83 protein-coding genes, 3 rRNA genes, 1 other RNA gene and 9 pseudogenes (2 of these 96 running past the window's edge) are annotated in these 115343 nt (G+C 70.8%); 61 read left to right on the forward strand and 35 right to left on the reverse strand.

Going from position 1 to position 115343, the window contains the following annotated elements:
- A protein-coding gene (locus tag OG867_RS19975) for an acyl-CoA dehydrogenase family protein (RefSeq protein WP_328904348.1) crosses the window boundary here: on the forward strand, positions 1–121 show its 3' end. 1037 nt of this gene lie to the left of the window's left edge; the window shows 121 of its 1158 coding nt (coding positions 1038–1158); the start codon falls outside the window, past its left edge; the stop codon is at positions 119–121.
- Positions 122–247: 126 nt separating this feature from the next.
- Positions 248–1834, forward strand: coding sequence for a serine/threonine-protein kinase (locus tag OG867_RS19980; RefSeq protein WP_406287171.1), 1587 nt, complete (start codon positions 248–250; stop codon positions 1832–1834).
- On the opposite strand, the gene OG867_RS19985 is transcribed toward OG867_RS19980, so the two are convergent.
- The 3 genes and pseudogenes from OG867_RS19985 to OG867_RS19995 form a co-directional block, all read right to left on the reverse strand.
- Complete coding sequence (locus OG867_RS19985; protein ID WP_406287173.1) at positions 1831–2784, reverse strand: IS481 family transposase; 954 nt, start codon at positions 2782–2784, stop codon at positions 1831–1833. The genes OG867_RS19980 and OG867_RS19985 overlap by 4 nt on opposite strands.
- 144 nt (positions 2785–2928) lie before the next feature.
- A complete protein-coding gene (locus tag OG867_RS19990; protein ID WP_406287175.1) occupies positions 2929–3306 on the reverse strand; it encodes a nuclear transport factor 2 family protein in 378 nt (125 codons plus the stop codon).
- 42 nt (positions 3307–3348) lie between these two features.
- Positions 3349–3438: pseudogene (locus OG867_RS19995) on the reverse strand (helix-turn-helix domain-containing protein); the annotation flags it as partial.
- 107 nt (positions 3439–3545) lie between these two features.
- Here OG867_RS19995 and OG867_RS20000 point away from each other — a divergent pair.
- From OG867_RS20000 to OG867_RS20015, 4 genes are all read left to right on the forward strand, one after another.
- Complete coding sequence (locus tag OG867_RS20000) at positions 3546–4025, forward strand: hypothetical protein (RefSeq protein WP_406287177.1); 480 nt, start codon at positions 3546–3548, stop codon at positions 4023–4025.
- A gap of 77 nt (positions 4026–4102) precedes the next feature.
- The gene (locus OG867_RS20005; protein ID WP_406287180.1) at positions 4103–5377 is read left to right on the forward strand and encodes a hypothetical protein; all 1275 of its coding nucleotides are present in this window, start codon (positions 4103–4105) and stop codon (positions 5375–5377) included.
- Positions 5374–5970, forward strand: coding sequence for a hypothetical protein (locus OG867_RS20010; protein ID WP_406287182.1), 597 nt, complete (start codon positions 5374–5376; stop codon positions 5968–5970). Before OG867_RS20005 ends, OG867_RS20010 begins: the two co-directional genes overlap by 4 nt.
- Positions 5967–6701, forward strand: coding sequence for an ABC transporter ATP-binding protein (locus tag OG867_RS20015; RefSeq protein WP_406287185.1), 735 nt, complete (start codon positions 5967–5969; stop codon positions 6699–6701). Before OG867_RS20010 ends, OG867_RS20015 begins: the two co-directional genes overlap by 4 nt.
- A gap of 109 nt (positions 6702–6810) precedes the next feature.
- On the opposite strand, the pseudogene OG867_RS20020 reads toward OG867_RS20015, so the two are convergent.
- From OG867_RS20020 to OG867_RS20030, 3 genes and pseudogenes are all read right to left on the reverse strand, one after another.
- A pseudogene (locus OG867_RS20020) lies at positions 6811–7338 on the reverse strand (DNA alkylation repair protein); the annotation flags it as partial.
- The gene (locus OG867_RS20025; protein ID WP_406287187.1) at positions 7335–7775 is read right to left on the reverse strand and encodes a hypothetical protein; all 441 of its coding nucleotides are present in this window, start codon (positions 7773–7775) and stop codon (positions 7335–7337) included. The pseudogene OG867_RS20020 and the gene OG867_RS20025, both read right to left, overlap by 4 nt.
- Positions 7776–7801: 26 nt before the next feature.
- Positions 7802–8692, reverse strand: coding sequence for a helix-turn-helix domain-containing protein (locus tag OG867_RS20030; RefSeq protein WP_406287189.1), 891 nt, complete (start codon positions 8690–8692; stop codon positions 7802–7804).
- Positions 8693–9066: 374 nt separating this feature from the next.
- Here OG867_RS20030 and OG867_RS20035 point away from each other — a divergent pair, with 374 nt between their 5' ends.
- From OG867_RS20035 to OG867_RS20055, 5 genes are read left to right on the forward strand one after another with little or no spacing between them, the layout of a single operon-like run.
- Positions 9067–9960: a helix-turn-helix domain-containing protein gene (locus tag OG867_RS20035; protein ID WP_406287191.1), complete on the forward strand. Its 894-nt coding sequence runs from the start codon at positions 9067–9069 to the stop codon at positions 9958–9960.
- Positions 9957–10169: a DUF397 domain-containing protein gene (locus OG867_RS20040; RefSeq protein ID WP_406287193.1), complete on the forward strand. Its 213-nt coding sequence runs from the start codon at positions 9957–9959 to the stop codon at positions 10167–10169. Before OG867_RS20035 ends, OG867_RS20040 begins: the two co-directional genes overlap by 4 nt.
- Positions 10166–10624 (forward strand): hypothetical protein, encoded by a 459-nt coding sequence (locus tag OG867_RS20045; RefSeq protein ID WP_406287195.1) that lies wholly within the window; start codon positions 10166–10168, stop codon positions 10622–10624. The genes OG867_RS20040 and OG867_RS20045 overlap by 4 nt, the downstream gene beginning before the upstream one ends.
- Complete coding sequence (locus tag OG867_RS20050) at positions 10617–11105, forward strand: hypothetical protein (RefSeq protein WP_406287197.1); 489 nt, start codon at positions 10617–10619, stop codon at positions 11103–11105. Before OG867_RS20045 ends, OG867_RS20050 begins: the two co-directional genes overlap by 8 nt.
- Complete coding sequence (locus tag OG867_RS20055) at positions 11102–11908, forward strand: class I SAM-dependent methyltransferase (protein ID WP_406287199.1); 807 nt, start codon at positions 11102–11104, stop codon at positions 11906–11908. The genes OG867_RS20050 and OG867_RS20055 overlap by 4 nt, the downstream gene beginning before the upstream one ends.
- A gap of 31 nt (positions 11909–11939) precedes the next feature.
- Here OG867_RS20055 and OG867_RS20060 read toward each other — a convergent pair whose 3' ends face one another.
- The gene (locus tag OG867_RS20060; RefSeq protein ID WP_406287201.1) at positions 11940–13232 is read right to left on the reverse strand and encodes an LCP family protein; all 1293 of its coding nucleotides are present in this window, start codon (positions 13230–13232) and stop codon (positions 11940–11942) included.
- A 119-nt stretch (positions 13233–13351) separates the two neighbouring features.
- Between OG867_RS20060 and OG867_RS20065 the strand changes: the two genes are divergently transcribed.
- Complete coding sequence (locus tag OG867_RS20065; protein WP_406287203.1) at positions 13352–13900, forward strand: acyl-CoA thioesterase; 549 nt, start codon at positions 13352–13354, stop codon at positions 13898–13900.
- Between the two features lie 68 nt (positions 13901–13968).
- Here OG867_RS20065 and OG867_RS20070 read toward each other — a convergent pair whose 3' ends face one another.
- Positions 13969–15336 (reverse strand): LCP family protein, encoded by a 1368-nt coding sequence (locus OG867_RS20070; RefSeq protein WP_406291067.1) that lies wholly within the window; start codon positions 15334–15336, stop codon positions 13969–13971.
- Positions 15337–15613: 277 nt separating this feature from the next.
- Between OG867_RS20070 and OG867_RS20075 the strand changes: the two genes are divergently transcribed.
- Positions 15614–16645, forward strand: a complete 1032-nt coding sequence (locus tag OG867_RS20075) for a glycosyltransferase family 2 protein (RefSeq protein WP_406287205.1) — start codon at positions 15614–15616, stop codon at positions 16643–16645.
- An 82-nt stretch (positions 16646–16727) separates the two neighbouring features.
- On the opposite strand, the gene OG867_RS20080 is transcribed toward OG867_RS20075, so the two are convergent.
- The 4 genes from OG867_RS20080 to OG867_RS20095 all read right to left on the reverse strand — a co-directional run bounded on the left by OG867_RS20080 (position 16728) and on the right by OG867_RS20095 (position 22732).
- A complete protein-coding gene (locus tag OG867_RS20080) occupies positions 16728–18197 on the reverse strand; it encodes an LCP family protein (protein WP_406291069.1) in 1470 nt (489 codons plus the stop codon).
- A 256-nt stretch (positions 18198–18453) separates the two neighbouring features.
- Positions 18454–20196: an LCP family protein gene (locus tag OG867_RS20085; RefSeq protein WP_406287208.1), complete on the reverse strand. Its 1743-nt coding sequence runs from the start codon at positions 20194–20196 to the stop codon at positions 18454–18456.
- A 223-nt stretch (positions 20197–20419) separates the two neighbouring features.
- Positions 20420–21778: an LCP family protein gene (locus OG867_RS20090; protein WP_406287211.1), complete on the reverse strand. Its 1359-nt coding sequence runs from the start codon at positions 21776–21778 to the stop codon at positions 20420–20422.
- A 204-nt stretch (positions 21779–21982) separates the two neighbouring features.
- Positions 21983–22732 (reverse strand): TIGR03089 family protein, encoded by a 750-nt coding sequence (locus tag OG867_RS20095; RefSeq protein ID WP_406287213.1) that lies wholly within the window; start codon positions 22730–22732, stop codon positions 21983–21985.
- A gap of 273 nt (positions 22733–23005) precedes the next feature.
- Between OG867_RS20095 and OG867_RS20100 the strand changes: the two genes are divergently transcribed.
- Positions 23006–24097: an NDP-sugar synthase gene (locus OG867_RS20100; RefSeq protein ID WP_328900457.1), complete on the forward strand. Its 1092-nt coding sequence runs from the start codon at positions 23006–23008 to the stop codon at positions 24095–24097.
- A gap of 91 nt (positions 24098–24188) precedes the next feature.
- Positions 24189–25172, forward strand: coding sequence for a DNA-3-methyladenine glycosylase family protein (locus OG867_RS20105; protein ID WP_406287215.1), 984 nt, complete (start codon positions 24189–24191; stop codon positions 25170–25172).
- Between the two features lie 121 nt (positions 25173–25293).
- On the opposite strand, the gene OG867_RS20110 is transcribed toward OG867_RS20105, so the two are convergent.
- Genes OG867_RS20110 through OG867_RS20120 form a run of 3 tightly spaced genes read right to left on the reverse strand, consistent with a single transcriptional unit; the run spans position 25294 to position 28137 of the window.
- Positions 25294–26604: a coenzyme F420-0:L-glutamate ligase gene (locus tag OG867_RS20110; protein WP_406287217.1), complete on the reverse strand. Its 1311-nt coding sequence runs from the start codon at positions 26602–26604 to the stop codon at positions 25294–25296.
- Entirely contained in the window at positions 26601–27557 is a 957-nt protein-coding gene (cofD, locus tag OG867_RS20115) for a 2-phospho-L-lactate transferase (RefSeq protein ID WP_161206820.1), read from the reverse strand. Before cofD ends, OG867_RS20110 begins: the two co-directional genes overlap by 4 nt.
- Positions 27558–27603: 46 nt before the next feature.
- Positions 27604–28137 carry a cysteine dioxygenase gene (locus OG867_RS20120; protein ID WP_406287220.1) on the reverse strand — a complete coding sequence of 178 codons (534 nt, stop codon included), beginning with the start codon at positions 28135–28137 and terminating at the stop codon, positions 27604–27606.
- Between the two features lie 705 nt (positions 28138–28842).
- Between OG867_RS20120 and OG867_RS20125 the strand changes: the two genes are divergently transcribed.
- From OG867_RS20125 to OG867_RS20135, 3 genes are all read left to right on the forward strand, one after another.
- Entirely contained in the window at positions 28843–29106 is a 264-nt protein-coding gene (locus OG867_RS20125; protein WP_018103995.1) for a WhiB family transcriptional regulator, read from the forward strand.
- 337 nt (positions 29107–29443) lie between these two features.
- Positions 29444–33247 (forward strand): glycosyltransferase, encoded by a 3804-nt coding sequence (locus OG867_RS20130; protein WP_406287223.1) that lies wholly within the window; start codon positions 29444–29446, stop codon positions 33245–33247.
- Positions 33244–34794 carry a DUF5719 family protein gene (locus OG867_RS20135; RefSeq protein ID WP_406287225.1) on the forward strand — a complete coding sequence of 517 codons (1551 nt, stop codon included), beginning with the start codon at positions 33244–33246 and terminating at the stop codon, positions 34792–34794. The genes OG867_RS20130 and OG867_RS20135 overlap by 4 nt, the downstream gene beginning before the upstream one ends.
- A 21-nt stretch (positions 34795–34815) precedes the next feature.
- On the opposite strand, the gene OG867_RS20140 is transcribed toward OG867_RS20135, so the two are convergent.
- Positions 34816–35244, reverse strand: a complete 429-nt coding sequence (locus OG867_RS20140) for a metallopeptidase family protein (RefSeq protein WP_328904344.1) — start codon at positions 35242–35244, stop codon at positions 34816–34818.
- Between the two features lie 321 nt (positions 35245–35565).
- Between OG867_RS20140 and OG867_RS20145 the strand changes: the two genes are divergently transcribed.
- The 8 genes from OG867_RS20145 (at position 35566) to OG867_RS20180 (ending at position 43888) form a co-directional block, all read left to right on the forward strand.
- The gene (locus OG867_RS20145; protein ID WP_328900451.1) at positions 35566–35943 is read left to right on the forward strand and encodes a DUF3499 domain-containing protein; all 378 of its coding nucleotides are present in this window, start codon (positions 35566–35568) and stop codon (positions 35941–35943) included.
- A gap of 60 nt (positions 35944–36003) precedes the next feature.
- A complete protein-coding gene (locus OG867_RS20150; protein ID WP_406287228.1) occupies positions 36004–37383 on the forward strand; it encodes a phosphomannomutase/phosphoglucomutase in 1380 nt (459 codons plus the stop codon).
- Between the two features lie 215 nt (positions 37384–37598).
- Positions 37599–37781, forward strand: coding sequence for a Trm112 family protein (locus OG867_RS20155; RefSeq protein ID WP_018103989.1), 183 nt, complete (start codon positions 37599–37601; stop codon positions 37779–37781).
- A gap of 63 nt (positions 37782–37844) precedes the next feature.
- Complete coding sequence (locus OG867_RS20160; protein WP_406287230.1) at positions 37845–38981, forward strand: SIS domain-containing protein; 1137 nt, start codon at positions 37845–37847, stop codon at positions 38979–38981.
- 67 nt (positions 38982–39048) lie between these two features.
- Positions 39049–40227 (forward strand): mannose-6-phosphate isomerase, class I, encoded by a 1179-nt coding sequence (gene manA, locus OG867_RS20165; RefSeq protein ID WP_406287232.1) that lies wholly within the window; start codon positions 39049–39051, stop codon positions 40225–40227.
- An 87-nt stretch (positions 40228–40314) separates the two neighbouring features.
- Entirely contained in the window at positions 40315–41373 is a 1059-nt protein-coding gene (locus OG867_RS20170) for a cation diffusion facilitator family transporter (protein ID WP_406287235.1), read from the forward strand.
- A 268-nt stretch (positions 41374–41641) separates the two neighbouring features.
- The gene (gene ahcY, locus OG867_RS20175; protein WP_406287237.1) at positions 41642–43099 is read left to right on the forward strand and encodes an adenosylhomocysteinase; all 1458 of its coding nucleotides are present in this window, start codon (positions 41642–41644) and stop codon (positions 43097–43099) included.
- 177 nt (positions 43100–43276) lie between these two features.
- Positions 43277–43888, forward strand: a complete 612-nt coding sequence (locus tag OG867_RS20180) for a hypothetical protein (protein ID WP_018103984.1) — start codon at positions 43277–43279, stop codon at positions 43886–43888.
- Positions 43889–43891: 3 nt separating this feature from the next.
- Here OG867_RS20180 and OG867_RS20185 read toward each other — a convergent pair.
- Positions 43892–44694: pseudogene (locus tag OG867_RS20185) on the reverse strand (RDD family protein).
- A 116-nt stretch (positions 44695–44810) separates the two neighbouring features.
- On the opposite strand from OG867_RS20185, the pseudogene OG867_RS20190 reads away from it, so the two are divergent.
- The 4 genes and pseudogenes from OG867_RS20190 to rrf form a co-directional block, all read left to right on the forward strand.
- Positions 44811–45116, forward strand: a pseudogene (locus OG867_RS20190) (stage II sporulation protein M); the annotation flags it as partial.
- A gap of 754 nt (positions 45117–45870) precedes the next feature.
- Positions 45871–47396: ribosomal RNA gene (locus OG867_RS20195) — 16S ribosomal RNA — on the forward strand.
- 300 nt (positions 47397–47696) lie between these two features.
- Positions 47697–50821, forward strand: a 23S ribosomal RNA gene (locus OG867_RS20200).
- A 79-nt stretch (positions 50822–50900) separates the two neighbouring features.
- A 5S ribosomal RNA gene (rrf, locus tag OG867_RS20205) occupies positions 50901–51017 on the forward strand.
- The 16S, 23S and 5S rRNA genes sit together here, the layout of an rRNA operon.
- 79 nt (positions 51018–51096) lie before the next feature.
- Here rrf and OG867_RS20210 read toward each other — a convergent pair.
- The 5 genes and pseudogenes from OG867_RS20210 to OG867_RS20230 form a co-directional block, all read right to left on the reverse strand.
- Positions 51097–51788 (reverse strand): annotated as a pseudogene (locus OG867_RS20210) (DUF58 domain-containing protein); the annotation flags it as partial.
- A 113-nt stretch (positions 51789–51901) separates the two neighbouring features.
- Positions 51902–52124: pseudogene (locus OG867_RS20215) on the reverse strand (AAA family ATPase); the annotation flags it as partial.
- A gap of 394 nt (positions 52125–52518) precedes the next feature.
- Positions 52519–53199: pseudogene (locus OG867_RS20220) on the reverse strand (DUF4350 domain-containing protein); the annotation flags it as partial.
- Positions 53196–53717, reverse strand: a pseudogene (locus tag OG867_RS20225) (DUF4129 domain-containing protein). The pseudogenes OG867_RS20225 and OG867_RS20220, both read right to left, overlap by 4 nt.
- A gap of 64 nt (positions 53718–53781) precedes the next feature.
- Complete coding sequence (locus OG867_RS20230) at positions 53782–55224, reverse strand: glycerophosphoryl diester phosphodiesterase membrane domain-containing protein (protein ID WP_406287241.1); 1443 nt, start codon at positions 55222–55224, stop codon at positions 53782–53784.
- A 140-nt stretch (positions 55225–55364) separates the two neighbouring features.
- Between OG867_RS20230 and mtnA the strand changes: the two genes are divergently transcribed.
- The 7 genes from mtnA (at position 55365) to OG867_RS20265 (ending at position 63880) form a co-directional block, all read left to right on the forward strand.
- A complete protein-coding gene (gene mtnA, locus OG867_RS20235; protein WP_406287243.1) occupies positions 55365–56510 on the forward strand; it encodes an S-methyl-5-thioribose-1-phosphate isomerase in 1146 nt (381 codons plus the stop codon).
- 4 nt (positions 56511–56514) lie between these two features.
- Positions 56515–57204, forward strand: a complete 690-nt coding sequence (gene mtrA, locus OG867_RS20240; protein ID WP_005316841.1) for a two-component system response regulator MtrA — start codon at positions 56515–56517, stop codon at positions 57202–57204.
- Between the two features lies 1 nt (position 57205).
- A complete protein-coding gene (mtrB, locus tag OG867_RS20245) occupies positions 57206–59260 on the forward strand; it encodes an MtrAB system histidine kinase MtrB (RefSeq protein WP_406287248.1) in 2055 nt (684 codons plus the stop codon).
- A gap of 85 nt (positions 59261–59345) precedes the next feature.
- On the forward strand, positions 59346–61115 hold the full coding sequence (locus tag OG867_RS20250; RefSeq protein WP_406291071.1) for an LpqB family beta-propeller domain-containing protein: 1770 nt from the start codon (positions 59346–59348) through the stop codon (positions 61113–61115).
- A 66-nt stretch (positions 61116–61181) separates the two neighbouring features.
- Positions 61182–61928, forward strand: coding sequence for a ComF family protein (locus tag OG867_RS20255; RefSeq protein ID WP_406287250.1), 747 nt, complete (start codon positions 61182–61184; stop codon positions 61926–61928).
- A gap of 322 nt (positions 61929–62250) precedes the next feature.
- Complete coding sequence (gene hpf, locus OG867_RS20260) at positions 62251–62940, forward strand: ribosome hibernation-promoting factor, HPF/YfiA family (RefSeq protein ID WP_328900440.1); 690 nt, start codon at positions 62251–62253, stop codon at positions 62938–62940.
- A 184-nt stretch (positions 62941–63124) separates the two neighbouring features.
- The gene (locus tag OG867_RS20265; protein ID WP_018100823.1) at positions 63125–63880 is read left to right on the forward strand and encodes a response regulator transcription factor; all 756 of its coding nucleotides are present in this window, start codon (positions 63125–63127) and stop codon (positions 63878–63880) included.
- Positions 63881–63911: 31 nt separating this feature from the next.
- On the opposite strand, the gene OG867_RS20270 is transcribed toward OG867_RS20265, so the two are convergent.
- Complete coding sequence (locus OG867_RS20270; RefSeq protein ID WP_406287253.1) at positions 63912–65087, reverse strand: winged helix-turn-helix domain-containing protein; 1176 nt, start codon at positions 65085–65087, stop codon at positions 63912–63914.
- Positions 65088–65097: 10 nt separating this feature from the next.
- Positions 65098–65688: a GNAT family N-acetyltransferase gene (locus tag OG867_RS20275; protein WP_406291073.1), complete on the reverse strand. Its 591-nt coding sequence runs from the start codon at positions 65686–65688 to the stop codon at positions 65098–65100.
- A gap of 250 nt (positions 65689–65938) precedes the next feature.
- On the opposite strand from OG867_RS20275, the gene secA reads away from it, so the two are divergent.
- Positions 65939–68749, forward strand: a complete 2811-nt coding sequence (gene secA / locus OG867_RS20280) for a preprotein translocase subunit SecA (RefSeq protein ID WP_328900438.1) — start codon at positions 65939–65941, stop codon at positions 68747–68749.
- Positions 68750–69041: 292 nt separating this feature from the next.
- Here secA and OG867_RS20285 read toward each other — a convergent pair whose 3' ends face one another.
- Positions 69042–69461 (reverse strand): Rv3235 family protein, encoded by a 420-nt coding sequence (locus tag OG867_RS20285; protein WP_406287256.1) that lies wholly within the window; start codon positions 69459–69461, stop codon positions 69042–69044.
- Between the two features lie 283 nt (positions 69462–69744).
- Here OG867_RS20285 and OG867_RS20290 point away from each other — a divergent pair, with 283 nt between their 5' ends.
- From OG867_RS20290 to OG867_RS20300, 3 genes are all read left to right on the forward strand, one after another.
- On the forward strand, positions 69745–70251 hold the full coding sequence (locus OG867_RS20290; RefSeq protein WP_328900436.1) for a DUF6912 family protein: 507 nt from the start codon (positions 69745–69747) through the stop codon (positions 70249–70251).
- A 39-nt stretch (positions 70252–70290) separates the two neighbouring features.
- Entirely contained in the window at positions 70291–70968 is a 678-nt protein-coding gene (locus tag OG867_RS20295) for an HAD family hydrolase (RefSeq protein ID WP_406287258.1), read from the forward strand.
- 421 nt (positions 70969–71389) lie between these two features.
- Complete coding sequence (locus OG867_RS20300) at positions 71390–76393, forward strand: NAD-glutamate dehydrogenase (protein WP_406287260.1); 5004 nt, start codon at positions 71390–71392, stop codon at positions 76391–76393.
- Positions 76394–76558: 165 nt separating this feature from the next.
- On the opposite strand, the gene OG867_RS20305 is transcribed toward OG867_RS20300, so the two are convergent.
- Positions 76559–77329: an ABC transporter ATP-binding protein gene (locus tag OG867_RS20305; protein WP_406287262.1), complete on the reverse strand. Its 771-nt coding sequence runs from the start codon at positions 77327–77329 to the stop codon at positions 76559–76561.
- A complete protein-coding gene (locus OG867_RS20310) occupies positions 77322–78260 on the reverse strand; it encodes an ABC transporter permease (RefSeq protein WP_406287264.1) in 939 nt (312 codons plus the stop codon). The genes OG867_RS20305 and OG867_RS20310 overlap by 8 nt, the downstream gene beginning before the upstream one ends.
- A 158-nt stretch (positions 78261–78418) precedes the next feature.
- Here OG867_RS20310 and OG867_RS20315 point away from each other — a divergent pair, with 158 nt between their 5' ends.
- The 5 genes from OG867_RS20315 to OG867_RS20335 all read left to right on the forward strand — a co-directional run bounded on the left by OG867_RS20315 (position 78419) and on the right by OG867_RS20335 (position 86145).
- Complete coding sequence (locus OG867_RS20315) at positions 78419–79042, forward strand: TetR/AcrR family transcriptional regulator (RefSeq protein ID WP_328900433.1); 624 nt, start codon at positions 78419–78421, stop codon at positions 79040–79042.
- A gap of 206 nt (positions 79043–79248) precedes the next feature.
- Positions 79249–82782 (forward strand): CDP-glycerol glycerophosphotransferase family protein, encoded by a 3534-nt coding sequence (locus tag OG867_RS20320; RefSeq protein WP_406287267.1) that lies wholly within the window; start codon positions 79249–79251, stop codon positions 82780–82782.
- A gap of 145 nt (positions 82783–82927) precedes the next feature.
- Complete coding sequence (locus tag OG867_RS20325) at positions 82928–84145, forward strand: glycosyltransferase family 39 protein (protein WP_406291075.1); 1218 nt, start codon at positions 82928–82930, stop codon at positions 84143–84145.
- 40 nt (positions 84146–84185) lie between these two features.
- The gene (locus OG867_RS20330; RefSeq protein WP_328900430.1) at positions 84186–85700 is read left to right on the forward strand and encodes a bifunctional glycosyltransferase/class I SAM-dependent methyltransferase; all 1515 of its coding nucleotides are present in this window, start codon (positions 84186–84188) and stop codon (positions 85698–85700) included.
- Positions 85701–85770: 70 nt separating this feature from the next.
- Complete coding sequence (locus OG867_RS20335) at positions 85771–86145, forward strand: EamA family transporter (protein ID WP_202542688.1); 375 nt, start codon at positions 85771–85773, stop codon at positions 86143–86145.
- Between the two features lie 65 nt (positions 86146–86210).
- On the opposite strand, the gene OG867_RS20340 is transcribed toward OG867_RS20335, so the two are convergent.
- The 5 genes from OG867_RS20340 to OG867_RS20360 all read right to left on the reverse strand — a co-directional run bounded on the left by OG867_RS20340 (position 86211) and on the right by OG867_RS20360 (position 96015).
- Positions 86211–88367 (reverse strand): CDP-glycerol glycerophosphotransferase family protein, encoded by a 2157-nt coding sequence (locus OG867_RS20340; RefSeq protein ID WP_406287269.1) that lies wholly within the window; start codon positions 88365–88367, stop codon positions 86211–86213.
- A gap of 310 nt (positions 88368–88677) precedes the next feature.
- Positions 88678–89553 (reverse strand): carbohydrate ABC transporter permease, encoded by an 876-nt coding sequence (locus OG867_RS20345; RefSeq protein ID WP_406287271.1) that lies wholly within the window; start codon positions 89551–89553, stop codon positions 88678–88680.
- Complete coding sequence (locus OG867_RS20350) at positions 89550–90836, reverse strand: sugar ABC transporter permease (RefSeq protein WP_328904339.1); 1287 nt, start codon at positions 90834–90836, stop codon at positions 89550–89552. Before OG867_RS20350 ends, OG867_RS20345 begins: the two co-directional genes overlap by 4 nt.
- 133 nt (positions 90837–90969) lie before the next feature.
- Entirely contained in the window at positions 90970–92340 is a 1371-nt protein-coding gene (locus OG867_RS20355) for an ABC transporter substrate-binding protein (protein ID WP_406287273.1), read from the reverse strand.
- A 387-nt stretch (positions 92341–92727) separates the two neighbouring features.
- Positions 92728–96015, reverse strand: a complete 3288-nt coding sequence (locus OG867_RS20360) for an FHA domain-containing protein (protein ID WP_406287276.1) — start codon at positions 96013–96015, stop codon at positions 92728–92730.
- A 388-nt stretch (positions 96016–96403) separates the two neighbouring features.
- Here OG867_RS20360 and OG867_RS20365 point away from each other — a divergent pair, with 388 nt between their 5' ends.
- The 3 genes from OG867_RS20365 to prfB all read left to right on the forward strand — a co-directional run bounded on the left by OG867_RS20365 (position 96404) and on the right by prfB (position 100655).
- Positions 96404–98071, forward strand: coding sequence for a serine/threonine-protein kinase (locus OG867_RS20365; protein WP_406287278.1), 1668 nt, complete (start codon positions 96404–96406; stop codon positions 98069–98071).
- A 177-nt stretch (positions 98072–98248) separates the two neighbouring features.
- Positions 98249–99490: a protein kinase domain-containing protein gene (locus OG867_RS20370; RefSeq protein ID WP_406287280.1), complete on the forward strand. Its 1242-nt coding sequence runs from the start codon at positions 98249–98251 to the stop codon at positions 99488–99490.
- 58 nt (positions 99491–99548) lie between these two features.
- A complete protein-coding gene (gene prfB, locus OG867_RS20375) occupies positions 99549–100655 on the forward strand; it encodes a peptide chain release factor 2 (RefSeq protein ID WP_328900423.1) in 1107 nt (368 codons plus the stop codon).
- A 62-nt stretch (positions 100656–100717) separates the two neighbouring features.
- Here the strand turns inward: prfB and OG867_RS20380 are convergent, their stop codons facing one another.
- Positions 100718–100915 carry a hypothetical protein gene (locus OG867_RS20380; protein WP_328900422.1) on the reverse strand — a complete coding sequence of 66 codons (198 nt, stop codon included), beginning with the start codon at positions 100913–100915 and terminating at the stop codon, positions 100718–100720.
- Positions 100916–101182: 267 nt separating this feature from the next.
- Between OG867_RS20380 and ftsE the strand changes: the two genes are divergently transcribed.
- From ftsE to OG867_RS20435, 11 genes are all read left to right on the forward strand, one after another.
- Complete coding sequence (gene ftsE, locus OG867_RS20385) at positions 101183–101872, forward strand: cell division ATP-binding protein FtsE (RefSeq protein WP_328900421.1); 690 nt, start codon at positions 101183–101185, stop codon at positions 101870–101872.
- A 23-nt stretch (positions 101873–101895) separates the two neighbouring features.
- Complete coding sequence (ftsX, locus tag OG867_RS20390; RefSeq protein WP_328900420.1) at positions 101896–102813, forward strand: permease-like cell division protein FtsX; 918 nt, start codon at positions 101896–101898, stop codon at positions 102811–102813.
- Between the two features lie 68 nt (positions 102814–102881).
- Positions 102882–104069, forward strand: a complete 1188-nt coding sequence (locus OG867_RS20395) for a S41 family peptidase (protein WP_406287284.1) — start codon at positions 102882–102884, stop codon at positions 104067–104069.
- Between the two features lie 18 nt (positions 104070–104087).
- Positions 104088–104576, forward strand: a complete 489-nt coding sequence (smpB, locus tag OG867_RS20400) for an SsrA-binding protein SmpB (protein WP_093708601.1) — start codon at positions 104088–104090, stop codon at positions 104574–104576.
- 123 nt (positions 104577–104699) lie between these two features.
- Positions 104700–105087: a transfer-messenger RNA gene (gene ssrA, locus OG867_RS20405) on the forward strand.
- Between the two features lie 209 nt (positions 105088–105296).
- The gene (locus OG867_RS20410) at positions 105297–105692 is read left to right on the forward strand and encodes a hypothetical protein (protein ID WP_406287288.1); all 396 of its coding nucleotides are present in this window, start codon (positions 105297–105299) and stop codon (positions 105690–105692) included.
- Positions 105693–105764: 72 nt separating this feature from the next.
- Positions 105765–107891, forward strand: a complete 2127-nt coding sequence (locus tag OG867_RS20415) for a glycosyltransferase (protein WP_406291078.1) — start codon at positions 105765–105767, stop codon at positions 107889–107891.
- Positions 107888–109141, forward strand: coding sequence for an acyltransferase (locus OG867_RS20420; RefSeq protein WP_328900416.1), 1254 nt, complete (start codon positions 107888–107890; stop codon positions 109139–109141). Before OG867_RS20415 ends, OG867_RS20420 begins: the two co-directional genes overlap by 4 nt.
- A gap of 129 nt (positions 109142–109270) precedes the next feature.
- Positions 109271–110602 carry a nitrate/nitrite transporter gene (locus OG867_RS20425; protein WP_406287290.1) on the forward strand — a complete coding sequence of 444 codons (1332 nt, stop codon included), beginning with the start codon at positions 109271–109273 and terminating at the stop codon, positions 110600–110602.
- A 129-nt stretch (positions 110603–110731) separates the two neighbouring features.
- Positions 110732–111901: a uroporphyrinogen-III synthase gene (locus tag OG867_RS20430; protein WP_328900414.1), complete on the forward strand. Its 1170-nt coding sequence runs from the start codon at positions 110732–110734 to the stop codon at positions 111899–111901.
- 38 nt (positions 111902–111939) lie between these two features.
- Positions 111940–112509: a GNAT family N-acetyltransferase gene (locus OG867_RS20435; RefSeq protein ID WP_406287294.1), complete on the forward strand. Its 570-nt coding sequence runs from the start codon at positions 111940–111942 to the stop codon at positions 112507–112509.
- On the opposite strand, the pseudogene OG867_RS20440 reads toward OG867_RS20435, so the two are convergent.
- Positions 112506–112862, reverse strand: a pseudogene (locus OG867_RS20440) (GNAT family N-acetyltransferase); the annotation flags it as partial. The gene OG867_RS20435 and the pseudogene OG867_RS20440 overlap by 4 nt on opposite strands.
- A 135-nt stretch (positions 112863–112997) precedes the next feature.
- Positions 112998–113258 carry a GNAT family N-acetyltransferase gene (locus OG867_RS20445; protein ID WP_406287296.1) on the reverse strand — a complete coding sequence of 87 codons (261 nt, stop codon included), beginning with the start codon at positions 113256–113258 and terminating at the stop codon, positions 112998–113000.
- Between the two features lie 105 nt (positions 113259–113363).
- On the opposite strand from OG867_RS20445, the gene OG867_RS20450 reads away from it, so the two are divergent.
- Positions 113364–115343, forward strand: partial view of a HelD family protein gene (locus OG867_RS20450; RefSeq protein WP_406287298.1) — the 5' portion only. 402 nt of this gene lie beyond the right edge of the window; only the first 1980 of its 2382 coding nucleotides appear in the window; the start codon lies at positions 113364–113366; its stop codon lies beyond the right edge, outside the window.

The raw sequence follows: 115343 nt of genomic DNA on the forward strand, positions 1-115343 counted from the left end.
CGGCTACGGCTACACGCGGGACTACCCGGTGGAGCGGATGATGCGCGACGCCAAGATCACCCAGATCTACGAGGGCACGAACCAGGTCCAGCGCATCGTGATGGCGCGGAACCTGCCGTAACAAGGCCCCGGTGCGGCCCCCGGCAGCGATGCCGGGGGCTGTCGCACGGGTACGTTGATCAACTCCGCGGGAAGCCGTTGCTAGGCTGCGGGCGTTGGCCAGTGCATCACGTGGGGGAGCGGGTCGATGGACGCGACGGATGTCTTCGAGCCGCTTCAGGCGACCGACCCGACCGAGGTGGCCGGCTACCGGCTCGCCGCCCGGCTCGGCGCGGGCGGCATGGGCCGGGTCTACCTCTCGCACACCGAGGGCGGCCGGGCCGTGGCGATCAAGGTCGTACGCCCTGAGCTGGCGGACGACCCGGACTTCAGGGGGCGGTTCGGCCGGGAGGTCCGGGCGGCCCGGCGGGTGCGCGGGGCGTACACGGCCGAGCTGATCGACGCCGACGCGGAGGCCGCGACGCCCTGGCTGGCCACGCTGTACGTGCCCGGCCCCTCCCTCACCCAGGCCGTGGCGCGGCAGGGCCCGCTGCCGGTGCCCGCCCTGCTGTGGCTGATGGCGGGCATGGCCGAGGCGCTCCAGGCCATCCACGCCGAGGGCATCGTGCACCGGGACCTCAAGCCGTCCAACGTGCTGCTGGCCTCCGACGGGCCGCGCGTGATCGACTTCGGCATCGCGCTGGCCACCGACGCGACCTCGTACACCACGACCGGGCACCCGATCGGCACCCCCGCGTACATGGCCCCCGAGCAGGCGTCCGGGGAGGGGGCCACGGCGGCGAGCGATGTCTTCGCCCTGGCCCAGACGGCGGCGTTCGCGGCGCTGGGCAAGCCGCTCTACGGCGACGGCCCGGGCGTCTACGTGCTGTACCGGATCATCCACTCCGCGCCCGACCTGACCCTGCTGCCCGAGCCCCTGCGGCCGCTGTTCGCCCGCTGCCTCGCCGCCGACCCGGCCGAGCGGCCCGCCCCGGCGGAGATCGTGGAGTGGTGCCGGCAGCGGCTGGGCGAGGCGGACGGGGCGCCCGCGGTGTGGGGCGAGATCGGCGGCCCGGAGACCGAGGTCCCGGCCCCGGTGCCCGAGCCCACCCCGGTGCGGACGGACCCCTGGGCCGGACCTCCGCCCGTACCGGTTGCGCGCGGGTCACGCAGGCGGCTCGTCGCGCTGGTGTCGGTCGTCGGCGTGGTGAGCGCGCTGCTGGTCCTCGGGCTGGCCTGGCGGGCGATGGGGCCGATGGGCGGGGGAGAGCACCGGAACAACGCGGGTGCGTCGGCGTCGGTCACTCCGTCGTCCGAGGTGCGGAAGGGCACGCCGGAGTCGGAGGGGTCCGCCTCGGCGGACAGGGTCGCCGACGCGCTGACCGAGCCGAGCGCGTCTCCTTCGCCACGGGAGCCGCAGGCGGAGCCGTACGCCCTGGTGACGGTGGACGCGAAGCACTCGGTGAACCTCGCGGATCCGGGCGAAGAGCTGGACGGCGACACGGGCGACATCCGCTTCAGCTGCAAGTCGGTCGGGTGCGAACTGAAGAGCGACACGAGTGTCTTCATGCCGATGGATGACAAGCCGGGCACCACGCTCGACGAGTGCCGCCTGTTCCTCCCGCACAGCAAGATCCACAACCTTCCGCTGGCGAACTCGGCGAACGGAAGTGAGATCTGCATGATGAACTCCTCGGGGGACATCGCGCTGTTCGTGATCGCGACGAAGTCGACCGCGATCCCCGAACTGGCTTTCCTCCTGGGAGACATGACGGTCTGGCGCAACGCGGCCTAGGTGTATTGCCCTGTGAGGTTGGGGACGCGGCTGGCGGGTGGTTGGCCTTTCAGCGCGGTGTGTCCGCGGTGGTGATTGTAGGTGTGCAGCCAGCTGGGGAAGGCGTCGCGTCGTTCCTGCTCTGAGTGGTAGGGGCGGGCGTAGGCCCATTTGTCGAGCAGGGTGCGGTTGAGGCGTTCGACCTTGCCGTTGGTCTGGGGCCGGTAGGGCCGGGTTCGCTTGTGGGTGATCCCGGCCGCTGCCAGGAGGTCGCGCCAGGCGTGTGACTTGTAGCAGGAGCCGTTGTCGGTCAGGACTCGTTCGACGGTGATCCCGTGGGCCGCGTAGAACGTCTGGGCGCGGGTCCAGAACGCGGTGGCGGTCTCCTTCTTCTCGTCCGTGTGGATCTCGCTGTAGGCGAGGCGGGAGTGGTCGTCGACGGCGGTGTGGATGTAGCTGTAGCCGGCGTTCGAGCGGGTCTTGCGGCCTGCTTGCCGGCCGAGGGCCTTGTGGCCGCCGCCGTCGGGGATGTTGCCGAGCTTCTTGATGTCGACGTGGACGAGTTCGCCGGGCCGGTCACGTTCGTAGCGGCGTATGACACGGCCGGTGGCCCGGTCCAGGTGGGTGAGGCGGGCCAGGCGGTAGCGGGTCAGGACGCGGTGGACGGTGGAGGGCACCAGCCCGAGCAGGTGCGCGATGCGGGCCGGTCCCCACCGGCGCAGGACCCGGACCTTGATGATCCGGCGTTCTGTGCGGGTCGGGGTCCGCCGGGGGCTGGTGTGCGGACGGGAGGAGCGGTCGCTCATGCCGGCTTCACCGGAGCGGCGGTAGCGGTCGGCCCATCGCTGGGCCGTGGTCGGTGAGACCTGAAAGCGTTCGGCGGCCCGCCGCAGGGGCCAGTTGTCCTCGACGACGCAGCGGGCCAGGCGCAGGCGTCCGGTCTCGGTCAGGGGTGCATTACGGTGAGGCACGAGGGCCTTTCGGTCGGTGTAGACGTCGCAATCCACACCGAACCCGGAAGGCCCTCACCCGTTCAAGATCCCTCAGCCGAGATATGGCTCACCCGTCCACAACCTCCTCGGACAGAACACCTAGCCAGTCGTGCACCTCCGGCACTACATCGGTTCCACGAAGCCGGTCCGCCACTCCGGCCGCGGGTCCGCGCCCATGCTCGTCCAGTACTCCGTGCCACGGACGACCTGCCCGTCGCGGACGGTCCAGAAGGACGCGGCGCGGAAGACGCCGAGGCTGTCGTGCGGCACCTCGACCTCGGAGACGACTTCCTCGCCCTGGGCCACCACCTTGAGTACGTGGATCGACCAGCCCTCCGGATACTCGCGGTTCACCGCCACGAAGCTGTCCCGGCCGACGATGCGTTCGAGGCTGATCGGCCACTCGATGACGGCGTCCTCCGCGACCAACTCCGCGACACCTGTCCAGTCCCGCTCCTGGATCCGGCCCCACAACGTCTCGATCACCTTTGACGGTTCCATAGGGCGGAGCCTCGCACAGAGGTCTGACACTGGCGGCCGGATTTACGGCTGCGCGCTGCGGCAGTCGCGGCAGGCGCCCGGTTCCGGGGCACGGAAGGCTCGGTTGCAGTCGTCGCAGTTCTGGAGGGGGATGGGGCGGCTGGAACCCTGCCGAGGCTCGCCCGCGGCCTGAAACCGACTGCCCGGTCTGAAAATCATCCTTGTGGTGGAACTATGCACCACCTACGCTGCGACCGTTCTTGATCGATTTCACCCCCGGGGGGGATTCAGTGAAAATCAAGCGTCATTTCACCAGGCTCGGAGCCGTTCTGGCCGGCGTCAGTGCCCTGACACTTCTCGGTGCCACCAGCGCATCGGCCAACTGGAACAGTTGGATAGGCAGCTGGACCGACGGCGAGACTTCCGACCGCTGGGACGAGCAGGGAACCTACAGTCAGCTGCAATTTCGCTCTTGCTACGCCCAGTATGCCGGCTCCAGCCATCAGACCGTGGACATCCTCATGTGGGTGGACAAGTCGTGGGCATCGGATAAGAAGCTCGACCGGAAGATATTCAGCGAATGCTTCAAGGGGGCCACGCACTGGAGTAATGGCGAGTGGACTGACGTCCCTTCGGGCTCTGTAAAGCTTTACTTCGAGGCAGACAAGGTCGGAAGCGGCGACGCATGCTGCCTGCTGGATGTGGCTGAGGTTCGGCAGGACACTTCCATGGCGGACTGAATTTCCCTCTCGCTTCTCGGTGGCGCACGGGGCTCGCATCCCGTGCGCCATTTGGCTTCTATCGACCTGGAAAAATGATGCGGATCAAGACCCTCCTGCGTACCTCCAGCGCGCTTCCGGCTTTTCCTCTGGGTGTCGGACTCGTCATTCTTTACTACACGAGTGATACGTCGCGGCTGATCGCCTTTTTTCCGATTCCGTACGCCCCGCTGCTTGTGGAGCGGCCGCTGGAGCCGATGTATGCGGTCACCTACGCGTTGGTCTCCGCAGCCGCGGCTTGGCAGGGGGCGCGACTGAAGGAGTCAGGGGTGTGGGACGCACCCCCCTACCGGCGCGCCTGGCAGATCATCGCGAGCGCCCTGGCCCCGATCGTCGGGCTTGGCTGGCTGATGTTCATCGTCCCCGTCGGCATGGCGTTTATTCAGTCGCCGACGCTGCCCACCCTCGTGGCGTTGCCACCCCTGCTGCTGGGCATGGCTCTGGCCGTCGCGCACGCCTTGATCGGCTTCACCATCGGGCAGAGAGTGAGACCTCTGATCGCCGTCCCAGTCTTGATGTCTGTGGTCTTTGTCATCGTGTCGTTTTCGCAGTCGGTCGAGCCTCTGTACCTGTCCCATATGATGGGCAACTATGCTGGCATGCTCGGGTTCGGGGAAACCGCGACGCTCGCCTCGATAGCCGCCAATTTTCTCCCCACTGCGGGCCTCGGCCTCGCGGTGGCGCTGATGTGGCTGAACGCCAGGGTGGTGTTCAAGGTGGGGTTGGCCTGCGTGGTGGTGGCTGCATCCGTTTTCACCTCGTACAGCATTGCGAAGGACTGGAAGGCATTTCCTTCGGTGAATGTCGCCACGGAGAAGGTCTGCCGAGGTAATGAGCCGAGAGTGTGTATGCCCGAGCAGATATCTGGTGATATCGGTGCGGTTCGGGCGGAGATGAAGAAGACCTACACGATGCTGGAAACCTACGGGATCATCGAGCATCCGCCGGCCACGGTCAACGATCAGCTGATGTACGGACGCTTCACGCAGAAGCCGACAGAGTCCACCCGCTACCTTCCTCTGGCTGTCGCACACCGGGACCGCCATCTGGTCGCCGATGTGGTTGAGGACTCGGTGCGGTTTCCCTGTGACATACCGACCGCCGGGGCGGAGCGCACTGTCAGCTTCTGGCTGTCGTTGAAACTCGGCGGAAATCCCGATTACGCGAAGGTGGCGGAGCAGGACCCCTATTACACGCGCGAGCAGCACGAGAAGATCATGAAAGAGGTGCACAGGGTCTCTGCGCTCCCCGCCGGCAAGCAGAAGACCTGGTACCGCACCACCACGAAGAAGGCATGTGAGGGACGCCCGTGATCTGGTGGCTCAAAGCCCGGCGGGTCCATCCCTACCTCGTCTGGGGGATGGTCGCCTTCACCGCGGCCGCGCTCGTGATCCAGGACTCGACCGTGATCGTTCCCAGCTTCGGGGTCGCGGAGGCTCTTGCGACGGAAGGGTTCACGCCGATCAGTTTCTTTGTCCCTCTGATCATGGTGGGTGCGCTGGCACAGACGCTGGACAACAGGCTGCCTTCCGCCGAGGAGTCGGGTGTCCGCCGGGTGCGGTGGATGGACTCCGGGTTGATCATCGCCACGATGGCGGTGGTTGTCGTCCTGGCTGTGGTCGGGAATCGGGTGACCGGTTCCGAGGACGTTCTCACGTCCGGCCGCAGCACCTGTTTCCTGGCCGGCCTCATGCTGTGCGCGCGTGCGCTCGTGAGTCGTTCCGGGATCATCCTGCCCCTGGCATGGACCTTCGCCGTCATCTTCTTCGGGCGCCGGACGAGCCTCGACTACTACGAGTGGGCAGTGACGGCCCAGCCGCCAGGGAACACCCTCGCCCAGACGTGTGCGGCGGCGGCGCTCGCACTCGGTCTGGTTCTCACCCACTACTCCAGGGACACGCTGTGAGCATCGTCTTCACCAACTGCACCTATCGCTACGGACGTAGGTACCGGCCCGTGCTGGACGACTTCTCCTACCGTGTGCCGGACGGCGTCACGATCTTTCTGGGACCCAACGGTGCCGGGAAGTCCACCGCACTGAAACTCGCCGCATCGGTGATCAGGCCGCAGACGGGGCGTATCGGTGTGGACGGGGTCAGTTCTCGTAGCCGTGAGTACCGCAAGCATGTCGCGTGGATGCCTCAGCACATCACCCCGATGACCGGAATGACCGCCCGTGAGCAGGTCGCCTACAGCGGATGGCTGAAGGGCATGAACCGCTCTGATGCGTGGGAACAGTCGCATACGGCTCTTGCCACCGTCGACCTGCTGGACAAGGCCGATGCCAAGGCCAACAGCCTCTCCGGTGGTCAACTTCGACGCGTCGGTGTGGCCTCCGCGCTGGTCCACGAATGCCGGGTACTCCTGCTGGACGAGCCCACAGCAGGCATGGACCCCACACAGCGGCGCGCCTTCCGCGATGTGCTTTCCGCCGTTGCGGAGGGGGAAGGGGTGAAGGTCCTCATGTCCACGCACGACGTCGCCGACCTTGCCGACGACGCCGACTATGTGACGGTGCTCAGCGGAGGGACGATCCGCTTCAACGGGGCGACGCATGAGTTCCTGGCCCAGGCCCCACCGGACGTGCAGGAATCGCGACGTGCGGAAGGCGCCTACACCGCACTGACAGCGCTGTGAAGGTGGAGCGGGCCCACTGGCGGCTCTCCGTAGCGGTCTCCGGCCCACTGGTCGCGTGGGAGGTGCCGATGCCGCGCCGAGGCGACTGACACTCACTCGCCGCCACGCCGCCACGCCGCCGCACCATCTCCCCGATCCACACCGGAGCGTACGGCGACGTGCAGCCCCGGGGCGTCGGGTAGTCCTTGAGCACACCCAGCCGCTCGCCGATATTCAGCGCGCGGGCGCGGTGCTCCAGGTGCTCGATGCCGATCTGGGCGAGGCAGGTGTTCATCGCCCACTGGAGGCGGTCCGGGGCGCCCTGCATCTGCGCCTCGATGACGTCGAGCAGCGCGCCCAGGTCGAGCCAGTCGTGCACCTTCGGCACCCGCGCCTCGCGCAACATGCGGTCCAGGTCGTCCCGCGTGTACGCCTTCGGCCGGGAGACCAGCAACGCGACGAGCCGCGCAGCGGTGTCGTCGGTCTCCCACAGCTCGACGGCCAGCTCCTGCCGCTTCCCCAGCCGCTTGGCGACGGCGCGCAGCCTGCTGAGGTTCACCCCGTGATCGTCCCCGTGCCGCGCGTTGACGGCGCGGGCCTTGGGGTTGTCCAGCGCGGCGAGCTCGGCCAAGACGTCGGTGACGGTCGCATCGGTCACGAGACGCGGAAGACTTCCTCGGCGGAGGAGGCCGTCGCGGCGCGCTGGAGCCATTCGTGCAGGAGCTGCGGGTCGGCGCAGGTGGCGATCTTCTCGCGGTCCGCGTCGGTGAGGGCGATGCCACGTACACCGAGAACGAGCAGCAGACCTTCCGCGCGGCCTTCCGCCCGGCCCTCGTCCCGGATCTCCTCCGACATGAAGGACTTGTAGAAAGAGGTGTCCACGGCCACCAGGTTCCTCCACTGTTGTGCGGCCGGACGACTGCCCAGGCCCTGAGCGGTGAGTTCGACGATGGGGTCGGTGATGTTCTCGGGCGCGTCCCGCAGTGCTGCGGACGGCGGCGGGATATCGATACCGAGCACCTCGGACACCCGGGAGAAGAGTCCCGGGTACTCCTGGAAGATGCGGTGCATCGCCTCGTGGGGTGAGCTGACCATGCGGGTCCGTTCGGTAGGTCGGCGGTTCAGGGCCTACGGCAGTCGCGGCACTGGCCCGGTTCCGGCGCGCGGAAGGCTCGGTTGCAGTCGTCGCAGTTCTGGAGGGGGATGACGGTGGGCGCCGCCGCCGGGGCCGGGAGTGGGGGTGGCAGGAGGGCCGTGATCCGGTGGCGGAGGAGGCGCGCCGGGTGGGCGAGGGGCGTCGGGAGGTCCGTGGTGAGGGCCCGGCGGATGGCGTCGGGGTGCGCGTCGCGTTCGAGCCAGGCCGCGACACCCGGGGTGAGGGCGGCGACGTCCGTCTCGGAGAGCGTCAGCACGGGCGCGTGGCGGCGGAGGTCCGCGAGGAGCAGGGCGGCGGTCCGGTGGAGGGCGGGGGTGCGGGGCTGGGGGAGCGGCGTGGGCGCGGGTGCCGCGTCGGACTTCGGCTCGGTGCGCGGCTTACGAGGCAGGGGCGTCGGGGCGGCTGCGCGCGGGCGGTCGTACGTCGCGGTGGACGGCGGTGTCGTGGCGCGCGGGGCCCCGTGAGGCGCCGGTGGCGGCGCGATCGTCGCGTACGGCCGGTTGTGCGACTCCGTACGCGTGCGTACGCGGCCGTCCCGCAGGCGTACGCGGATGCGGCGCAGGTAGCCCGCTTCCTCCAACTCCCGCAGCGCGGCCGCGATCCGCATCTCGCTCTCCGGGAAGCGCGCGGCGAGCACCTTGACGCCGATCTTCGCGCCCTCCGGCAGCGACTGGATGTGCACGGCGAGCCCGATCGCGAGGAGGGACAGTTCGCCGTGCTGCGCGAGGTGGTTGCCGATGACCGTGAAGCCGGACGTGTGACGGGAGTTGACGTGGATGACACCGGAGGTCGGTGTGACGTCGCCGGGAGAACCGGGCGGGGCGCACGGGGGCGCGATAGCCTGCTGGGCAGTCATCGGGAAGCGTCTTCTTCCTTGGTGGCCAGGCCCCGCCCGGGATTCGCTGTCCCGGTCGGGGCCGACTCGTGTCTGGGGTTGGTGCCGCGAGCATATGCCCGACAACCGACCCCAAATCCAGCTCAGTTGCCATTTGTCACCCGCGCGAGTGATCAGCGTTCGTACGGGGTTCGGGTGGGGTGGGGCTGGTTCTTTCCCAAGGTTCTTTCAAAGCGTTTGACGTCGTGGTCCACCGGGTCGCGGGTTTCTACGACCCGGTCCACCGGGTCGTAGAAACCCGCGACCCGGTGGACCACAACTGCTTACGGTGAATGTCCGGCGCTTGTCCGGCGTTGTCCCGGCTGTCCGGCGTGACGGGTGGGGACGGTCATCGGTTGAGGAGCAAAGGCACGCGCGTCGGAAGTGGGGTACGGACGAGCGCCAACAACGAGACGGACGAGCACGGTTGGGATGTCGATCCCGAGGACGAGTCGGGCGCGGCGGTGGTCGCCGCCGTGGGCCGCCAGCTCAAGGTGTGGCGCGAGGCGGCCGGGATGCGGGCGGCGGAGTTCGGAGTGCTGATCGGGTACGGGGAGGACCTGATCTACAAGGTGGAGGGCGGCAGGCGCATCCCTCGGCCCGAGTACCTGGACAGGTCGGACGACGTTCTGGGCGCGCACGGCAAGATCGCCGTGATGAAGCAGGACTTGGCGGTGGTGCGGTACCCGAAGAAGGTTCGGGATCTGGCAAGTGCGGAAGCGAAGGCAGTCGAGCTCTCGGCCTATGTGGCGCACGGCTTGCATGGGCTGTTGCAGACCCCGGGCCATGCGCGGGCACTGTTCGAGGCCCGGCAGCCGCCGTACTCACAGGACGAGGTGGAGCGGATGGTCGCCGCGCGCATGGCCCGGCAGTCGATCTTCGAGCGCTTGCCCGCGCCCTCCCTCAACTTCGTTCAGGAGGAGTCAGCACTCATGCGGCCCATCGGAGGCAGAATGGAGTGGCGGCGGCAACTCGAACGATTGCTGGAGGTGGGAGACATGCGCAATGTGACGCTCCAGGTCATGCCGACGCATCGCGAGGCTCATCCGGGGATGGACGGCGACATCAACCTGATGAAGTTCGCGGACGGCACGGCGATCGGGCGTTCACATGGGGCGTTCAACGGACGCCGGGTCACCGACCCGAGGCACCTCCGTATCCTCGACCTGCGGCATGGCATCATCCGGGCCGAGGCTCTCACTCCTGGGGAGACTCGGGCCCTCATTGAGCGAGTATGGGGAGCGACATGAACTGCGGGACCTCTGCGCAGGGTGACTTCGAGTTGTTCTGGATCAAGAGCAGTTACAGCAGCAACGGCAACGAGGGCGACTGCATCGAGGTCGCCGCCGCCCCCGGCGCCGTCCTTGTCCGGGACTCCAAGGACGTCCGGCGCCCCCACCTCGCGCCCACACCACAAGCTTGGGCCGCCTTCGTCACCTACGCGGCCCGCACCGCATGACGCACCCCCACCTGCCCACCACCGAGGCCGCCGTCACGGCCGTACGGGAAGTGGCCCGGGCGTACAACCTGGAGATGACGGTCACCGACGACATCGGGGCCGATCAGACCTCCCGGCGGGACTCCGCGGGGGCCTTCGCCGTGGTCGACGCGGACGGGTCGCTGCCGCACGAGGCGTTCATCGAGCTGGGCGGGGTCCCGGCCGTCACCGTGCAGGTCTTCCCGGAGGACGACGCGCGGATCACCGTCGACGGGGTGGTCTTCGAGGACGTGCCCAGGGACTCCGTGCCCGCGTTCCTGCGGTCCGTTTACGGCGGCATGGCGTACGTGAAGGGGCGGTTCTTCCCGCCGGGGCAGTGGCTCGTCGTGCCGCTGCCCGGCGACGAGACGTACAAGGAACTGGTGCCGCGCGCCATGCTCAGCCCCTGGCTGTCCCGCAACTTCCGCAGTGCCTGAGGACATAGACCTCCTCGTCCGGCTCTTCGACGCGCTCGGGGCCGAGGACGCCGAGGGGTGGGCCGAGTCCGAGGCCGAGGAGGGGCTGCCGCAGCTCGCCCGGTTCCGGTTCCTGCGCATGGTGTGGCAGGACATCGACGCCTGGAGCACCACCGCGTCCGACTGGGTCGCCGCCTACCGCAGAGATGGGGCGGCGGGTGGCGCGGTCGAGCGGGCCGTGCGGCTCGGGCTGACCGCCGAAGACCTCGGCGAGATCGCCCGCGAGGTCGCCCGGGAGACCGCCTTCGCGATGCTCCAAGGGCTGGACGATCCGGACCGGGGTGACGAGCCGGACGAGGTGGCGGGGCAGCTGCCCGGATGGTTCCTCGGCGAGAACTCCGCGCGTGGCGGACCCACGGGGCGCATACTCAACGCCCTGCACGAGGACCTGAACGAAGCGGAACCGCAGACCCCCACCCGTACCGGAGGAGACACCGCATGACCGCGTTCGACGTGATGGAGCGGCGGATATGGGGCGGGCAGGCCGACGCCTACGCCCGCACCGCCGCCCGGCTCTGCGCCCACACCGTGCCCGCTCTGCTGGACGCCGCCGGTGTCGCGCCCGGGACCCGCCTGCTCGACGTGGGGTGCGGCAGCGGCAACGTGACGGCCGCCGCCCTCGGGCGCGGCGCCGCCGTCCGGGCCGTGGACGCCGAGCCCGGCATGGTCGAGGCGACCCGGCGGGCGGCGCCCGGGGCCGAGGTGCGCTCCGGGGTGCTGCCCCAGCTGCCGTACGCCGACGGGGAGTTCGACGCGGTCGTGGGCAACTTCGTGCTCAACCACGTCGGACGCCCGCTGGAGGCGCTGGTCGAGATGCGCCGGGTCACCCGCCCCGGAGGCACGATCGCGGTCACCATCTGGCAGCTGCCGGGCGCTCCGGGCCAGGCGCTCGTGGGCCGCGCCGCCCAGGCCGCCGGGCTGACCCGGCCCGACTGGCTGGCCATGGTGGACGAGGAACGCAACTTCCCGCGCACTCCGGAGGGGCTGTCCGCGCTGCTCAAGGCCGCCGGACTCGCGGACGTACAGGCCGACACGCACACCTGGGACCACCGGGCCGATCCCGAGGACTGGTGGGCGGGCCCCGCCGCCGGGATCGGCGCGATCGGCGGGATGGTCACCAGTGCCGGGCCGGAGGGGGCGGCGGCGGCCAAGCGCGAGTACGACGCGCTGTACCCCGAATTCCTCGCGGATGACGGGCTGCTGGCCCTGCCGCACGTGGCGGTGCTGGCTCAGGGCAGGGTGTAAGGGCCCCGGGCGGGGCCCCGCGCCCCGCCCCTCAGTTCTCCGTGACCGTGACCTTCTCGTCGTTCTTCAGCTGCTCGACCAGCGTCTTCACCTTCGCCTTGTCCCAGGCCAGGTTTCCGCCCACGTTGCCCGCGATCGGGATGTTCATCGACGTGCCGTCGCCGCCGGTGACGCCCTTCATCGCGAAGAACATCTTGCCGAGTGACCAGAGCGACATGTCCTTGTCCACGATCAGCGTGTCCAGGCCCGCGCCCATCGTCGGGTACAGCTTGAACGGGTTGGCGATCGTGGAGAAGGTCGCCGTCTGGCTCGCCAGGGCCGCGAGGAACTTCTGCTGGTTCTTCGTACGGTCCAGGTCCGAGGTGAAGGCGTGGCGGGTGCGGACGAAGGCCAGGGCCTGCTGGCCGTCGAGGGTCTGCTTGCCGGCCGGGAAGTCGGCGCCCGACCACTTGTCCTTGAACGCCTTCGGGATGTCCAGCTCGACCCCGCCGATCGAGTCCACGATCTTGGCGAAGCCGCCGAAGCCGATCTCGACGTAGTGGTCGATGTGCAGGCCGGTGTTGAACTCGACCGTGCGGACCAGCAGCTCGGGACCGTCCGTGGCGTACGCGGCGTTCAGCTTCGTCGTCTTGCCCGTGGCCGGGTACTTCTTGCCCGACTCGGAGCCGACGAACGACGGGATCTCGACGTTCGAGTCACGCGGCAGCGAGACCAGCGTCGGACCGTTGTCGCCGGTGTGCAGGATCATCATCGAGTCGGTCCGCTTGCCGTCGGCCGAGCCCGTGTGGAGCCGCTTCTTGTCCTCGGACGTCATGCCCTCACGGCTGTCCGAGCCGACGATCAGGTAGTTCGTCCCCTTGCCCGCCTCCGGCCGCTCGATGACCTTCGACAGGTCGACGGCGCGGTTCAGCTTGGAGTCGGCCCAGAAGTACGTGCCCACGGAGACGCCGAGCAGCGCGACGACCAGGACCAGCGCGCCGATCCGGATCCGCCGGCCCCAGTTGGGCGCGGGCCGGGGACGGCCCTGGGCGGGGCCCCGGTCGCCGCCGCCGGAGCCCGGTCCCTGGCCGCCGCCGTAGACCTGGCCCGTGTTGTACCCGCTGTCGTAACCCTCGTCGTACTGAGGGTTACCGCCGTCGTAGCCCGAGGGCTGCTGCGGCACCGGGCGCTGCCTCGGCGGCGCGGGGCGCTGCGGCGGCGGGGCCGGGCGGCGCTGGACGTGCGGCATCGAGCGGGCGCTCTCGGGCCGCTCGCTCGCGCTGCCCTGCCCGTAGCGATTACCGCCGCGGTTGTCGTCGGTCCAGCCGTCGGGCCAATCGTTCATACGGACCAGTGTGCAGTCCGGGGCCGCCCCTCTTACAGGGTGGGAGGAAAATCGCACCAGGGCTGTTGCGAAGCTGATGCATTGCGACGGCGTTCCGGCCCCCGCATAAGGTGGACGGCATGACAGATCAGGCTCCGCGCCCGGAGAGCGACATTCCGCCCAAGCCCACCGCGGCCTCCCGGACCACCCTCAGCCACATCATGACCGGCAGCGACACCAATCTGCTGGGGACGGTGCACGGCGGCGTGATCATGAAGCTGGTGGACGACGCGGCGGGTGCCGTGGCCGGCCGGCACTCCGGCGGCCCCGCCGTCACGGCCTCGATGGACGAGATGGTCTTCCTGGAGCCGGTCCGCGTCGGCGACCTCGTGCACGTACGCGCCCAGGTCAACTGGACCGGCCGCTCCTCCATGGAGGTCGGCGTCCGGGTCATGGCCGAGCGCTGGAACGAGTCGACGCCCGCGACCCAGGTCGGCAGCGCGTACCTGGTGTTCGCGGCGGTCGACGCGGACGGCCGGCCCCGCGCCGTACCGCAGGTGACCCCGGAGACCGAGCGCGACAAGCGGCGCTACCAGGAGGCCCAGATCCGCCGCACGCACCGCCTGGCGCGGCGCCGCGCGATCCGGGAGCTCCGCGAGAAGCGGCTGGCCGACGGCATCGAGGACTGAGGGCGCGGGGCCCACCCCTGACCGGTTCCGTCCTCAAGCGCCGGACGGGCTGGGTTTGCCCGGCCACCTCACGGGCACACCACCTCGTCCCCCTTCACCGCCCCGAACCTGCCCGGATCCGGCTCCTCCGCGTGGACCCGCTCGACCTTGCCGTAGTCCGCGCCCGCCGTCACCCGCATCGTCGCCCCCTGCCCCGGCACCGCCCGCAGCTCCGCCCCCGGCAGCGCCGCCGCCAGGGTCCTCGCGGACCGGTCCCAGCGCGGGTCGAACGTGACCAGGGTGTGCTTCAGGTCGTGCTGCGGTGCGGTGAGCGGGGCCCGGGTCGTGTCGAAGCCGGTGGCGTGCAGCGCGGCGTCGACCTTGGTGCCCAGGCCGTCCTTCGCGGTGCCGTTGTAGACCTGGACGCGGATCTGCTTCGGCGGGACGTCCACCTTCTTCGCGGGGGCCTTCTCGGCGGGCCGGGCGGTGGTCAGGGGTTTGTCCTCGCGCAGCGCGGTGAACAGCTGCTTCGACTTCACCGGGTCCCACTTCACCGTGGAACCGATGCCCTTGACCTGGTACGCCACATCGCCCATCGGTACCGAGGCGAATTCGGACGACGCGGGGGAGAAGCCCCGCATCGCCTGGCCGAGGGAGAGCATCTGCTCCGTGTCGAAGCCCCGGTCGGCCCGTACGGACTTCAGCAGGGTCGAGGCGACCTCGCGGAACTTCACCGGGTTCAGCAGCACCCCGCCGCTCGTCGCCTGCTTGATCAGCGCGGCCATGAACCTCTGCTGGCGCTGCATCCGGCCCAGATCGGCGGCCCCGTCGATATGCCGGGACCGTACGTACTGAAGCGCCTGGCCGCCGTCGAGCGTATGGGGGCCGGGCGCGAGGTCCAGGCCGGTGTAGGAGTCCTTCAGCGGGCGGGCCGTGCAGATCCTCACACCGCCGAGGGTGTCGACCGTGGTCATGAAGCTGGTGAAGTCGACCTCCAGGTAGTGGTCGATCTTGACGCCGGTCATGTGCTCCACGGTGCTCACGGTGAGGCCCGGCCCGCCCTCCGCGTACGCCGCGTTCAGCTTCACCGGGTGCGCCGCGTGCTCCTCGCCGGTCGTACGGTCCCGATGGGCCGGGATCTCCGCGTAACTGTCGCGCGGCAGGCTCACGACGCTGGCGCGCTCCTCGTCGGCCGACAGGTGCACCAGCATGATCGTGTCCGTGCAGTGGCAGGGCTCACCGCCCAGCCGGTACTTCCGCTTCTCGTCCTTGCTGATCTTCTCGCGGCCGTCGGTGCCGACCAGCAGCAGATTCATGCCGCGCCCGCTCGCGGGCCGGTTCTTCATGTCCTTGAACGGGTCGACGCGGTCGATCCCGCTCTCCAGATTCGTCACGACCGCGTGCCCGATCCCGCCCGCCCCGAGCACCAGGACCGAGAGCCCGGTCGCGACCCGCATGCCCCAGCGCGGCCGCTCGTCCTGCTTTCTCGGCCGCCGGCGCCGCACGGGCACGGGGCGGGGCCGGGTGGGACGGGGGGAGCGGTGCGGCGTGGGCACGGGGAGACACCTCCGCGGTGCGAGGGGAACCGTTCGCACGGTAGGCCCATACGATCCTCATCCCGGGAGGCCACCCGGCGGCGCGCGCCGCCGTCCCCCATTCGCGGTAACGTGGCGGCCGAATACCGCCTGGTGGGGTACGAGCCCCCGGCGCCCCCGAGGACCACCCGAGGACCACATGTCTGCCGCGCAGCCTCCCGCCGTCTCCGTGATCATGCCGGTGCTCAACGAGGAGCGCCATCTCCGTAACTCCGTGCGCCACATCCTGGAGCAGGAGTACGCGGGCGAGATGGAGGTCGTGATCGCGCTCGGCCCGTCCACGGACCGTACGGACGAGATCGCCGCCGAGCTGGTCGCGGAGGACCCCCGCGTCCACACCGTGCCGAACCCCACGGGACGCACCCCCGCCGCCCTCAACGCCGCGATCAAGGCGTCGAGCCACCCGATAGTCGTCCGCGTCGACGGCCACGGCATGCTCTCGCCGAACTACATCGCGACCGCCGTCCGGCTCCTGGAGGAGACGGGCGCGCAGAACGTCGGCGGGATCATGCACGCCGAGGGCGAGAACGCCTGGGAGGACGCCGTCGCGGCGGCCATGACCTCGAAGATCGGCGTCGGCAACGCGGCCTTCCACACCGGAGGCCAGGCGGGCCCCGCCGAGACCGTCTACCTGGGCGTCTTCCGCCGGGAGGCGCTGGAGAAGGCCGACGGGTACAACGTCGAGTTCATCCGCGCCCAGGACTGGGAGCTGAACTTCCGCATCCGCGAGTCCGGCGGCCTGATCTGGTTCTCGCCCGAGCTGCGCGTCCAGTACCGCCCCCGCCCCTCCGTCCGGGCGCTCGCCAAGCAGTACAAGGACTACGGCCGCTGGCGCCACGTCGTCGCCCGCTACCACGCCGGCTCCATCAACCTCCGCTACCTGGCGCCCCCGACCGCCGTCGTCGCCATCGCGGCCGGCCTCGTGGTGGGCGCGGCGGTCACCCCGTGGGCGCTGGTCGTCCCCGGCGGGTATGCCGCGGCGATCGTCGCGGGCTCCCTCCCGGCGGGCAAGGGTCTGTCGCTGAAGGCCCGCGCGCAGATCCCGGTCGCGCTGGCGACCATGCACATGTCCTGGGGCTACGGCTTCCTGACGAGCCCGCGCGCGCTGGCCAGGAAGGTCATCGCGAGCCGCCGTCCGGCGATCGCCGAGCCGGGCGCGCCGGTGGCCTGACCGAGGACCCTTCGTCTGGACCAGGCAGACGACGAGAGGGGGCGCCCGGCCGGACCGGGCGCCCCCTCTCGCGTACCGTCCGTCAGCTCTTTCCGTCCCACCGGTAGACGGAGTAGATGTCCATGCACTGGCTCTTGTCCGCGGCGTTGATGTCGTCCGCACCCTCCGGAAGGTCACCCGCCTCGACCTTCGGGGCCTTGTACACGGTGCCGTCGCGCCAGTCCGCACCGACGACGACGGTCAGCCCGCCGGCCTTCGGGTCCGCCTTGACCGCTGTCGTCGGCAGGCCCAGGGCCTTGGCGACGGACTGCGCGTCCGCCTTGCCCTGGGCCCCGTCCTCCTGCGGGTACCGCACCGCCGTGTCCTTGCTCGGGTCCAGGTCCTTCGAGGTGTCGGCCTCGGCGAAACCCTTGCCGTGCAGGAGGTCGGCGACCTCGGTGGCCCGCCCGTCCTTGGCCGCCTGGCCGACACCCGTGCCGTTCACCACCGAGACCCCGAGGGTCGCCGGCTCCGCCGCGGGAGGCCCGGAGGGGGTCGAGGAGGCCGAGGGCTTCTTCTCCTTGCCGTTCTTGTCGAACGCGACGTCCTCACGGACCAGACGCCACAGGGTTTCCGCGGACTTCTCGATGGGAACGAGCTTGTTCCGGTCCTGGGACCACTCGGCCGTCGGCATCGTCGTCATGGTGATGCGGTCGATCGGCACGCTCTTGAGCTGCATCGACAGGTCGTAGAGCTTCTTGACCGAACGGATCTCGTCGGAGACCTGGAGGGCATTGGTGGCCGTCTCCGCGAGGTCCATCAGCCGGCCCGCGTCCGACCAGAGGTTCTGCTTCTTCAGCGTGCGCAGCATGGAGTTCATGTACATGTGCTGCGCCTTGGCACGGTTCTGGTCATTGCCGAAGGCGTGCCGGGTACGCAGCCACTGAAGTGCCTGCTTGCCCTGCACCGTGTTCGTCCCCGCCGGCAGTTTGAGGCCGGAGCCGCCGCGCACGAGGCGGGTGGGCTTGTCCCACACACCCGTCTTCACACACACCTCGACACCGCCGATCGCGTCCGCCATGGCCACCACACCCGCGAAGTCGAGCATGATCCAGTGGTCGATGTAGACGCCGGTGAGCTTCTCCCAGGTGGTCAGCGTGCAGCCGGGACCCCCGCGCTGGAGGGACTCGTTGATCGGACTGCTGTCCGTCGCGGGGTACTTCTGACCCGTCTCGGAGTCCGTGCACTCCGGGATGTGGAGGATCGTGTCGCGCGGGATGCTGACCAGCGAGGAGTTCTTCCGGTCCGCCGAGATGTGCAACAGCATCTGGACGTCGGCCCGGGGCTTGTCCCCGGCCGTGTCCTTGCTGCCGCCGAGCTTCACGTTCTCCGCGCTGTTCCGGCTGTCCGAGCCGATCAGCAGGATGTTGAGCGGGCTGTCGCCCTCGGCGTTCGGCGCGGCCTTCTTCACACCGCTCTCGCCGCCGCTGCGGGCGCTGCTGCGGATGTTGTTGTTGAGGTGCTGGTAGTAGAGGTATCCGGCGGAGGCGGCGCCCAGGACGAGCACCGCCATGGATATCGCTATCCACTTGAACACCCGGCGTTTCCGGGACTTCTTGGCAGCCCGTTTACGTGACCTGCCGCGCCGGTGGCTCGCTCGGCCACCGCCGGCGTCACCCGGCCCGGCGTCACCGGGGCGCTCGCCGACACCCTCGTCCCCGCCCTGCCGACGGGAGTGCGTCCGCGACCGCGTCCCCTCCCCAGGCGTGCTGCTCCGTCCCACCAGGACCCCCCTGCTGCTCAGACTCGTATGGTGCGGTGACGCGGTGTCACTTGGAGCACCCCGCGGATTCGGCGCTGGACTTCGGGATGTCGATCTTCTTCGGCGCCGTGATGGGCGTACCGGCCGCCTGGAAGTCCTTGCCCAGCGTCAGCACCATCGCCTGAAGCCCCTCGGCGTCGGTGGTGCCCGGCTTCATCGCGGAGCCGGGCAGGCCCATCATCTCGGCGAGGGCGCGGGCCTGGTCCGCCTGGTTCGGGGCGTACTCCAGCGTCGTCTTGGCGATCTTCTCGGGCGCGTTGGCCTTGTTGGTGGACTTCAGGACGCCCTTGGTGTTCTGCAGCCAGCTGACCGTCTGCTGAGCACCGCCGGCGACGTTTCCACCGTTGTACACATCCACCCGGACGTCGGCCGCCGCCGCCTTGGTTCCCTTGAGGAGCGCGTCCTGCTTGCTCTTGGCCTTCTTCTTCTGCGCGGCCACCTCGGTCAGCGAGGTGTCGTCGCGCAGCATCGAGAACAGCTGCTCCGCCTGCGTCGGGTGCGGGACGACCGTGACGGGCTTGGGCTCGTCGGGGTTGTCGATCACCGGCATGGTGACGAACGTGATGTTCTTCGTGTCCGTCTTGGTGATCTCCTTGGCGAGCGTGCTGAGCTTCTTCACGTCGCCGATGGCCTTGTCGACGGTCAGCGCCTTGGTCGCCGCGTCCGCCACCTTGAACAGCTTCGTCGGGCTGGTCAGCGTGTCGTCCGACTTGGCCTGCTTGATCATCGACCCGATGAACTGCTGCTGGCCCTTGATCCGGTCGAGGTCGCTTCCGTTGGCGTAGGCGTGCCGCGTCCGTACGAACGCCAGCGCGTTCTCGCCCTGGACCTTGTTCGGGCCCGCGGGCAGGTTGAGGTGGGACTTGGAGTCGTTGATGGCGTGGTCGAGGCAGACGTTGACGCCGCCGACCGCCGTCGACAGGGTCTTCACCGCGTTGAAGTCGACCATCATGAAGTGGTCGATCTTCACCCCGGTCAGCTTCTCGACCGTGCCCATCGTGCAGCCCGGGTCGCGGCCGGACTCGCCGAGACTCCGGTTGAACCGGACGTGGTCCGTGCCCGGGATGGTCTTGTCGGAGCCGTCCTCCTGCCTGGACGTGCACTCCGGGATGTCGGTGATGAGGTCGCGCGGGATGCTCATCGCCGTGGCGTTGGTGCGGTCCTCGGAGACGTGGAACAGGATGTTCGTGTCCGCGTGGCCGACGCTGCCCTTGTCGCCGTAGCCCTCGTTGCCCTTACCGGTGCGTTTGTCCGTACCGATGATCAATATGTTGATCGGGGCGTTGGCCGTGACGACGTCCTTGTTACCGGCGTCGCCGATGTCCACGGTGTTGATGTTGCCGTTGAGGCGCTGGTAGAGCCAGTAGCCGCCGGCCGAGACACCCACGAGCGCGAACGCCATCACGCCGCCCGTCCACAGCAGCGCCTTCTTCTTGCGCGACTTGGGGGCCTTGCGCTTGCGACGGCCCGGGCCGGCGTCGCCGGGTGCGGGCCGCTCCTGGCCGCGCGGACCGTTCGCCGACCGCCGCCCGCCCTGGCGCGGCACCTCGGTGGCGCGTCGCGGGGAGTCGTCGGCGGGCGCGCGGCGAGGGGTGCCGGACGGCCCGCGCCGGGCCTGGGGGACCGAGGGCCGGGGGGAATTCCCTCCGGAGTGGTTCAGTCGCAGTTCGTAATCGCCGGTGTCCGGGTTGAGAACCCACTGGTCTGCGGGATCCATGTCTTCAGCCCGCCCACGGCTTTGCGCATCCACGGTTGCTCGAGTCCTCCGTCGGTGCCACGCGAGGCGCCTCCCCCGAAAAGGCGCTCAGTCTTTCTCTCCGGAAGTGCGCGGCCGGACGGCCGGTAGCACCGGATCGCGTCACACTATCCGTCTCATTCGGCGTCCAGCGACGCGCGTGACACATTCCACGGCCCTTACAACCGGGCATTCTTCCCATTGTGCGCGGAATGTTGGTGTCTGTTTGGCCATTGCTTTACTGCTTGCACAGGTCGGTCGCGGCATTGTTCCCCGAATACGTGGGTGTGGGCGACGGCCCCGAGGCGTCGGCCGAGTCCGGATTCCTGTCGCCGCTCTTGTCGTCGCCCTTGAGCTTGTCGGCGGGCACCACGGCGACCGGCTTGTCGTCGCGGAGCTGCTTGAAGAGCTTGTCCGCGTCGGGCTGCACCAGTTCGTCCCGGTTCCTGTCGAGGTGATACGGCTGCCGGGGCACCGTCAGGAACTGCACCTTCTCGGTGGGGACGTCACGCATGCCCCGCACCAGGTCGTAGAGGTCCTTCAGGCTGTTCAGGCCCGGGTCGGTGGTCAGCGCCTTGGTGGCCGCGTCGAGCACCGGGTAGAGCCGCGTCGGGTTGAGCAGGACGCCGTTGCTCTGCACCTTGTTCACGAGCGCCCCCAGGAACTGCTGCTGGCGGTCCATGCGGTCGGTGTCGCTCCCGTTGCCGAGCGACTTCCTGGCCCGTACGTAGCCGAGCGCCTGCTCCCCGTTGAGCTTGTGGCGGCCCGCGTCGAGCTTGAGATGGGCGTCCTTGTCGTCGACCGGCTCCTTGAGGCAGATCTCCACCCCGTGCACCGCGTCGACCATGTCCTTGAAGCCGTTGAAGTCGATGACCATGTGGTGGTCGACGCGGATGCCCGTCATCTTCTCGACGGTCCGGATGGTGCAGGCGGTCCCGCCCATCTCGAAGGCCCAGTTGAACTGCGCGAACTGCGCCTTGGTGGCGGTCTTGTCGGCCTTGTGGCAGGCCGGGATGTTCACCATCAGGTCGCGCGGGATCGACATCGCGGTCGCGCTCTTCCGGTTCGCCGCCAGGTGCAGCAGGATCGTCGTGTCCGAGCGCTGGCTGCCGCCGTCGTCGCGGCCGTACTCGCGGTTGTCGCCGGCCCGGCTGTCCGAGCCGATCAGCAGGATGTTCTCCGCGTCGTGCACGACGGAGACCGGCCGCTCCTTCTCGTACGTCTTCAGCTCGGCCGCCGCCGAGGTGTCCGTCCGGATGTTGTCGTCCAGCTTCTTGTACAGCCACCAGCCGACGCCCGCCGCGACGAGCACGACGAACGAGAGGCCGAGCGCGGTCCAGCGCAGCCAGTGGCGCTTGCGCTTGACGGTGATGTCCAGGCCCGCGCCCCCGTCCCCGCCCTCCGGTGGTTCCTCCGGGGCGGGCCCGGGACCGCTGCCGGACCCGCTGCGGGTCTCACCGCCGGGGGCGGCCGCCGCTTCGGGCGTGCCCTCCTCGCCGGATCCGCCCTCTTCGCCGGGCGGCGGTGCGTCCGGAGTCCGGTCCTCGCCCGCGGCCGAGTCGTCGGGATCGCCCGGAGTGCCGGCGCTTTCGGTCACGTCTGCGTCCATCCTTCACGTTCGGCGGCGCGCTGGGCCGCCGGTCGCAGAAGTAGACGGCTGAACCTCACGCTTGGTTGTGCCTCGGCTGGTCTGTACGGCAGATCATGTACCGGAGTTGAGCGCCGACACGGGGGACTCGGCCCACGATGGGCCGGACGGGTGCCCCCCTCGCGCCTCTTTTCATACCGGTCCCGGGCACGGTCACACCGTCAGCGTGACCCGCTCGCTCTCCACCCGCTGCGCCAGCGCCTCCGCGCCCAGCCGGTCGAGGTGGCGGCACAGGACCACGGAGCCCCCGGTCGCCAGCGGCGCGTACAGCCCGGCGGCGAGCCCGTCCCAGGTGTCGTACGTACGCCCCGTCAGCAGCCGTGAACCGGCGCCCAGGCCCAGCGCCGCACCGTCCTCGCGGCCCCGCGCCACCAGCTCCGCCGCCGTGAACGAGGCCCCGCCCACCGTCAGCGCCGGCGCGTCCGGGTCCACCGGGGCGAACGGCGCGAAGCGGTCGCCCTGCCCCGGCACCTCCACCGCGTAGTCCGCGAAGCCCTCGGGCGCCTGCGGGAACCGCCCGCCCAACGGGCGCAGCGCCAGGGCGATCCGCTCGCCCCGGCAGGCCCGCGCCGCGTCCAGCGTGTCCGGGCCGGAGACGACCAGGTCGGCGGCGGCCGGGTCGCCCCGCACCTCGGCGACCACGCCGACCGAGGCGCAGGCCAGCAGCCAGACCGCGGACTGCCAGTGCGCGGGGAGCAGCAGCGCGAGCCGGTCGCCGGGCTCGGCCGCCAGATCGCCCTGGAGCAGGTTGGCGGTCTTGGCCACCCAGTTGGCGAAGGTGGCCGCCGACAGCTCGACGCGCTCCCCGGTGGCGTCGTCGTAGAAGGTGACCAGAGGGCGGGCCGGGTCCGCGGCGAGCGCGGAACGCAGCAGGTCGGCGGGGGTGCGGTCGCTGGCGTTCATGGGCGGAAGCGTACGCGGCCGGGCCGGCGGGCGGCGGCCCCCGCGACAGCCCCGTACACCGGCCCGCCGGATGCGCAACCGAACGCCCGGGAGCGCGTCTCCACAAAGAACCGGGGACCGCCGTCCGAAGGCGCGCCATATCCGTCTGCATACACTGGCCAGCCGAAGAAGCTGCTGTCCCATCCCCGCTGGGCTCGGGGCGAGCTGATCCAGTGGGGATGGGACAACCGCTCCACACGACGCCCGGCCCCAGCAGGAAGCGAAGACAGTGCTGTGACAGAGGCAAAAGAAGCGATCCTCCTGGTCGGCGGCAAGGGAACCCGGCTGCGCCCGCTCACGGTGCACACGCCCAAGCCCATGGTTCCGGCGGCGGGCGTCCCCTTCCTCACGCACCAGCTGGCGCGTGCCCGGGCCGCCGGGGTCGAGCACATCGTCCTCGCCACCTCGTATCTCGCCGAGGTCTTCGAGCCGTACTTCGGCGACGGCTCCTCGCTCGGCCTGCACATCGAGTACGTCACCGAGCGCGAACCGCTGGGCACCGGCGGAGCCATCCGGAACGTCGCCCACCGCCTCGCGTCGGGCCCGGACGAACCGGTCCTCATCTTCAACGGCGACATCCTCACCGGGCTCGACATCCGGGCCCTGGTCACCTCGCACGCCGACTCCGGCGCCGACGTCTCCCTCCACCTGACCCGGGTCGAGGACCCGCGCGCCTTCGGCCTCGTGCCGACCGACGACACCGGCCGCGTCACCGCCTTCCTGGAGAAGCCGCAGACGCCCGAGGAGATCGTCACCGACCAGATCAACGCCGGCGCGTACATTTTCCGCCGCTCGGTCATCGACACCATCCCGGCCGGCCGCCCCGTCTCCGTCGAGCGCGAGACCTTCCCCGGCCTCCTCGCCGACGGCGCCCACCTCCAGGGCATGGTCGACTCCACGTACTGGCTGGATCTCGGCACCCCGCAGGCGTTCATAAGGGGCTCCGCCGACCTGGTGCTCGGCCGCGCGCCCTCCCCGGCGGTGCCGGGCCGCTGCGGCGACCGCCTCGTCCTGCCGACCGCCTCGGTCGCCCCCGACGCCAAGCTCTCCGGCGGTACGGTCATCGGCGACGGCGCGGTGATCGGCGCGGGCGCCCGGATCGACGGCTCCACCGTCCTCGCGGGCGCGGTCGTGGAACCCGGCGCGGTGATCACGGACTCCCTGGTCGGCGAACGCGCCAGGATCGGCAGCCGTACGGTGCTGGCCGGCGCGGTCGTCGGCGACGGCGCGGAGGTGGGCGCCGACAACGAGCTCCGCGAGGGCGTACGCGTCTGGTGCGGGGCGCACCTCCCGGACGCGTCGGTCCGGTTCTCCTCGGACGAGTGAGCGACCCGGCGGCTCCGGCCCGCACGCGGACCGGGTGGCCGGAAATCGCCGTACCCTCGACAGGCAGCCCCGACGACCGAGGACCTCTTCCGTGGCAGGACGATTCGCTCCCCGCAACGCCCGGCGCGCGCCCGTCCCGCACCAGGCGGCGGCCGTGCCCGTACCGGCGCCGCAGACCCGTGTCTGGACCCCGCCGGGCCCGCTCGACCTGAGGCTCGTCCTCGGCCCCCTGCGCCGCGGCCCCGCCGACCCCACGTTCCGGATGGTCGCCGACGGCTCCGTCCGCCGGGCCAGCCGCACCCCCGAGGGCCCCGGCACGCTCCACGTCGTCGCCCGCGACGACCGGATCGAGGCGTCCGCCTGGGGGCCCGGCGCGGCCTGGCTGCTGGACCAGCTGCCCACGCTGCTCGGCGAGGGCGACGACCCGGCGGCCTTCACCCCGCGCCACCGCCTCCTCGCCCAGACCCAGCACCGCCGCCCCGGCCTGCGGCTGCTGCGCACGGGCCTGGTGCTGGAGTCGCTGATCCCGTCGGTCCTGGAGCAGAAGGTCACGACGGACGAGGCGTACCGCGCCTGGCGCCTCCTGGTCCGCCAGTACGGGGAGCCCGCGCCGGGCCCGCAGGAGTACGGCCTCTACGTCATGCCGGACGCCCGCACCTGGTCGCTGATCCCGTCCTGGGACTGGCACCGCGCGGGCGTCGACAGCAAGCGCTCGGCGACGATCCTGCGCACGGTCCGGGTGGCCCGCCGCATGGAGGAGGCGGCCGCGATGGACCTCCCCGACGCGCTGACCCGCCTCCAGGCCGTCCCGGGCATCGGCCCCTGGACGGCGGCGGAGACCCTGCAACGCTCCAACGGCGCCCCGGACGCGGTGACGGTCGGCGACTTCCACCTCCCCGGCATCGTCGGCCACGCCCTGGCAGGCAACCGGAACGCGGACGACGAGGAAATGCTCGCTCTCCTGAGCCCGTACGAGGGCCAACGCCACCGTGCGACCCGCCTGATCCTGCTCTCGGGCGCGACGCCTCCGCGCAGGGCGCCGCGTTTCCAGCCGAGGGACATCGCACGGTTGTAGAACGGTGCGCTCCGGGCGCCCGACGTCGGTTCAAGCCCGCCTGGCGGTGTATTCGAGCCCGTCCGGCGATGGAGGACCGGGGCCCGGGGCAGAGCCCCGAAACCCCGCGGCCGCGTCAAGCTCACCGCACCACGACGAAGTCCTCCGCGGACCGCCCCACCCGCGGCCCGGGGGCCGAAACCGGGTGCCCCACCGCAACCGCCCCCAACGGATCCCAGGACTCGGGCAGCCCCAATACAGACCGCACCACCTCCCGGCAGAACATCGTCGAGGACACCCACGCAGACCCCAGCCGCTCCCCGGCCAGCGCCACCAGGAAGTTCTGGATCCCCGCCCCCGCCGCGACCACGAACATCTCGCGCTCCGCGCCGTCCCGCCGCTCGTCCCCGTACGCGTGCGAACCGTCCATCACCATGCACGGCACCACCAGATACGGCGCCCGGCGCAGCACCTCGCCCCGCCGCACCCGCTGGGCGATCGACTCCTCGCTCTTGCCGTCGCGCCGCAGATCCGCGACCCACGCGTCCCGCATCGCGTCGAGCAGCCGGGTCCGCGACTCGGGGGACTCCAGCAGGACGAAGCGCCACGGCGTCGTGTGGTGCGGCGCCGGCGCGGTCACGGCGGCGGCGACCGCACGCCGTACCGCCCCCGGATCCACCGGCTCGTCCGTGAACTCGCGCACCGTGCGCCGCTGCGTCACCGCCTCCCGGACCGCCTCCGAGGTCCCCAGCCGGAACATGTCGTCGGCCGCGACCCGCACCATCGCACGGGCCCCCCGCTCGTCCGCCGCGTCCACGACATGCCCGAGCCCGCGCACGACGGCGACGGGCAGCCCGTCCGTCTTGCCCTTGACCAGGTCACCCGCGGCGGCCAGCTCGTCGGCGGTGGCGATCACGGTCGCGTTCAACGGGTTGCCGTGCGCGTCCCGCCCGCCCCGCAGGTCGTCCAGCACCCGCACCCCCGCCGCACCGATGGCGACATCGGTCAGCCCGTTGCGCCAGGGCCGCCCGAAGGTGTCCGTGACGAGGACGCCGACCTCGACGCCGAGCGCCGCCCGCAGCCCTTCCCGGATCGCCCGGGCCGAGGCGTCGGGGTCCTCGGGGAGCAGGAGGACCGTCCCGGCGGGGGTGTTCGACGCGTCGACACCGGCGGCGGCCATGACCAGGCCCTGCCGGTTCTCCACGATCCGCAGCGGACCGCGCCGCGCCACCACCCGTACCGTCTCGGCGTCTATGGCCGCTTCCCGGTCGGTGGCCTCGGTGATCCGGCCCTCCGCCTTGGAGACGATCTTCGAGGTGACGAGCAGGACATCGCCGTCCACGAGCCCCGGCCCGGTGGCCGCGATCAGCTTCGCGAGGTCGTCCCCGGGTCGCACCTCGGGCATCCCGGGAAGGGCCCACACCCGGTAGGAGGGGGCGTCGGCGGCGCTCACGCGCGGACCTCCCCGGCGAGCGCCAGCGCCTGACGCGCCATCTCGGCGGTGGCGGCGACGTCGGTCATCATCAGCGGTACGGACCGGCAGCGGATGCCCGCCGACTCCACCCGCTCGACCGCCCCCGCGTCCACGGTGTCGACCAGCCAGCCGTCGAGCAGCCCGGACCCGTAGTGCTCGGCGACGGCGGCGGCGGTCGATTCGACGCCCACCGCCGCGAGGACCTTGTCGGCCATCCCGCGCACCGGCGCGTCACCGACGATGGGGGAGAGGCCGACGACCGGCACCCCGGCCTCGGCGATGGCCTCGCGGATGCCGGGCACGGCGAGGATCGTGCCGACGGAGACGACCGGGTTGGACGGCGGGAAGAGGATGACGTCGGCCTCGGCGATGGCCTCCAGGACCCCGGGCGCCGGCTTCGCCTGCTCCGCGCCGACGGGCACGATCGCCCGCGCCGGCACGGCGGCCCGCAGCTTCACCCAGTACTCCTGGAAGTGCACGGCCCGGCTCTCGCCGTCCTCCTCGATCGCCACATGCGTCTCGACGCGGTCGTCGGACATGGGCAGCAGCCGGACGCCCGGCTTCCAGCGGGCGCAGAGCGCCTCGGTGACGGCGCTGAGCGGATAGCCCGCGCCGAGCATCTGCGTACGGACGATGTGCGTCGCGAAGTCGCGGTCGCCGAGCCCGAACCACTCGGGGCCCACGCCGTAGGCGGCGAGCTCCTCCTTGACGCGGAACGTCTCGTCCGTGCGGCCCCAGCCCTGCTCCTCGTTGATGCCACCGCCGAGGGTGTACATCACGGTGTCGAGGTCCGGGCAGACCTTGAGCCCGAACAGATGGATGTCGTCACCGGTGTTGCCGATGACCGTGATGTCCGCGTCGGGCGCGGCCTCCTTGAGACCCCGCAGGAAACGAGCACCACCGATACCGCCGGCCAGAACCACAATGCGCATGCGAAACAGTCTGTCAGGCGGAGCCCGGTCCTTGTCGGGGGGCCGTTCAGGCAGTCGCCGCCACCGGGGCGCACTGCGCGGCGTGCATCGGCATGTCGGTGAGGCCCGGGTAGTAGACGTGGAGGCTGACGGCCGGTTCCAGGGAGTCGTTGACGACCTCGTGGACGTAGCCGGGCGCGAAGACGCGCTGCGCGCCCGCGCCCAGCGTCCGCTTTCCCCGGTCCGTACGTTCGGTCAGCTCGCCGTCGAGCACGGTCAGGACGCCGGAGGACAGCCCGTGGTCGTGCAGCCCGCTGCCCTGCCCGGGCACCCAGCTCAGCAGCCAGACCTCGTAGCCGAGTGGGGTCTCCCCTGGTCGAGCGGAGCCGAGACCTTGGGGAACGGTGTGCAGGCGGTGGTACCAGCGGGTGGTGGCGTCGTACCGGACGAGCGGCGCCCACCGGTCGCGGTCGGCGGCGATGCTACGGGCGAGGCCGACGAACTCCGCCACGGTGGTGGGGTGTTCGGGCGCGGGGCGAAGGAGGTGCTGGACCTCCAGGAGGTCGCCGGCGATCTGGAGGTCGCTGTCGCTGCTGTTCATGGGAGCGGTGTTTCCTCGGCGGGGTGCGAGTGCGGCGTGTGGTGCGGGGGCTCGTCGCGGGGGCCGGGAGCGCCGGTGGCCGGAGGGGCCGCGCGGGGGAGGGTCGGGACGAGCGGTGCCGGGCCGGAGCGGAAGGGCTACGACGGCGTCGGCGGCATCAACAGCTGAGACAGCTGGAACAGCAACAGCGAGCCTGGACAGCGCTACGGAACCCACGGGCGCGGGTCGCGTGCGTCGCTGAGGTCACTGGCATGCCATCAAGGAGAACCGGAGAGCCGCCCGGTGTCAACCCAATGCCCGGTTTGGCGGCAATGTTTCACCTCATCCGGTTACTCCGCCCGGAGAAAGGTTTTAGCGGCTCGTGGCGGGGACAGGTGGCGCAACAACCGCGCTGCCAAACGCGAGCGCGGCGCCGTGACCCGAATGTGATCTTGGTCGCTTCAGTGATCGAATCGAAACGTGTCCGCGTCCGCGGCGGTTTGTCTCCATGGCGGGCGGGAGCGCGGTAGCGCCCATGGCATATGTCAGGTTTTTGGTGATTTGAACACTTAACGCATACGGTTGGTGCCGCAGGGTGAATACCGGGGCCAATAGCAGATCCGGGCTTGACCAGCCAGAGCTACACGCTTGTAATTTCACCCGTGTCGTTCGGCCGATTCGGTAACGGCCGCATCACGGGACGCAAGAGACAGACGAGGGGCGCACATGACCGAGCTGTTCCAGCAACTGCTGGTCGAGGACGCGGACGAAGAGCTCGGCTGGCAGGAGCGCGCGCTGTGCGCCCAGACCGACCCCGAGTCCTTCTTCCCCGAGAAGGGTGGATCGACCCGCGAGGCGAAGAAGGTCTGTCTCGCCTGCGAAGTCCGGTCCGAGTGCCTGGAGTACGCCCTCTCGAAGGACGAGCGGTTCGGCATCTGGGGCGGCCTCTCCGAGCGCGAGCGGCGCCGCCTGAAGAAGGCGGCGGTCTGACCGGGCCGACAGACCCGGCCCGGCCCACCACGCACACATCACGGCCCGCCGCCTGCACCCGCAGGCGGCGGGCCGTCGCCGTACCCGCGAACCCCGCCCGCGCCGGCCCTACGCCGTATCCGCACAGCGCCACCGTCATGCCCCGCCGCCCCCGGAATCCGCGCCGGCCGCTACCCCCTCGCGCCCTCGTTCAACCGCTCCGCGCCACCCCGGTTACCCCTACCGTTAGTGTGGGGCCCCGTCCGAGACGCGCCAACGACCAGACAGAGCGCGCGTGTACACCGATGCAGCCCCCGGGGGGACGTCCCCCGGACCCGGCCGGAGGGCCCGTACCTCGATGTCCGTGCACAGCCAATCAACGGCGCCGTACGCGGCCGCCGCCGCCCCCGAGTTCCCCCGGCATGTCGTCACCGCCGTGCTCGTCTCCCACGACGGCGCACGCTGGCTGCCCGACGCGCTCGCCGGACTGCTCGGCCAGGAACGCCCCGTACAGAACGTCATCGCCGCCGACACCGGCAGCGCCGACGACTCCGCGCGCCTGGTCACCGAGGCCCTCGGCGCCGACCGCGTCCTGCACCTGGCGCGGCGTACGAGCTTCGGCACCGCCGTGGACGAGGCGAGTCGCACGGCCGGCGTCCTCACCCCGGACGACCTGCCCTATCTGAAGCGGCCCAGCGGCTGGGACCCGGTCACCCGGACCTGGCGCGACGAGGCGTACGAGATGCCCGAGCTGCCGCACGGCGAGCCGGTGCAGTGGCTCTGGCTGCTCCACGACGACTGCGCGCCCGCGCCCGACGCCCTCGCCGAGATGCTGCGCGTCGTGGACAACGACCGGCACGCCGCGATCGTCGGCCCCAAGCTGCGCGGCTGGTACGACCGCCGCCAGCTCCTCGAAGTCGGCGTCTCCATCGCCAACAGCGGCCGCCGCTGGACCGGCCTCGACCGCCGCGAGCAGGACCAGGGCCAGCACGACCAGGTCCGTACCGTCCTCTCCGTCTCCACCGCCGGGATGCTCATCCGGCGCGACGTCTGGGAGGAGCTCGGCGGCTTCGACCGCAGGCTCCCGCTCATGCGCGACGACGTCGACCTGTGCTGGCGCGCCCACATGGCGGGCCACCGGGTGCTCGTCGCCCCCGACGCCGTCCTGCGGCATGCCGAGGCGTCCGCACGGGAACGCCGCCCCATCGACTGCGCCGGCCGCAACGTCGCCAGCCCGCACCGCGTGGACAAGGCGGGCGCCGTCTACACGATGCTCGTCAACGCCCGCGGCAAGAAACTGCCCTGGGTCATGCTCCGGCTCGTCCTCGGCACCCTGCTGCGCACCCTCGCCTACCTCGTCGGCAAGGTCCCCGGCCAGGCCCTGGACGAGGTCACCGGACTCCTGAGCACCCTGCTGCGCCCCGGCCGCATCCTGTCCGCCCGCCGCGCCCGGGGGAAGGGCGCCGTCGACGCCGCCGAACTGGGCGGCCTCTTCCCCGCACCCGGTGCCACCATCCGCGCCACCGTCGACCAGGTCGCCGGAAACTTCGGCGGCGGCTCCGACGCCGACGCGGGCGGCTCCCGGCACGGCGCAGTCGAGTCCGGACCGGGCGGCGACGACGCCGACTACCTGGAGATCGACCAGTTCGCCCGGCTGAAGAAGGTCGGCCGCAAGCCGGGACCGGTCCTCTTCGCCCTGCTCCTCCTGGTCTCCCTCGTCGCCTGCCGCGACCTCATCGGCGGCGGCGCGCTGGCCGGCGGCTCCCTGCTGCCCGCCCCCGGCGACGTCTCCGACCTGTGGGCGCGCTACGCGGACGGCTGGCACCCCGTCGGCACCGGCGGCACCCAGACCGCACCGCCCTACCTCGCCGTCATCTCCGCCCTGTCCGCGCTGTTCCTCGGTTCCACCGGCTTCGCGCTCACCCTGCTGCTCGTCTGCTCGGTCCCGCTCGCCGGACTCACCGCGTACTTCGTCACGCGCCCGCTGCTGCCCTCGCGGCTCCTGCGGGCCTGGGCGAGCGTCGCGTACGCCTTCCTGCCCGCGGCGACCGGCGCCCTGGCGACCGGCCGCCTCGGCACCGCCGTCCTGGCCGTCCTGCTGCCGCTGATCGCGCGCACGGCCGTCTCCGCGCACGGCATGCTCGCCTCCGGCGACGCCCGCGGCAGCTGGCGCGCCACGTGGGCGTACACCCTGCTCCTCACCCTCGCCATGGCGTTCACGCCGATCGTGTGGCCGCTCGCCGTGGTCCTCGGCCTCGGCGTCCTGGTGCTGCGGCGCGGTGACGTCACGGCGTACGCGCTCCGCTTCCTCGCCGCCGTCGGCACCCCGGTCCTGGTCCTCGCGCCCTGGTCGCTCTCCCTGCTGAGCAGCCCGTCCGCGTTCCTGAAGGAAGCCGGACTGGAGACCGGTACGGGCTCCGCCTCCGCCCTGGACCTCCTCGGCATCAGCCCCGGCGGGCCCAAGGCCGCGGGCGGCGTCCTGCTCCTCGGCATCGTCCTCGCCGCGCTGGCCGCCCTGCTGCGCGGGGAGCGGCAGTTCGCCGTCCGGACCGCCTGGGCGGCCGCCCTGGTCTCCCTCGCGTTCGCCGGGCTCGCCAACGGCTCCGGCTGGGCCGGCCCCGCCACGCTGGTCTACGGCGCCGCCCTCATCGCCGCCGCGCTGGTCGGCGCGGACGGTGCCCGCATCCGCGTCGCCGAACTCAGCTTCGGCTGGCGCCAGCCGGTCGCCGCCCTGATCGCCCTCGCGGCGGGCGTGGCCCCCGTGCTCGCCGCCGCCGGCTGGATGCTCGGCGGCGCGGCGGGCCCGCTGGAACGCCGCGACCCGGTCCAGGTGCCCGCGTTCGTCGCGGAGGAGAGCGGCACCCGCGACCAGCCGCGCACCCTGGTCCTGGGCGGCACCTCGTCCGCCTCCGTCGACTACACCCTCGTCCGCGGCTCGGGCGCCCGGCTCGGCGACGCGGAGCTGGCCGAGGCCCAGGGCGGCAACAGCCACCTCGACAAGGTCGTCGCCAATCTGGTCGCCGGCTCCGGCGCCGACCAGGGCAGCCAGCTCAGCGGCTTCGCGATCCGTTACGTCCTCGTGCGCGACGGAGCGCCCCAGCAGATGAGCCGGGTGCTCGACGCGACCCCGGGCCTGAGCCGGCTCAGCCAGCTCGACGGCAGCGCCCTGTGGCGGGTGGACCGGCAGGTCGCCCGGATCATGATCGTTCCGTCCGCCGCCGGCGACGAGTCGCTCCCCGTGGGCTCCCAGCCGGTCGAGGCGCACACCAGGATCCCGGCGGGCGGCTCCGGCCGGGTGCTGCGGATCGCCGACGCGGCCGACCCCGGCTGGCAGGCCACGCTCGACGGCCGCGCGCTGACCGCCAAGACCGTCGACGGCTGGGCCCAGGGCTTCGCACTGCCCACCGAGGGCGGCACCCTGGACCTCACGTACGAGGAGCCCTTCACCCACACCGTGTGGATCTGGGCGCAGATCGCGCTCGCCGTGGTCCTCGTGGTCATGGCCCTGCCCGGTCGCCGCCGCGAGATCGACGACGACCTGCCGGAGGAGGCCGAGGCGGTCGCCGCCGAGCCGGTCGCCGGCGAGGGCCGCCGCGCCCGCAGGCTGCGCGCCGCCGCCCTGGCCGAGAGCGAGGCCGCCGAGGGCGCCCCCGAGCAGCAGGACGCGGAGGGCGTCCCGGACCTGTACGAGACCGGCGAGCAGCCCGCGTACGTTCCCGCCCAGCAGAGCGCCGAAACCGGCCCGGCGGCCCCGGAGGGCGACGACAACGTCTTCGTACCGCAGCAGCAGTACGGCGACTGGGACGACGGGCAGGGCCAGTACCAGGACGCGGCCTATCCGCAGTACCAGGACGGCCAGTACCAGGAGGGCGCCCAGTACCAGGACCCGCAGTACGCCGAGGGGCAGCAGCAGCCGGACACCGGCGGCTACGACCCGTACGGCTATCCGCAGTATCAGGAGGGCCAGTACCAGGACGGCCAGTACGTGGGCCCCTACGACCCGCCCGCGTACGACCCGCAGTCCTATGACCCGAACGGGTACGGCCCCGAGGCCGGGCAGTACGGCGAGCAGCAGCCGTACGACCCGCAGAACCCCGAGAACCCCGCCCCGGGCCAGAACCCGTGGCCGACCGGTAACGCATCGCGAGGCGAGTCCGAGTGAAGTCCACCAGCGCCCTGTCCCTCATCGCCGGAGCGGTCGCCCTGGCCGCCGTCACCGGGTTCGCCGCGCTCAACGAACCGTCAGGCGACAGCACGGCGGAAGCGAGGACGGCCACCCGGCTGCCCGTCGAACGCACCAGCCTGCTGTGCCCGGCGCCCGGCCTCTCCGACCTCTCGGAGACGGCGTACACGGCTTTCACACCGTCCGGTGCGAGCGGCGGCTCCGCCACGGCCGGCACCGCCGAGCTCCTGTCCTCCGCGAAGGACGACGAGGCGAACGCCGACGACAAGTCCGACGACAAGTCCGACGAAAAGGACAAGGATAAGAAGAGCAAGAAGGACAAGGCGGACAAACCGGTGGTCTCCCTCAAGGAGCCCGGCAAGCCCGCCACCGGCGAGGCGTCGGGCGCCGACTCACCCGCCCTCATCGGCACCGCGACCGGCCGGCTCGCCCCCGGCTGGACCGCCCAGCAGACCACCACCATCGAGGCGGGCGACGGCCGCGGTCTGCTCGGCATCAGCTGCACCGCGCCCGACACGGACTTCTGGTTCCCCGCGGCGAGCACCGCCAAGTCCCGCGAGGACTACGTCCACCTCACCAACCCGGACGACACCGCGGCCGTCGCCGACATCGAGCTGTACGGCCCGGACGGCTCCCTCAAGTCCGACGTCGGCGAGGGCATCACGGTCCCGGCGGGCTCCGGCGTCCGGGTCCTGATCTCGACGCTCACGAGCAAGGCCGCCGACGACGTCACCGTCCACGTCACCACCCGTACGGGCAGGGTCGGCGCGGCCGTCAGGGCGGCGGACGACAAGACCGGCAGCGACTGGCTCACCGCCTCCGCCGAACCGGCCGGCACGGTCGTGCTGCCCGGCATCCCGGCCGACGCGACCTCGGTACGCCTGGTGGCCTTCGCCCCCGGCGACGACGACGCCGACCTCGGCCTGAAGCTGCTCGGCAAGACCGGCGCGGTCACCCCGGCCGGCCACGAGGAACTGCACGTCAAGTCGCACATGACCGCCGGAACGGACCTCAAGGACATCACCCGCGGCGAGGCGGGCTCGCTGATGCTGGTGCCGTCCGAGAAGGGCGAGGCCACCCCGGTCGTCGCCGCCCTGCGCGTGGTCCGGGGCAAGGGCGACAAGCAGGAGGTCGCCTACATCCCGGCGACCGCCCCGGTGGGTGCCCGCGCGACCGTCGCCGACAACCGGTCCAAGGGTTCGGTCCTCTCCCTCACCGCCCCCGGCGCCGCCGCGACCGTCAAGGTCACGGCGTCGGCCGGCAGCGGCGGCGGTAAGCCCGTCAGCAAGACGTACAAGATCGCGGCGGGCACGACCACGGCGGTCACCCCGCCCGTGCCGACGGGCCTCAAGGGCACCTACGCCCTGACGGTCGAGACGCAGTCGGGCGGCCCGGTGCACGCCGCGCGCACGCTCACCGAGACCGTGAACGGCATCCAGATGTTCACGGTGCAGACGATGCCGGACGACCGGGGCACGGTGGAGGTCCCGGCGGCCCGCCAGGACCTGTCGGTGCTGGACGACTGAGCAGGGCGGCCGAGAGGGCCGCTACTCCTGCCCGTAACGGGGATCGACGGACTCGGGCGCCAGCCCCAGCAGCTCCGCGACCTGCTCGACCACGATCTCGTGGACGAGCAGGGCGCGCTCGTCACGGCTCTTGGTGCGCAGCTCGACCGGGCGCCGGTAGACGGTGATGCGGGCGGGCCGACTCTTCTCGGCGGAGACCGCGTCGCCCAGCGGAACCGTCTCCTCCGCCGTCTCCGGCACATCCAGGACGACGAAGTCGACCTCTGCCAGCTGCGGCCAGCGCCGCTCCAGCCGCTCCACCGAGTCCTGGACGAGATCACGGAAGTTGTCCGCGCGGCTTGCCGACAGCGGCACCTGCGGCGGGGCGACGGGCCCGCGCATGCCTCGGCCGTGTCGGTCCCGGCGCCGCGGACGCGGCTCGGACGGGCTGGGCGGTACGGAACTGTCCATCACCGACGCAGCCTAACCCCCGGCGGCCCGCCCGGCCGGAGGGCGAGCGGGCCCGCGCCGCCCTGTCCGCTCTTGAGCGATCCGGCCACACCGGAGCCCGTTTCCGGCCCCGCTCGCGACCGCCGGGCCGACGCCTTGTGAAAGGTTCGCGGCACAGCGGTGACCGGAATCATTGCCGTCAGGGCCCTCGTCCTCTCCTCCCGCGCAGGTCAGGGGAGTTGCCCGAGGGGCGCGTGCGCCGGACGGCACAGGGCGACACGGAGGGGTGAGCCGGGGGAGAGTCGTCGCAGCCCGCTCAAGAGTGCGGTACCGTCCAACATCGTGAGCCCTGTACGTCGCTGTTCGCGCACCGCGTGCGGCCGCCCTGCCGTCGCGACACTGACGTACGTCTATGCCGACTCGACTGCGGTCCTCGGCCCGCTCGCCACCTACGCCGAGCCCCACTGCTACGACCTCTGTGCCGAGCACAGTGAGCGGCTGACCGCGCCTCGGGGCTGGGAGGTCGTCCGGCTCTCCGACCCGTCCGCGCCCAGCCGCCCCAGCGGCGACGACCTGGAAGCGCTGGCCAACGCCGTACGGGAAGCCGCGCGTCCGCAGGAGCGAGGCGACGGCCCCCAGGGAGGCGGCCGCCGGACCGCCGACCCGATGGAGGTCGCCCGCAGGGGTCACCTCCGCGTCCTGCGCTCACCCGACTCCTGAGGGACCGCCGGCCGCCGGGTACGTTGGGCGGTCCTAAGCAACCCCCTGGAGGACCGGCCCGTGACCGCAGACCTGTCGCAGCTCGTGAAGGCGTACGACGTGCGCGGAGTCGTGCCCGACCAGTGGGACGAGGAGCTGGCCGGACTCTTCGGGGCGGCCTTCGTCGAGGTGACCGGCGCGGACGCGATCGTGATCGGCCACGACATGCGCCCCACCTCCCCGGCCCTGTCCGGAGCGTTCGCCCGGGGCGCGGCGGGGCGCGGCGCCGACGTCACCCTGATCGGCCTCTGCTCGACGGACCAGCTGTACTACGCGTCCGGGGCACTGGACCTGCCCGGCGCGATGTTCACCGCCTCGCACAACCCCGCCCAGTACAACGGCATCAAGATGTGCCGGGCGGGCGCGGCGCCGGTCGGCCAGGACACGGGCCTGACCGAGATCCGCGCGCTGGTGGAGGAGTGGTCCGAGAAGGGCGCCCCCGAGCCGGTCGCCCCCGCCGGCAAGGTCACCGAACGCGACACCCTCACGGACTACGCCGCCCATCTGCTCTCCCTGGTGGACCTGGCGGAGATCCGCCCCCTCAAGGTCGTCGTGGACGCGGGCAACGGCATGGGCGGCCACACCGTCCCCACCGTCTTCGCCGGGCTGCCCGTGGACCTGGTCCCGATGTACTTCGAGCTGGACGGCACCTTCCCGAACCACGAGGCCAACCCCCTGGACCCGAAGAACATCACGGACCTCCAGGCCCGCGTGCTGGCCGAGGGCGCCGACCTGGGCCTCGCCTTCGACGGCGACGCGGACCGCTGCTTCGTGGTGGACGAACGGGGCGAAGGCGTCTCCCCGTCGGCGATCACCGCCCTGGTCGCGGCCCGCGAACTGGCCCGCAACGGCGGCCGGGGCACGATCATCCACAACCTGATCACCTCCCACTCCGTCCCCGAGGTCGTACGCGAACACGGCGGCACCCCCGTCCGCACGAGGGTCGGCCACTCCTTCATCAAGGCCGAGATGGCCGCCCACGGCGCGATCTTCGGCGGCGAGCACTCGGCCCATTACTACTTCCGCGACTTCTGGAACGCCGATACGGGCATGCTCGCCGCCCTCCACGTACTGGCCGCCCTGGGCGGCCAGGCGGGCCCTCTCTCGGCCCTGGTCGCCCAGTACGACCGCTACGCCGCCTCCGGTGAGATCAACTCCACGGTGGACGACCAGAAGGCCCGCACAGAAAAGGTGGCAACGGCCTTCGCCCGCCAGGAGAACGCCACCACGGACACCCTGGACGGCCTCACGGTGACCACCCCCACCTGGTGGTTCAACCTCCGCCCGTCCAACACGGAGCCCCTGCTGCGCCTGAACGTGGAGGCGGGGGACGAGGAGACGATGAGGCGGGTACGGGACGAGGTACTGGACCTGATCCGTTCCAGCCCTTCCGGCGCGTAATCCATTCCAGCCCCGCCGGCGTTTGAGGCGCGGGGGCCCGGGGCAGAGCCCCGGTTCCGGGAAGGGGCGGGTAGGGGACAAGGCCCGCCGCAGGCGCAACGCACCCGCACCGCAGACCACCCCGCCCCCACGACACGCACCCCACCCCACCCCAGCGGTAGGCTGACCCCGCCCCCCAAGGGGCCCCACCAACAGACCGCCCGAAGGGAAACCCCATGCCGCTCGAAGCCGGCCTCCTGGAGATCCTGGCCTGCCCCGCCTGCCACGCCCCCCTGGACGACCAGACGGCAGCCGACACCCCGGAACTCATCTGCACCGGCACCGACTGCGGCCTCGCCTACCCCGTCCGGGACGGCATCCCCGTACTCCTCGTGGACGAGGCCCGCCGCCCGGCGTAACCGGCTCAACCGGCGTAAGCGGCCCGAAGCGGCCGCCCCGCACCCGCACCGGAGGACCGCCCCATGCTCGACGAGTCGTTGCTCGACGCCCCCGACGCCCTGGCCCGAGCCGACCGCCGCGACCTGCTCCGCGGTGCCGCCGAGGCCGGGGCCCGGGTCCGCACCGCCGCCCGGCACGCGACGGAGGCCGGGATCACCGAGCTGAAGGCGGAGGGCCGCCCGCGCGCCGTCCTCGTCGCAGGCCCCGGCACCGCCGCGACCGGCGTCGCGGACCTGATCGCCGCCCTCGCCGGCGCCTCCGCCCCGGTCACCCGCATCCCCCCGACCGGCGTCGCCCCCGCCCCCGGCGCACTCCGCTGGACCCTGCCCGGCTGGGCCGGCTCCGTGGACCTGCTGCTCATCGCCACCGCGGACGGCTCCGAACCGGGCCTCGCCCTCCTCGCGGAGCAGGCGTACCGCAGGGGCTGCACGGTCGTGGCCGTCGCGCCCCTGCGTTCCCCGCTGCGGGAAGCGGTACACGGGGTGCACGGCCTCGTCGTCCCGATGGCCTCCGCCCCGCACGGCGAGTACGACGCCGAGACATCGGCCGCGGGCCCCGGCACCCTCTGGGCCCTGCTCACCCCGCTCCTCGCCCTGCTGGACCGCGTCGGCCTGGTCACCGCCCCCGCCGACGTGCTCCAGAGCGTCGCGGACCGCCTGGACCGTACGGCGGAGCGCTGCGGCCCGGCCATCGCCACGTACAGCAACCCGGCCAAGACCCTCGCCGCCGAACTCGCGGACACCCTCCCGCTGATCTGGACGGAGGGCGAGGCGGCCGGCCCCGTCGGACGCCGGTTCGCCGCGGTCCTGTCGGAGCTCTCGGGCCGCCCGGCCCTCGCCGCCGCACTCCCGGAGGCACTTCCCGCGCACGGCGGCCTGCTGGCGGGCGCCTTCGCCGCGGGCGCGGACCCGGACGACTTCTTCCGCGACCGCGTCGAGGAGTCGGAGCCCCTGCACGCCCGGGTGGTGCTGCTCCGCGACCGCCCGACCGGTGGCCTCAGCGCCGCCCCGGCCGCCCGCGAACTGGCCCTCGGCCACGACACCGCGATCAGCGAGCTCGAACCGGAGGAGGGCAGCACCCTCGAAACCCTCGCGGAGCTGCTCGCCGTCACCGACTTCGCCGCGGTCTACCTGTCGCTCGCCTCGTCGGCCGGTGCCTGAACACCACGTACCACGTCAATACAGCGCGGCGACACCGCACCGCACACAGCAACACAAGGACTGATCCATGGACCGGCTCTCCAACACCGTGCGCCCGTATGCCTGGGGCTCGACCACCGCGATCCCCGCCCTGCTGGGCGTCGCCCCCACCGGCGAGCCGCAGGCGGAGATGTGGATGGGCGCCCACCCGGGCGCCCCTTCCCGGCTTGCCCGCACCGAAACCGGCACCGCCCCCGCCGAGCAGTCCCTCACCGACGTCATCGACGCCGACCCCGCCCGCGAACTCGGCACGGCGACCGTCGAGAAGTTCGGCCCCCGCCTCCCCTTCCTCCTCAAGCTGCTCGCCGCGGGCGCCCCCCTCTCCCTCCAGGTGCACCCGAACCTGGACCAGGCCAAGGCGGGTTACGCGGACGAGGAGAGCCGCTCCGTCCCGATCGACGCCCCCCACCGCACGTACAAGGACGCCAACCACAAGCCCGAGCTGATCTGCGCGCTCACCCCCTTCGACGGCCTGTGCGGATTCCGCCGGCCCCTGGAGGCGGCCGAGGCGATGGAGGGCCTGGGCGTCGACTCCCTCAAGCCGTACGCGGACCTGCTCCGCGCCCAGCCCGAGGAGGCCGCGCTGCGCGAGGTGCTGACGGCGATCCTCACGGCGGACCCGGACGAGATGGCCGAGACGGTGACCGCCGCCGCGGCCGCCGCCGAACGGATCGGCGGCGCCTACGCCCCGTACGCCCGCATCGCCCACCACTTCCCCGGCGACGCGGGCGTCATCGCGGCCATGCTGCTCAACCACGTACGGCTCCAGCCCGGCGAGGCGCTGTTCCTCGGCGCCGGCGTCCCGCACGCGTACCTCGACGGCCTCGGCGTCGAGATCATGGCCAACTCCGACAACGTGCTGCGCTGCGGCCTGACGCCCAAGCACATCGACGTCCTCGAACTCCTGCGCATCGTCCGCTTCGAGGCGACCGACCCGGGCATCCTGCGCCCGGAGGCGTCCCCGTCGGGCGAGGAGCTGTACGAGACGCCGGTGGACGAGTTCCGCCTGTCCCGCTTCGACCTGTCACCCGGCGCCGCCCCCGCCGACCTGACCGCACCCACACCACAGATCCTGCTGTGCACTGCGGGTGCCCCGCGCGCCGGCGACCTCGCCCTCGCGCCCGGCGAATCGGTCTTCGTACCGGCCGGCGAGCGGGTACATGTGTCCGGAACGGGCACCCTGTTCCGTGCGACAGTGGTGGCCTGACGCACCGTCCGTGACGACGGCTGCAACAATGTGCCGCCACACCGCGGCCGTCGGAGCCGCAGACCGAAGAAGGGACACCAGGCACCCATGAGTGCGTCAGGCGGAACCAAGGCGATCGTGGCGGCACTCGGCGCCAACCTCGCGATCGCAGTGGCCAAATTCGTGGCGTTCCTGTTCAGCGGCTCCTCGTCGATGCTCGCGGAGAGCGTCCACTCGCTCGCCGACTCCGGCAACCAGGGCCTGCTGCTCCTCGGCGGCAAGCGGGCCCAGCGCGAGGCCACCCCGCAGCACCCCTTCGGCTACGGCCGCGAGCGCTACATCTACGCCTTCCTCGTCTCCATCGTCCTGTTCTCCGTCGGCGGCATGTTCGCGGTCTACGAGGGCTACGAGAAGATCCGGCACCCCCACGAGCTGGAGGCGTGGTACTGGCCGGTCGGGGTCCTGGTCTTCGCCATCATCGCCGAGGGCTTCTCCTTCCGTACGGCGATCAAGGAGTCCAACGAGACCCGCGGCTCGCTCAGCTGGACGGACTTCATCCGCCGCGCGAAGGCCCCCGAACTCCCCGTCGTGCTCCTTGAGGACTTCGGCGCGCTCATCGGTCTGGTCCTCGCCCTCGGCGGCGTCGGCCTGGCCATCGGCACGGGCAACGGCGTGTGGGACGGCATCGGCACCCTGTGCATCGGCATCCTGCTGATCACCATCGCGCTCGTGCTGGCAGCCGAGACCAAGTCCCTGCTCCTCGGCGAGGCCGCGGGCGCCGACCAGGTCGAGAAGATCAAGGCCGCGGTGGTCGACGGCGACACCGTCACCGGAATCATCCACATGCGCACGCTCCACCTCGGTCCGGAAGAGCTGCTGGTCGCCGCCAAGATCGCGGTCCAGCACGACGACACCGCCGACGAGGTCGCCCACGCCATCAACGCCGCCGAGTCCCGCATCCGCGCCGCCGTCCCGATCGCCCGGGTGATCTACCTGGAGCCGGACATCTACAACGCGGCGGCGGCAGCGGCCGGCACCAACCCGGCCAAGACCCCCGGCGGCACCCACACCACCCCCGGCCCGGAAGCGCCCGAACCGGGTGCCGCCGAGCCGGCCGACACCCCGGCGGGCACGGAGGACACCGGCCCGGCGGAATCCGGCCACTGACCGCCCCGGACCCGCCATCGCGCACCCGACACAGCCGCTCCCGCCCCGGACCCGCCCCGGTGGACTGGGAGCGGCTGCGCCGTTCGGTGTAGATTCGACGGCAGTGTCAGACGTCGCTGCTGATGGCGGTCGATCGGTCCGTACGCCGGACCGGCCGAGGGAGAGAGGGCCTCCGACGGACTGCGCTGCGAGCGCCCGGGCATTCGTGTGCCCGCCGCCGCAGAGCCGCCCTATCCACCCTCGACTCCACTACGAGGAGCAGCCCGTTATGACGACGGTCGCCAACCGACAGGACTTCAAGGTCGCCGATCTCTCTCTCGCCGTTTTCGGGCGGAAGGAGATCACTCTGGCCGAGCATGAGATGCCCGGCCTGATGTCGATCCGTAAGGAGTACGCCGCGGCGCAGCCGCTGGCCGGTGCCCGGATCACTGGTTCGCTGCACATGACGGTGCAGACGGCCGTGCTGATCGAGACCCTGGTCGCCTTGGGCGCCGAGGTCCGCTGGGCGTCCTGCAACATCTTCTCGACCCAGGACCACGCGGCTGCCGCGATCGCGGTGGGCCCGAACGGCACCCCCGAGGCGCCGGCGGGTGTGCCGGTGTTCGCCTGGAAGGGGGAGTCGCTGGAGGAGTACTGGTGGTGCACGGAGCAGGCGTTGACCTGGCCGAACACGCCGACCGGTGGTCCGAACATGATCCTGGACGATGGTGGTGACGCCACGCTGCTGGTTCACAAGGGTGTCGAGTTCGAGAAGGCGGGTGCGGTTCCGGATCCGGCGACGGCGGACAGTGAGGAGTACGCGTACATCCTGACGCTGCTGAACCGGACGCTGGGTGAGTCGCCGCAGAAGTGGACGCAGCTGGCCTCCGAGATCCGTGGTGTGACGGAGGAGACCACGACGGGTGTGCACCGTCTGTACGAGATGCACCGCGACGGGAGCCTGTTGTTCCCGGCGATCAATGTGAACGACGCGGTGACGAAGTCGAAGTTCGACAACAAGTACGGCTGCCGTCACTCGCTGATCGACGGCATCAACCGTGCCACCGATGTCCTGATCGGCGGTAAGACCGCAGTGGTGTGTGGTTACGGCGATGTGGGCAAGGGCTGTGCGGAGTCGCTGCGGGGTCAGGGTGCCCGGGTGATCATCACGGAGATCGACCCGATCTGCGCGTTGCAGGCGGCGATGGACGGCTACCAGGTTGCCACTCTGGACGACGTGGTGGAGCAGGCGGACATCTTCGTCACGACGACGGGCAACAAGGACATCATCATGGCCTCGGACATGGCCAGGATGAAGCACCAGGCGATCGTGGGGAACATCGGTCACTTCGACAACGAGATCGACATGGCCGGTCTGGCGAGGATCGAGGGCATCGTCAAGGACGAGGTCAAGCCGCAGGTTCACACCTGGACGTTCCCCGACGGCCGGGTGCTGATCGTGCTCTCCGAGGGCCGCCTGCTGAACCTGGGCAACGCGACGGGTCACCCGTCGTTCGTGATGTCCAACTCGTTCGCGGACCAGACGCTGGCGCAGATCGAGCTGTTCACGAAGCCCGAGGAGTACCCGACCGACGTGTATGTGCTGCCCAAGCACCTGGACGAGAAGGTCGCCCGTCTCCACCTCGACGCGCTCGGCGTGAAGCTCACGACGCTTCGCCCGGAGCAGGCTTCGTACATCGGTGTCGAGGTCGACGGCCCGTACAAGCCCGACCACTACCGCTACTGATCGCCTGACCGGCCCGGATCGCCCGGACCTCGAATGGTCCGGCCGATCCGGGCCGGTGCCGGGCGCTCAGCGTGGCCCGGGCCGACCAGCAGCAGTGACGAACGCAGGCCCCCGCACCCCCGTGTCGGGGGCCTGCGCCGTACCGCACCCGCACGAGCCGAGGACTCGAAGGACCCCATGCCCCGCGGCCGATATTCGCTCCACGACGTCCACGACCACACCCCTCTCGGCGAAGAACACTTCCACTGCGCGCCCGGCCCGTCCGGCTGGCGCTACATCTCCCAAACGACCGCCCCGTCCGGCAGTCACCTGGGATCCGTCGACCTCACCCTCGATGAACTCGGCCGCCCCCTCCGACTCGAACTCCATTCCGCCGACTGGCAGGTCCGCGGTGCCGCCCTGGAGGGCCTCACCTGGGTCCGTACCGACCCGACGGGCACGCACGCCACCGAAGGCAATGTCCGCGCCCACGCCTTCAACGGCACTTCCCCCGCTTTCCTCGTCGCGACCGCTCGCCTGCTGCGCCTCACCCCCGCTTCCCCCGAGACCCGCGTCCGGGTCGTCACCTTCACGGACCCGGTCCTCGCCCCCCGTACCCTCGACCAGTCCTGGGCCCTGGTGAACAGTGAAGCGCACCCCACTGACAACGGCCCCCTGACGGTGGACGAATACCAGGTCAGCGCCCTGGACACGGGCGAACGGCACACGATCCACCTCGCCGGCGACGTGGTGCTCTCCGCCCCCGGCATCGAGCTCGAAGACCTGGAATCCCCACCCTCCGACCGCTGACCCTCAGGCGGGCTGCACGAACCCGGTGGCAGGCGGACGCCCCGCTCCCTCGTCGGTCGTACCGGCACGGGGGCGTACGGCATCTTCGACCGTTCGTACGTGGACTTGAGGCTCCTGCGCGATCCATCCCGGACCAGCACCGGTGTGGGCTGCCTGCCACGCCCTGCGCGCGTCCCGTACCTGCCGCTCGTGCACCACGGCGGCCAGGTAGGCCGCGGCCGGGGGCCCGACGGGGGCGGAGCCCCGGTGCGCGCGGCGACCTCCACGCCGAGCCGTTCCGCCATGGCCCGGCCCACGGCGGCGTCGAGCTGATGCATCCGCGTCAAGTACGGCCGTACCGAGAGCCACAGCTCATCCGGCACGGCCAACAGGTCCAGCACGGCGAACCGCCCGACCAGCCACGGCGGAGGCGGCGGAACGGCGGCGGTCCGTCCCGCCGGCACCCGTTCCCGTACGACGAGCGTCCCCGCGAAGAGGTCCCCGAGACGCCGGCCACGCGCCGAGACCAGCGACGCGACGACGGCGACGACCCCGAACATCAGCAGGATCTCGACGACCTCCATCGCCCCGCGCACGAGTGCGTGACGGAAGCGGATGGGCCCTCCGTCGTCCCGCACCACCCGCAGCCCGCACGCCGGCTTCCCCAGCGAACGGCCGTGGCTCAGCGTCTCGACCGCGATCGGACCGCCCACCGGCACCAGCAGAAAGGCCGCGACGGACACCGCCGCCCAGGCGGCGTCGTCCCATGAGCCACCGGCGAAGGCAAGCCCCAGCACGACCGCGTCCCCGGTCACGAGTTCACTCATCGCCCCACCCCTCGTCCGCAGGCTCCTGCCCGGCGACCCCACAGTCAGCGAAGCTGACCCACGACGGCACAGTCGTACGACCCGGTGCGCACGCATGCCTGGAGCAGCAGCCGACCATGGACCTCGATGTCTTCGTCCACACCCACCGCGTCGAGTGGGACCGGCTGGACCACCTCCTGCGCCGAGGACGCCGGCTGACGGGCGCGGAAGCCGACGAACTGGTCGACCGCTACCAGCGCACGGCGACCCATCTCTCCCTGATCCAGTCCAGCGCCCCTGGCCCCCTGCCCGTCACGCGGCTCACACAGCTGGTCGCGCGCGCCCGTTCCGTGGTGACCGGCACACGCCGTGCGTCCCGGCGCGACGTCGCGCGATTCCTCACGGCGGGATTGCCCGCCGCGGTCTACCGCTCCCTGCACTGGCGTGCTCGGCGGACGAGCGGCCCGCGCCGGTGAGGCGGGCGCCCCGGATGAGGTCGAACGAAGCACCGAGGTGCCGACCGCCGCCTGATGTGCGTCCGGTGTCGCTGACCTGCTAGTCTCCTCTTCGCCCCAAAAAACCGTTGACACGGTGCAGCGGGGGAGGTAGATTTAAACGGTTGCCTCGAACTGGACAGTTCGAGTTCAGCCAGCTAATGTCTATCTCGCTCTCACCGGAAGTCGAATTTCCGCAGAGCCATTCGATTCCCACCTTCTGAAGTTGAAGCCGATTAGGTTCGGTCGAAACGCTTCTGATAAAGTCGAATCAGCCGAAAGGCAAGGCCACTTCAACGGCCGCCGGAATCAAATTCGAACCGGAAACGGAACGAAATGAGTCTGGTAAGGTTGAAATCGCCGAAAGGCAAAAAGAAAGACCCGCTTCGACCGGGAATCGGACACGAAAGAGTCTGATAGAGTCGGAAACGCAAGACCGAAGGGAAGCGCCCGGAGGAAAGCCCGAGAGGGTGAGTACAAAGGAAGCGTCCGTTCCTTGAGAACTCAACAGCGTGCCAAAAGTCAACGCCAGATATGTTGATACCCCGGCCTGCTTCGGCAGGTTGGTGGTTCCTTTGAAAGTCCTACACGGTCCTCTTTGGGTCCGGGTAGGCAAAACACAGCGAGGACGCAGTGGACGACGGGTCTTATTCCGACCTTGTCGTTCCGCTCTCGTGATGTGTCTCCCGATTACGGGAAAACATTCACGGAGAGTTTGATCCTGGCTCAGGACGAACGCTGGCGGCGTGCTTAACACATGCAAGTCGAACGATGAAGCCCTTCGGGGTGGATTAGTGGCGAACGGGTGAGTAACACGTGGGCAATCTGCCCTTCACTCTGGGACAAGCCCTGGAAACGGGGTCTAATACCGGATAATACTTTCTCCCTCCTGGGAGAAGGTTGAAAGCTCCGGCGGTGAAGGATGAGCCCGCGGCCTATCAGCTAGTTGGTGGGGTAATGGCCTACCAAGGCGACGACGGGTAGCCGGCCTGAGAGGGCGACCGGCCACACTGGGACTGAGACACGGCCCAGACTCCTACGGGAGGCAGCAGTGGGGAATATTGCACAATGGGCGAAAGCCTGATGCAGCGACGCCGCGTGAGGGATGACGGCCTTCGGGTTGTAAACCTCTTTCAGCAGGGAAGAAGCGAAAGTGACGGTACCTGCAGAAGAAGCGCCGGCTAACTACGTGCCAGCAGCCGCGGTAATACGTAGGGCGCAAGCGTTGTCCGGAATTATTGGGCGTAAAGAGCTCGTAGGCGGCTTGTCACGTCGGTTGTGAAAGCCCGGGGCTTAACCCCGGGTCTGCAGTCGATACGGGCAGGCTAGAGTGTGGTAGGGGAGATCGGAATTCCTGGTGTAGCGGTGAAATGCGCAGATATCAGGAGGAACACCGGTGGCGAAGGCGGATCTCTGGGCCATTACTGACGCTGAGGAGCGAAAGCGTGGGGAGCGAACAGGATTAGATACCCTGGTAGTCCACGCCGTAAACGTTGGGAACTAGGTGTTGGCGACATTCCACGTCGTCGGTGCCGCAGCTAACGCATTAAGTTCCCCGCCTGGGGAGTACGGCCGCAAGGCTAAAACTCAAAGGAATTGACGGGGGCCCGCACAAGCAGCGGAGCATGTGGCTTAATTCGACGCAACGCGAAGAACCTTACCAAGGCTTGACATACACCGGAAAGCATCAGAGATGGTGCCCCCCTTGTGGTCGGTGTACAGGTGGTGCATGGCTGTCGTCAGCTCGTGTCGTGAGATGTTGGGTTAAGTCCCGCAACGAGCGCAACCCTTGTTCTGTGTTGCCAGCATGCCCTTCGGGGTGATGGGGACTCACAGGAGACTGCCGGGGTCAACTCGGAGGAAGGTGGGGACGACGTCAAGTCATCATGCCCCTTATGTCTTGGGCTGCACACGTGCTACAATGGCCGGTACAATGAGCTGCGATGCCGCGAGGCGGAGCGAATCTCAAAAAGCCGGTCTCAGTTCGGATTGGGGTCTGCAACTCGACCCCATGAAGTCGGAGTTGCTAGTAATCGCAGATCAGCATTGCTGCGGTGAATACGTTCCCGGGCCTTGTACACACCGCCCGTCACGTCACGAAAGTCGGTAACACCCGAAGCCGGTGGCCCAACCCCTTGTGGGAGGGAGCTGTCGAAGGTGGGACTGGCGATTGGGACGAAGTCGTAACAAGGTAGCCGTACCGGAAGGTGCGGCTGGATCACCTCCTTTCTAAGGAGCATCTAGATTCCGTAAGGAATCCAGAGCCACTACGTCGGCAAATGTTCGACGGTGGTTAGCTCATGGGTGGAACGTTGACTACTCGGCACGGCAAGTTGTTTGTCACTAGTACTGCTTCGGCGTGGAACGTGAAAAATGATTGGTCGGGTCGGGCACGCTGTTGGGTATCTGAAGGTACGGCCGTCATGGTCGTCCTTCGGTTGCCGGCCCCAGTGAACTCATCCGGTTTCGGGTGGGGTGGTGGGTGGCTGGTCGTTGTTTGAGAACTGCACAGTGGACGCGAGCATCTGTGGCCAAGTTTTTAAGGGCGCACGGTGGATGCCTTGGCACCAGGAACCGATGAAGGACGTGGGAGGCCACGATAGTCCCCGGGGAGCTGTCAACCAAGCTTTGATCCGGGGGTTTCCGAATGGGGAAACCCGGCAGTCGTCATGGGCTGTCACCCGCTGCTGAACACATAGGCAGTGTGGAGGGAACGAGGGGAAGTGAAACATCTCAGTACCCTCAGGAAGAGAAAACAACCGTGATTCCGGGAGTAGTGGCGAGCGAAACTGGATCAGGCCAAACCGTATGCGTGTGATACCCGGCAGGGGTTGCGCATGCGGGGTTGTGGGATCTCTCTTTCATAGTCTGCCGGCTGTGAGACGAGTCAGAAACCGTTGATGTAGGCGAAGGACATGCGAAAGGTCCGGCGTAGAGGGTAAGACCCCCGTAGCTGAAACATCAACGGCTCGTTTGAGAGACACCCAAGTAGCACGGGGCCCGAGAAATCCCGTGTGAATCTGGCGGGACCACCCGTTAAGCCTAAATATTCCCTGGTGACCGATAGCGGATAGTACCGTGAGGGAATGGTGAAAAGTACCGCGGGAGCGGAGTGAAATAGTACCTGAAACCGTGTGCCTACAAGCCGTGGGAGCGTCGCTGTATGTGCTTGCACATGCAGTCGTGACTGCGTGCCTTTTGAAGAATGAGCCTGCGAGTTAGCGGTGTGTAGCGAGGTTAACCCGTGTGGGGAAGCCGTAGCGAAAGCGAGTCCGAATAGGGCGATTGAGTTGCACGCTCTAGACCCGAAGCGGAGTGATCTAGCCATGGGCAGGTTGAAGCGGAGGTAAGACTTCGTGGAGGACCGAACCCACCAGGGTTGAAAACCTGGGGGATGACCTGTGGTTAGGGGTGAAAGGCCAATCAAACTCCGTGATAGCTGGTTCTCCCCGAAATGCATTTAGGTGCAGCGTCGTGTGTTTCTTGCCGGAGGTAGAGCACTGGATAGGCGATGGGCCCTACCGGGTTACTGACCTTAGCCAAACTCCGAATGCCGGTAAGTGAGAGCGCGGCAGTGAGACTGTGGGGGATAAGCTCCATGGTCGAGAGGGAAACAGCCCAGAGCATCGACTAAGGCCCCTAAGCGTACGCTAAGTGGGAAAGGATGTGGAGTCGCAGAGACAACCAGGAGGTTGGCTTAGAAGCAGCCACCCTTGAAAGAGTGCGTAATAGCTCACTGGTCAAGTGATTCCGCGCCGACAATGTAGCGGGGCTCAAGCGTACCGCCGAAGTCGTGTCATTCCAGCATTAAAGGCCAACGCCTGCTGGGATGGGTAGGGGAGCGTCGTGTGCCGGGTGAAGCAGCCGCGGAAGCGAGTTGTGGACGGTTCACGAGTGAGAATGCAGGCATGAGTAGCGATACACACGTGAGAAACGTGTGCGCCGATTGACTAAGGGTTCCTGGGTCAAGCTGATCTGCCCAGGGTAAGTCGGGACCTAAGGCGAGGCCGACAGGCGTAGTCGATGGACAACCGGTTGATATTCCGGTACCCGCTTTGAAACGCCCAGTACTGAATCAGGCGATGCTAAGTCCGTGAAGCCGGCCCGATCTCTTCGGAGTTGAGGGTAGTGGTGGAGCCGATGAACCAGACTTGTAGTAGGTAAGCGATGGGGTGACGCAGGAAGGTAGTCCAGCCCGGGCGGTGGTTGTCCCGGGGTAAGGGTGTAGGCCGTGTGGTAGGCAAATCCGTCACACGTTAAGGCTGAGACCTGATGCCGAGCCGATTGTGGTGAAGTGGATGATCCTATGCTGTCGAGAAAAGCCTCTAGCGAGTTTCATGGCGGCCCGTACCCTAAACCGACTCAGGTGGTCAGGTAGAGAATACCGAGGCGTTCGGGTGAACTATGGTTAAGGAACTCGGCAAAATGCCCCCGTAACTTCGGGAGAAGGGGGGCCATCACTGGTGAGAGCACTTGCTGCTTGAGCTGGGGGTGGCCGCAGAGACCAGCGAGAAGCGACTGTTTACTAAAAACACAGGTCCGTGCGAAGCCGTAAGGCGATGTATACGGACTGACGCCTGCCCGGTGCTGGAACGTTAAGGGGACCGGTTAGCTGCTCTTCGGGGTGGCGAAGCTGAGAACTTAAGCGCCAGTAAACGGCGGTGGTAACTATAACCATCCTAAGGTAGCGAAATTCCTTGTCGGGTAAGTTCCGACCTGCACGAATGGCGTAACGACTTCTCGACTGTCTCAACCATAGGCCCGGTGAAATTGCACTACGAGTAAAGATGCTCGTTTCGCGCAGCAGGACGGAAAGACCCCGGGACCTTTACTATAGTTTGATATTGGTGTTCGGTTCGGCTTGTGTAGGATAGGTGGGAGACTTTGAAGCGGCCACGCCAGTGGTTGTGGAGTCGTCGTTGAAATACCACTCTGGTCGTGCTGGATGTCTAACCTGGGTCCGTGATCCGGATCAGGGACAGTGTCTGATGGGTAGTTTAACTGGGGCGGTTGCCTCCTAAAGAGTAACGGAGGCGCCCAAAGGTTCCCTCAGCCTGGTTGGCAATCAGGTGTTGAGTGTAAGTGCACAAGGGAGCTTGACTGTGAGACCGACGGGTCGAGCAGGGACGAAAGTCGGGACTAGTGATCCGGCAGTGGCTTGTGGAAGCGCTGTCGCTCAACGGATAAAAGGTACCCCGGGGATAACAGGCTGATCTTCCCCAAGAGTCCATATCGACGGGATGGTTTGGCACCTCGATGTCGGCTCGTCGCATCCTGGGGCTGGAGTCGGTCCCAAGGGTTGGGCTGTTCGCCCATTAAAGCGGTACGCGAGCTGGGTTTAGAACGTCGTGAGACAGTTCGGTCCCTATCCGCTGTGCGCGTAGGAATATTGAGAAGGGCTGTCCCTAGTACGAGAGGACCGGGACGGACGAACCTCTGGTGTGCCAGTTGTCCTGCCAAGGGCATGGCTGGTTGGCTACGTTCGGAAAGGATAACCGCTGAAAGCATCTAAGCGGGAAGCCTGCTTCGAGATGAGTATTCCCACCCTCTTGAAGGGTTAAGGCTCCCAGTAGACGACTGGGTTGATAGGCCAGATGTGGAAGCCCGGTAACGGGTGGAGCTGACTGGTACTAATAGGCCGAGGGCTTGTCCTCAGTTGCTCGCGTCCACTGTGTTAGTTCTGAAATAACGAACAGCCGTGTTTTCATCCGGTGTTGGTTAATTTCATAGTGTTTCGGTGGTCATTGCGTTAGGGAAACGCCCGGTTACATTCCGAACCCGGAAGCTAAGCCTTTCAGCGCCGATGGTACTGCAGGGGGGACCCTGTGGGAGAGTAGGACGCCGCCGAACAATCATTGTGGGAAAGCCCCGTGCCGATGGCACGGGGCTTTTCTGCGTTCTTGGCCAGATCACATCGGCCGGACCGCCCCGTCGCGTCGACAACCACCAGGCCATGGCTCCCGGAGCCGGTCTGCAGTACGGCGGCGCTGAGCCTTGGCTTCGACGCCGGCGGCCGCTTCGTAAATCGCGTCCACTGTCCCGCGCGCCGGCCATGCCGGCGACGTGCGGGTCACTCACCGCTGCGACCACGACCGTGTGCCGCTGGGTGAGCTGGGGCAGTACCGGCAGCAGCCCCTCCTCGACGGGAGCCGAGTCAAGGCTCGTCAGGAGCACAACGAGCGAACGCCGGGGCGCCTGCGCGATGGCCGCGGCGACGAGCCCTCGTGCGTCGGTCTCCACGAGCTCCGGTTCCAGCGGTGTCAGGGTGCCGACCACTGCCGGCCGGACATCCCCGGCTGTCCGGCTCTGGACCCTCGCCCTCGTACGGCGGCTATAGGCGAGCAGACCGACACGGTCGCCGGCGCGAGTGGCGAGTGCGGTGAGAAGCAAGGTCGCGTCCATCGCCGCATCGAGCTGGGGCACATCGCCGACCCGGCCCGCCGAAGTACGGCCGGTATCGATGACGACGAGGACATGTCGGTCACGTTCCGGACGCCAGGTCCGTACGGCGACCGCGGACTGTGGCGCGGTCGCCAGACAGTCGATCGATCGGGCATCGTCGCCGGGAACGTAGGCGCGCAGGCTGTCGAGCTCCGTTCCCTCCCCGCGCGTGAGGTGAGGGCCACGGTTCATCGCCTCACCGGGGTACGGGGACTTGGGCGAGCACAGCACTGATGACGGAGTCGGGGGTGACCGCTTCCATCTGGGCTTCGGGGCGCGTTGGATGCGGTGCCGGAGCGTCGGGTTGGGAGGGTCCGGTTGATCTTCTCCGTGAGAAGGAGACTGGTGAAGACGGGGCCGGGCTGGAAGGAGAACTCGGTAGTGCGCGCGTCATGGACGAGGGACCCGGTGACATCGCTCGGCATCAGGCCGGGTGTGAACTGCACCCGCTTGGTGTCCAGTTCGAGCGATGCGGCCGACCACGGCCTTGGCGATCTCGGAGCGCAGGGCTTCCAGGGCTGCGCGGGCCGCGTCGTGGGAGTTGGAGTCGGCGCCGGTGGGCCCGGGGTTCCTGTTGTCCCGGTGGGCGCGGGGGCGGGGCGCTCCTGAGGTGCGGACCCCTCTCTCGAGGGAGTCGAGTTGGTCGGCCAGACGTACGAGGGCTCTGTCTGGCCACGGGTAGGCGCTCGTTGACGAGGGGGCCCAGACGGCGGGCGCGCCAGACCGCTGCGAGGACGGCGGCGACGGCGGGTTGCAGTGTGCCCCACAGCCAGCCGGACGGGATCAACTCGATGAAGCTGCTCCGGCCGTTCGTGGTGCCGTCATCGTCGGCCGTGCTGCCGGTGGTGGAGGGATGGGTGAGCGAGGGGAGGTACCAGACCGGATGAGGGCGGGGACCGAGGAGTTGCAGGGCCAGGGACGCGTTGCCCTGATGGTCGAGACGCTCGTTGTACAAGAAGTCGGGGGAGCCGAGCAGGACGGTGTCGCTGGCTGCGGGCTCGCGTACCAGGAGCATGGAGGGCAGGCTTTCTGCGGGGTAGTAGGCATCGACATCAAGGTCCTCGGCGTCGTAGCGGATGCCGCCCGTCTCGACGGCTCCGGCTCTTCGGGCCGAGGGCAGAGAGCAGTACGGAGGCCGTGCGACCACGGGGACGCCGGGCTTCGCCCGCACTCCGGGGGCCAGGGTGGCGAGCGCGAGGGAATCGGCGCCCAGGAGCACGGTGCGACCGGTCGTGCCGGTGGTCGCTGTGCGCAGTGCCCTGTGCTGGTGGGGCGTCAGCAGGTTGGGGGCGGCGACCAGGAGTGTCGTGTCGGGGCCGGTCGCGGATGCGGCCTCGTGGACGGTGGTGACGACGCGGACGGATATGCCGTGCTCTTTGAGGAGTTCGGCGATGGCCCTGCTGCCGTGGCGGTCCGCCGAGCGGGGGTCGAGGCGGCCGTGCTGGCCCCCGGAGCGGGCGACGGCCAGCGCTGTCGCGGCGACGACGAGCAGGAGGAAGGCGAGCAGCACTCCGCGGGAGCGGTGCCATATCTCGTGAGGCGTGACGGATATGGAGGTGGAAGAGACGGGCGGGGTGGTAGCCGGTGTCATTCGGCGGCCCTCTCGCGGGCACCGTTCAGTCGCGGGGTGGCGGTTTCGACGGCGCGGTCGAGGTCGAGCAAAGTCAGGTATGCCGCCCGGTCGGCGGAGCGGCCCCCGTATGTGACGTCATCGAAGACCCGGGCCGCCGCCCGTAGGCGTGCGTCGTACGTGGGGAGGGCACGGCCCGCCGCCGCGGCCGCTTCATCGGCGGTGCGTCCGGGGCGGGGATCCAGCAGGGCCCGTTCTTCGAGTGAGCGGACGAGGGCACGCATCCGTTCCTGGACGGCCTGGTTCCAGCGGCCGGCCGCCACGTGTGCCTCGGCGGCGGCACGGTGCTCCGCGGTGCTGCGTGGGCCGTGCGCGACGGCCATGGCAACCGGCGATCAGAAGGAGAACGATCAGGCCGGCAGGCCCGCCCCGTGCGGCTACGGAGGCCGCGGAGATGACGTCGCCGAACCAGGCCCACAGGTGGTCCAGGACAGTTCGCGTCGGGCCGCCTCCCGGGCGGGGAGGCGGCCGGCGTCCACGGGGGCGCCGCCGTTCGCTCGTACCAGCAGCCGTGCTGCCGCGTCGCCCGCCCCCGGCTCGGTGTCAGTTCCTGTTGTCGAAGCCGGGCAGGCCCGCTGCCCTGGCCAGGTCGAGGTCGAGCGCTTCGCGGCGGATGCGCTGGTCCACGTAGAGAAGAGCCATGACGCCGGCGGAGAGCGGATACGTGATGGTGGCGGCGACCACGTCACCGATGGCGGAGACGATCAGGAACGGCCAGCCGAACTCGGTGGCTTCCCCGGAGAGGAAGGAGCTCAGCGAGCCGTCGTCCACCCCCACCGCGAGGAGGCCGAAGGGGATGCCGACCACCAGCCCCACGATGAGCGTCAGCAGCCAGGTCAGGGCGAGAATGCCGAACGTCCGCCACCAGGCGCCACGGACCAGCTTCGCGGAGCGCCGCATGGAGGCGGCGATCGGCTGCCGCTCCAGCATGAGCGCGGGGGCGGCCAGGCTGAACCGGACCGACAGCCAGAGGAAGAGGGCCGTCGCGGCGAGCAGCCCGAGGAAGGTGAGGCCGGCTCCCGCCGTGTCGCCGATCAGGAACCCGGGGAGGATGCCGGCGGTCATGATCGTTCCGCCCATGACGGCGAGCAGAAGGGTCAGCCCCAGCAGGGGGAGCAGCCTGGGGCGGGCTTCGGCCCAGGCTTCGGACAGGGTGACCGGGCGGCCCAGTACCGAGCGGCTGATCACCACGGTCAGCACCGACGTGGTGAAGATCGTGGCCAGCATCGAGACCAGCAGGGGCGGGGTGAGGTCGAGGAGGCTGTAGCGGAGCGATTCGGTGGCCTGGCGCAGCGCCTCGGAGCCGGTGGCGTCGCTGTCGACCGAGGGAGGGTCGGGCAGCAGAAAGCGCTGGATGAGGAGGATGGCGGCCTGGGCGATCACGGAGACCGCGAGCGTGATGCCGAGGATCGTGCGCCAGTGGGCGCGCATGGTGGAGACGGCGCCGTCGAGGATCTCGCCGATGCCGAGCGGCCGGAGCGGGATGACGCCGGGCTTCGCCGCCGGCGGCGGACCGCCCCAGCCGGCTCCCTGCGGCGGTGTGCCCCAGCCCGGGCCCGTGCCGGAACCGGGGCCCTGTGCCGGGGTGCCCCAGCGCGGCTGAGGCGGCGGGGCGGCGGGGCCGGTTCCGGTGGGGCTCGGCGGGGACCACCGGCCGGCGGGCGGCTGCTGGGCGGCCCAGGTTCCCGAGGGGGCGGTGTCGTCGGCCGGTTCGGAGGGGCGGGGGATGCCCGTTTCGAGGCGGTCCGTGCCTTGGTCGGCCTTCTCCTCGCCGTCGGTCTCCCGGCGGTCCGCTTTCTGGTCTGCGGCGTGCTGACCTGCCGCTTCCTGACCTGCCGCGTCTTGACCCGCCACGTCTCGGCCTGCCGTATCTCGGACCGGTGCTTCTCGGTCGGCCGGCTCGTGGTGGTCCGTTGCGCGGCCGTTCGACTGCTGGTCGTCGGAGGGGGCGGATCCGGGCGAGGCCCAGCCCGGAGTGTCGTTCATTGTCGCTCCTTCGCGGTCCTGTCCGCGCGTCGCGGCGTCAGGCTGGCAGCCATCGTGTCACGCGTCGATGCCGTCCGGGCCTTGCCCTGTGACCGGCTCGTGCCTTCAAGTCCGGGCGGGTCACCGGGCAGACTGGGTGGATGGCTGATCAGGACGCGCAATCGCCGGTGGGCAGCGAACCCATCGGACTACCGTCAATTCGTTGGGACGAGCCTCCGGAAGGCCCGGTGCTGGTGCTCCTCGACCAGCGGCGGCTGCCCGCGGAGGAGACGGAGCTGGTGTGCACCGACGTGCCGGCTCTGGTGGACGCGATCAGGACCCTCGCCGTGCGGGGGGCGCCCCTGCTGGGGATCGCCGGTGCCTACGGTGTGGCTCTGGCCGCGGTGCGGGGCTATGACGTGGCGGAGGCCACCGGGCTCCTGGAGCGGGCGCGGCCCACCGCCGTGAACCTGGGATACGGCGTGCGCCGGGCCGCGGCGGCCTACGGGGCGGCGCTCGACAAGGGGGCCGGTCAGGAGCGGGCGGGGGCGGCCGCGCTGGCTGAGGCCAGGGCGCTGCACCGGGAGGACGCCGAGGCCAGCGTGCGGATGGCCGGGCACGGGCTCGCACTGCTGGACGAGCTGGTTCCGGGCGGGGGGCACCGGCTGCTGACCCACTGCAACACGGGGGCGCTCGTCTCCGGGGGTGAGGGCACCGCCTTCGCGGTGGCGCTCGGGGCCCACCGGGAGGGCCGGCTGAGGCGGCTGTGGGTGGACGAGACCCGTCCGCTGTTGCAGGGCGCCCGGCTGACCGCGTACGAGGCGGCGCGCAACGGCATGCCGTACAGCCTGCTCACGGACAACGCGGCGGGGTCGCTGTTCGCCGCGGGGGAAGTGGACGCCGTGCTGATCGGGGCGGACCGTATCGCCGCGGACGGGTCGGTGGCCAACAAGGTGGGGAGCTATCCGCTGGCGGTGCTCGCCAAGTACCACCACGTACCGTTCATCGTGGTGGCGCCGACGACGACCGTGGATCTGCTCACCGCGGACGGGGCGTCCATCACCGTGGAGCAGCGTTCCGGGCGTGAAGTGACGGAGCTCACAGTCCCGCCGTTCGGAGTGGGGGACGAGGAGACGGGCGGGGTGCTCGTCGCCCCGGTGGGAACCCAGTCGTACAACCCTGCCTTCGATGTCACACCGCCGGAGCTGGTCACGGCGATCGTCACGGAAGAAGGCGTAATCTCGCCGGTCACGGGGGCCGGGCTGGCAGAGCTGTGTGCCAGATCATCGCAGGTAACGATTAGCTAATGGGATGATGTCGTTTATGAAGGGACGCGTCCTTGTCGTCGACGACGACACCGCACTGGCCGAGATGCTCGGCATTGTGCTGCGTGGTGAGGGTTTCGAGCCGTCGTTCGTAGCGGACGGCGACAAGGCACTTGCTGCATTTCGAGAGGCGAAGCCGGACCTGGTCCTGCTCGACCTCATGCTGCCCGGCAGGGACGGCATCGAGGTCTGCAGGCTGATCAGGGCCGAGTCGGGTGTGCCGATCGTCATGCTCACTGCCAAGAGCGACACGGTTGACGTAGTGGTGGGCCTGGAGTCCGGGGCCGACGACTACATCGTCAAGCCGTTCAAACCGAAGGAGTTGGTGGCCCGGATCAGGGCACGTCTGCGCAGGTCCGAAGAGCCGGCCCCGGAGCAGCTGACCATCGGGGACCTGGTCATAGACGTCGCCGGGCACTCGGTGAAGCGGGACGGGCAGTCCATCGCCCTGACACCGCTGGAGTTCGACCTGCTGGTCGCGCTCGCGCGCAAGCCGTGGCAGGTCTTCACCCGTGAGGTGCTCCTGGAGCAGGTCTGGGGTTACCGGCACGCGGCGGACACCCGTCTGGTCAACGTGCATGTGCAGCGGCTCCGCTCCAAGGTCGAGAAGGACCCGGAGCGGCCGGAGATCGTGGTGACCGTCCGAGGCGTCGGTTACAAGGCCGGACCGAGCTGACATGTCCCTGGGTAGCACTGCTCCGAAGCCCGGGGAGCCGGGAGTCCGTGCGGAGCGGGCTGCCGGTTCAGGGCACACCTCGTCCCCCGTCGAGCGCTTCCTGCAGGGCGGCCGGTTGTTCCAGGACCGGGCGCCCGGCGGGCCGCTGCCGCGGTTGCTGATGCGCTGGGTGCGGCGTCCGCTGCTGCCCGCCGTGCGGCTGTGGCGGCGCAACCTCCAGTTGCGGGTCGTCGCGGGCACGCTGCTGATGTCGCTCGGAGTGGTGCTGCTGCTCGGCCTCGTCGTGATCGGGCAGGTGCGCAACGGCCTGCTCGACGCGAAGGGCAAGGCGGCCCAGACACAGGCCGCGGGCGGGTTCGCGGCCGCCCAGGAGAAGGCCAACGCGCCGCTCACCCCCGTCGCCGGCCAGGGCGACGACGTGGCGGACGGCACGACCGAGAACAATTCCTGGCGCACCGAGCTCGTCGACCAGCTCGCCAGTGGCGGCAAGAACGCCTTCAACGTGGTGGCGCTCAGTGCCGACGAGGGGGCCCGCGCCCCCCGTGGTTCGGGGAACGTCAAGGCGGCGAGCATTCCGCAGAGCCTGCGGGACGCGGTGAACAAGGGCCCCGGCGCCTTCCAGACGTATGTGCTGATCCAGTACGAGGACGGGCAGGAGTCCCAGCCCGGTCTCATCGTCGGCAAACGCCTCTACGACATCGACCGCGACCCGTACCAGCTGTACTACGTCTTCCCGCTCACACAGGAGGAGAAGTCCCTGACCCTGGTCAAGGGCACGCTGGCGACCGCCGGCCTGTTCGTGGTGGTGCTGCTGGGCGCCATCGCCTGGTTCGTGGTGCGCCAGGTCGTCACCCCCGTGCGCATGGCCGCGGGCATCGCCGAACGGCTCTCCGCCGGGCGGCTCCAGGAACGGATGAAGGTCACCGGCGAGGACGACATCGCCCGGCTCGGCGAGGCGTTCAACAAGATGGCGCAGAGCCTCCAGCTGAAGATCCAGCAGCTGGAGGAGCTGTCCCGGATGCAGCGGCGGTTCGTCTCGGACGTCTCGCACGAGCTGCGTACGCCCTTGACGACCGTACGGATGGCCGCCGACGTCATCCACGAGGCACGGGTTGACTTCGACCCCATAACGGCCCGGTCCGCCGAGCTGCTGGGCGACCAGCTCGACCGCTTCGAGTCGCTGCTCTCGGACCTGCTGGAGATCAGCCGTTTCGACGCCGGCGCCGCCGCGCTGGAGGCGGAGCCGATAGACCTGCGGCAGGTGGTGCGCCGGGTGATCGGCGGCGCCGAGCCGCTCGCCGAGCGCAAGGGCACCCGGATCCGGGTGGTCGGCGACGAGCAGCCGGTGATCGCCGAGGCCGACGCGCGGCGCGTCGAGCGCGTCCTGCGCAACCTCGTCGTCAACGCCGTCGAGCACGGGGAAGGGCGCGACGTGGTCGTGCGCATGGGCGCGGCCGGCGGAGCGGTCGCCGTCGCCGTCCGGGACTACGGCGTGGGGCTGAAGCCCGGCGAGGCGACCCGGGTCTTCAACCGCTTCTGGCGGGCCGACCCGGCCCGGGCCCGGACCACCGGCGGCACCGGTCTCGGCCTCTCCATCGCGGTGGAGGACGCCCGGCTGCACGGCGGCTGGCTCCAGGCGTGGGGCGAGCCCGGCGGCGGTTCGCAGTTCCGGCTGACGCTGCCGCGTACGGCGGACGAGCCGCTGCGGGGCTCGCCGATACCGCTGGAGCCGGAGGACTCGCGCCGTAACCGGGAGAGCCGGGAGCGGGCCGAGGGCGCCTCCACGGGCGCCTCCGGCACGCACACCGCGACGGGCGGGGGCGGGCACCGGCTGCTGGCCGTGCCCTCGCAGCACGCCGGTACGGGCCGCGCCCCGCTGCCGGTGCCCGGCCGGGCCGCCGTGCCGGCCAGGACCGCGCCCGCGTCGGTGCACCCGGCGGCCCTGCCGGGCAACGGGGCGCGGGTGGTGCCGCGACCTTCGGAGGAGCGGCAGACCGGTCACAACGACTCTCCGGGGCGTGAACCGGGGCGGGAGGACACGATCCGTGAGGACTGACCGTCGTCAGGGCGCCCGTGGGCGTGTGGTGGGGGTGACCGTGCTGGTCGGGTGCGGAGCGCTCGTGCTGTCGGCCTGCGGCTCCATGCCCGTGTCCGGGGACATCAAGGCCGTCGACGCCTCGCAGCCCGGCGACTCCCAGGTGCAGGTGTACGCGGTCGCCCCACGGGACGGCGCCACCCCGAACGAGGTGGTGGACGGCTTCCTGGAGTCGATGACCAGCGACGACTCCGACTTCCGGACGACGCGCAAGTACCTCACCAAGGACGCGTCGCGCCGGTGGAAGCCGAGTGCGGAGACCGCCGTGCTGGCCAAGGCGCCGAACCGGAGCGACCGGCCGGTCCACGACCACGACCGCTCCACGACCGAGGTCACCTACACCCTGACCGGGGAACAGGTGGCGATGGTGGACGAGCAGAACGCGTACCAGCCGCTCGTCCCGACGGACTTCTCCCGCACGCTCCACCTGGTGCGGGAGAAGACGCCGGAGGGCAAGGAATGGCGCATCGACTCCGTGCCGGACGGCCTGGTGCTCGGCCAGTCCGACTTCAAGCGGCTGTACCGCTCGGTCAATAAGTACTACTTCGCGGCCGGGTGGTCCGACTCGGAGGCCACGCTCGTCGCCGACCCCGTCTACCTCCGCAACCGGACCGACCCGGCGACCGGGATGGACACGGTGACGCAGGCGGTCCGCAGCCTTCTGCGGGGTCCGACCGACTGGCTGCGGCCGGTCGTCGCCTCGCGCTTCCCCAAGGGGACGGACCTCGGGAAGAGCGTCGCCTCCCTGACGCCCGACGACCGCAACGTCCTGAAGGTCCCGCTCAACAAGAACGCGGACGGGACCGGGCAGCGGGTCTGCCGGATGATGGCCTCGCAGGTCCTCTTCACCCTCCGGGACCTGACCTCCGCGCGGGTCGAGCAGGTGGAGTTGCAGCGTTCCGACGGTTCGCCGCTGTGCGTGCTCGACGCGGACCAGGCTGAGACGTACGCCCCCGACGGCTCCTCGGGCGGCCCCGACAGCCAGTACTTCGTGGATGCCAAGGACCGGGTGGAGCGCATCCCGGGCAGCACCAGGGGCAGCGGCGAGCCGGAGCCGGTGGCCGGTCCCTTCGGCGACGGCGCGCTGAGGGTGAGCGCGGTCGGCGTGGCCCGGGACGAGCAGCTGGCGGCGGCGCTCTCCCAGCACAACGAGTCGCTCTACGTGACCTCCATCGCCGCGGACGGCGAGCTCCCCGTACCGGCCCTGACGAGCAAGGCGGTCGACCCCGCGGACCGGCTGACGGCGCCCAGCTGGGACGGCCGGGGCGATCTCTGGGTCGCCGACCGCGATCCGGCGAACTCCAGGCTGCTGAGGCTGCCCCGCGGCACGGGCAAGCCGCAGGAAGTGACCGTGCCGAGCCTGGGCGGCAGCCGGATCGCCGGGCTGCGGCTCTCCTCGGACGGGGTGCGCATAGCGCTGCTGCTGACGAAGGACGGCCACACGACGCTGAAGATCGGCAGGATCGAGCGGCTCGGCTCGCAGGACGACGCCCAGGTCTCCGTGGTCGACCTGCGTCAGGCGGCGCCGCAGCTCGCGGATGTGACGGCGGTGTCCTGGTCCGGCCGCAGCCGCCTTGTGGTCGTCGGCAAGGAGCAGGGCGGCGTGCAGCAGGTCCGCTACGTGCAGGCGGACGGCTCGACGCCTTCCTCGGGCGTCCTGCCCGGGGTGAACCAGGTGCTGGCCATCGCCGCCGCCGACGACGAGCAGCTGCCGCTGATGGCGGACACCTTCGGCGACGGGATAGTGAAGCTGCTCCCCGGCGACAACTGGCAGACGGTCCTCAAGGAGGGCTCGGCGCTGGTCTACCCGGGCTGACACCGCCGCCCTCCCGGGTTTTCCACAGGGGTGGCCCGCCGGCTCCGGGAGGCGCACAGTTGAGGTGTGCGGGGGTGGTGGCGCGAGATCAGCGGGCTCGTCCTGCCGGTGGCCTGCGGTGGCTGCGGCAGGGCGCGGACGGAGCTGTGCGAGGCGTGCGACGAACAGCTGTGCGGCGGAGCGCCGCGCCGGGTGCGGCCCTCGCCGGAGCCGCCCGGGCTGCCCCTGGTGCATGCCGCCGCCGGATATGAGGGCTCGGTGCGGGCGGTCCTGCTCGCCCACAAGGAGCGTGGCGTGCTCGCGATGGCGCGCCCGCTCGGCCGGGCGCTGGCGGGTGCGGTACGGGCCGGAGCCGGGCGGGATCCGGACGGGCGGCCGCTGCTCCTCGTACCGGTGCCTTCCGCGCGCCGGGCGGTGGCGGCGCGCGGGCATGATCCGGCGCGCCGGATCGCGCTGGCGGCGGCCACCCATCTGCGACGGACGGGCGTTCCGGCGACCGTCGCCGCGGTGCTGCGGCAGCGGCGGGCGGTGGCCGACCAGTCGGGCCTGACCGCGGCGGAGCGCGGGGCCAACCTGGCCGGGGCACTGGATGTGGCTGCCGGGGGTGGGCGGCTGCTCACCGCCGGAAGGGTGGTGCTGGTGGACGACCTGCTGACCACGGGGGCCACGCTGGCCGAGGCGGCCCGGGCGCTCGGCGCGGCCTGCGGGCACACGGGGTCCCGCGTGCGTGGCGCGGCCGTGGTCGCGGCGACCCCTCCGGCCTTCGACGCAGCATGTCCCGCCGGCCGGGAAATAAACCGGAACTGGAACTGAACTTGCATCGTTGCAGGTAGTGAGTGGGTAAAGAGACCTGAACGGAGGTACGTGCGAGTAGCGGGTGCCGACAACCGTCCGAGCAGGCTATGTTCGGTTGTGAGGAATGGTGAATGCCGGCCCTCGACGAATGCACCATCAGGTTTCGGGCAGGCGACCCACCAGTGGTTCGGAAACCGGAAATCCGGTGGGGTGGAAACCCCTCCGGCTGGGGAGGAGGAGGTGGAAGTCACCGAGTCCGCGGTCCCGGCCATCACCGGGACCAGGTGCAAAAGGGAGATGCTCCGCCGCCGAGCGGAGTGATCCGGGAACGGAGTTCTGCGTGGACATCGTCGTCAAGGGCCGCAAGACCGAGGTGCCCGAGCGGTTCCGCAAGCACGTGGCCGAGAAGCTGAAGCTGGACAAGATCCAGAAGTTCGACGGCAAGGTGATCAGCCTCGACGTGGAGGTGTCCAAGGAGCCGAACCCTCGTCAGGCAGACCGCTCCGACCGGGTGGAGATCACGCTCCGCTCGCGTGGACCGGTCATCAGGGCAGAAGCGGCCGCAGGCGACCCGTACGCAGCGCTGGACCTGGCCACCGGAAAGCTGGAGGCCCGGCTGCGCAAGCAGCACGACAAGCGCTACAGCCGCCGGGGCACGGGGCGCATTCCCGCTGCCGAGGTCGGAGAGATGGTGCCGGACGCGGCATCCTTCAACGGTGACGGCGAGCTGATTCCCGACGAGACGGCACAGCCCGTACCCACCACCAGGATCGGTTCGCTCGAGGTACAGGGCGAAGGTCCGCTGGTGATGCGCGAGAAGACGCACGTCGCGGCGCCCATGTCGCTCGACCAGGCTCTCTACGAGATGGAACTGGTCGGACACGACTTCTATCTGTTCGTGGACAACGAGACGAAGGAACCCAGTGTCGTCTACCGGCGGCACGCCTACGACTACGGTGTCATTCACCTGAGGACCGACCCGCTGGCCGCCGACGAGGCGGGCGGCGCGGGCGGCGCGCTGGGCGGCTGACGCCACCATCGAGTGGTGCCCCTGGAGCGTCCGCACGCCCCCAGGGGCACCCGTCTGTCGCCAAGTCATCACCGCACTGCCGTCCCGGCATGAAAGCATGGCGGCCAAGCCAATCGGTGCTCTGTGAACTGCCGTTGGCGGACCGTTCGTGAATTTCAGGCCGTGGCCTTCAGGGGGAGGAACGATGGCGGACACCTTCGGGCCCGTGCGCGACGCGAGTGATGCCGACGATCCCGCACGCGATCTCGGCGGTGCGGACCGGGACGGTGGCTACCGCAAGGAGCCCATCCGGGTCCTGGTGGTGGACGACCACGCGCTCTTCCGCAGAGGACTGGAGATCGTCCTCGCGCACGAGGAGGACATCGAGGTCGTCGGCGAGGCCGGGGACGGCGCCGAAGCGGTCGACAAGGCGGCCGACCTGCTCCCGGACATCGTGCTGATGGATGTGCGGATGCCCCGGCGCGGTGGGATCGAAGCCTGCACGTCGATCAAGGAAGTGGCTCCCAGCGCGAAGATCATCATGCTGACGATCAGCGACGAGGAGGCCGATCTCTACGAGGCGATCAAGGCCGGGGCCACGGGCTATCTCCTCAAGGAGATCTCCACGGACGAGGTGTCCACCGCGATTCGCGCGGTCGCCGACGGGCAGTCCCAGATCAGCCCGTCCATGGCGTCGAAACTCCTCACCGAGTTCAAGTCGATGATCCAGCGCACCGATGAACGCCGGCTGGTACCGGCGCCCCGGCTGACCGAACGGGAACTGGAAGTCCTCAAACTGGTCGCGACCGGTATGAACAATCGCGATATCGCGAAGCAACTGTTCATTTCCGAGAACACCGTGAAGAACCACGTCCGCAACATTCTGGAGAAGCTCCAGCTCCACTCCCGGATGGAAGCGGTCGTCTACGCGATGCGGGAGAAGATCCTGGAGATCCGGTGAACCGGCGCGACGGCCGGCGCACCGGGCACGGTCAGGCCAGCAGGCGGGCGATCTCCGCCGAAAGCGGCCCGCGCAGCTCCGGAGCCTCCACCCGCTCCAGCCGGACGTCCGTGCAGCCGACCCAGGAAGCCGCCTCCACGAGGGCCTGAGCCATCGGCGCCACCGCCTTCGCGCCCGCCAGGGACACCTGCCGGGCGATCAGCGTCGTCCCCTCACGGGCCGGGTCGACCCGGCCCTGAAGCCGCCCGCCGGCCAGCAGCGGCATCGCGAAATAGCCATGCACCCGCTTCTGCTTGGGCACGTACGCCTCAAGGCGGTGGGTGAAACCGAAGATCCGCTCGGTCCGCGCCCGCTCCCAGACCAGCGAGTCGAACGGCGAGAGCAGCGTCGTCCGGTGCCGGCCCCGGGGCTCGGAGGCCAACGCCGCCGGGTCCGCCCAGGCCGGCTTCGACCAGCCCTCCACGGTCACCGGCACCAACCCGGAATCCGCCACCACGGCGTCGAACTGCTCGCCCTTGAGGCGGTGGTAGTCGGCGATGTCCGCCCGGGTGCCCACGCCCAGCGACTGCCCGGCGAGCGCGACGAGGCGGCGCAGGCACTCCGCGTCGTCGAGGTCGTCGTGCAGCACGGTGTCGGGCAGGGCGCGCTCCGCGAGGTCGTAGACCCGCTTCCAGCCGCGCCGCTCGGTGCACACCACCTCGCCGTACATCAGGGCCCGCTCGACGGCGACCTTCGAGGCGGACCAGTCCCACCACTCCCCGCCGTTCTTCGCGCCACCCAGCTCCGTCGCGGTCAGCGGACCCTCGGCGGTCAACTGCTTGATGACGGTGTCGTATGCGGTGTCCGGCAGGTCGTGGGACCACTGCGGCCGGGCCCGGTAGGCGCGCCGCCGGAACGCGAAGTGCGGCCACTCCTCGACGGGCAGGATGCACGCCGCGTGCGACCAGTACTCGAAGGCGCGGCCGCCCGACCAGTACGCCTCCTCGACCGTGCGCCGCCCGATCGCGCCCAGGCGCGCGTACGGGATCAGCTCGTGCGAGCGGGCCAGCACCGAGATCGTGTCCAGCTGTACGGCGCCGAGGTGGCGCAGCACCCCGGGCACCCCCGACCGGCGGTCCGGTGCGCCCAGGAAGCCCTGGGCGCGCAGGGCCGTCCTGCGGGCCTGGTCGGCGGAGAGTTCGACTGCGGGTGGCTGCACAGACGTCATGCTCCGCACTCTAGGGGGCGGCACTGACACCGCCCGCCGGGATGTAGGCGTTGGTGCCCGGCAGACCCAGGTCCGCGGGGAGCAGCGCACCCACCCACGTATCGCGGCGTACGCCCTTGTTGAGCAGCCCCGAGCGCTGCTCGCCCTCCATGCGGAAGCCCGCGCGCAGCGCGACGGCCCGCGAGGGATCGTTGCCGGTCTCGGCCTTCCACTCCAGCCGGTCGCAGCCGAGCGCGGTGAAGGACCACCGGGCGGCGCACAGCACGGCCTCGGTCATGAAGCCGCGGCCGCGCTGCTCCTTCGCGGTCCAGAAGCCGACCTCGTACAGGCCCGCGCCGGTCCGGCGGTTGATGCCGAGCGCTCCTATCAGGGGCCCGCCCTCGCGGGGCACCACGGCGAAGTTGTACATCGAGCCGTCCCGCCAGCCCTCGGGCGAGAGGCGTTCGGTGTAGAACTCCGCGTCGGCGCGCGCGAACGGAGAGGGGACGACCGTCCAGCGCCGGATGTCCGGGTCCTGGCACGCCTCGTACACCGCGTCGGTGTCGCCGGGGGTGAAGGGACGCAGCAGCAGGCGACCGGTGGTGAGGGTGATCGGTTCCAGGGGTTCCATGGAGGGATTCTGGTGAGGTGCCGGTGAGGACGCGAGTACTTTTCGTGATTCCCCGGCACCTTCGGTGCCCTTCGTCCGTTGACTCTGAAGGGCACCGCGGGGAGAACGCGGTGGCAGCCCTCCCGGCGCGGCGGGGTCCTCGCTTACGATGGCCGTTGCGGTGGGGCCCACCTGCCGTGCCCGTGCCAGCGTCCATCACACGACCCGTGCCCAGGCCCGACCGGCAAGGAGACCAGCCTCAGTGTCCGTCTTCAACAAGCTCATGCGTGCAGGCGAAGGCAAGATCCTGCGCAAACTGCACCGCATCGCGGACCAGGTCAGCTCCATCGAAGAGGACTTCGTCAACCTCTCCGACGCCGAGCTGCGGGCGCTCACCGACGAGTACAAGGAACGGTACGCGGACGGCGAGAGCCTGGACGACCTGCTTCCCGAGGCGTTCGCCACCGTCCGCGAGGCGGCCAAGCGCGTCCTCGGCCAGCGCCACTACGACGTCCAGATCATGGGCGGCGCCGCGCTGCACCTCGGCTATGTGGCCGAGATGAAGACCGGTGAGGGCAAGACCCTCGTCGGCACGCTGCCCGCGTATCTGAACGCCCTGTCCGGCGACGGCGTCCACCTGATCACGGTGAACGACTACCTGGCCTCGCGTGACTCCGAGATGATGGGCCGGGTCCACAAGTTCCTCGGCCTCGACGTCGGCTGCATCATCGCGAACATGACGCCGGCCCAGCGCCGCGAGCAGTACGCCTGCGACATCACGTACGGCACGAACAACGAGTTCGGCTTCGACTACCTCCGCGACAACATGGCGTGGTCGAAGGACGAGCTGGTCCAGCGCGGCCACAACTTCGCGATCGTGGACGAGGTCGACTCGATCCTCGTGGACGAGGCCCGTACGCCGCTGATCATCTCCGGGCCCGCCGACCAGGCCACCAAGTGGTACGGCGACTTCGCCAAGCTGGTCACGCGCCTCACCAAGGGCGAGGCGGGCAACCCGCTCAAGGGCATCGAGGAGACCGGCGACTACGAGGTCGACGAGAAGAAGCGGACCGTGGCGATCCACGAGTCCGGTGTCTCCAAGGTCGAGGACTGGCTCGGCATCGAGAACCTGTACGAGTCGGTGAACACCCCCCTCGTCGGGTACCTCAACAACGCCATCAAGGCCAAGGAACTCTTCAAGAAGGACAAGGACTACGTCGTCATCGACGGCGAAGTCATGATCGTTGACGAGCACACCGGCCGTATCCTCGCCGGCCGCCGCTACAACGAGGGCATGCACCAGGCGATCGAGGCGAAGGAAGGGGTGGACATCAAGGACGAGAACCAGACGCTCGCCACGATCACCCTGCAGAACTTCTTCCGCCTCTACGGCAAGCTCTCCGGCATGACCGGTACGGCCATGACCGAGGCCGCCGAGTTCCACCAGATCTACAAGCTCGGCGTCGTGCCGATCCCGACGAACCGGCCGATGGTCCGGGCCGACCAGTCGGACCTGATCTACCGCACCGAGGTCGCGAAGTTCGCCGCGGTCGTGGACGACATCGCCGAGAAGCACGAGAAGGGGCAGCCGATCCTGGTCGGCACGACCTCCGTCGAGAAGTCCGAGTACCTCTCGCAGCAGCTCTCCAAGCGCGGTGTCCAGCACGAGGTGCTCAACGCCAAGCAGCACGACCGGGAGGCGTCGATCGTCGCCCAGGCCGGCCGCAAGGGCGCGGTGACCGTCGCGACGAACATGGCCGGACGAGGCACCGACATCAAGCTCGGCGGCAACCCGGACGACCTCGCCGAGGCGGAGCTGCGGCAGCGCGGGCTCGACCCCGTCGAGCACGTCGAGGAGTGGGCGGCCGCGCTTCCCGCCGCGCTGGAGAAGGCGGAGGAGTCCGTACGGGCGGAGTTCGAGGAGGTCAAGGACCTCGGCGGGCTGTACGTGCTGGGCACCGAGCGGCACGAGTCGCGTCGTATCGACAACCAGCTGCGCGGTCGTTCCGGCCGTCAGGGCGACCCGGGCGAGTCCCGGTTCTACCTCTCGCTCGGAGACGACCTGATGCGGCTGTTCAAGGCGCAGATGGTCGAGCGCGTCATGTCGATGGCCAACGTGCCGGACGACGTGCCGATCGAGAACAAGATGGTGACGCGGGCCATCGCGTCCGCGCAGTCGCAGGTCGAGCAGCAGAACTTCGAGACGCGTAAGAACGTCCTGAAGTACGACGAGGTGCTCAACCGGCAGCGTGAGGTCATCTACGGTGAGCGGCGCCGGGTCCTGGAGGGCGAGGACCTCCAGGAGCAGATCCGTCACTTCATGGACGACACGATCGACGACTACATCCGCCAGGAGACGGCGGAGGGCTTCGCCGAGGAGTGGGACCTCGACCGGCTGTGGGGCGCGTTCAAGCAGCTCTACCCGGTGAAGGTCACCGTCGCCGAGCTGGAGGAGACCGCGGGGGATCTGGCCGGGGTCACGGCGGAGTTCATCGCCGAGTCGGTCAAGGAAGACATCCACGAGCAGTACGACGAGCGGGAGAAGACGCTCGGCTCCGAGATCATGCGTGAGCTGGAGCGGCGTGTGGTGCTGTCCGTCCTGGACCGCAAGTGGCGTGAGCACCTCTACGAGATGGACTACCTCCAGGAGGGCATCGGCCTGCGGGCCATGGCCCAGAAGGACCCGCTGGTCGAGTACCAGCGCGAGGGCTTCGACATGTTCAACGCCATGATGGAGGGCATCAAGGAGGAGTCCGTCGGCTACCTGTTCAACCTGGAGGTCCAGGTCGAGCAGCAGGTCGAGGAGGTGCCGGTCGAGGACACGGCGACCTCGCTGTCCAAGGAGGACGCGGTGCCGGCCTCGCGGCCGGAGATCCGGGCGAAGGGGCTGGATGCTCCGCAGCGGCCGGACCGGCTGCACTTCTCCGCTCCCACGGTTGACGGGGAGGGCGGGGTCGTCGAGGGCGACTTCGCGAATGTGGACGGTGGGGCCGGGGCTGGGTCGGATGGGCTTACTCGGGCGGAGCGGCGTAAGGCGCAGAAGTCTTCCGGGGGGCGGCGGCGTAAGAAGTAGCTTGCGCTGACGTTGTGGTTGTGGCTGGGCCGGACACCGGGTGGTGTCCGGCCCAGCTTGCGTTTTGGGGCGGGCGGGTGCGGGCGGGTTGCGCCTGCGGCGGGCCCTTGTCCCCGTACCCGCCCCTTCCCGAAACCGGGGCGCTGCCCCGGACCCCGCTCCTCAAGCGCCGGAGGGGCTGGGAGGGGGTACGAGAGGTTGTGTGGCCTCGTAGGGCCCGCGAGGGCTCGGGGGCCGCGTACGGCCCCCGGAGGGCCTTGCGGCGGCCCCCTGGGCCGCCTGGCTCGGTGTCTCACCGTGTTCGCATCGGTGTGTTGCCCAGTTCCACTGCCGCGCAGCGCCAGCGGAGGTCTGCGCCCTGTTCCAGGCGGAAGGCCATCGCTCGGACTTCCTCGCCCGCGGCGATGCTGGCGCAGGCTTCCACTACGCCGGGGGCCGGCTGGGCGCCCCGGCACATGCGGATGACCGGGCGGGTGCCTCGGGTGCGCAGGGGTGTCGTGGGGGCCAGCTCGGCCAGTTGGTCGTAGGCGTCGCCGATCGTGTGGCCCAGCATCCAGTGGACCGGGCGCTGGCCGCTCAGGACCGCGAGCAGGCGTTCCGCGAACCAGTGGTGGGGGCGCATGCGCCTCGGGACGCGGTGGCGCTGGGCGGGTACGGCTTCGGGCCTGCGGGTGTCCTGGCGTCCTGCGGGCCGGGTCCTGTTCGTGGTCATCTGTCGCCCCCGTGCTCCAGAGGCCCGGTTGTACCGGGCGGTAACTTCTGTTGGTGATCTTCTACGGGGGAGTCGGATTTGTCGCAAGTGTCGGGAGGAGGGGGTGGGGTGCGGTGGGATTCACCTGTCCGGGTGGCGGGCGGGCGGTGGGGCGAGCGGGGGCCGGGGCGGGCAGGGTGAGTGCGCGGCGTGAGGTGGACGGGGGCCAGGGGTTACGCGTAACCCCAAAGGGGGACGCCGCACGTATCCTGAGGGCGTCTCCGACTACGAAAGCGGCCGAGCCATGCGCGTGTACGTACCCCTGACCCTCGCCGGGCTCGCCGCCGCGCACCGGGCCGGTGAGCTGGGGCCCGGTCCCCTCACCGCCTACGCCGTCACCCCGGCGCTGCGCGAGTGGTACGTCTCCGACGACATCGAGGAGCTGGAGTACGCGGCGCTCAACCGGGCCGCCTCCGCCTCGCTGCGCCTGATCGCCGGGGACCCGCGGGCCGCCCGGCGCCGCGTCGTCGTCGCCGTCGACGTGCCGGACGGGGCCGCCGTCGCCGACCCGGACCACATCCTGGACGCCTCCTCGCTCGGCGAGGTCACGCTCGCCTCCGTCGTGCCGCTGGCCAAGGCCGCCGCGGTGCACGTCGACTCCGACGACGCGGACGAGGACGTCACGGCCGCCGCGGCCGCGCTCGGGGCGGCGGACCTCGGGGACGACGACGCGCAGTTCACCGTCGACGGCGCCGACGACCACGAGCTGCTGTGGTTCGGGGTGCAGGAGATCCCCGGCCTGATCGGGTAGGCGAGGGCGTTGTCAGTGGGGGCGAGTACCGTTTCCGGCATGGGGATCGCACCGGGGGAACACCACCGCACGCATCTGGTCTGGGACTGGAACGGCACGCTGCTCGACGACAACACCGCCGTCGTCGGCGCGACCAACGCGGCGTTCGGCGAGGTCGGCCTGGCGCCGATCACCGTGGAGCAGTACCGGGAGATGTACTGCATCCCGATACCCCGGTTCTACGAGCGGCTGATGGGGCGGCTCCCCACCGACGCCGAGTGGGAGCGGATGGACGGGATCTTCCACCGCCACTACACCGAGCAGCGTGACGCCTGCGGGCTGACCGCCGGGGCCGCCGAGCTGCTGGCCGGGTGGCAGCTGACCGGGCGCAGCCAGTCGATCATGAGCATGTACCGGCACGAGGAGCTCGTCCCCGTCGTGCGCGGTTACGGCATCGAGCGGCACTTCGTCCGCGTGGACGGGCGCACCGGTCCGTCCGGCGGCAGCAAGTCGGAGTACATGGAGCGGCATCTCGCCGCCATGCAGGGGATATCCCCGCAGCACACGGTCGTCATAGGTGACGCGGTGGACGACGCCGTGGCCGCCGCGCACGCCGGTGCCCAGGCCGTCCTCTACACGGGCGGTTCGCACAGCCGTGCCAGCCTGGAGAAGGCCGGTGTCCCCGTCGTGGACACGCTGACCGAGGCCATCGCCCTCGCCGAGCGGCTGACCCGGTAGTCGGTCGCGCTCGCTGAGCGGCCGACCGGTGGCCGAGGAGGGCTCCCTCCGGCCCGTCCGTGGTCGGGAAGGGTTCCCGTCCGGTGCGTCCGGGCTGTCCAGAGTGTCGAATTTCGCGGCCTTCTTTTGTACACATCCGGATCGTGACGGTCACCGGTGCGGGCGAGATAGCCTGGTCCCGTGATCAGCGCGATATGCCTCGGGGGCAGCGAAGCCCCCGGCCCGCGCCCGGAGCGCCACCGTGCCCGGGCTGCCTCGGCTGATCCCTCCCGCCCGGACCGGCCGCTGGAAACGGCCGATACGGTCCCGGCGGTCTCTCATCGCGGCATAGCGTCGACCCCGACCGGAAACCTCGCGTCGTGGCGTTACGCCGACCTTTTCACCTACGTCACGCAACGGCGCGCGACAGGAGCCAGAGGACATGCAGACCAAGCTGGACGAAGCCAAGGCCGAGCTGCTCGCACGGGCCGCCAAGGTAGCTGACAACAGCCCGGGCGGTGGTGTCGGCGGGCCGGACGGTGCCCCCCGGGTGCACGTCGCGTCCGCCGGGGCCGACGGCTCGGGGGCCGGGCAGGAGCACTCCCGCCAGGACGTCCTGCTCTCCTACCTCCAGCGCTACTACCTGCACACCGCCCCCGAGGACATCGTGGGCCGGGACCCGATCGACGTCTTCGGTGCCGCCTCCTCCCACTACCGGCTGGCCGAGGAGCGCCCCCAGGGCAAGGCGAACGTCCGGGTGCACACCCCGACCGTCGAGGAGAACGGCTGGACGTGCAGCCACTCCGTGGTCGAGGTCGTCACCGACGACATGCCGTTCCTGGTCGACTCCGTCACCAACGAGCTCTCCCGCCAGGGCCGCGGCATCCACGTCGTGATCCACCCGCAGGTCGTCGTCCGCCGCGACGTGACCGGCAAGCTGGTCGAGGTCCTGACCGACGGCACCCGCCGGAACGGCGGCAAGGGCCCCAAGGACGCCAAGGCGGGCCTGCCGCACGACGCGCTGGTCGAGTCCTGGATCCACGTCGAGATCGACCGCGAGACCGACCGCGCGGACCTCAAGCAGATCCAGCTGGACCTGCTGCGCGTCCTGTCCGACGTACGGGAGACCGTCGAGGACTGGGAGAAGATGCGGGGCGCGGCGCTCCGGATCGCCGACGACCTGCCCGGCGAGCCGCTGGACGACCTCGCCGACGACGAGATCAACGAGGCCCGGGAGCTGCTGCGCTGGCTCGCCGCCGACCACTTCACCTTCCTCGGCTACCGCGAGTACGAGCTGAGGGACACCGACTCGCTGGCCGCCGTCCCCGGCACCGGACTCGGCATCCTGCGCTCCGACCCGCACCACACCGAGGACGAGGCGCACCCCGTCAGCCCGTCCTTCGACCGGCTGCCCGCCGACGCCCGTGCCAAGGCCCGCGAGCACAAGCTCCTCGTCCTGACCAAGGCCAACAGCCGGGCGACCGTGCACCGCCCCAGCTACCTCGACTACGTCGGCGTGAAGAAGTTCGACGCCGACGGCAACGTCATCGGTGAGCGCCGCTTCCTCGGCCTCTTCTCGTCCGCCGCCTACACCGAGTCCGTGCGCCGGGTCCCCGTCATCCGACGCAAGGTCGCCGAGGTGCTGGAGGGCGCCGGGTTCACGCCCAACAGCCACGACGGCCGCGACCTGCTCCAGATCCTGGAGACCTACCCCCGCGACGAGCTGTTCCAGACCCCCGTCGACCAGCTGCGCTCGGTCGTCACCTCGGTTCTCTACCTCCAGGAGCGGCGCCGGCTGCGCCTCTACCTGCGCCAGGACGAGTACGGCCGCTACTACTCCGCGATCGTCTACCTGCCGCGCGACCGCTACACCACCGGTGTGCGGCTGCGGCTGATCGACATCCTCAAGGAGGAACTGAACGGCACCAGCGTCGACTTCACGGCCTGGAACACCGAATCGATCCTCTCCCGGCTCCACTTCGTCGTCCGCGTCGCGCCCGGCAGCGAGCTGCCCAGCCTCACCGACGCCGAGACCGACCGCATCGAGGCCCGCCTCGTCGAGGCCGCCCGCTCCTGGGCCGACGGCTTCCAGGAGGCGCTGAACGCCGAGTGCGGCGAGGAGCGTGCCGCCGAACTGCTCCGCCAGTACGGGCACTCCTTCCCCGAGGGCTACAAGGCCGACCACTCGGCGCGCGCCGCCGTCGCCGACCTCGTCCACCTCGAAGCGCTCAAGGAGAACGAGCGGGACTTCTCGCTCAGCCTGTACGAGCCGGTCGGCGCCGCCCCCGGCGAGCGCCGCTTCAAGATCTACCGCACCGGCGAGCAGGTCTCGCTGTCCGCCGTGCTGCCCGCCCTCCAGCGGCTCGGCGTCGAGGTGGTGGACGAGCGCCCGTACGAGCTGCGCTGCGCCGACCGTACGCACGCCTGGATCTACGACTTCGGGCTGCGGATGCCGCAGGCCACCGCCAACGGCGGCTACCTGGCCGACGGGGCGCGCGAGCGGTTCCAGGACGCCTTCGCCGCCGTGTGGACCGGCGAGGCGGAGAACGACGGCTTCAACGCGCTGGTGCTGAGCGCCGGGCTCGACTGGCGCCAGGCCATGGTGCTGCGCGCCTACGCGAAGTACCTGCGCCAGGCCGGCTCCACGTTCAGCCAGGACTACATGGAGTCCACCCTCCAGAACAACGTCCACACCACCCGGCTGCTCGTCTCGCTCTTCGAGGCCCGGATGTCGCCGGGCCGCCAGAGCGCGGGCACGGAGCTGACCGACGGGCTCCTGGAGGAGCTCGACGGGGCCCTCGACCAGGTCGCCTCGCTCGATGAGGACCGCATCCTGCGCTCCTTCCTCACCGTCATCAAGGCCACCCTGCGCACCAGCTTCTTCCAGCACGCGGACGACGGCGAGCCGCACGCGTACGTCTCGATGAAGTTCGACCCGCAGTCCATCCCGGACCTGCCCGCGCCCCGCCCGGCGTTCGAGATCTGGGTCTACTCGCCTCGGGTGGAGGGCGTCCACCTGCGCTTCGGCAAGGTCGCCCGCGGTGGCCTGCGCTGGTCGGACCGGCGCGAGGACTTCCGTACGGAGATCCTGGGCCTGGTCAAGGCGCAGATGGTGAAGAACACCGTCATCGTGCCGGTCGGCGCGAAGGGCGGCTTCGTCGCCAAGCAGCTGCCCGACCCGTCCGACCGGGACGCCTGGATGGCCGAGGGCATCGCCGCGTACCGCACCTTCATCTCGGCGCTCCTCGACATCACCGACAACATGGTGGCCGGCGAGGTCGTCCCGCCCAAGGACGTCGTCCGGCACGACGAGGACGACACGTACCTGGTCGTCGCCGCCGACAAGGGCACCGCGAAGTTCTCCGACATCGCCAACGAGGTCGCCGTCGCGTACGGCTTCTGGCTCGGGGACGCGTTCGCCTCCGGCGGTTCGGCCGGTTACGACCACAAGGGCATGGGCATCACCGCCCGGGGCGCCTGGGAGTCCGTCAAGCGGCACTTCCGCGAGCTCGGCCACGACTCCCAGACCGAGGACTTCACGGTCGTCGGCGTCGGTGACATGTCCGGCGACGTCTTCGGCAACGGCATGCTGCTCTCCGAGCACATCCGGCTCGTCGCCGCGTTCGATCACCGGCACATCTTCATCGACCCGAACCCGGACGCCGCCACCTCCTACGCCGAGCGGCGCCGCCTCTTCGACCTGCCGCGCAGCTCCTGGGCCGACTACGACAAGGACCTGATCTCCGCGGGCGGCGGCATCCACCCGCGCAGCGCCAAGTCGATCCCGGTCAACGCCCATGTGCGCGAGGCGCTGGGCATCGAGGCCGGGGTCACCAAGATGACGCCCGCCGAGCTGATGCAGGCCGTCCTCAAGGCTCCCGTCGACCTCCTCTGGAACGGCGGCATCGGCACGTACATCAAGTCCACCGCCGAGTCGAACGCGGACGTCGGCGACAAGGGCAACGACGCGATCCGCGTCAACGGCGCCGACCTGCGCGCCAAGGTCGTCGGAGAAGGCGGCAACCTCGGTGCCACCCAGCTCGGGCGCATCGAGTTCGCCCGGGACGGCGGCCGGATCAACACCGACGCGATCGACAACAGCGCCGGGGTGGACACCTCCGACCACGAGGTCAACATCAAGATCCTGCTCAACGGGCTGGTGCGGGACGGCGACATGACCGTCAAGCAGCGCAACAAGCTGCTCGCCGAGATGACCGACGAGATCGGGCACCTGGTGCTGCGCAACAACTACGCGCAGAACACGGCCCTGGCCAACTCGGTCGCGCAGGCGCCCTCCCTGCTCCACGCCCAGCAGCGCTTCATGCGGCGGCTCGGGCGCGACGGGTACCTCGACCGGGCGCTGGAGTTCCTGCCCAGCGACCGGCAGGTCCGTGAGCTGCTGAACGCAGGCAAGGGGCTCACACAGCCCGAGCTGGCCGTGCTGCTCGCCTACACCAAGATCACGGCGGCGCAGGAGCTGATCGGGACCAGCCTGCCGGACGACCCGCACCTCCAGAAGCTGCTGCACGCCTACTTCCCGGAGCAGCTGCGCACGCGCTACACCGAGGCGGTCGACGGGCACGCCCTGCGGCGCGAGATCATCACCACGGTGCTGGTCAACGACACGGTCAACAGTGGTGGTTCGACCTTCCTGCACCGGCTGCGGGAGGAGACCGGGGCCTCCATCGAGGAGATCGTGCGCGCGCAGTTCGCGGCCCGCGAGATCTTCGGGCTCGGCGAGGTCTGGGACGCGGTGGAAGCCCTCGACAACGAGGTCGCCGCCGATGTCCAGACCCGGATCCGGCTGCACTCGCGGCGGCTGGTCGAGCGCGGCTCGCGCTGGCTGCTGGGCAACCGGCCGCAGCCGCTGGCGATCTCCGAGACGGTCGACTTCTTCCGCGACGGCGTCGAGCAGGTCTGGGCGGCGCTGCCGAAGATGCTGAAGGGCGCCGACCAGGAGTGGTATCAGGGCATCCTGAACGAGCTGACCGAGGTCGGCGTTCCGGACGAGCCGGCGCAGCGCGTGGCCGGCTTCTCCTCCGTCTTCCCCGCGCTCGACGTCGTGGCCATCGCGGACCGTACGGGCAAGGAGCCGCTGGCCGTCGCGGAGGTGTACTACGACCTCGGGGACCGGCTGGGGATCACGCAGCTGATGGACCGGATCATCGAACTGCCGCGGGCGGACCGGTGGCAGTCGATGGCGCGGGCGTCGATCCGCGAGGACCTGTACGCGGCGCACGCGGCGCTGACGTCCGACGTGCTGGCTGTGGGCAACGGGGCGTCGTCGCCGCAGGAGCGGTTCGAGGCGTGGGAGGACAAGAACGCGGCGATTCTGGCTCGGTCGCGGTCGACGCTGGAGGAGATCCAGGGGTCGGACGCGTTTGATCTGGCGAATCTGTCGGTGGCCATGCGGACGATGCGGACGTTGCTTCGTACGCACGGTTAGGCTGCGCCGCGGTTAGGCTGCGCCGCGGGTGGGGCTGCGCCGCGGGTGGGGTGGGCGGCTGCGGGTTCGTGGCCGCTTGCCCCCTTGTCCTCAATCGCCGGACGGGCTTGATTTGGCCGGGCGGGCTCCATGGAGCCCGCCCGGCGATTGAGGACATCTTTTTGCTTACCGCTTCTTCGTGAAGCGTTCGTACTCCGCCATGACTTCCTTTGCCGGGCCGTCCATGCGGAGGGTGCCGGACTCCAGCCACAGGGCTCGGTCGCAGGTTTCGGTGATGGACTTGTTGTGGTGGCTCACCAGGAACACCGTGCCGGCCTGTTCGCGTAGTTCGAGGATGCGGGCCTTGCTGCGTTGCTGGAAGCGGGCGTCGCCCGTGGAGAGGGCCTCGTCGATCAGCAGGACGTCGTGGTTCTTCGCGGCGGCGATGGAGAAGCGGAGGCGGGCGCCCATGCCGGAGGAGTACGTGCGCATCGGCAGGGTGATGAAGTCGCCCTTCTCGTTGATGCCGGAGAAGTCCACGATCTCGTCGTAGCGCTCCCGGATTTCCGCGCGCGTCATGCCCATCGCGAGGCCGCCGAGCACCACGTTGCGCTCGCCGGTCAGGTCGCCCATCAGCGCGGCGTTGACGCCGAGCAGCGAGGGCTGGCCGTGGGTGTGGACGCGGCCCTTCGAGGCGGGGAGCAGGCCGGCGATGGCCTTCAGCAGGGTCGACTTGCCCGAGCCGTTGGAGCCGATCAGCCCGATCGCCTCTCCCTTGTACGCGGCGAAGCTGACGCCCTTGACGGCGTGCACCTCGCGCACGCCCGGAGCCTGCCGGCGCGAGGTGATCCGGCTCAGCGCGGAGGTGGCGCTGCCCCGGCCGGTGCGGGCGCCGTTGACCGTGTACGTGATGTGGACGTCGTCCACGACGACGGTCGGGATCGGGGAATCAGCCACGTCCGTAACTCTCCTCGGCCTTCCAGAAGTAGACGAAGCCGCCCGCGCCGCACACCAGCGCCCAGCCGGCGGCGACCGCCCAGACGTGCGGGGGCAGCTGGTTCGCGCCGAAGCTGTCGATGAGCGCGAAGCGCACCAGGTCGATGAAGACGGCCGCGGGATTCAGTTCGAGCGCGAGCTTCACCCAGTCCGGCACCCGGTCGCCGCTCAGCATCGTGTCCATGCTCCACATCACGCCCGACGCGTACATCCAGGTGCGCAGCACGAACGGGGTGAGCTGGGCGATGTCCGGGGTGCGTGCGGCGAGGCGGGCCATGACCATCGAGATGCCGGTGTTGAACACGGCCTGGAGGGCCAGGGCCGGGACCGCGAGCAGCCAGGCGGGCCGCGGGTACTGCCCGAAGGCCAGCAGGATCAGGGCCAGCGCGCCCAGCGAGAACAGCAGCTGCTGGAGCTGTTGCAGGGCGAGCGCGACCGGCAGCGAGGCGCGCGGGAAGTGCAGCGCCCGTACGAGGCCGATGTTGCCGCTGATCGCCCGGGTGCCGGCGGTGATCGAGGAGCTGGTGAAGGTCCAGATGAAGACGCCCGTGACCAGGAACGGAACGAAGTCCGGCACGCCGTGCTTCGTCTTCATCAGAATGCCGAAGATGAAGTAGTAGACCGTCGCGTTGAGCAGCGGGGTCATGATCTGCCAGACCTGGCCCAGCTTCGCCTGGCTGTACTGGGCGGTCAGCCTGGCCGTGGCGAAGGCCGTGATGAAGTGCCGCCGCCCCCACAGCTGCGTCACGTACGCGCGCAGCGAGGGCCGCGCGCCGCTCACGGTCAGCCCGTGGCGCTCGGCGAGCGCGGCGAGCTCGCCGGAGCCGTACACGGGCGGGGAGAGGGGCGGCGGGCTGTCCACCGGGGCCGGGGCTGTTGTCTGGCTCACCACGATCGCTTTCGACGGGAGGCGGGCAGGCGGGGGCACGGCGTACGGGCGGGGAAAGACGCGCCCGGCGACGGGACGGGACCGTATCGTCGCAACGTCGAGGGTAGGACGCACCGACGTCGGAACGCAACCGTTTCGTCGTCGCGGACTATGATTCGGCCATGACCACCGACCCCGGAAGCCGCCGCCGAGCCCCGGCGGGAGCCGCCGTCCTGCGCGAGGACGTGACCGACGCCATCCGCAGCGCGGTGTTCGCCGAGCTCGCCGCGGTCGGGTTCGCCCGGATGTCCATCGAGGGCATCGCCCGCCGGGCCGGCGTCGGCAAGACCGCCGTCTACCGGCGCTGGAAGTCCAAGCTGCACCTGGTCCTGGACCTGGTCTCGGCCGTCGCCGCGCAGGGCATGCCCGCTCCCGCCACCGGCTCCCTGTACGGGGATGTGCGCGCGGTCCTCGAACTGGCCGCGTACGCCCTGCGCCACCCGCTGGCCTCCCAGGTCATCCCGGACCTGCTGGTCGAGGCGGCCAGGAACCCGGAGATCTCCGACGCCATCAAGGCCGCCCTGCTCGACCCGCAGCAGGGCGTCGCCGCCGTGGTCGTCCGGGACGCCGTCGCACGCGGCGAACTGCCGTCCGGCAGCGACCCCGACCGCGCCCTCGACCTGATCGTCGGCCCGCTCTACTGGCGGCTCGCGGTGGTCCGGGGCGAGCTGCCCCCGGCGTATCTGGACGACCTCGCGGCCTCCGCAGTGGCGGCGCTCACACAGGGCGCGGACCCCGCCGGATGATCACTCGCAGGGGTGTGCCAGCGTGCTTGTAGGGGTCACCCTTCGATCGGTTAATCTGGTGGGCGGGCCGCCCACCGGGCCTTCCGGAGCATGTGCACGGGGCGAGCACGGTGCAGGCGCAGTCACTCGTTCGGGACCGTAACCGGTGACCCCCGACCGCCTCTGCGGTTGAGCCCTACGGATAGCCAGGCCCTTGATGAACGGACGTGCTCAACATGCCGCCACGGCTCAGTGTCGTTGTCCCCGTCTACAACGTGGAACTCTTCCTGACGGACTGTCTGAAGTCCCTCGCGGAGCAGACCATGACCGACCTCGAGGTGGTGATGGTCGACGACGGGTCCACCGACGGCAGCGCCGCGCTGGCCGCCGAGTTCGCCGCGAGCGACGACCGCTTCAAGCTGGTCAGGCAGAAGAACGGCGGACTGGGGCACGCCCGTAACACCGGCTTCCGCAACGCCCACCCGGAAAGCCGCTACCTGGCCTTCTGCGACAGCGACGACATCATCCCGCCGAACGCCTACGAGCTGCTGGTCGAATCGCTGGAGGAGACCGGCTCGGACCTGGCGTCCGGCAACGTCCTGCGGCTGCGCGCCGGCGGCAAGCTGGTGCAGTCGCCGATGTTCCGCAAGCCCATGGCCACCACGCGGCAGCGGACCCACATCTCGCGCGACCTGGACCTCCTCGGCGACCGCATCGCCTGCAACAAGGTGTTCCGCCGCTCCTTCTGGGACAAGCACGCGTTCGCCTTCCCGGTCGGCGCGCTGTACGAGGACATCCCCGTCGTGCTGCCCGCCCACTTCCTGGCCGGCTCGGTCGACATCGTCAAGGACCCCGTCTACTACTGGCGCGACCGCCCCGGCTCCATCACCACCAGCCGGGCCGTCGTCCGCGGCATCCACGACCGCGTCGCCCACGTCCAGGGCGTCTCCGAGTTCCTGGCGGAGAAGCGCACCCCCGCCGACAAGAACCACTACGAGGCGCACGCGCTGGCCAACGACCTCTGGTACTTCATGGAGGTCCTGCCGGACGGCGACCAGGAGTACCGGGACGCGTTCCTCACGTACACCAACAAGTTCATCGACCAGGTCGACCCCTCGGTGCTCGACGGGCTGCCGCTGCGCCTGCGCGTGATGTGGTACCTGGTACGCGAGCACCGCATGGACGAGCTGCTGGCGCTGCTCCTCCAGGAGAAGCAGGAGCCCGGCGCGTTCGAGGTCAGCGGCATGCGCCGACGGGTGGCCCACTACCCCGTGCTCACCCAGCCGCTGCCCGCCCCCGTGGCGCGCGTCGGCGACCGCGACCTGCCGCTCGCCGCCCGGCTGCGCGACGCCCAGTGGCGCGACGGCAAGCTGCACCTCAGCGGCTACGCGTACATCCGCAACCTGCCGGTCAGCTCCGGGGCCGGTGAGTTCCGGATCGGCTGGCTGCGCGCCGGCCGGCGCCATGTCGTCCCGCTCCGGCTGCGCCGCACCGACGAGCCCGAGGCCACCGCCCGCTCCCGGCAGAGCCTGCACGACTACCACCGTGCCGGCTTCGAGACCTCCGTCGACGCCTCCAAGCTCCGCATCCAGGGAGACGGCGGCCCCAAGCAGCTCACCTTCCAGTTCCAGGTCGGCATCGCCCGGGGCGGCCTGCTGCGCCGCTCCTTCCCCTCGGTCCGCGAGGCGTCCGTCGCCCCGCCCGTCCACCGCCCCGACGGCGACCACCGCATCGCTCCCGCCTTCGAGGGCGACAAGCTGGTGCTGCACTCCGAGCGCGTCGACGCCCGCTTCGAGACCCACGGCCCCGGCGAACGGCCCGGCACCGTCAAGGTGTCCGGTGTGGTCCGCGCCCGCCTCGTCAAGGACGAGCTGACCCTGGTCCTGACGCACGGCGCCACCAAGACCACCGTCGAGGTCCCCGTCACCGTGGGCTCCGGCGCCGGCGCCGGCTGGAACCGCTTCACCGCCGAGCTGCCGCTCACCGCGGTCGAGGAGAACCGCCCCACCGGCGAGGACGCCCCGAAGAACGTCACGTACAGCCTCCATCTCGTCGGTACGGGCCTGAAGGCGTCGCTCGACGCGCCCGGCTCGGTCCACCCGGGCGGCTACCCGCTCGCCGACGGGCCGGACGGCGTCCGCCGCGAGCTGGCCCTCACCGTCAGCGCGCGCGGCAACCTGGTGATCGGCGACCGCCCCGTGCAGCCCGCCGTCGAGCTGGCCAGCTGGACGGACGACGGCCGGCTCTTCCTGGAGGGCACCTGCCCCGAGGACCCGGAGCACCCGGTCGAGCTGATCGCGCAGAACAGCGCCCACCGCGAGGAGCAGGTCTTCCCGGTCGAGTTCACCGGACCCGAGAGCGCCCGCCGCTTCCGCGCCGAGCTGCGGCCGGACGCCGTGGAGGGACCGGGCGGTGCGGTGCCGCTCGGCGAGGGCAACTGGTACTTCTTCTTCCGGGACAAGGGCGCCGCCGACGAGAGCGGCGACCGCGCGCTGCGGCTCCCCGCCTCGGCCTTCCACACCCTGCCCGCCACCCGCGTGCTCAACGGCCGCGACTACACCCTGGAGCGCCGCTTCGGCGACCAGCTCCTCGTCGTCTCCGGCTCCGTGCTCAGCGCCGCCGAGCGCGGCCCGCGCGCCAAGCGCCTGCTGAGCGAGGCGTACGCGGCACAGCGCTCCGAGCCGCTGCGCGCCGCCGCGCTCTACAGCACCTTCGACGGCCGCCAGTACTCGGACTCGCCGCGCGCCGTCCACGAGGAACTGGTGCGCCGGGGCACCGAGGTGGAGCACATCTGGGTCGTCCGCGACCAGCAGGCGATCATCCCCGAGGGCGCCACCGCCGTCGAGTACGGCTCGGTCGCCTGGCACGAGGCGCTGGCCCGCAGCCGCTACGTCATCACCAACACGCAGCTGCCCGAGTGGTTCGTGCGCCGCGAGGACCAGACGGTCGTCCAGACCTGGCACGGCACGCCGCTCAAGCGCATCGGCCTCGAACTCGCGGGCACCGCCCAGGCGAACGCCGGGTACATCGCGACCCTCGCCGAGCGGGCCGGCCAGTGGAACTTCCTGGTCTCGCCGAACACGTTCTCCACGCCCGTCCTGCGCCGTTCGTTCGGCTTCGAGGGCGAGGTGCTGGAGTGCGGCTACCCGCGCAACGACATCTTCCACGCCCCGGACCGCGCCAAGATCGCCACCGCGGTACGGGAGAAGCTGGGCATCCCGGCCGGCAAGCGCGTCGTCCTGTACGCACCGACGTGGCGCGAGGACCAGCGCCTCGGCGGCGGGCGCTACTCGCTCGGCCTCCAGCTCGACCTGGCCGCCGCCGAACGCGAACTCGGCGAGGACACCGTGCTCCTGGTGCGCCGTCACTACATGGTCACCGACCGGCTCCCGGACAGCGGTACGGGCTTCGTCAAGGACGTCTCGCGCTACCCGGACGTCGGCGAACTCATGCTCATCAGCGACGCCCTGGTCACCGACTACTCCTCGCTGATGTTCGACTTCGCCCAGACCGGGCGGCCGATGCTCTTCCACACGTACGACCTGGAGCACTACCGCGACACGCTGCGCGGGTTCAGCTTCGACTTCGAGAAGCGGGCGCCCGGGCCCCTGATCCCGGGCTCCGACGACCTGATCGCCGCGCTGAAGGACCCCGAGCGGGCCATCGCCGGACACGCCAAGGCGTACGAGCAGTTCCGGCACGACTTCTGCGACCTGGACGACGGCCGGGCCACCGCCCGCGTGGTCGACCGCATGCTGTAGTCGCCCCTGATGGAGCCACGATGCCCGGCCGGTCCGCACCGGCCGGGCATCGGCGTTTCCAGGGCCGCTGTTTACGCCACGGTGACGATTCGCTGCGTCGCATAGGGTCGCCACCTTGCTACGTTCTGCTTTCATGGGTATCCGAATGTGGGGCGAAACGGACGCACGGCGGGCCAGGGCCGCCGTGCTCGTCGCGGCGACCGCGGGCCTCCTCACCCGCATGATCATCGCGGCCAACTCGCCCGGCCCCGCCGACGCGCGGATCTTCGCGGGGTTCGCGAAAGCCATCACCGGGTACGGCCCCGTCCGCATCTACGCGCACCCGCTGCCCGGGCTCCCCGTCTACAACCACCCGCCGCTGGCCGGGTGGATGCTGCTGGGCCTCGACCGCCTCACCGAACTCGGCTTCTCCTTCGCCACGCTGATCCGCGTTCCCGCGTCGGCCGCCGACTTCGCCTGCGCGGTCCTCGTGTTCGAGATCGTCCGCCGCCGCGCCACCGTGCGCACCGCGATGCTCTGCGGCATCGGGGTCGCCGTCAGCCCGGTGCTCATCGCGACCTCCGGCTACCACGGCAACACCGACGCCGTCGCCGTCGCCTTCGCGCTGGCCGCCGCCCACCTCCTGGCCGACCGGAAGGCGCCGCTCGCGGCGGGCGTCGCGGCGGCGCTCTCGATCAGCGTCAAGTTCATCCCGGTCGTGGTGATCCCGGCCCTCTTCGTGGCCGCGCTGCGCGGCGGGCGGCCCGTCCTGGTCCGCTTCGCCGCCGGGTTCGCCGGGGTCACCGCGCTCGTGTGGGGGCCGGCGCTGCTGACCGTGCCCATGGACCTGACGCACAACGTCCTGGAGTACGCGGGCGGCAGCTACCGGCTGTGGGGGCTCGTGCGGTTCGCGGACGTCCTCGGCCTGCCCGAGCCGGTCATCGCCTTCATGCAGGGCGGCGGCCACTTCCTCTTCGTGCTGGCCTGCGTGGCCGCCGGGATCCGGCTCGCCTGGCTGCGGCCCGCCGAGGCGCCCGGCGTCGTCGCCGTCACGCTGGGGCTGCTGCTGCTCCTGTCCACCGCCTCCGGACTCCAGTACCTGACCTGGGCCGCCGCCGGGATGTTCGTGCTCGGCCCGGTCGAGGGGTTCGCGTACAGCGTGGTCGTCGGCCTGGTCGCCGTCCTCGGCTACAGCGGGCGGTCCGCCGTGCGCTGGAGCGAGCCCGTGCTGTACCTGGGCGCGGCCGGCTGGTTCGTCCTGGCGGCGGGCCTGCTCACCGGCGTACGCCGCATCCTCGCCACACCCCCGGACGCCGTCCCCACCGAGCGGGCAACGGTCTCCGCACCCCGTACGGAATTCCGCTCCTGCTCCACCGTCGACTGATCCCGCAATCCCGTCCCCGACCGCAACTGGAGAACGCCCCGTGAAGGAAAGCCCGAGCCCCAGGATCGGCATCCTGGTGGTCGCGTACAACGCGGAGACAACGCTGGAGAAGACCCTCGACCGGATCCCGGAGGACTTCCGGTCGCGGATCGCAGAGATCCTCATCCTCGACGACGCGAGTCACGACGCCACCTTCACGGCGGGCTGCCGCTGGTCGCAGGCCGAGGGCATGCCCCGCACCGTCGTGATGCGGCACACCAAGAACCTCGGCTACGGCGGCAACCAGAAGGCCGGATACGCGCTGGCCGCCGAGCACGGACTCGACATCATCGTGCTGCTGCACGGCGACGGGCAGTACGCCCCCGAGCTGCTGCCCGAGATGGTCGCGCCCATCGAACGCGGCGAGTGCGAAGCCGTGTTCGGGTCCCGGATGATGACGTCCGGCAGCGCGCTCAAGGGCGGCATGCCGATGTACAAGTGGCTCGGCAACCGCATCCTCACCCGGCTGGAGAACGGCCTCCTGGGCTCGGACCTCACCGAATTCCACTCCGGTTACCGCGCGTACAGCGTCGCGGCCCTCAAGCAGCTGCCGGTCGACCGGAACACCGACGCCTTCGACTTCGACACCCAGATCATCGTGCAGCTGCTGAACGCGGGCATGCGGATCAAGGAGATCCCCGTCCCCACCTACTACGGCGACGAGATCTGCTACGTCAACGGCATGAAGTACGCCAAGGACGTGGTCAAGGACGTCCTCGAATACCGGCTGGCCGTCAAGGGGTTCGGGACCTGCCGGTGGATCCCCAAGCCCGTCGAGTACGCCTTCAAGGAGGGCGACGGCTCCTCGCACGCGGTCATCCTGGACACGATGCGCGCGCTGCCCCCCGGCCGCGTCCTCGACCTGGGCTGCTCCGGCGGGCTGTTCGCCGAGCGGCTGGAGTCCCTGGGCCACGAGGTGACCGGCGTCGACTACGTGGAGGTGCCCGGCGTCCGCGACCGGTGCAGCCACTTCCACCTCGCCAACCTGGAGGAGGGGCTGCCCGCCGAGGCCGGGACCGGCTTCGACTACGTGGTCGCCGGTGACGTCATCGAGCACCTGTCACGCCCCGAACGCGTCCTCGCCGAGGCGGCGTCCGTGCTGCGGCCGGGCGGCCGGATGCTGCTGTCCGTTCCCAACTTCAGCCACTGGTACTCCCGGCTGCGGGTCGCCGTCGGCGCCTTCGACTACGACCGCCGGGGCATCCTCGACGAAACGCATCTGCGCTTCTTCACCCGGGCCAGCCTGCGCCGCACCGTGCGCGCCGCCGGCTACGACGTCCTCGAACTCTCCTCCACCGGAGCGCCGTTCTGGTCGCTGCTCGGCCGGGGGCCGCTCGCCGCCGTGCTCGGTGGGGCGTCGAGGCTGCTGACCCGCGTCCGGCCGACGCTGTTCGGCTATCAGCACGTCGCGCTGCTCACCCCGCACGCGGCCGAGACGATCATCGCTGGAGAGCACGTCGATGTACAGGACATCCTCAACCGACAGTACGTCCCCGCCGACCGGGTCGGTGTCTGAGGCGCCCCGCCCCGGACCCGCGCCCGCCCCGGCGGCCGACCCTCCCGCCCCCGCAGTCAGGAGCAAGTCCTTGACCCTCCCCAGTGTGCTGCTGCTCCTGTTCGCCGTGTTCTCGTCCGCGGGCGGCCAGATCATGCTCAAGCACGGGATGAAGGGCGCCGCGGCCGCCGCCGGGCGCGACGGCGGTTCCGTCGCCCTGCGCGCCGCGGGCAGCCCCTGGGTCGTGTTCGGGCTGCTGGTCTTCGCGGTGTCCGCGCTCGCCTGGATGACGACGCTGGCCAAGGTGCCGCTCTCCGTCGCGTACCCCTTCAACGCGCTCGGCTACCTGCTGATCGTGCTGGCCGGGGCGACCGTGCTGCACGAGCGGACCTCGCTGTGGACCTGGGGCGGCTCGCTGCTCGTGGTGGTCGGCCTGATCACGGTCATGGCCGGTCAGCAAAGCTAGTCGCGGTACGCCGAGGGGCCCGCCGCCGGAACGTTCCGGTGACGGGCCCCTCGGTGTCGTACGGCTCAGGAATCCTCGCCCAGCAGCACGCGGCGCACCACGCGCTCGGAGGCGCGGCCGTCGTCGTACGGGCAGAAGCGCTCCTTGAACGCCTTCAGCAGCGCCTCGTTCTCCGGGCTGTTCCAGCTGCCGTCGGTGAAGATCGCCGCCAGCTCGTCCGTGTTCGTGGCCACGGCACCCGGCGTCTCGCCCGGCTGCCCGGACAGCAGGTCGAAGACGACACCGCGGACCGTGCGGTACGTCTCCCAGTCCGGGGCGAGGATCGCGATCGGGCGGTTCAGGTGGGCGTAGTCGAACATCACCGAGGAGTAGTCGGTGACCAGCGCGTCCGCCGCCAGGCACAGGTCCTCGACGCGCGGGTACGTGGAGACGTCGATGACCGACGCGTTCTCCGGGAGGCCCGACCCGCCGTAGAAGTAGTGGGCGCGCATGAGGACCACGGTGTCCGGGCCGACGGCCGCGCAGAACCGGTCCAGGTCCAGGCGGTTGGTGAAGCCCGCCTCGTAGTCGCGGTGGGTCGGCGCGTAGAGCACGGCGCGCTGGCCGGGGCGGATGCCCAGGTCCTCGCGGATCCTGGCGATCTGCTCCTCGGTGGCCGTCGCGAAGACGTCGTTGCGCGGGTAGCCCGTCTCCAGCGGGCGCGCCGCGCTCGGGTAGGCGCGGGACCACACCTCGGTGGAGTGCGGGTTGGCGGAGACGCTCCAGTCCCAGCGGTCCACACGCTTCAGCAGCCGGTCGAAGTTGAGCCCCTGTGCGGCGGCCGGGTAGTTCTGCTGGTCCATGCCCATGATCTTCAGCGGGGTGCCGTGGTGGGTCATGACATGGATCTGGCCGGGGCGCTTGACCAGGTGGTCCGGGTAGTTGACGTTGTTGAAGAAGTACGTGGCACGGGCCAGCACCGACCAGTAGCGGCGGGTCCCGGGCACCACGTAGTCGATGCCCTTGGGCACCGAGTCCACGTTCTTCTTCGACACCACCCACACGCCGTGGATGTCGGGTGCCAGCTCCTTCGCCTTGCGGTAGATCGCCTCCGGGTTGCAGCTCACGCCGCGGTTCCAGTAGGCGGCGTACACGGCCAGCTTCGGGTCGAGGGGCAGCTTGCGCTGTGCCTTGTAGTAGCGCTTGGTGAACTGCTTCTTCGCCTTGGCGCGGGCCGTGCTGGGCGCGGCGCGCAGGCTGCGGCGGGTGGCGAGCGCGGTGTCGAGGGCGCCGAGCGCGGTGTACTTGCCGCCGCCCATCAACTGCGGGCGCAGCCCCTTGGCGCCGCCGGGGAACGTGAAGCCCTCCGGGCGGTGCGCACCGTGGAACGCGCCGACCGCGCCCACGTACTGCCGGCGGCGCTTGGTCACCGTCGGGTACGCGGCCAGCAGCTCCTGCACCGCACGGTCGAAGAGGAGGCCGCGCACGTCCTTCAGGGCCGGGCGGGCCTCCAGGAAGGTCATCAGCGCGTCGTACGCCTCGACCAGCTCCATCGGGGTCGAGCCCGTCCGGGGCTCCACGTCGTCCACGAGGCCGGGCAGGTGACGCTGCTGGCGGTGCTCGACGCAGGCGGTGCCCAGCGTGGCCACCGAGGCGGCGACGGCGACGGTCGCCAGCGCGTACGTCCGCTCGCCGTGCGGGCCCGGGCCGAAGGTCACCGTCTCGCGCTCCAGGAGGGCGCGGCGGACCGCGCGGTTCCAGGAGACCGGGGCGATGTCCAGGAGGTCCGGGCGCTTCGCCAGGGTGAACGGGCCCTCGGGCATGCCCTCCAGCTTCTCCAGCGACCGCGTCGAGCGGACCTTGCCGCGGAAGGGGCGCTTCTGGTGGCCGAACAGCAGCACGTCGGGGTCGCCGGTGGCGTCCAGCCGGTCCACGACGGCCTGAAGCGCGCCGGGCAGCTGGACGTAGTGGCCCTCCAGGAAGAGGACGTACTCGCCGGCGGCCTCCTCGATCCCGGCGTTGCGCCGGCCGTGCGCCCCGGCGCCCGGCTCCAGGTGCACGGCCCGGACGCGGCTGTCGCGCGCGGCGAACTCGTCCAGGACCAGGCCCGAGCCGTCCGGCGCGCCGTCGTCCACCCCGATGACCTCGATGTCCGTGAACGACTGCGAGAGCACCGACTCCAGGCACTCGCGCAGACTTCCTCGGGCGCGACGGACAGGGATGATGACACTCAGCCGGGGCATACGGACTCTTTCTCGGACTGTGCGTACTGGGAGAGCACACAGCGTACTGGGGCGGGCTCCGCAGGACGGGTCAGGGGGCGGGCGGGCGTACGAAGGCCGAAGAGACGGGCGCGTCGGGCCCGTGAGCGGTCGACCGCGCGGCTGATGAAGGCCCCACTTATCATACTACCCGGGACAGTAAGTGAACCTTGGGCAATACGGGGCGTGCGCGCCCATGACGGGCGCCCCGGAGGCCCGCGATCCCGGGCGGCACACGGCTGCGGGGCACCCCCGCCGGCCGGCCGGAGTGCCCCGCTCTGTTACGTACCCGCTACTTGACGGCCCCCGCCATCACGCCCGAGACGAACTGGCGCTGGAAGGCGAAGAACACCGCGAGCGGGATCACCATCGAGACGAAGGCGCCCGGCGCCAGCACGTCGATGTTGTTGCCGAACTGGCGCACCTGCTGCTGGAGCGCCACCGTGATCGGCGGGGACCCGGAGTCCGCGAAGATCAGCGCCACCAGCATGTCGTTCCAGACCCACAGGAACTGGAAGATCCCGAGCGAGGCGATCGCCGGACCGCCCAGCGGCATCACGACCCGGGTGAAGAGGCGTATCTCACCCGCCCCGTCCAGCCGCGCCGCCTCCAGGAGCTCCCGGGGGATCTCCGCGAAGAAGTTGCGCAGCAGGAAGATCGCGAACGGGAGCCCGAACGCGGTGTGGAAGAGCACCACACCGAGCGTCGTCTCGAAGATCCCGATCTCGCCGAACAGCTTCGACACCGGGATCAGCGCCACCTGTACGGGGACCACCAGCAGCCCCACGACCAGCAGGAACCACCAGTCACGGCCGGGGAAGTCCATCCAGGCGAACGCGTATCCCGCGAGCGAGCCGATCACCACGACCAGGAGCGTGGACGGCACGGTGATCATGACCGTGGAGAGCAGGGAGCCCGTGATCGCCGAATTGTCGAGCAGCCGTGAGTAGTTGTCGACGGTCAGCTCGGAGGGGGCGGTGAAGACCTGCCACCAGCCGGTCGACGCGATCTTGTCCGGGCTGCGCAGCGAGGACAGCAGCAGCCCGATCGTCGGCATCAGCCAGAACAGGGCCACCAGGACCAGGACGACCCGCATCACGCCGCCGCCGGCCCGTGCCGCGATTCGTGCGGCCGGCGACCGGGTCGCCGTCGCCGAGGGTGTCGTCATCGGCGCCCCTCCTTCCGTATCCGCCTGATGTTGAAGAGCATCACCGGGATCACCAGCAGCAGCAGGAGCACGGCGATGGCGCTGCCGACCCCCAGATCCGCGTCCGTGCCGAACGAGGACCGGTACAGCTGGAGCGCCAGTACGTTGGCGTCGTCCTGGGACGAGCCCGGCGCGATGATGAACACCAGGTCGAACACCTTCAGCACGTTGATCATCAGCGTGACGAGCACCACCGCGAGGACCGGGGCGAGCATCGGCACCGTGATCCGGCGGAACACCTGCCACTCGTTGGCCCCGTCCACCCGGGCCGCTTCGAGGAGTTCACGCGGCAGACCGGCCAGGCCCGCCGCGATCAGCACCATCGCGAAGCCCGCCCACATCCACACGTAGCTCCCGATGATCCCGGGCGTCACGAGCGTCGGGCCGAGCCAGTCCACTCCGTTGTACGGCTCCCTGAAGTTGGAGGCGGGCAGGCGCAGTTCGGCGCCGTCCGCCGCGGCGGGCAGCGTGAACGTGCCGTCCGCCGCCGCCTTGGCGGTCGCGACCACCTCGCCGCCCTTGACGGCCTCCACCTTCAGGCCCTTGAGCCCGAGCTCCTTGGCGTCGACGACATTGGGTTTGCCGCCGCCGCCCTTGGTGAAGTCCAGCCACGCGGTACCGGTGACCGCGCCCTCCCCGGCCGCCGCCGGGGCCCTGGCCGGTTTCGCGTCGCCGGGCATCTTCGCCGGGAGCACCCCGACCAGGGGCAGCAGGGCCGGCTGCCCGGCGCGCACGGTCGTCTTCGTCACGAAGGTCCCGCCGCCCGCCGCCTTCAGCGGGGCCACGGGCAGCGGATGCGCCTTCGGGAAGCCCGCGGACTCGGCGAACGTGTCGTGCACGCCCACCCACACCGCGTTGGCCACCCCGCGCTCCGGCGCCTGGTCGTACACGAGCCGGAAGATGATGCCCGCCGCCAGCATGGAGATCGCCATCGGCATGAAGACGACCAGCTTGAAGGCCGTGCCCCAGCGGATGCGCTCGGTCAGCACCGCGAAGATCAGTCCGAGCGCGGTGGAGACCGTCGGCGCGAAGACCACCCAGATCGCGTTGTTCTTGACCGCCGTACGGATGGTGTCGTCCGTGAACAGCGTCTTGTAGTTGTCGATGCCGGCGAAGCCCGTACCCGCCTGGTCGAAGAACGACCGGTAGACGGAGTACACGATCGGGTACACGACGAGCGCCCCGAGCAGTACCAGCGCGGGCAGCAGGAAGAGCGCCGCGATCACCCGGCGGGTGCCGGTCACGCTCCGGGGCGTGCGCCCCGGGGTCCCGGCCGGGGCGGCCTTCCTGGGGGCGGGCACGCGAGGCCCGCCGGACCGTTGCCTGTCGGCGGGGAGCGCCTCGTCGGCGCCCCCCGCTGCCGCTGTCGTCATGCCGTCAGCTCTTGTACGCCTTGGCCGCCTCGGACTCCAGCTTGGCTTGAGTCCCCGCGATGTCCTTCGGGTTCTTCAGGAAGTCCTGGAGGGTCTTCCACTCACCCTTCCCGGGCGTCCCGCCGAACGACTGCGGCGCCTGGTCGGACATGTCGAACCGGACGGCCTCACCGGCCGCGATCAGCGCCTTCGCCATCGTGCGCTGCACGTCGTTCGGGTACGCGGCGGGGTCCAGGGTCTTGTTCGGCGAGATGAACCCGCCCTGCTCGGCGGCGATCTTCGCGGCGTCCGCGGAGGCGAGCCAGGTCAGCAGCGCCTGGGCACCCTTGCCGTCCTTCAGCGCGATGGCCGCGTCGCCACCGGTCACTACGGGCGACTCGGCGCCGACCGCGGGGAACGGGAAGACCTTGGCGTCCGTGCCGATCTTCGCCTTCGTCTGCGCGATGTTGACGCCGACGAAGTCGCCCTCGTAGACCATGGCGGCCTTGGGCTGGTCGCCGCCGGTGAAGGTCTGGGTGACCGACGCCGGGAACTCGGTCTGGAGCGCGCCGTCCGCGCCGCCCGCGATCAGGGACGGCTTGCCGAACAGCTGGGCCAGCGTGGTCAGCGCGTCCTTGACGGACGGGTCCGTCCACTTGATCTTGTGCTGGGCGAGCTGGTCGTACTTCTCCGGGCCCGCCTGCGACAGATAGACGTTCTCGAACCAGTCGGTGAGCGTCCAGCCGTCCGCGCCGCCGACCGAGACCGGGGTGATACCCGAGGCGGACACCGTCTCGGCGGTCGCCAGGAAGTCCTTCCAGGTCTTCGGCTCGCTCGCGCCCGCGTTCTCGAACGCCTTGGTGTTGTACCAGATCAGCGACTTGTTGGCGGCCTTGAAATACACCCCGTACTGGGTGCCGTCCACCGCGCCGAGGTCCTGCCAGACCTGTGCGTAGTTCTTGCCCAGCTGGGCCCGCGCCTCGTTGCCGACCGGCTTGGCCCACTTCTTCGCCACGGCCTGCTGGATCGCCCCGACCTGCGGGATCATCGCGACGTCCGGCGGCTGCCCGCCCGCGATCTTCGTACCGAGGAAGTTGACGATCGGGTCCTGCGCCGGGACGAACGTCACCGTCGCGCCGGTCCGCTTCTCGAACTCCTTGAGGACCTTGACGAAGTTGGCCTGTTCCGGACCCGTCCAGACCGCGGCGACAGAGAGCTTCTCACCGTCCAGTTTCGGCAAGGCGACGGTCGGCCCGGAGTCCTCGGTCGTCGTGGAGCCGCCTTCGTCCGGCTTCTTGTCTCCGCCGTCACCGTCGCCGCCGCAGCCGGTGAGGGCCAGTGCGCCGATGGCGGTGAACACCACGGCCGCCCTGCGAATCCGTAGGGTTGTGCGCATTCCTGCCCCGTCTCTCTGTCCGCGTGCGCCCACCGGGCGCCGAGTCGGGAAGCCAGCGCGGCCGGTCGTGCGTCACGTCGTCGTGTGCGCCCAGTCCTATGCCCGGCGTCCCGGTGCCGCAATACCGCCCTCGGCCCCAAGTCGTTGATCGTGATGCCCTCGTGACGTGGGGTCAGTGCCGGTATCCGGCCATTGGGGGACGATCGGGCCGCCCTGTTCCCGCCCGCGCGGGGCTCGTTCGAGGGCGGCTCCGGCGTGACTCGGGCGCGGCTGGGCGGGCTCTCAGGTGGACAGGGGCGCCAGGGGGTGTCTTGCCGGTCAGGGTCGGTCAGGCCGCGGCGTCTGGTGCGGTGCATCGCAAGGCGCCGGGGCGTCCTCATAGCGGAGCTATGCGGGCGGTTCGGCAACGCGGCGAGGTGCCGTGCCAGGCGTCGCGGACCCGGCCCTGATCGGCAAGACACCCCCTAGGGGGAGTGCGTTCACCGAACGTGCCGCCCGTTCCAGGGCGCTGGCGAGCAGCGCCAGGTCCGTCGGTCCGTTGCCCAGCTCGCGGACCGGGCGGCGGGTGGGCGGGTCGCCCATCCGCTCCCACTCCAGCGGGACGACCGTCGGCCGCAGCGTCGCCGTACGCGGGATGCGGCCGGTCACCCGGCCCCCCTGGAACGGCGTCACCCGCCCGTCCGGATGCCCCAGCCGCCCCCGGCCCGGCGCCGGTTCGTCCGGCGAGGGCGGGACCGCGGGCGGATCGAGCACGATGCGCAGCCGCGCGCCGCGGGCCAGCTCCGTGTCCTCCGTGCGGTCGGGGCGGGCCGAGGCCGCGACCAGGTGGATGCCCAGCCGGCCGCCGTCCCGGGCCACCGCCTCCAGCGCCCGCACCACCGAACCGGCCGCCGGCCGGCCCGGGCTGCCGAGCGCCGGGGCTATGAGCGCGTCGTAGTCGTCCACGAGCACCACCAGCCGGGGCAGCGGGGAGGGGCCCGGGTCCACGGGGCGGCCCGCCCCCGGGCGCAGGCGCAGGGTGCCGCTGAGAGGCGCCTCTATGTCGCCGCGCTGCTCGGGGATGGGGGCGGTCGTGTGCCCGTCCTCGTGGCGGCTGTGCCACGCGGCGAAGTCCAGCTCGCCGAGCAGCTCGGCCCGCCGCTTCACCTCGCCGCCCAGCGCCTGGGCGAACTCCCGCATCCGGACCGGGTCCGAGGCCACCAGGTGCGTGAACGCGTGCGGCAGCTCCGTGCACGGACCCAGCGACTCGCCGCGCTCGCCGCCGGCCCCGTCGACCAGCACGATGCCCAGCCGGTCCGGCCGGGCGGCGGCCGCCAGCGACGCCGCGACGGCCCGCAGCAGCTCGGTCCGTCCGCTGCCGCCCGGGCCCTCGATGAGCAGATGCGGCCCCTCGTCCGCGAGATCCACGCTCACCGGCCCGCGCGGCCCGGCCCCGAGCACGACGACGGGCCGCCCGGCCTGGACGGCCGGCCGCGCGGCGGCGCGCGTGGCGGTCTGCGTCCCCCCGGCCGCGTCGCCGCCGCGCGCGGCGACCTGAGGCGCGTCGGCCTGCCGGGGGCCGCTGACACGGGTGCGACCGGAGCCGGTGGTGGTGCTGTCGGGGTACGGGGTGCGGCCCGAGTCGCCCGTGTTCGCGCCGGGGTACGGGGTGCGGCCCGAGCCCGTCGTCGTCGCGGACGGGTACGGCGTACGGCCCGAGTCCGGCGCCTCGGCCGACGTGCGTTGCGCGCCCACACGGGGCGCCGGGTGGTCGTCCGCCGTGGACGCCCAGCGGGCCATCAGGGAAGCCGGGGTGGCACGGGCCAGGCCCAGTTCGTCCAGGAGGCGGGCGGACGGCGGGAGCGCCACCGGCACCTGGCGGCCCGGCAGCGCGGCCGAGCCCTCCGCGCGCAGGGGGGCCAGTGCCCGGGCGAACCGCTGGGCCCAGTGCGCCGACACCGCGTCCACCGAGGCCACCGTGCCGTGGCCCGCCGCCCGGCCGCCCGCCGTGCGCAGCAGCCGCAGGGCCGTCGCCACGTCACCGCTGAGCATCCCGACCGCCCCGCACTCGCGGAAGGCGATCGACGCGTGGCACGCGGCCTCGTACGTCGCGGCGACCGGCGAGGTGGGAGTCGCGGCCGGGGTCTCCGCCAGACAGATCAGATGGACGCCCGCCGCCGCACCGGCCGCGGCCAGCCGGGCCGTGTTCTCGCGGAGGACCGCCGCGCCGGGGTCGCCGTCGAGGATCACCACCGTGAACGGCCCCCCGTAGGCGCGGGCGGCCTCGGCGACCGTGGCCGCGTCCTGGCTCGCCCAGCCGGGGCCGAGGGGCCCGTCGTCAAGCCGGCGGACCAGCTCGGCGGTGCGGGCGAGCGCCTGATCGCGGTCGTACGCGACGAGCAGCCGGCAGTCCTGGCCGTGCATCGGGCGCAGATGGGGCAGCCAGCCCAGCCAGGCCCACTCGCGCCGCCGCTCCTCCGTGGTCCGCGCCCGGTCCGTGCTGATCAGCACGATCTCCAGGTCGGCGGGGGAGTGCAGCGCGGCCAGCTGGGCCACGGCGGACCGGGCGAGCCCGGCCAGCCGCTCGCGGGGCCCGGCGAGCCCCAGCGAGCCGGCCTCGCGCAGGCTCACGGTCACCGGCACGGCGGGCAGGTCGGCCCGGTCGGTGGTGCCCAGCCGGACCACCAGCGCCTCCGGGTGCGCGGGGTCGCGCTCCCACAGCCGGGGGCCCGGGCCGAGCGCGGTCAGCAGGACGGCGGCCGGATCGGGCCAGGTGCCCTCGGGGGCGGTGGGCGGCGAGGTGAACGTCTCGGGCACGGGCGGGACCGGCTCGGCGGGGACGCTCGCGGGCTCCGGTTCCGCCCGGGCGCCCTTGAACCGGCGGGCCCAGGCCCCTATGCCGCCGCGCCGGGGTACCTCCTGCTCCGGGGAACGGCCCGGGTGCCCGGCGGAGGACCCGGGCCGGGCCCCGGCCTCGGGCTCGTCGGGGGCGGGCCGGTCGTGGGCGGGCCGGGCGGCCTCGGGGGACGGGGCGGCCTGCGGGGCCGGGACCCGGGCGACCCGGAGGTGGCCCTCGCCGTCGGGGGCCGTCGGCAGCGCCGGCGGACGCGCGCCGGAGGCCAGCCGGAGCGTCGACTCGCCGAGCCGCAGCAGCGCCCCCGGGGCCAGCCGGACCGGGCGGTCGTGGACCTCGGCCCCGTCCAGCGAGGTGCCGTTCGTGGAGCCCAGGTCGGCCACCGCGACCCGGCCGTCCTCGGAGACCGTCACCTCGCAGTGCAGCCGGGAGACATCGGGGTCGTCCAGCGGGACATCGGCCTCGGCCGAGCGGCCGACGCGGACCGTGCCGCCGTGCAGCAGATGGACCCCGCCCGCGTCGGGACCGGCGACCACCTGGAGCTGGGCGGGGACCGCGTCGTCCGCGGTCTCGTCCTCGCCGGGCGCCTGGAGCGAGAGCACCGCGCCGTCGACCAGGGGCGGCTCACCGAGGGCGCAGCGCTGGGCGTCCAGCCGCTCCCGGCCCGCGAAGAGCACCACCGCACCGCTGCCGAGGGAGCCGTCGGGACCGGCGACGGCCATGGCCAGGCCCGAAGCGACGGAGGCCAGCGCCGTCCCCGCGGGGGCGGTGACCAGCACATCGCAGGCGCGCGCCGGGGTCTGGCCGCTGGGCGGCGCGAGGACGGTCAGCCGGATCTGCATCGCCGTCAGCGGTCCCTTCTGCGCGCGGTGCCGGCCGGGGGAACGCCCTGTGATTCCCCCCACCCGGCACGGACGCGTCGTCCGGTACAGGTTCGTCACGCACCGCTGGGCTCCCGACCCCGCAGTCGTGCTCCAGGCATCCTCGCACCTGCCACTGACAACACGCCCGGCGGTCATCAGTTAGTGATCTTGAAACGTCTGCTGTGGCCCCAAAAAGTGCGCCATGACCGGTTTCCCGGCGCCCGCCCTGGCAACCATCCGCCGCGGACGGACGTCTTCCCCCGGTACCAGGACCCGGCCGCCCTTCCCCGTACAGCCTCTAGAGTGGGCCGGAAACTCCGGGGGTACCCGGAACGATCCACACCACGACCAGCAGGGAGCGCATGACGTGCGGCCGGTAGGCAGCAAGTACCTCCTGGAGGAGCCGCTGGGACGCGGTGCCACGGGCACCGTCTGGCGCGCCAGCCAGCGCGAGGCGGCGGGCGCCGAGGCGGCCGTGGCCGGCCGGCCCGGCGAGACCGTGGCGATCAAGGTCCTCAAGGAGGAGCTGGCCAACGACGCGGACGTGGTGATGCGGTTCCTGCGGGAACGCTCCGTCCTGTTGCGGCTGACCCACCCCAACATCGTGCGCACCCGCGACCTCGTGGTGGAGGGCGACCTCCTCGCCCTCGTCATGGACCTGATCGACGGCCCCGATCTGCACCGCTACCTGCGCGACAACGGCCCGCTCACCCCGGTCGCCGCCGCGCTGCTCACCGCGCAGATCGCCGACGCGCTCGCGGCCAGCCACGCCGACGGCGTCGTGCACCGCGACCTCAAGCCCGCCAACGTGCTGCTCGCCGACCCCGACGGCGCGATGCGCCCGATGCTCACCGACTTCGGCATCGCGCGCCTCGCCGACTCGCCGGGCCTGACCCGGACCCACGAGTTCGTCGGCACCCCCGCCTACGTGGCGCCGGAATCCGCCGAGGGCCGCCCGCAGACCTCCGCCGTCGACATCTACGGCGCCGGCATCCTGCTGTACGAGCTGGTCACCGGCCGCCCGCCGTTCGCCGGCGGCACCGCGCTCGAAGTCCTGCACCGGCACCTCAGCGAGGAGCCGCGCCGCCCCAGCACCGTCCCCGAGCCCCTGTGGACGGTCATGGAGCGGTGCCTGAGCAAGGACCCGGACCGCAGGCCGAGCGCGGTGAACCTGGCCCGCGCCCTGCGTACGGTCGCCGAGGGCATCGGGGTCCACGCGAGCGCCGCGCAGATCGCCGCCGCCGACGGGGTCGCCGCCCTGCTCGCACCCGACCCGGCGCCCACCGCCGTACCCGAGATCCCCGGCGCGGCCGACCCGACGCAGGTCCTGCCGAGCAACGCCGGCTCGTACGACCCGAACGGGGTCACCAGCGTCCTGCCGCACGGCGGCGTGCCCGGCGGCGGCCCCCAGGCCGACCCGACCGCCGTCATGCCGCCCGTGCCGCCGCGCCCCGACGGCGACCCCCGCCCCGAGGACCCGCACCCCTGGCAGTCCCAGCTCCGGGCCGCCCGCGACCGCAACGAGCAGACCCAGGTCCAGTACCTCGACCCGAGCGAGGACCCGCTGCGCCGCCGCCCGCAGCGCCGGCAGCAGCAGCCCCCGCAGCAGCCGCGCGACCGCCAGCCCGGGTACCAGCAGCCCCAGCAGCAGCAGTACGGGCAGCAGCAGCGGCACCAGCAGCAGTACCAGCCGCAACCGCAGCAGCAGTACCAGCCGCCGCAGCGCCAGCAGCACCAGCCGCAGCCGCAGCAGTACGCGCCGCCGCAACAGCCCCAGCAGCCCCAGCAGCCCCAGCGCGCGCCCCGCGAGCCGAGGCAGCGCAGCGCCAACCCGATGAAGATCCCCGGGCTCGGCTGCCTCAAGGGCTGCCTGTTCACGCTGGTGCTGCTCTTCGTGGCGAGCTGGCTGATCTGGGAACTGACCCCGCTCAAGGACTGGATCGGGCAGGGCCAGAGCTACTGGCACGCGATCACCGACGCCGTCTCCACGGTGAAGGACTGGATCTCCGAGCTGGGCGGCGGCAGTGGCGGCTGACCGCGCCCGGAGGCGTACAACTCTGTAGCTATATCGACTTCCGCGGACCAATTCCGAGGCAATTCGCCCGCAGAAGCGAAGGTTGGCGCCAACCACGGCACACGGGCCCCCGATCGCCGCGTAACTTTGTCGACCGGGGGTTGTTGGGGTCCATCGCCAGCCGCTGAGGGAGCAGTCTTGGCACGGAAAATCGGCAGCCGGTACACCGCCCACCAGATACTGGGGCGCGGCAGCGCCGGCACGGTGTGGCTCGGGGACGGCCCCGAGGGCCCCGTGGCCATCAAACTGCTCCGCGAGGACCTGGCGTCCGACCAGGAGCTCGTCGGCCGGTTCGTCCAGGAGCGCACCGCGCTGCTCGGACTGAACCATCCGCACGTCGTCGCGGTCCGCGACCTCGTGGTGGACGGCAACGACCTCGCCCTCGTCATGGACCTGGTCCGGGGCACCGACCTGCGCACCCGGCTCGACCGCGAGCGCCGGCTGGCCCCCGAGGCCGCCGTCGCCGTCGTCGCGGACGTCGCCGACGGCCTCGCCGCCGCGCATGCGGCCGGGATCGTCCACCGCGACGTCAAGCCCGAGAACATCCTGCTGGACATGGAGGGGCCGCTCGGCCCCGGCCACGCGCACCCCGCGCTGCTCACCGACTTCGGCGTCGCCAAGCTCATCGACACCCCGCGCCGGACCCGGACCACCAAGATCATCGGCACGCCGGACTATCTGGCCCCCGAGATCGTGGAGGGCCTGCCGCCGCGCGCCGCCGTCGACATCTACGCCCTGGCCACGGTGCTGTACGAGCTCCTCGCGGGCTTCACGCCGTTCGGCGGCGGCCACCCCGGCGCCGTCCTGCGCCGCCATGTCACCGAGACCGTGGTCCCGCTCCCCGGCATCCCCGACGAGCTCTGGCAGTTGCTCGTCCAGTGCCTGGCCAAGGCCCCCGCCTCCCGGCTGCGCGCCTCGGAGCTGGCCGCCCGGCTGCGCGAGCAACTGCCGCACCTGGCCGGCATCCCGCCCCTGGACGTGGACGAGCCGGACGAGGAGCCGGAGGCCCCGCAGGGCTACGACGAGCAGCAGTACACCCCGTCCGGCGACGAGCCCCGCAGGCGCGGCGCGGTCCCGCTGGTGCCCGGCTCGACCCCGGACTCCAACCGCGACACCCACACGAGCATGCGCGTCCCGGCCCCCGACGAGCTGTCCGGCGGCCCCCGGGGCACCGCCCGCGCCCCGCGCGCCCCCGGCCGGCCCCGCCCCGGCTCGGCCCGCAACAAGGCGGCGGCCGTCCGCAAGCGCCGCCTGACCCTGGGGGCCGCGGCCCTCGTGCTGGTGGCCGGACTCGGCGCGGCCGGCTGGCTCGCGCTGGGCGGCGACGACGCGGACCCGGGCCCTCAGGACACCAGGAACTCGGCCCCCGCACAGCCGTAGCGGGCGGTGATCCGGCAGCCCGAGGAACGTACGCGCCGACAGCCGTTACGCTGGACCCGTGGCAGTCGTCGATATTTCCGAAGAGCTGAAGTCCCTCTCCTCGACCATGGGGTCGATCGAGGCCGTCCTGGACCTGGATGCGCTGAGGGGGGACATCGCCGTGCTCGAGGAGCAGGCGGCCGCCCCGTCCCTGTGGGACGACCCCGAGGCGGCGCAGAAGATCACCAGCAAGCTTTCCCACCTCCAGGCCGAGGTCCGCAAGGCCGAGGGCCTGCGCGGCCGGATCGATGACCTCGAAGTCCTCTTCGAGCTCGCCGAGGACGAGGGCGACGCCGACGCGCTCGCCGAGGCGGAGACCGAGCTGGAGTCCGTCCGCAAGGCGCTGGACGAGATGGAGGTCCGCACCCTTCTCTCCGGCGAGTACGACGCCCGGGAGGCGCTGGTCACCATCCGCGCCGAGGCCGGCGGCGTCGACGCGGCGGACTTCGCCGAGCGCCTCCAGCGGATGTACCTGCGCTGGGCCGAGCGGCACAACTACAAGACCGAGGTCTACGAGACGGCGTACGCGGAAGAGGCCGGCATCAAGTCGACCACCTTCGCCATCGAGGTGCCGTACGCCTACGGCACGCTCTCGGTCGAGCAGGGCACCCACCGCCTGGTGCGCGTCTCGCCGTTCGACAACCAGGGCCGCCGCCAGACCTCCTTCGCGGGCGTCGAGGTGCTGCCCGTGGTCGAGCAGACGGACCACGTCGAGATCGACGAGTCCGACCTGCGCGTCGACGTGTACCGCTCGTCCGGCCCCGGCGGCCAGGGCGTCAACACCACGGACTCCGCGGTGCGTCTGACCCACCTGCCGACCGGCATCGTCGTCTCCTGCCAGAACGAGCGCTCGCAGATCCAGAACAAGGCGTCCGCGATGAACGTCCTCCAGGCGAAGCTGCTTGAGCGCCGCCGCCAGGAGGAGCAGGCCAAGATGAACGCCCTCAAGGGCGACGGCGGCAACTCCTGGGGCAACCAGATGCGCTCGTACGTCCTGCACCCGTACCAGATGGTCAAGGACCTGCGTACGGAGTTCGAGATGGGCAACCCGGAGGCGGTCTTCAACGGCGAGATCGACGGCTTCATCGAAGCCGGCATCCGCTGGCGCAAGCAGAACGAGAAGTAGTCCCCGGGCCGGACACCCCGCTCGGCCCGTCGAACAGGAACAGGGCAAGGACGAGGTCGGCGCTACACGGTCTGGTGGGCCAGGAGGGCCAGGGCGGCCACGAGCACCACGAGGAGCGCGGCGAGCGCCGCCGGGCTGATCCCGGCGAAGGGCCCCTGGCCCTGCTCCCGCATCCGCTCGCGGCTCGCCCGGCACACGGGGCAGCGGCCCTCGGTGACGGGCGCCGCGCAGTTCGCGCATACCAGTCGGTCGTAGGTCATGCGCTTTCCTCCTTCCGCGCGGCGGAGCCGCACAAGCCATCTCTCCGCACAACGCTCACGGAAACGCGACCGTTCCCCTACCACTGTGCCAGCTCGTGGCGCATTCGGCCGCCCCGCCGGTCACACCCGGGTCCCTTCCCCGCCGGGCCGCCCCGGAATCGGGGCCGTTTCACCGTAAATCACCCATCCCGGTATGCGTGCCTGCACGGCTCAGCCCGGTTCGCGTATGGTCACGCTCACCTACTCCCGGCCGACCGTGGTGCATTCGTGATCCGATTCGACAACGTCTCCAAGACCTACCCGAAGCAGAGCCGTCCCGCTCTCCGGGAGGTGTCGCTCGACATCGAGAAGGGCGAGTTCGTCTTCCTGGTCGGCTCGTCCGGCTCCGGCAAGTCCACCTTCATGCGGCTCATCCTGCGCGAGGAGCGCGCCAGCACGGGCGCCGTGCACGTCCTGGGCAAGGACCTCGCGCGCATGTCCAACTGGAAGGTGCCGCACATGCGCCGCCAGCTGGGCACCGTCTTCCAGGACTTCCGCCTGCTGCCCAACAAGACCGTCGCGCAGAACGTGGCGTTCGCCCAGGAAGTGATCGGCAAGCCGCGCGGCGAGATCCGCAAGGCCGTGCCGCAGGTCCTCGACCTCGTCGGACTCGGCGGCAAGGAGGACCGGATGCCGGGCGAGCTGTCCGGCGGTGAGCAGCAGCGCGTGGCGATCGCGCGGGCCTTCGTCAACCGGCCCATGCTGCTGATCGCCGACGAGCCGACCGGCAACCTCGACCCGCAGACCTCCGTCGGCATCATGAAGCTGCTGGACCGGATCAACCGGACCGGCACCACCGTGATCATGGCGACCCACGACCAGAACATCGTCGACCAGATGCGCAAGCGCGTCATCGAGCTGGACAAGGGCCGTCTCGTACGCGACCAGGCGCGCGGCGTCTACGGCTACCAGCACTGAGCACCCAGCACTGAAAGGACGCCATGCGCGCCCAGTTCGTCCTGTCGGAGATCGGCGTCGGCCTCCGTCGCAACCTCACGATGACCTTCGCCGTCGTCGTCTCCGTCGCCCTCTCGCTCGCCCTGTTCGGCGGCGCGCTGCTCATGCGCGAGCAGGTCAGCACGATGAAGGACTACTGGTACGACAAGGTCAACGTCTCCATCTACCTCTGCGGCAAGGGCGACGCGGAGACGGTGGTCCAGTGCGCCAAGGGTGCGGTCACCAAGCAGCAGAAGGACCAGATCGAGAGCGATCTCAACAAGATGGACGTCGTGGAGAAGGTGATCTACGAGTCCAGCGACGAGGCGTACAAGCACTACCAGGAGGAGTTCGGCGACTCCCCGATGGCCGGCAACATCACGCCGGACCAGATGCCGGAGTCCTTCCGGGTCAAACTCCATGACCCCACCAAGTACAAGGTCGTCGCGACCGCCTTCGCCGGGCGGGACGGGGTCCAGTCGGTCCAGGACCAGAGAAGCATCCTGGACAACCTCTTCGGACTGATGAACGGCATGAACGTCGCCGCGCTGTTCGTGATGGCGCTGATGCTCGTCATCGCGCTGATGCTGATCGTCAACACCGTGCGCGTCTCCGCGTTCAGCCGGCGCCGGGAGACCGGGATCATGCGGCTCGTCGGCGCCTCCGGCTTCTACATCCAGGCGCCGTTCATCATGGAGGCCGCCTTCGCCGGTCTGATCGGCGGTGTGCTGGCCTGCGTCATGCTGCTGGCCGGGCGCTACTTCCTGATCGACGGCGGTCTCGCGCTCAAGGACAAGCTGAATCTGATCGACTTCATCGGCTGGGACGCGGTCCTCACCAAGCTGCCGCTGGTGCTGGCGATCGGTCTGCTGATGCCCGCCATTGCCGCTCTCTTCGCGCTGCGCAAGTACCTGAAGGTGTGATGTGTGCCCCGTGAGGTGCACGCCCAACGTCCCCTGCGCCCCCGGGGCGTTGTCCTAGAATCGGCGCCATGTCGGACCCCGGATGTCGCATCGGGCCCCGCGGTCTGCGCCGCGGGGCGGCCCTGACGCTGGTCTTCGCCGGCGTCCTCGCCACCGGGGCCGCGACCGGCGCGCTGCCCCGCGGCGAGGCGCAGGAACCCCCGGTGCACCCCCGGTCCGTGGCCGCCACCGCCGACCGCGACGAGGTGGCCGAGGCCGCCGCCGACGCGGTCGCCGACGGCAAGTCCGGTACGGAGGCGGCCGAGGAGGTCGTCAGCCGCAGCGGCGACCGCTGGGGCGCGGTCTACGACGAGCGCGAGTACCAGGAGTTCGAGGAGTCCCTCGGCGGCACGTACACCGGGGTCGGCCTCGCCGCCCGGCGCTCCGCCGACGGCCGGGTCGCCGTCGCCCGCGTCCAGCCCGGCAGCCCCGCCGACCGCGCGGGCATCCGCTCCGGCGACCTGTTCCGCACCATCGACGGCCGCCGGGTCGACCGGCTGCCCGTCTCCGACGTGGTGGCCCTGCTGCGCGGCGACCGCACCGGCGCGAAGGCCGGGAGCACGGTCAGCCTCGGCGTCCGCCGGGGGACCGCCACCCGGACCGAGACGCTGAGCCGGGCCCGGCTCACGGTCGAGTCGGTGACCGTGCGCAGGGTCGGGGCGCAGCGCTCGGGTCCGTCCGGGGCGGTGCGCATCGCGGTCGCCTCGTTCACCAAGGGCTCGGGGGCGGCCGTGCGCGACGCGGTCCGGGACGCGCCCGCGGGCGCCGCGGTGCTGCTGGACCTGCGGGGCAATCCGGGCGGGCTGGTCACCGAGGCGGTCACCGCGGCCTCCGCCTTCCTGGACGGCGGCCTGGTCGCCACGTACGACGTGCACGGAGAGCAGCACGCCCTGTACGCCAAGTCGGGCGGTGACACCGGGCGCCCCGTCGTCGTGCTGGTCGACGGGGGGACGATGAGCGCGGCCGAGCTGGTGACGGGGGCGCTCCAGGACCGGGGCCGGGCGGTCACGGTCGGCTCGCGGACCTTCGGCAAGGGCTCCGTGCAGATGCCGAGCAAGCTGGCGGGGGGCTCCGTGGCCGAGCTGACCGTCGGCCACTACCGGACACCGGCGGGCCACGGGGTCGACGGCAAGGGCATCACACCGGACCTCGCGGTGAGCTCCCAGGCCCAGGAACGGGCCGAGACGGTATTGAGTGGCCTCGGGGGTGGGTCGTAGTGCGAAAATGGCCGCACTATGGCTAAGGAAAAGGACACCGGGCGCAAGCTCATCGCGCAGAACAAGAAGGCGCGCCACGACTACACCATCCTCGACACCTACGAGTGCGGGCTCGTGCTCATGGGGACCGAGGTCAAATCGCTGCGCATGGGCCGGGCGTCGCTGGTCGACGGCTTCGTCCAGATCGACGGCGGCGAGGCGTGGCTGCACAACATCCACGTCCCCGAGTACGTCCAGGGCACCTGGACCAACCACTCCGCCAAGCGCAAGCGCAAGCTGCTGATGCACCGGGCCGAGATCGACAAGCTGGAGTCGAAGTCGCAGGAGACCGGCCACACCATCGTGCCGCTCTCGCTGTACTTCCTGAACGGCCGGGTCAAGGCCGAGATCGCGCTCGCGAAGGGCAAGAAGGAGTACGACAAGCGGCAGACGCTGCGCGAGAAGCAGGACACCAGGGAGACGAACCGCGCCGTCGCGGCGGCCCGCCGCCGTCAGCGGAGCGCCTGATCCGGACCCGGCGCCCCGCCGCCGGCCCCTCCGGCAGGAATACGCTGGCATCGTCGTGCGTTGGTCACGTACGATGGCAGCACACCCCACGGAGGGTGTGGCACCACCTTGAAAAAACAACATGGGGATGATCGGTTTCGACAGCGGATGTCGAAGCAGGGGAAGCGAGTCGAGGAAGCGGCAATGATCTCGTAAACCATATGTCGCAACCAATAATCGCCAATTCCAAGCGCGATTCCTCCGCCTTCGCCCTCGCTGCCTAATTAGCAGCTAAGCGAAGACTCTGCGGAGTGTCAGCCCGGGGGTGATCCCGACCCGGATCCTGGCATCATTCAGGGATCTAAACTTCTGAGTCCGGTCACGGGTCTCAGAAGGAAATCAAACAGTGACTGGGCCTGTCGGAGGCTTGTCCGCGTGACCTCCGAGGCCGAGAAAAGCGTAGCGGACTGCACTCGGAGAAGCCCTGGTTCCGCACCGTTGGACGCGGGTTCGATTCCCGCCATCTCCACAATTCCCATGTGGGCGAGGACCCCGCTGCCACCCGGCAGCGGGGTCCTCGTCGTTTCTGCGTCCGGTGTGCCGGGAGGCCGGGCGTGCGCTACATTCATGGACCGGGTGCACTGTGGTAGGGGGCGCGTGGACAGGGTGGGGGCCCGTCCGGCGGCACACAACCGGTCAGTTGCGCGCACCCGATCCTGAGTGGGGGAAGTGCGTACAACAGTGGAAACTTGGCGTGAAGGTGCCCATGCGGGGCACACACACGAGCCGAACGAAGTCACCATCCAGCTGGACGGAATCGGACGGCAGCTCTCCGAGCTGCTACCGGAACCATCCGCTCCGGACGACTCCGACGGCCCCGTCTTCGTGGACGAGAGCGGGCGGCGCGGCAAGACGCTGCGCCGCCTCGGCTGGGTCCTGGCAGCGGTCTTCGTCTGTTACGCGACGACCCTGGTCGTCGCCGTGCTCGGCGGCAACTCCAGCGCCCCCGTACTCCCGCTGACCGGTCAGGAACAGCAGGTCACGGACACCACCGGGAACGAATCGACGGCCCCGGACGCCGGGCTTCCCACCGGCGGGTCCCCGGCTCCCGCGCAAGAACAAGAAGGCGCCGACTAGATGACCACCCCTGCCCCCCGGGGCAGGCGCAACTCCCACAGGAAGAAGCAGACCCGCCGGCGCAGACTTCCCATGCGCTACATGCTGCCGCTCCTGTTTCTCGTTGCCCTGCTCGCCATGCTGATGCTGCGTGGCTACGTGCACAGCGAAATCCTCGCCGACTTCCGCATCCGGCCCCCCGTCGCGACCGACCGGGTGCCCGAGCAGGTGCTGGACGGCGGGCCGGTCATCGACGCGCGGTCCACCACCGAGCCAGCGAAGACCCTGCGCATCCCGGACCACCGGATCGTACTGACCTTCGATGACGGCCCGGACCCGGAGTGGACGCCGAAGGTGCTGGACGAGCTGAAGGAGTACGGCGCCCACGGCGTCTTCTTCGTCACCGGCACCATGGCCTCGCGCTACCCGGACCTGGTCGAGCGCATGGTCAGGGAGGGGCACGAGGTCGGGCTGCACACCTTCAACCACCCCGACCTCTCCTACCAGTCCACCAGCCGCATCGACTGGGAGCTGTCCCAGAACCAGCTGGTGCTGGCCGGTGCGGCGGGCATCCGCACCTCGCTCTTCCGGCCGCCCTACTCCTCGTTCGCCGACGCCATGGACAACAAGTCCTGGCCGGTCACGCAGTACATCGGCAGCCGCGGCTACCTCACCGTCGTCAACAACACGGACAGCGAGGACTGGAAGCGGCCGGGCGTCAGGGCGATCATCAAGCGGGCCACGCCCAAGCACGGCAAGGGCGCGATCATCCTCATGCACGACTCCGGGGGGAACCGGTCCCAGACCGTCACCGCCCTCGGGAAGTTCCTGCCGAAGATGCAGAAGCAGGGGTACACGTTCGACAACCTCACCGACGCCCTCGGCGCACCCAGCGCGCACTCCCCGGTCACGGGTTTCGACCTGTGGAAGGGCAAGGCGTTCGTCTGGGCCGTGGGCGTCTCGGAGCACATCACCGATGTGATGGTGGCCGGGCTCGCGGTGATCGGTGTGCTGGTCTTCGCCCGCTTCGGGCTGATGCTCGTGCTGTCCTTCGTCCACGCCCGCCGGGTCCGCGGACGCGACTTCAGCTGGGGCGAACCCGTCACCCGCACGGTGACCGTCCTGGTTCCCGCGTACAACGAGAAGAAGTGCATCGCGAACACGGTGCGTTCGCTCCTGGCAAGTGACTATCCGGTCGAAGTCATCGTGATCGACGACGGTTCCACGGACGGCACCGCGGACATCGTCCAGCGGATGCGGCTGCCCAACGTCCGGGTGGTGCGCCAGCGCAACGCGGGCAAGCCCGCCGCGCTGAACAACGGCATCGCGCACGCCCGCAACGACATCATCGTGATGATGGACGGCGACACGGTCTTCGAGCCGACCACCGTCCGCGAACTGGTGCAGCCCTTCGGCGACCCGCGCGTCGGAGCCGTCGCCGGCAACGCCAAGGTCGGCAACCGCGACTCGCTGATCGGCGCCTGGCAGCACATCGAGTACGTGATGGGCTTCAACCTCGACCGCCGCATGTACGACGTGCTGCGCTGCATGCCCACCATCCCCGGCGCGGTCGGGGCCTTCCGGCGCGAGGCGCTGGAGCGGGTCGGCGGCATCAGCGAGGACACCCTCGCCGAGGACACCGACGTCACGATGGCCCTGCACCGGGACGGCTGGCGCGTCGTCTACGCGGAGAACGCCCGCGCCTGGACCGAGGCACCGGAGACCGTGCAGCAGCTCTGGTCGCAGCGCTACCGGTGGTCGTACGGCACCATGCAGGCGATCTGGAAGCACCGCAGGGCGGTCGTCGAGCGCGGGCCCTCGGGCCGGTTCGGCCGCGTCGGACTGCCGTTCGTCTCGCTGTTCATGGTCGTCGCCCCGCTGCTCGCCCCGCTCATCGACGTCTTCCTGCTGTACGGGCTCGTGTTCGGGCCCACCGAGAAGACCGTCGGCGCGTGGCTCGGCGTCCTCGCGGTGCAGCTGGTGTGTGCCGCGTACGCCTTCCGGCTCGACCGGGAGCGCATGACCCATCTGCTCTCGCTGCCCCTCCAGCAGGTCCTGTACCGGCAGCTCATGTACGTGGTGCTGCTCCAGTCCTGGATCACCGCTCTCACCGGCGGCCGGCTGCGCTGGCAGAAGCTGCGTCGTACCGGGGTCGTGGAGGCGCCCGGCGCGATGCCGTCCCCGCGTGCGCGCACCCAGGACCGGAGGCCCGTCGCATGACCTATCCGAGCGGACCTCCCGCGTCCCCGCACCCGCCGCAGGGCAACGAACAGACCATGGCGCTGCGGGTGGTGCTGCCCGCCCCCGTGCCCCCGCCCGAGCCGGCCGCCACCGTCGCGTCCGCCCCGGCCAAGGCCGGCCGGGACCGCTATCTCGACCTGCTGCGGGCCGTAGCGCTCGTCCGGGTCGTCGTCTTCCACCTCTTCGGCTGGGCCTGGCTGACCGTCGTCTTCCCGTCCATGGGCGTCATGTTCGCCCTGGCCGGATCGCTCATGGCCCGGTCGCTGGCCCGGCCCGCGTGGAGCGTGATCCGGAGCCGCGTCCGCAGGCTGCTGCCGCCGATGTGGGCGTTCTGCGCCGTCGTCGTGCCCATGGTCTTCCTGCTCGGCTGGAAGCCGGTGCGCGAGGAGGGCATCTGGTGGTTCCTCAAGCTGGGCTGCTACATCCTGCCGATCGGCACCCCGCCCTTCCCCTGGGAGAACGGCTCCGAGGGCGGCTGGCTGGAAACCTCCTGGGCCGAGCAGGGCATCGGGCCGCTCTGGTACATCCGCGCCTACCTGTGGTTCGTGCTGGCCTCCCCGCTGCTGCTCAAGGCGTTCCGGAAGCTGCCCTGGGCGACGCTGCTCGCCCCGATCGGACTCACCGCCGTCATCGGCACCGGACTGGTCACCGTGCCGGGCACGGCCGGTGAGGGCCTGGTCGACTTCGCGGTCTTCGGCTCCTGCTGGATCCTCGGCTTCGCGCACCACGACGGGCTGCTGAAGACCGTCCCGCGCTATCTCGCCGTGTCGCTGGCCGCGATGCTGATGGCCTTCGCGCTGTGGTGGGGGGCCCACCACCTCACCGAGGAGGGCTGGAACCTGGACGAGATCCCGCTCGCCCAGGCCACCTGGTCGCTCGGGTTCTGCATGATCCTGCTCCAGTACGCCCCCTCCTGGCGGGAGCTGCCGGGCCGGCTGGCCGGGTGGGACAGCCTGGTCACCCTCGCCAACAACCGGGCGGTGACCATCTACCTGTGGCACAACATGCTGCTGATGGCCACCTTCCCGATCATCGACCTGCTCTGGGACGTGCCCTGGGTCGGCGACCACCTCGGCACGTACATCGACCGCGCGAACAACGCCCTCGCGCTGATCATCGTCTGGCCGCTGATCGGGCTGGCGATCCTCGCCGTCGGCTGGGTCGAGGACCTCGCCGCCAGGCGCCGCCCGAGGCTCTGGCCCAACGGCTCCGCCCGCGCCCGTACGTAACCGCGCGCTCACCGGGCCGGCTCCGGCCCGGTGAGCGCAAGGTTGCCCACAGGTCACCTCGCGGCACGGCACCGAAACGCGCGCTTCCTAGGTTCGGGACGACACCCCGACCACCCGTGGAGGCGCGTGATGGCAGGCCGTTGGATCGAGCACTGGGACCCGGAGGACGAGACCTTCTGGCGGGACACCGGCGAGCGCGTCGCCCGCCGCAACCTCTGGTTCTCCGTCCTCTCCGAGCACATCGGCTTCTCCATCTGGACCCTGTGGTCGGTGATGGTGCTCTTCATGGGGCCCGAGTACGGGATCGACCCGGCCGACAAGTTCTTCCTGATCTCCACCGCGACCCTGGTCGGGGCCGTCGTCCGGGTGCCGTACACCTTCGCGGTCGCCCGCTTCGGTGGCCGGAACTGGACGGTGTTCAGCGCGCTCACCCTGCTCGTCCCGACGATCGCCGCCCTCGTCGTGATGGAGCCGGGCACCTCGTACGGCACCTTCCTCGCGGTGTCCGCGCTGACCGGCATCGGCGGCGGGAACTTCGCCTCGTCCATGACGAACATCAACGCCTTCTTCCCGCTGCGCAGGAAGGGCTGGGCGCTCGGGCTCAACGCGGGCGGCGGCAACATCGGCGTGCCCGTCGTGCAGCTGGCCGGCCTCCTGGTCATCGGGACGGCCGGGGCCACGCACCCCAGGATCGTGCTCGCCGCGTACATCCCGCTGATCCTGCTCGCCGCCGGATGCGCCGCGCGCCACATGGACAACCTGGCGCCCGTGCGCAACGACACCGGGGCCGCGAAGGAGGCGGTGCGCGACCGGCACACCTGGATCATGGCGGTCCTCTACGTCGGCACCTTCGGCTCCTTCATCGGCTACAGCTTCGCCTTCGGGCTCGTCCTCCAGACCCAGTTCGGACGGACCCCGCTCCAGGCGGCCTCGCTCACCTTCATCGGCCCGCTCCTCGGCTCGCTGATCCGGCCGGCCGGCGGCTGGCTCGCCGACCGGTACGGCGGGGCGCGCATCACCCTCGTCAACTTCGCCGCCATGGCCGCCGCGACCGGCGTCGTCGTATACGCCTCCCGGATCGCCTCGCTGACCGTGTTCCTCGTCGGCTTCACCGCCCTGTTCGCGCTGTCCGGGCTCGGCAACGGGTCGACGTACAAGATGATCCCGGGCATCTTCCACGCCCGGGCCGTCGCCCAGGGGCTGCGCGGCGAGGAGGCCGCGGCCCGGGGGCGGCGGATCTCCGGGGCCGCGATGGGGCTGATCGGCGCGGTGGGCGCGCTCGGCGGGCTCGCCATCAACCTCGCCTTCCGGCAGTCCTTCCAGACCTCGGGCGCGGGCACGGCCGCCTTCTGGTCCTTCCTCGCCTTCTACGCGGTGTGCTCGGCGCTCACCTGGTCGGTATACCTTCGCCGCGCCGCGGCCGTACCGGCGCGGCCCCGGCTCGGCCATGCCGGGGTGTGATGATGGACGGGCGGTGCCGGGCGACGTAACGAGCGGGAAATACAGCTGAACCGGGTCTGTCACGCGGCGTTGGCAGGCTCGGTCCTCCGCACCATCGAGCAGCAGCGGGACGAGAGCCGGGTAGACCTCATGCACGACGGACAACACGACGGCCGACAGCCGGACGACGCACCGCACGGGCCCCTCGCGGGCTTCACGGTCGGGGTCACCGCCGCACGCCGGGCGGAGGAGCTGGGCACGCTGCTGCGGCGCCGGGGCGCCACCGTGGTGCACGCGCCGGCCCTGCGGATCGTGCCGCTCGCCGACGACGGCGAACTGCTCGCCGCGACCGAGCAACTGGTCGCCGACAAGCCCGACGTGGTCCTCGCCACCACCGCGATCGGCTTCCGCGGCTGGATCGAGGCGGCCGACGGCTGGGGCATCGGCGACCGCCTCCTGGAGACCCTGCGCGGGGTCGAACTCCTGGCGCGCGGCCCCAAGGTGAAGGGCGCGGTCCGCGCCGCCGGGCTGACCGAGGCGTGGTCCCCGGCCTCCGAGTCCATGGCGGAGGTCCTGGAACGGCTCCTGGAGGAGGGCGTACAGGGCCGCCGCGTCGCGCTCCAGCTGCATGGCGAACCCCTCCCCGGCTTCGTGGAGGCGCTGCGCGAGGCCGGTGCCGAGGTGGTCGGCGTCCCCGTCTACCGCTGGATGCCGCCGGAGGACATCGCGCCCCTGGACCGGCTCCTCGACCTCACCGCCGCCCGCGCCCTGGACGCGCTGACCTTCACCAGCGCCCCGGCGGCGGCCTCGCTGCTCGGCCGCGCCGAGGAACGCGGACTGCTCACCGAGGTCGTCACGGCGCTGCGCGGCGATATCGTGCCGGCCTGCGTCGGACCGGTCACCGCCGTGCCGTTGCAGGCGCGCGGAATCGACACCGTCCAGCCGGAGCGCTTCCGGCTCGGCCCGCTCGTCCAGCTGATCTGCCGCGAACTGCCCGCCCGCGCCCGTACGCTGCCCGTCGCCGGACACCGCGTCGAGATCCGGGGCCACGCCGTCCTGGTGGACGAGGAACTGCGCGCGGTCCCGCCCGCCGGGATGGCCCTGCTGCACGCCCTGTCCCGGCGTCCCGGCTGGGTGGTCTCGCGCGCCGACCTGCTGCGTGCCCTGCCCGGCAGCGGCACCGACGAGCACGCCGTCGAGACGGCCATGGCCCGCCTTCGCACCGCGCTCGGGGTGCCCCGGCTGATCCAGACGGTCGTCAAGCGCGGCTACCGGCTGGCGCTCGACCCGGCGGCGGACGCGAAGTACGCGGGGGCCTGAAGGCGCTGTGCCGACCGGGGCCCGATAGCGTGCCGGGCATGATCGATGACGCCCATCCGCTCGTCGCGGGGATACGGCTGCGCCCCGCCAGGCTGTCCGACGCCGCCTCCCGCGCCGAGGCGCTGACCCGCAGCCGTGCGTACATGCGGCCCTGGGAGCCCGTGCGCCCCGAGTCCTTCTACACCGAGGAGGGCCAGCGCGAGCGGCTGGCCGGGCTGCTGGAGGAGCGGGAGGCGGGGCGCGTGATGCCCTGGGTGGTGTGCGACGCCGAGGACCGGGTGGTCGGCGGGTTCAACCTCAACGCCATGGTGTTCGGCGCCTTCCACAGCGCTGTCCTCGGCTACTGGGTGGACGTGGAGCTCGCGGGCCGCGGGGTGGCCACGGCCGCCGTGCGCAGGATCTGCGAGCTGGCGCGGGACGAGCTGCGACTGCACCGGATCGAGGCGTGCACGGTGCTGGCCAACACCGCGTCCCAGCGGGTCCTCGCCAAGTGCGGGTTCGAGGAGTTCGGGACTGCCCCGGGCTATATGCACATTGACGGCGAGTGGCGCGACCACCGCCTCTTCCAGCGTCTCCTGCACGACGGCCCGGCGACGGGGATCGTCTAGGGCCTGTTTTCAGACTGCCGCAGACGGCAGTCTGAAGACAGGCCCTGGACCGGGCGCGTGTGGAGGTGGCCCTCGCGCGGCCACGGCGGGGCCGGGGGCAGCACCCCGGTGAGCGCGTACCCGGCCTTCTCCGCGACCCGGCACGAGGCCGCGTTGTCCACCTGGTGCAGCAGTTCGAGGCGTACGAGCCCGGCCCCGGCGAACGTCTCGGACGCCCAGCCGGACAGCGCTTCGAGGGCGCGCGGGGCGATGCCCCGGCCCCGGGCGGGCGCGACCGTCCAGTAGCCCACCTCCGCCGAGGGCGCGCCGGGCTCCGGGAACGACAGGGCGACATGGCCCACCGGGCCCGCCCCTGGGGCCTGTCCGGCGGATCATGGCCGGGGTCGCGGCGTCTGGCACGGCACCTCGCCGCGTTGCCGAAACGCCCGAATAACTCCGCTATTAGGACGCTCCGGCGCCTTGCGATGCACCGCACCAGACGCCGCGACCTACCCGACCCTGATCCGCCGGACAGGCCCCAGCTCCGGGTCCACCACCGCGAAGCTGTGCCGCAGCCCGGTGGCCCGGCCCTCCTCCTGGGCCCGCAGCCAGTGAGAGGCCGCCTCCTCGTCCGCCACCGGCGCCCGCGATCCGGCCTGCACGGCGGGGTCGCGGTAGGCGTCGAGGAGCACCCCCAGATCGCCCGGCCGCCAGGGGCGCAGCACCAGAGAGCCGGCCGGCGGACGGGCATCGCGCGCATGGGCGTTCATCGGCTCATCGTACGAGTGGGTGCGAACGGCCCCCCGGCAGGTGCGCGAAGGGCCCCCGTCGCATAAGGTTGACGGCTGCCCAATGCACGTCAGAAGGGGGCCTCGGTGGCCGCGCAGGATGCCGCTGTCGATTCGACGCGGGACCGGGAAATCGGTGTCGAGCAGGTACATCTCGACCGGGTGTACCACCGCCTTGAGGAGAAGATCCACGAGGCGGAATTTCTCATGGACGACGCCGTCAAACGCGGCCAGGTCGGGACGCCGGGGGCGCTCGCCGAGCGCGACGCCCAGGTGTTCCGCGCCGGAATCCACCTCAACCGGCTGAACAACGAGTTCGAGGACTTCCTCTTCGGGAGGATCGACCTCCTGCTCGGCAAGGACGGCGAACGCGGCCCGGACGGCGCGTACACCTCCGTCGAGCCCGCCGACGACGTCGTGCGCGAGGACGACACCGCGGACATCGCCGAGACGCTGCACATCGGCCGGATCGGGGTCCTCGACTCCGACTACGCGCCGCTCGTCATCGACTGGCGCGCCCCGGCCGCGGCCCCGTTCTACCGCTCCACGCCCAAGGAGCCGGGCCGGGTGGTCCGCCGCCGCGTCATCCGCTCCAAGGGCCGCCGGGTCCTCGGCGTCGAGGACGACCTGATGCGCCCCGAGCTGACCGCCCACCTGGACGGCGAGACGCTCCCGGTCGTCGGCGACGGTGCCCTGATGGCCGCGCTCGGACAGGCCCGCAGCCACACCATGCGGGACATCGTCTCGTCCATCCAGGCCGAGCAGGACCTCGTCATCCGGGCCCCCGCCGCCTCCGTCACCGAGGTCTCCGGCGGCCCCGGCACCGGCAAGACCGCGGTCGCCCTGCACCGTGCCGCGTACCTGCTCTACCAGGACCGGCGGCGGTACGCGGGCGGCATCCTCGTCGTCTCGCCGACGCCCCTGCTGGTGGCGTACACCGAGGGCGTGCTGCCCTCACTCGGCGAGGAGGGCCAGGTCGCGATCCGCGCGGTCGGCTCGCTCTCCGACGACGCGGCGGGGCCCGCGGGCGCCACCGCTTACGACGAGCCGGCCGTGGCCCGGATCAAGGGCTCCTCGCGGATGCTCCCGGTGCTCCGCAAGGCGGCACGCGGCGCGCTGGAACAGCCCGCGCCCCGGACCGCCTCCGCCGCCGGCGGGCAGTTGGAGTTCGGTGAGGCCGAGGAGGCCCCGCAGCCCGCCGGCACGCCGACCCGGCTGCGCGTGGTCGCGTTCGGTGCCCGGGTCGAGCTCCAGGAGGACGAGCTGCGGCGCATCCGCAACAACGTCCTCGGCGGGACCGCCCCGGTCAACCTGCTGCGCCCGCGCGCCCGCCGGCTGCTGCTCGACGCGCTGTGGAACCGCTCCTCCGGCCGGGGCCGCTACACCGACCCGGAGCTGGCGGCGGAACTGCGTACCTCCTTCGACGAGGACGTGTCCACGGAGACCCCGTTCATCGAGTTCCTGAACGCCTGGTGGCCCGAGCTGACCCCGCGCGGGGTGCTCGCCGCGATGGCCGACGAGAAGCGGCTCGCCCGGTGGGCGCGGCGCACGCTCAACCAGGGCGAGGTGCGCCGGCTCGCGCGCTCCCTGAAGCGCCTGGACGCCGCCGGACAGGGGCCGCTCTCCGTGCACGACGTGGCGCTCCTGGACGAGCTGCACACGCTGCTCGGCACCCCGAGCCGCCCCCGGCGCAAGCGCGAGGCGGACCCGCTGGACCAGCTCACCGGCCTGGAGGAGCTGATGCCCCGCCGCGAGGAGACCCAGTGGGAGCGCGCCGAACGGCTCGCCGCCGAGCGCACCGAGTACGCCCACGTCATCGTGGACGAGGCGCAGGACCTGACGCCCCTGCAGTGGCGGATGGTCGGCCGGCGCGGCCGGCACGCCACCTGGACCATCGTCGGGGACCCGGCGCAGTCCTCCTGGTCCGACCCGGACGAGGCGGCGGCCGCCCGTGACGAGGCGCTGGGCAGCCGCCCGCGCCGGAACTTCACGCTGACCGTCAACTACCGCAACCCGGCCGAGATCGCCGAGCTGGCCGCGAAGGTGCTGGCCCTCGCCATGCCCGGC

This window comes from Streptomyces sp. NBC_00209 (assembly GCF_045206345.1).
Taxonomy (GTDB): Bacteria; Actinomycetota; Actinomycetes; order Streptomycetales; family Streptomycetaceae; genus Streptomyces.

Coding starts and splice junctions, on each gene's coding strand:
- OG867_RS20160 (WP_406287230.1), top strand. CDS start 37,845: ATGCTCGACGAGTCGTTGCTCGACGCCCCCGACGCCCTGGCCCGAGCC.
- OG867_RS20065 (WP_406287203.1), top strand. CDS start 13,352: ATGACAGATCAGGCTCCGCGCCCGGAGAGCGACATTCCGCCCAAGCCC.
- OG867_RS20095 (WP_406287213.1), bottom strand. CDS start 22,732: ATGAACGCCAGCGACCGCACCCCCGCCGACCTGCTGCGTTCCGCGCTC.
- OG867_RS20030 (WP_406287189.1), bottom strand. CDS start 8,692: ATGACTGCCCAGCAGGCTATCGCGCCCCCGTGCGCCCCGCCCGGTTCT.
- OG867_RS20395 (WP_406287284.1), top strand. CDS start 102,882: ATGTCGGACCCCGGATGTCGCATCGGGCCCCGCGGTCTGCGCCGCGGG.
- OG867_RS20290 (WP_328900436.1), top strand. CDS start 69,745: ATGCGCGTGTACGTACCCCTGACCCTCGCCGGGCTCGCCGCCGCGCAC.
- OG867_RS19980 (WP_406287171.1), top strand. CDS start 248: ATGGACGCGACGGATGTCTTCGAGCCGCTTCAGGCGACCGACCCGACC.
- OG867_RS20360 (WP_406287276.1), bottom strand. CDS start 96,015: ATGCAGATCCGGCTGACCGTCCTCGCGCCGCCCAGCGGCCAGACCCCG.
- OG867_RS20445 (WP_406287296.1), bottom strand. CDS start 113,258: ATGAACGCCCATGCGCGCGATGCCCGTCCGCCGGCCGGCTCTCTGGTG.
- OG867_RS20345 (WP_406287271.1), bottom strand. CDS start 89,553: ATGACGACACCCTCGGCGACGGCGACCCGGTCGCCGGCCGCACGAATC.
- OG867_RS20380 (WP_328900422.1), bottom strand. CDS start 100,915: ATGACCTACGACCGACTGGTATGCGCGAACTGCGCGGCGCCCGTCACC.
- OG867_RS20295 (WP_406287258.1), top strand. CDS start 70,291: ATGGGGATCGCACCGGGGGAACACCACCGCACGCATCTGGTCTGGGAC.
- OG867_RS20055 (WP_406287199.1), top strand. CDS start 11,102: ATGACCGCGTTCGACGTGATGGAGCGGCGGATATGGGGCGGGCAGGCC.
- OG867_RS20025 (WP_406287187.1), bottom strand. CDS start 7,775: ATGGTCAGCTCACCCCACGAGGCGATGCACCGCATCTTCCAGGAGTAC.
- OG867_RS20060 (WP_406287201.1), bottom strand. CDS start 13,232: ATGAACGATTGGCCCGACGGCTGGACCGACGACAACCGCGGCGGTAAT.
- mtrA (WP_005316841.1), top strand. CDS start 56,515: ATGATGTCGTTTATGAAGGGACGCGTCCTTGTCGTCGACGACGACACC.
- OG867_RS20430 (WP_328900414.1), top strand. CDS start 110,732: ATGCACGACGGACAACACGACGGCCGACAGCCGGACGACGCACCGCAC.
- mtrB (WP_406287248.1), top strand. CDS start 57,206: ATGTCCCTGGGTAGCACTGCTCCGAAGCCCGGGGAGCCGGGAGTCCGT.
- OG867_RS20250 (WP_406291071.1), top strand. CDS start 59,346: ATGCCCGTGTCCGGGGACATCAAGGCCGTCGACGCCTCGCAGCCCGGC.
- OG867_RS20425 (WP_406287290.1), top strand. CDS start 109,271: ATGGCAGGCCGTTGGATCGAGCACTGGGACCCGGAGGACGAGACCTTC.
- cofD (WP_161206820.1), bottom strand. CDS start 27,557: ATGCGCATTGTGGTTCTGGCCGGCGGTATCGGTGGTGCTCGTTTCCTG.
- OG867_RS20435 (WP_406287294.1), top strand. CDS start 111,940: ATGATCGATGACGCCCATCCGCTCGTCGCGGGGATACGGCTGCGCCCC.
- OG867_RS20120 (WP_406287220.1), bottom strand. CDS start 28,137: ATGAACAGCAGCGACAGCGACCTCCAGATCGCCGGCGACCTCCTGGAG.
- OG867_RS20325 (WP_406291075.1), top strand. CDS start 82,928: ATGTGGGGCGAAACGGACGCACGGCGGGCCAGGGCCGCCGTGCTCGTC.
- ahcY (WP_406287237.1), top strand. CDS start 41,642: ATGACGACGGTCGCCAACCGACAGGACTTCAAGGTCGCCGATCTCTCT.
- OG867_RS20355 (WP_406287273.1), bottom strand. CDS start 92,340: ATGCGCACAACCCTACGGATTCGCAGGGCGGCCGTGGTGTTCACCGCC.
- OG867_RS20155 (WP_018103989.1), top strand. CDS start 37,599: ATGCCGCTCGAAGCCGGCCTCCTGGAGATCCTGGCCTGCCCCGCCTGC.
- OG867_RS20315 (WP_328900433.1), top strand. CDS start 78,419: ATGACCACCGACCCCGGAAGCCGCCGCCGAGCCCCGGCGGGAGCCGCC.
- ftsX (WP_328900420.1), top strand. CDS start 101,896: ATGCGCGCCCAGTTCGTCCTGTCGGAGATCGGCGTCGGCCTCCGTCGC.
- OG867_RS20080 (WP_406291069.1), bottom strand. CDS start 18,197: ATGGCGGTGCTCGTCCTGGGCGCCGCCTCCGCCGGATACCTCTACTAC.
- mtnA (WP_406287243.1), top strand. CDS start 55,365: ATGGCTGATCAGGACGCGCAATCGCCGGTGGGCAGCGAACCCATCGGA.
- OG867_RS20040 (WP_406287193.1), top strand. CDS start 9,957: ATGAACTGCGGGACCTCTGCGCAGGGTGACTTCGAGTTGTTCTGGATC.
- OG867_RS20270 (WP_406287253.1), bottom strand. CDS start 65,087: ATGACGTCTGTGCAGCCACCCGCAGTCGAACTCTCCGCCGACCAGGCC.
- OG867_RS20420 (WP_328900416.1), top strand. CDS start 107,888: ATGACCTATCCGAGCGGACCTCCCGCGTCCCCGCACCCGCCGCAGGGC.
- OG867_RS20340 (WP_406287269.1), bottom strand. CDS start 88,367: ATGCCCCGGCTGAGTGTCATCATCCCTGTCCGTCGCGCCCGAGGAAGT.
- OG867_RS20130 (WP_406287223.1), top strand. CDS start 29,444: ATGTCCGTGCACAGCCAATCAACGGCGCCGTACGCGGCCGCCGCCGCC.
- OG867_RS20415 (WP_406291078.1), top strand. CDS start 105,765: ATGCGCTACATGCTGCCGCTCCTGTTTCTCGTTGCCCTGCTCGCCATG.
- OG867_RS20005 (WP_406287180.1), top strand. CDS start 4,103: ATGCGGATCAAGACCCTCCTGCGTACCTCCAGCGCGCTTCCGGCTTTT.
- manA (WP_406287232.1), top strand. CDS start 39,049: ATGGACCGGCTCTCCAACACCGTGCGCCCGTATGCCTGGGGCTCGACC.
- OG867_RS20300 (WP_406287260.1), top strand. CDS start 71,390: ATGCAGACCAAGCTGGACGAAGCCAAGGCCGAGCTGCTCGCACGGGCC.
- OG867_RS20265 (WP_018100823.1), top strand. CDS start 63,125: ATGGCGGACACCTTCGGGCCCGTGCGCGACGCGAGTGATGCCGACGAT.
- OG867_RS20285 (WP_406287256.1), bottom strand. CDS start 69,461: ATGACCACGAACAGGACCCGGCCCGCAGGACGCCAGGACACCCGCAGG.
- OG867_RS19990 (WP_406287175.1), bottom strand. CDS start 3,306: ATGGAACCGTCAAAGGTGATCGAGACGTTGTGGGGCCGGATCCAGGAG.
- OG867_RS20180 (WP_018103984.1), top strand. CDS start 43,277: ATGCCCCGCGGCCGATATTCGCTCCACGACGTCCACGACCACACCCCT.
- OG867_RS20125 (WP_018103995.1), top strand. CDS start 28,843: ATGACCGAGCTGTTCCAGCAACTGCTGGTCGAGGACGCGGACGAAGAG.
- OG867_RS20230 (WP_406287241.1), bottom strand. CDS start 55,224: ATGAACGACACTCCGGGCTGGGCCTCGCCCGGATCCGCCCCCTCCGAC.
- OG867_RS20140 (WP_328904344.1), bottom strand. CDS start 35,244: ATGGACAGTTCCGTACCGCCCAGCCCGTCCGAGCCGCGTCCGCGGCGC.
- OG867_RS20170 (WP_406287235.1), top strand. CDS start 40,315: ATGAGTGCGTCAGGCGGAACCAAGGCGATCGTGGCGGCACTCGGCGCC.
- OG867_RS20045 (WP_406287195.1), top strand. CDS start 10,166: ATGACGCACCCCCACCTGCCCACCACCGAGGCCGCCGTCACGGCCGTA.
- smpB (WP_093708601.1), top strand. CDS start 104,088: ATGGCTAAGGAAAAGGACACCGGGCGCAAGCTCATCGCGCAGAACAAG.
- OG867_RS20075 (WP_406287205.1), top strand. CDS start 15,614: ATGTCTGCCGCGCAGCCTCCCGCCGTCTCCGTGATCATGCCGGTGCTC.
- OG867_RS20070 (WP_406291067.1), bottom strand. CDS start 15,336: ATGCGGGTCGCGACCGGGCTCTCGGTCCTGGTGCTCGGGGCGGGCGGG.